The organism is Bradyrhizobium sp. SZCCHNR1098, from assembly GCF_032489375.1.
Taxonomy (GTDB): domain Bacteria; phylum Pseudomonadota; class Alphaproteobacteria; order Rhizobiales; family Xanthobacteraceae; genus Bradyrhizobium.
The window spans coordinates 342456-456963 of record NZ_JAUEXY010000001.1; the positions used below are offsets into that span (position 1 = coordinate 342456).

The window sequence follows — 114508 nt, forward strand, 5'->3', positions numbered from 1 at the left end:
AGCGAATAGATCGCTTCCTGGACGCCGGTGGCGCCGAGCGAGTGGCCGGTCAGCGCCTTGGTCGCGGCGATCGGCGGACATTTCTCGCCGCGGCCGAACACTTTCCGGATCGCCTCGATCTCCGGCGGATCTCCGGCGGGTGTCGAGGTCGCATGCGGATTGATGTAGTCGATCTTGGTCTTCACGGTCGACAGCGCGAGCTGCATGCAGCGCTCGGCGCCCTCGCCGGAAGGCGCAACCATGTCGTAGCCGTCGGACGTCGCGCCGTAGCCCACGATCTCGCCGTAGATCTTGGCGCCGCGCGCCTTGGCATGCTCGAGCTCTTCCAGCACGAGGACGCCGGCGCCGCCTGCGATCACGAAGCCGTCGCGCGTGACGTCATAGGGCCGCGACGCGGTCGCCGGCGTGTCGTTGTGCTTGGACGACATCGCGCCCATCGCGTCGAACAGCACCGACAGCGTCCAGTCGAGCTCCTCACAGCCGCCGGCGAACATCACGTCCTGCTTGCCGTACTGGATCATCTCGTAGGAATTGCCGATGCAATGATTGGAGGTCGCGCAGGCCGAGGAGATCGAGTAGTTGACGCCCTTGATCTTGAACCAGGTCGCCAGCGTCGCCGAGGCCGTCGACGACATCGCCTTCGGCACGGCGAACGGACCGACGCGCTTCGGGCCCTTGGTGCGGGTGATGTCGGCCGCTTCCACCAGCGTGCGCGTCGATGGCCCGCCTGAGCCCATGATGATGCCGGTGCGGACGTTGGAGACGTCGGTCGGCTCCAGCCCGGAATCGAGGATCGCCTGCTCCATGGCGACATGATTCCAAGCCGCCCCCTCGCCGAGGAAGCGCATGGCGCGGCGGTCGACCACGTCGGCGGGATTCAGCGTCGGCGCACCTTGCACCTGCGAACGAAAACCAAGCTCGGCATATTTCTCAGCACGGGAGATGCCGGACTTCGCCTCGTACAGGCTGGCGAGCACCTCCTGGGTGTTGTTGCCGATCGATGAGACGATGCCCATGCCCGTGATGACAACCCGCCTCATGATGTCCGCCTCACTTTGCTCGTGTGTTCTGTTGCAGCCGTGCCTGCTGCACTGTCTGTGGTCGCAGCCCGCTGGTTCAAGTCGGCGCGGCGTCCTGCTTGAACAGCCCGACCTTCAGGTCCTTGGCGCGATAGATAATCTCGCCATCCATCGAAAGCCACCCGTCGGCAATACCGAGCACCAGCTTTGAGCGCATCACGCGCTTGATGTCGACATTGTACACAACCTTGCGCGCGGTCGGCAGAACCTGGCCGGAGAACTTGAGATCGCCGAGGCCCAGCGCACGGCCGCGCCCGGCGCCGCCGGTCCAGCCGAGGTAGAAGCCCACCATCTGCCACATCGCATCGAGGCCGAGACAGCCCGGCATCACCGGATCATTCTTGAAGTGGCAGCCGAAGAACCAGAGATCCGGCTTCACGTCGAGCTCGGCGCGGACGACACCCTTGCCGAACTCACCGCCGGTCTCGGAGATCTCGACGATCCGATCGAACATCAGCATCGGCGGCAGCGGCAGTTGTGCATTGCCGGGGCCGAACAGCTCCCCGCGGCCGCAGGCCAGCAGGTCCTCGTATTCATATGCGCTGCGCCGATCCAGCATGCTTGGTGGCCTTTCTCAACGATCCCCGGTGGAATTTGTGCCGCGCGACATGGACCGTTCCCGCGCGCCGCCCCCCCCTCCGCGCCGCGCTGGCCGGTCATCGCGTCGGCACGAAGGCTGGGCCATCGCACCTGGCGAACATGACCGTTGTCAGCGGCGGGCCTAACGACGCCTGGATTCGCGCACATGGCCATCACGGCCGCCGGCGCTCACCATGGCAGGGCAATCGGGTCCGGGCGCTCTCTAACATAGAGGATTGCGGCGTCAATGCGCGTATCCAGGTAAATCGACGCGGCACCGGGGCCCGCGCCCGAACCGGGCGGTAAATGCAGTTTAGGGGCGTTCTAGATACGTTAGTTGCGATAAGCTTGCATCTGAATGGGTTTCTTCCTATATCGGTTATAGATGAGAGCGAATTGTGCGGTGCTTGAAGTGGATGTCAGCAACAACGCCTCGATGAGTGGTCATGACCGCGGCAGCCCGGATCTCGGGAACGGCCGGCAGCCAGCCCTCAACGGCTGCCCATGGCACGACGTCAACGAGATGCTGCAGGCGGCCGGGCTGCGCCCGACCCGCCAGCGCATGGCCCTTGGCTGGCTGTTGTTCGGCAAGGGTGCGCGGCATCTGACGGCGGAAATGCTCTACGAGGAAGCGACGCTGGCCAAGGTTCCGGTCTCGCTCGCCACGGTCTACAATACGCTGAACCAGCTGACCGATGCCGGCCTGTTGCGTCAGGTCAGCGTCGACGGCACCAAGACCTATTTCGATACCAACGTCACGGCCCACCATCACTTCTATCTCGAGAACAACCACGAGCTGGTCGATATCCCTGACCAGCATCTGGCGTTGTCGAAGCTGCCGGAGGCGCCCGAAGGTTACGAGATCGCCCGGATCGATATGGTCGTCCGGCTGCGCAAGAAGCGCTGAGCCTCCAGAACATCTTCATCGAGGCATCATGCCCGTACCCGCTGCGGGCATTTTTGTGTCGGGAGCGCGTCAGGATAGAGGTCGGCGCATTGCGCTGACCTGGGCCTTCAATTGACCTGTTCGTCGGCGTAGACGCCCCACAGCCGCTGCTGCTGGATCCAGCCTTCGAAACCATTGCCGAGCACGCGGCACCAGCCATTGCCGCATTTCTTCACCTGCGCGACGACGCCGGCCTGCAGCCGCGCCGTGACCGCGCTCGCCGCGTCGGCGCTCTCATAGATCGGGGCGAGATCGTCCTTGTTCTTCATCGTGACCACCGCCGTGCGGCGCCCCGACAGCAACGAATGATAGACCCACCCCTCCGAGCCCTCGGAATCGCGCACGCGGCGCCAGTTCTCATATTCCGCGGTGATCTCGACCGGCAGGCCGGAGCGCGTATAGACCCAGGCCACGTCGTTGTCCTTGGTCGGACCGGCGCGAACGTTCACATGATCCGACTTCAGGCTGACATAGCGCGGCACCGGCAGGCCGCTGGTGGTGAGAACAGAGTCCTTCGCCGCAACGCCCCCTCTGCCGACGGCAACGTCGAACAGACAGACCAGCAGCACCACGACTGCACCGAAACGCCACAACGTCAAATTACTCAACTCACTCTCCCTCGAAAGGACCGACGCGCGCTCCGATCAAAGCGGATTGCGTTGCGATCCTTCGCCCGATCCCCATCGAACTGCCCGGCTGCCCCCCTTCGTGCACAGAGAGGGCTTGCCGAAAGCGCCAGTCCCGACCCGCCGTTGGCTTCTTGTCTTGGCCCGGCCTTCTGCTAGACAGGACCGAACACAAGCGGCCAGGAAGCGCCTGAGAATCGCTCGCGAAGCCCTGTCAGGAACGGATCGGCCCACCTGCGAGATCCGACACGACCAGTCCAGGGAAGCGCCGCTCTCAGGCGACGACGGTAGTTTCGGCGAACCCGGTTAATGAGGTCTGAAGGATCTCATGAGAGCAGCACATGTCAGGTAGGAAAAAGCCCCTCGTCGTGGTGACACGCAAGCTGCCGGACTCGGTCGAGACCCGCATGCGCGAGCTGTTCGACGCCAGGCTCAATCTCGACGACGAGCCGTTGAGCCAGGAACAGCTCGCCGACGCCGTGCGCACCGCCGAGGTGCTGGTTCCGACCGTCACCGACCACATCAGCGCCGACATTCTCAATCAGCCCGATTGCAAGCTGCGCATGATCGCCAACTTCGGCAATGGCGTCGACAATATCGACGTTGCGGCGGCGGTGGCGCGCGGCATCACCGTCACCAACACGCCGAAGGTCCTCACCGAGGACACCGCCGACATGACCATGGCGCTGATCCTCGCGGTGCCGCGGCGGCTGATCGAGGGCGCCTCGATCCTGACCGAGGGCAAGAACTGGGCGGGCTGGTCGCCGACCTGGATGCTCGGCCACCGCATCGGCGGCAAGCGGTTGGGCATCATCGGCATGGGCCGCATCGGCCAGGCCGTGGCGCGGCGCGCCCGCGCCTTCGGCCTGCAGATCCACTATCACAACCGCCGCCCGGTCGCCCCGGTGATCGCCGACGAGCTCGGCGCCACCTACTGGGAAAGCCTCGACCAGATGCTGGCGCGGATGGACATCATCTCGGTGAACTGCCCGCACACGCCGGCGACGTTCCATCTCTTGTCGGCGCGCCGGCTGAAGCTGATCCGCAAGGACGCCTACATCGTCAACACCGCGCGCGGCGAGGTGATCGACGAGGAGACGCTGACGCGGCAGATCGAGGCCGGCGACATCGCCGGCGCCGGTCTCGACGTGTTCGAGCACGAGCCCGCGGTCAATCCGCGCCTGGTCCGACTCGCCAAGGCCGGCAAGGTGACGCTGCTGCCGCACATGGGCTCGGCCACCATCGAGGGCCGCGTCGAGATGGGCGAGAAGGTCATCATCAACATCAAGACCTTCCTCGACAACCACCGCCCGCCGGACCGCGTGCTGCCGAGCATGCTGTAGGCCGATCGATCCGCCAGCCTCTTAGTCGGTGTCCCCGACGCGATCGCGCTGCACCTTGTCCACGACGGCAGCGGAGTGGGTGTCAAGCCCGGCACCTCATCACATGTGTCGTCCCCGCGAACGCGGGGACCCATACCGCGTGATATCTGAAACAGGCAGGCCGCACGTTCCGCGCATATCACCGAATGCGGTGGCTGGGTCCCGGATCGGCGCCCGCCGGCGCTCTCGCGTCCGCCGGGCTTGTCCGGGACGACAACGGAGGACCTGGCGCGGTTCTCACCGCATTACGGCTTCTGATGCGCGCTCAGATCGGCAATCACCAACCCATCGCCATTGAGCGGATTTGACGGATCACGGCCATAGCGCAGGGTCTCGAACCGCATCGTCCGCGCGTCCAGCATCAGCAACCGGCCGACCAGGCCCTCGCCGAAGCCGACGATCTCGCGGATCGCCTCCAGCGCCATCATCGACCCCAGCATGCCGGCGAGCGCCCCCATCACGCCAGCCTCGGCGCAGGCCGGGACGGTGCCGGGTGGCGGCGGCTCCGGGAACAGGCAGCGATAGGTCGGATTAAACTGGCCCTTCTCATCCCGCTCATGCGCCCGGATCGTCGTCAGCGACGCATCGAAGGTGCCGAGCGCGCCGGTGATCAGCGGCCGCGCGGCCAGGAAGCAGGCATCGGAGACGAGATAGCGGGTGTCGAAATTGTCGGAGCCGTCGAGCACGAGATCATAAGCGCCGATCAGATCGAGCGCGTTGTCGGCATTGAGCCAGGTCCGATGCGCCATGACGCTCACATGCGGATTGAGCGCGTTGATGCGCTCGGCGGCGCTCTCGACCTTGGGTCTGCCGATGTCGGGGGTCGCATGGATGACCTGGCGCTGCAAATTCGACAGCGACACCACGTCATCGTCGACGACGCCGATCGTGCCGACGCCGGCAGCGGCGAGATACATCAGCGCCGGCGCGCCGAGGCCGCCTGCGCCGACCACCAGCACCGCGGCGCGCTTCAGCGCCGCCTGACCGGGACCGCCGACGTCGCGCAGCACGATGTGACGGGCATAGCGCTCCAGTTCTTCGTCGCTCAGCATCGTTGCACCGTCCTTCCGCTGCCGCACCGCTGTCAGCCCATTGTCGGCCCGTAGCGAAGACGGCGGATCTCCGCACTGAACCCTCGCCGGATTGTGACCGACCAAGCAGATGTGCTTATTTATGTCAGCGGCAAGAGCATCGGGATTTGTCATGAGACGGCTGGCCTCGGCAACCTTCATCTGCGCCATCGCCGCGTGCGCATCGGCGCAGGCCCAGACGCCGCAGGGCGCGTTGCCAGGCGCCAAGCCCAAGCCGGTCGCGACCCAGCCGGTGCGCCCGGGCGTGCAGGCTCCCGCCGACACCGCCAATGCGATGAGCCAGGCCGAGCGGCTCGCGCTGCAATCCGATCTCGCCTGGGTCGGCCAGTACAATGGCGCGATCACCGGCGACGTCAGCGAGCGCATGGTCAACGCGATCAAGGAGTACCAGAAGCTCGCCGGCCGCAAGCCGACCGGCGTGTTGAACCCGCAGGAGCGCGCCGTGCTCGCCGACACCGCGCGCCGCAAGCAGGAGGGCGTCGGCTGGAAGCTCGTGACCGAACCGGTCAGCGGCGCGCGGCTCGGCATTCCCACCAAGCTGGTGCCGCAACAGACCAGCGACGGCACCGGCTCGAAATGGACCTCGCCCACCGGCACCGTGCAGGTGGCGCTGTCACGCCGCAAGGAAGCCAACCCGACCACCGCGACGCTCGCCGACCGCGAGAAGAAGGAGCCCGGCCGCACCGTCGATTACAGTGTGGTGAAGCCCGACTTCTTCGTGCTGTCCGGGCTACAGAACCTGAAGAAGTTCTACATTCGCGGCACCTTTCGGGGCGACGAGGTGCGTATCCTGACCATCCTCTACGATCAGGCCACCGAGAACACGGTCGACCCGGTGGTGATCGCGATGTCGAGCGCGTTCACCGCGTTTCCGTCGACATTGGCCGCGCAGCCCGCGCCACGGCGCAGCGTCGATTACGGCACCGGCATCATCGCGAGCCAGGACGGCGCCATCATCGCCGATCGCGAGGTCACCGACAGCTGCGTCGCGATCACCGTTCCCGGCTTCGGCCATGCCGAGCGCGTCGCCGAGGACAAGGAGCGCGGGCTCGCGCTACTGCGCATCTACGGCGCGCGCGGCCTGAAGCCGCTGGCGCTGTCGGGCGGCCGTGCGAAATCGTCGGTCGACATCGTCGGCATCGCCGATCCGCAGAGCCAGGGCGGCGGTGCCGCGATCAGCACCGTCAAGGCCCAGCTCGCCGCCAACGGCGCGGGTGACGCCTCGCTGGCGCCGGCGCCGGGCCTCGGCTTCTCCGGCGCGGCGGCGCTCGACGGCGATGGCAAGTTCGCCGGCGTCACCCTGCTCAAGCCAGGAATCATGGCCGGCACGGCGCTCATCCCGTCCACACAGGTCGTGATGGTGAGCGCCGATGCGACGCGCGCCTTTCTCGCCACGCATGGCGTCAAGCCCGACGGAACCTCGCTCGACGCCAAGGCGGCGACGGTGCGCGTGATCTGCGTGCGGAAGTAAAGCCTGCGCCAAACCGGTTCGGCATCGCGATCATGCCGCTGCGCACTGCGGCGCGGCAGCGTTTACGCAATGTTAAGCATGTCGTTTTAGAAAAAATTAAGGGCCCAACGGCGGCCGGCGGGGATCGGACGTGCAGCATCGCGACTGCATGGGATGATGCTCGGCGATGCCGATCGCTTGCCCGCGGCTCGCTGCCACTCAACTTCCTAGCACCTTGCTATCAACTCGGAACGGCTCCCGCCGTAGTCAACCGGTCTGTGCAGGCACAGGCCGAGCGTGAGATGGTTCGAACAGTTTTGTCGGCGTGCTGATTCGGACCACCGCGATCGCTCTTCATGAGTTGGATCGGGCCGGGACTGTCCTGAGCGAGAATAGCTCTGCACCGCGATCGCGATGCACTCAGCTTTGGCGTTCTCATAAGTTCCGTCAACATCCGAAGGACTGTCTCCCGATGTACACGATCGTTTTGGCCACGCAGAAGGGCGGCAGCGGCAAGAGCACGCTGGCGATTGGTCTGGCCGTAGCGGCCCAGCAGGCCGGCCACAAGGTGCGCGTGATCGAAACCGACCGTCAGGGCACGCTCACGAAATGGCAGGCGCGCCGCGCCGCGGGCGAGCCGATCGTCGAAGCCGTCTACGATGCCAAGACGATCGAGCCTCGCCTCGATGCGCTGGCCCGCGACGGCGTCACCCTCTGCGTGATCGACACCGGGGCCGGCATCACGGCATCCACGACGGCCGCGATCCGCCACTGCGATCTGTGCCTCATTCCGGCGCGGCCGAGCGTCGCCGACATCGAGGCGACGGCACCGACGCTCAGCGTCGTCAAAGCCTGGCGCAAGCCGTTCGCCTTCGTGCTCAACCAGGCCCCGATCCGCGGCGGCCACCGCGTCACCGACGCGACGACCGCGCTCGACGCCGACGCTCCACGCGACATCGCCGAGGTGCTGGCGCAACCCTTCATCATGATGCGCAACGACCACCAGGACGCGCTCGCCGCCGGTCTCGGCGTCAGCGAGTTCGACGCGGCCGGCAAGTCGGCGCAGGAGATTCGCAGCCTGTGGCGCTGGACCGCGGGCAAGCTCGCCGGCGACCACGTCATGCACGACGCGGGCGAGCTGAAGGACGCGAGCGAGCACGCCGAGGTCGAATTCCCGATCATGCTGACGCCGCAGGTCGAGGAGGCCAAGGTGCCGGTGGCGCGGGCCTATCCGACCTGGGCCGACAACGGCATCAACTGGAAGGCTGGGTTGTAGTTGGAATTTGCTCTGAGCTTTCACGGCGCGGGCGGTGCGCTCCCTCTCCCCGCAAGGCTGGGAGAGGTTCAGAAACCCGACGACCGCGCGCCCGTCTCCAGCGCCTTGATCCGCGCATCGGCGCGACGCAGGCGGCGGCACAGCTCGCGATTGATGTTTTGCATCACGATCACATAGGCCTGGATGTCGGCCTTGTAGAACGCGTAGAGATTCTGTGCCGTCAGCTCATACAAGATGGTCGGCGTCTCCGCGACCACCGTGGCCGACCTGTTCTGCATTTCGAGCAAGGTCATCTCGCCAAAGAAATCGCCGGGCGCGAGAGACGACATGCGGATCGCAATGCCCGTCTCCAGGCGCTCGCTCACCTCCAGCGTGCCGCTGTGCACGACGAACATCGAGCGGCCCGCCTCGCCTTCGGCGACGACCACGGCGCCCCTGTCGAAGCGACGCTCGACCAGCATCGAGACCAGCAGATCAAGGCTCGCGTCAGGCAGGCCGCCAAAGAACGGCGTCGCGAGCAGGAATGCTTTCAGATCGGGCGAGCTGACAGCCATGGCCGCAGTATACGCCCACCCTCGTCCGTCACAAGCGGACCGGCGCAGCCGGCCGTGCCGGCTCGTCGGCTGCGACATCACTTCTGGCACTTCGGACACCAGAAGGTCGAGCGTCCGTTCTGCACGAAACGCTTCACCACGCCGCTGCAGCCATCCGTCCGGCACGGCTCGCCTTCGCGGTCATAGACCTGGAACGAATGCTGGAAATAGCCGAGCTCGCCTGATGTCTGGCGGTGATCGCGCAGCGATGAGCCACCGGCGCGGATCGCCTCGTTGAGCACGGTGTAGATCGCTTCCACCAGACGCCTGGCGTGATCCGTGGGCTCGCCCTTCTTCGTGGCGAGCGTCGCCGCCAGCCGCCGCGGCGACAGGTGCGCGCGGAACAGCGCCTCGCAGACATAGATGTTGCCGAGCCCGGCGACGACGCGCTGGTCGAGCAGCGCCGCCTTGAGGCTGGTCTTCTTGTTGGCGCAGGCGTGCGCCAGCATCGCCGCATCGAATTCATTGCCGAGCGGCTCGGGTCCGAGACCCTTGAGATGCGGCTCGGCCTCGAGCTCGCCGCGGGCGATGATCTTCATGAAGCCGAAGCGGCGCGGATCGTTGAATACGATGTCGGCACCTGACGACATGTGAAACACGACATGGTCGTGCACGCTGTCCTTGCCGCGCGGAGTGTGAAACTCGCCGGGCGTCTCCTCGTGCTCCGGCTTGATCACCCGGAACGAGCCGGACATGCCGAGATGCATCAGGAGCACGTCCCCGGAGCCGAGATCGGCCAGCAGATATTTGGCACGCCGGCCGAGACCCCTGACGGTCTGGCCCTGCAGGCGCTTCGCAAAATCGGGCTGGAACGGAAACCGCAGGTCGCCACGCCGGGCCTCGGCTTTGACGATGACCGCGCCTTCCATGACCGGCTGCAGCCCGCGCCGGACGGTCTCGACTTCGGGCAGCTCAGGCATTCCTGTTCATTTCACCTTTTGCATCCGCGACCATTCACCTTGTCCGGCTGACGTGATAGCGCCTTGGCCGCATCGGCGCTATGGTGCTGTATCGGAGTAAGGGTGATGGATCAGCCGGACCAAACCACTCATTTCGGCTTCAGGGATGTGCCTCTGGGCGAGAAGCAGACGCTGGTGAACGACGTGTTTCACAGCGTGGCCTCGCGCTATGACCTGATGAACGACCTGATGTCGGGCGGACTGCACCGCGTCTGGAAGGACATCATGATCAACACGCTCAACCCGCCGAAGAGCGATGCGCCGTTCGCGCTGCTCGACGTCGCCGGCGGCACCGGCGACATCTCCTTCCGCGCCGCCAGGAAGGCCGGCTCAGGCTTCCATGCCACCGTCTGCGACATCAATGGCGACATGCTCGAGGTCGGCCGCCAGCGCGCGCTGAAGCAGGCTCTCGAGGACAAGGTCTCGTTCGTCGAGGGCAATGCCGAGAAGCTCGCCTTCCCCGACCGCTCCTTCGACGCCTATACGATCGCGTTCGGCATCCGCAACGTGCCGCAGATCGAGTTGGCGCTCGCAGAAGCCCATCGCGTGCTCAAGCATGGCGGCCGCTTCCTGTGCCTGGAGTTCTCGACCGTCGAGGTCCCCGGGCTCGACAAGCTCTACGACCTGTTCTCCTTCAACGTGATCCCGCAGCTCGGCCACGCCGTCACCGGCGATGCCGAGTCCTACCGCTACCTCGTCGAATCGATCCGCCAGTTTCCGCGCCCCAGCGCCTTCGCCGAGATGATCTCGGCGGCCGGCTTCTCCCGCGTGTCCTGGCAGACTCTCTCCGGCGGCATCGTCGCGCTCCATTCCGGCTGGCGTTTGTGATCTCCGCACTCACTCATATTACGCGGCTCGCCCGGGCCGCCTTCGTGTTCGCGCGCGAGGGCGTGTTCGGCGCTGTCGATCCGAGCCTGGCGCCGCCGCCGGGCCAGCTCGCGCTCAAGCTGGCCCGGTTGGTCGAGCGCCCCGGCGCCAAGTCCGGACCAAGATTGTCGCGGGCGCTGGAGCGCATGGGCCCGGCCTATCTCAAGCTCGGCCAGTTCCTGGCGACGCGGCCCGACGTCGTCGGCGTCATCATGGCGCGCGATCTCGAATCGCTGCAGGACCGGCTGCCGCCATTCCCGCAGGCCGAGGCCGAGGCGGTCATCGCCACCGCCCTCGAACGTCCGATCAGCCAGCTGTTCACGCATCTCGGCCCGCCGGTCGCCGCCGCCTCGATCGCGCAGGTGCATCGCGGCGAGGTCGAACACGACGGCATTCGTCGTCCGGTCGCGGTGAAGGTGCTTCGGCCCAACGTCGCCGCGCGCTTCCGCCGCGACCTCTCCGATTTCTTCTTCGTCGCCGAAAAGGCCGAGGCGCATTCGTCGGAAGCGCGGCGGCTGCGGCTGGTCGAGGTCATCAACACGATGTCGCGCTCGGTCGCGATGGAGATGGACCTTCGCCTGGAGGCCGCCGCGCTCTCGGAGATGGCGGAAAACATCAAGGACGATCCGGACTTCCGCGTGCCCGCGGTCGACTGGGATCGCACCGCCAACACCGTGCTGACGATGGAGTGGATCGACGGCATCGCGCTGAACGATCACGCCCGACTCGCGGAGGCCAATGTCGATCTGCCCGACGTCGGCCGCAAGGTGATCCAGAGCTTTCTGCGCCACGCCCTGCGCGACGGCTTCTTTCACGCCGACATGCATCCGGGCAACCTGTTCCTGGACCAGCAGGGCCGGCTGGTCGCGGTCGATTTCGGCATCATGGGCCGGCTCGGCATGAAGGAGCGGCGCTTCCTGGCCGAAATCCTGCTCGGCTTCATCACCCGCGACTATCGCCGCGTCGCCGAGGTGCATTTCGAGGCCGGCTACGTGCCGCCGCATCATTCGGTGGAGAATTTCGCACAAGCCATCCGCGCCATCGGCGAGCCGATCCACAACCGCACGGCCGAAGAAATCTCGATGGCCAAGCTGCTGACCCTGCTGCTCGAGGTCACCGGCCTGTTCGACATGCGCACCCGACCCGAGCTGATCCTGCTGCAGAAGACCATGGTGGTGGTCGAGGGCGTCGCGCGCGGCTTCGATCCCAAGCTCGACATCTGGAAGGTCGCCGATCCCGTGGTGCGCGAATGGATCGAGCGTAATCTCGGCCCGCTCGGCCGCATCGAAGGCGCCGTGTCCGGCGTCGGCGACCTAGTCCGGCTCAGCGCGACCCTGCCCGTGCTCGCCGCCCGCGCCGCCGCCGTGCTGGAGCACATGGAGACCATGACCCGCGACGGCCTGCGCCTGTCGCCGGAAACCATCGCCGCCATGGGCCGCACCGAAGGCAAGAAGAGCCGCTGGCGCGCCATCGCGCTGTGGGTCATCGCGCTGACCTTCATCGGCATTCTGTTCGCGGTGCTCAGGTTGTGACGAAGATGTAGGTGGGCAAAGGCGCAGCCGTACCGTTTCCGCGTGCGAGATCGCAGTGGCGCCGTGCCCACCGTCCTACCGATGCATGCGCATCGACGGTGGGCACGCTGCCGCCCGCGGCGGCCGCTTTGCCCACCCTGATTGCACTGCTGTCATTTTCTGCTAGCATCGCACTCACAACGACAATGCTGGGGAGGCGGTCATGGCGAGCCTGACCATCCGCAAGCTGGACGACTCTCTCAAAACTTATCTGCGACTGCGCTCGGCGCAGAACGGGCGCTCGGTCGAGGAGGAAGTCCGGGTCATCCTGCGCGCGCTGATCGAGCCTGTCGATCCGTCCGAGCCGCCAATGGCGCCGCCAGCTCCAGCCAACCCGTCTGCCCCGCTCGTCCCCCAGCCCGGCCAGGTGCGCGAAGCCCGCGTCACCCTGATCATCGGCGGCGGCATCGCCGCCTACAAATCGCTCGACCTGATCCGGCGGCTGAAGGAGCGCCACATCCACGTCCGCTGCGTGCTGACCAAGGCGGCAACGCAATTCGTGACCGAGCTCGCCGCATCGGCGCTGTCGGGAGATCGTGTCTTCACCGATCTGTTCGACGCGCGCAGCGAGTTCGACGTCGGCCATATCCGGCTCGCGCGCGACTGCGACCTGATCGTGGTGGCACCGGCGACCGCCGACCTGATGTCAAAGATGGCGCACGGCGCCGCCGACGACCTCGCCAGCGCCATCCTGCTCGCCGCGAGCCGGCCGATCCTGCTGGCGCCGGCGATGAACCCGATGATGTGGAGCAACCCGGCGACGCGCCGCAACGCCGCGACCCTGCAGCGCGACGGCGTCCAGATGATCGGCCCCAACGCCGGCGAGATGGCGGAGAAGGGCGAGGCCGGTGTCGGCCGCATGGCCGAGCCGACCGAGATTGCGGACGCCGTCGTCGCCATGCTCAAGCCGCCGACGCCGCGCCCGCTCGCCGGCCGCCGCGTGCTGATCACCGCGGGCCCGACCCACGAGCCGATCGACCCGGTGCGCTACATCGCCAACCGCTCCTCCGGCAAGCAGGGCTTTGCTATCGCCGCCGCCGCGCAGGCCGCCGGCGCCGACGTGCGGCTGATCGCAGGACCGGTGGAGCTTGCCGACCCCAAGGGCGTCAGCGTCACCCACGTCGAATCGGCGCGGCAGATGCTCGACGCCGTCGAGGCCGAGCTGCCCGCCGACGTCGCGATCTTCGCCGCGGCGGTGGCCGACTGGCGCGTCGCCAATGAGGGCGGCCAGAAGCTGAAGAAGACCGACAAGGCGATCCCGCCGCTGACGCTGGTCGAGAACCCCGACATCCTCGCCACGATCTCGAAGCTGAAGGAGAAGCGGCCGGGACTCGTGATCGGCTTCGCCGCCGAGACCGAGCGCCTGATCGACAACGCGAAGGCAAAGTTCGCGCGCAAGGGCTGCGACTGGATCGTCGCCAACGACGTCTCGCCTTCGACCGGCGTGATGGGCGGCGACCGCAACACCGTGCATCTCTTGACGAGGGATGCCGATGGCGTCCATGTCGCGTCGTGGCCGATCATGACCAAGGACGAGGTCGCGACTGCGCTCGTCGCCGAGATCGCCAGAACCATGGGGCCCGTTGCGTGACACAGACGATAGCGATCGACGTGCAGATCCTGCCGCATGGCGAGGGACTGCCGCTGCCGGCCTATCAGACCGCACATGCCGCGGGGCTCGATCTGCTCGCCGCCGTTCCGCCCGATGCGCCGCTCGTCCTTGGGTCAGGCAGCCATGCGATGGTGCCGACGGGACTGTCGATCGCGCTGCCCGACGGCTACGAGGCCCAGGTGCGGCCGCGTTCGGGGCTTGCTGCGCGGCATGGCGTCACGGTGCTGAACGCACCGGGCACGGTGGACGCGGACTACCGCGGCGAGATCTGCGTGCTGCTGATCAACCACGGCAACGAACCGTTTACGATTCGCCGCGGCGAGCGCGTCGCACAGATGGTGATCGCCTCCGTCGTACGCGCCGAGCTCAGCCTCGCGACAACCTTGCCGACCACCGCGCGCGGCAGCGGCGGCTTCGGCTCGACGGGCCGTTGAACTACGGGCTTGCCACTGTTCCGACTCGAAAGAGTCGATCGGCGGACGCATTTTCCTCAGGCGCAACCATCGTTCACGGTCTGGACTCTTACCGCTGGAGTCCCGAAGCGGTTATGGTTGATTGATTCGTGAGACGGCGCGGGCGACGCGATCGGCGCCGCCCGAAACTTCGTGCGGTTTGGGGCAAATATGTCGGGCGTGATCGTGGTGATGCGTCGGACGCTGCTGTCGTGCACGTCACTCGCGCGCAAGGGCCTGATGGGTCTCGCTGCGACTGCGCTTGCGCCGGCGACGCCGGGCTTCGCAGGCGGTGGCGTGCCGGCGGATGCGATCACGACGCTGTTCGAGCTGAGCCGTCCTGATGTCGCCGAGGTGACGGCGATGCTGGCGCTGCTCGGCTTCTCCGTCGTCGCCGCGGTCGCGCTGGTGCGCACGCGTCTGGCGGCCGGCCGGAAGGAAGCGCGGCTGCGCGCCGACATCGCCGAGCTGCAATTGCAGGCCGATCGCTACCGCGCGCTGCTGTTCGCCGAGCCGCAGATCCTGATCGCCTGGCCGGCCGGCGGCCACCGCCCGCAGATCTCCGGCGACACCGCGATGCTGGTCCCGCAGGATCAGCCGCAGCGCATTCTCGCCTTCGGAACCTGGCTGCCGCCGGAGCCCGCGCTGCAGCTCGACCGCGCCGTCGACGCGCTGCGCGAGGCGGGCGAGGGATTCATGCTCAATCTCACCACCTCGCACGGCCATGCCATCGAGGCGATGGGCCGCGCCATCGGCGGCCAGGCCATCGTGCGCATCCGCGAATTGTCCGGTCTGCGCCGCGAGCTCGCCGAGACGCAGCTCCGCTTCAAGGCGCTCGGCGAGGAGACGGAGTCGCTGCGCGCGCTGGCATCGGCGCTGCCGTGGCCGATCTGGGCACGGCAGGCCAATGGCGCCCTCGCTTACGTCAACGCCGCCTATGCCCGTGCCGCCGATGCCCGCGACGTGCCGGACGCGATCGGTCGCAACATCGAGCTGCTCGACTCCGCCGACCGTACCGACCTGCAGCGCGCGCTCGGCGCCAACGGCCGTTTCGAGGGCCGGCTGCCGATCGTGACCGGCGGCGAGCGCCGCATGTATGACGTGCGCGCCTTCATGCTGGGCCACGGCAGCGCCGGCGTCGCCATCGACGCCAGCGAGGCGGCGGCGCTGGATGCGGCCGTGGTGCGGATGCGGGAAGCACACCGGCGCACGCTCGATCAGTTGTCCTCGGGCGTAGCCGTGTTCGACGGCCAGCGCCGGCTCGCCTTCTACAACGACTCCTATCGCCGGCTGTGGGGTCTCGATCCCGCCTTCCTGGACAGCCAGCCGGACGACTCGTCGGTGCTCGACCGTCTGCGCGCCGCACGCAAGCTGCCCGAGCAGGCCGACTTCCGGGCCTGGAAGGCCAAGCTTCACGAGGCCTATCGCGCCGTCGAGGCCGCCAAGGACACCTGGTTCCTGCCCGACGGCCGCGCTTTATCGGTCGTCACCACGCCGAACCCGGAAGGCGGCGTCACCTATCTGTTCGACGACGTCACCGAGAGCTTCGCGCTTGCCCGCCGCTTCGACGGCCTGATCCGGGTCCAGCGCGAGACGCTCGACAGCCTCGCCGAAGGCGTCGCGGTGTTCGGCTCGAACGGCCGGGTCGAGCTGTTCAATCCGGCCTTCGCCAAGATGTGGCGGCTGTCGCCGGATCAGCTGCGCGAGCATCCGCATATCGACACCGTGGAATCCTGGTGCCATCAGCTCTATGACGACGCGGTCGCCTGGCGCACTATCCGCGAGGCCATCACGTCGATCGAGAACCGGCTCGACGTTGCGCTGAAGCTCGAGCGCAAGGACGGCAGCGTGCTCGACTGCATGAGCCGGCCGCTGCCCGACGGCGCGACCATGCTCACCTTCCAGGACATCACCGACACCGAGAATGTCGAACGGGCGCTGCGCGAGAGCAACGAGGCGCTCGAAGCCGCCGGCCAGATGAAGATCGACTTCGTCCACCACGTGTCCTACGAGCTGCGCGCGCCGCTGACGACGATCATCGGCTTCGCGCATTTCCTGTCCGATCCGTCGACCGGGCCGCTGACGCCGAAGCAGGCCGAGTATCTCGACTACGTCACCAAATCCACCAACGCGCTGCTGGCGCTGACCAACAACATTCTCGACCTCGCCACCATCGATGCCGGCGCCATGAAGCTCGAGCTCGGGCCGGTCGATGCCGCCAAGGCGATCGAGGCCGCGGCCGAAGGCGTGCAGGACCGGCTCGCCACGGATCGCATCCGATTGACGATCGCGGTGGACCCCGATGTCGGCTCCTTCGTCGGCGACGAGCGCCGCGTCGTTCAGGTCCTCTACAATCTGCTCGCCAATGCCGTCGGCTTCTCGCCGCCGGATTCGAGCGTCGCCGTCAGCGCCCGCCGCACCGATCACAGCGTCATCTTCGCGGTCACCGATTCCGGCCCCGGCATTCCGCCCGAGGTGAAGGACAAGGTGTTCGAATGGTTCGAGAGCCATTCGCAGGGCTCGCGCCATCGCGGCGCCGGGCTCGGCCTGTCGCTGGTGCGCTCCTTCGTCGAGCTGCATGGCGGCAGGGTGCGGATGGATTCGGTGGTCGGCAAGGGCACCACGGTCACCTGTGACTTCCCGACCGACCACGTCGCGCAACGCAACGCCGCGGAATGACGGACCAGCTGACATTCACCACCGCGCTGGCGGACGAGACCGCCACCGCCGCCCTGATGGCCGATCTCGCGCTGCTGATCGGCCCGGGTGCGCTGATCACGCTCACCGGCGATCTCGGCGCCGGCAAGACCGCGGCGGCGCGAGCGATGATCCGGTACCTCGCCGGCGACGACGAGCTGGAGGTGCCGAGTCCGACCTTTACTCTGGCGCAGAGCTACGACCTGCCGAGCTTCCCGCTGGTGCATGCCGATCTCTATCGCATCAGCGATGCATCGGAGCTCGAGGAGATCGGCCTGTCGCCGCTGCCGGAGGCGACCGTCGTGCTGATCGAATGGCCGGAGCGCGCCGGCGGCACTCTCCCGCTGGACCGCGTCGACATCGCGCTGCGCCACGATCCATCGCAGGGCGACACCGCGCGCAGCGCCGAGATCACCGGCAGCGGCAAGGCGGCCGCGGTGGTTGCACGGCTGAAAGCCCTGCGCGAATTCCTCGCCGAGGCCGGGCACGCCAGATCGCGCCGCGAGCACATGGCCGGCGACGCCTCGACCCGCTCCTATGCGCGGCTCCACAAGGGCGAGCGCGTCTACATCCTGATGAACTCGCCGAAGCGGCCCGACGGCCCGGCGATCTACAACGGCAAGCCCTATAGCGGCGCCGTGCATCTCGCCGAGGACGTTCGCCCGTTCGTCGCGATCGCCGCCGCCTTGCGCGGACGCGGCATCTCGGCGCCGAAGATCAACGACGCCGATCTCGGCCACGGCTTTCTCGTCACCGAGGATCTCGGACGCGAGGGCGTGATCGAGGGCGACCCGCCACGGCCGGTCGTGGAGCGCTACGAGGCCGCAGTCGATGTTCTCGCGTCGCTGCATGGGCAGGACGTGCCCGCCGTGCTGCCGCTGGCGCCGCAGGTGACCTACAAGGTCCCGACCTTCGACATCGACGCGATGCTGATCGAGATCGGCCTGATGCTCGAATGGTACCTGCCCGACCGTGGCGTGGAGCTGTCGCAGGTGCTGCGCGCCGAATTCCTGGAAAAATGGCGCGAGTTGCTGGAGGCGCCGCTCGCGGCCAAGCCGACCTGGGTGATCCGCGACTATCATTCGCCGAACCTGCTGTGGCTGCCGTCGCGCGAAGGCATCGCGCGCGTGGGCGTGATCGACTTCCAGGACGCGGTGATGGGCCCGCCGGCTTACGACGTGGTCTCCCTGGCGCAGGACGCCCGGATCGACGTGTCGGCGGAGATCGAGCAGGCGCTCCGAGAGCGCTACATCGCCGCACGCCAAGCTGCGCCGACGGACTTCGACGCCGACGAATTCGGCACGCACTATGCAATCATGTCCGCCCAGCGCAACACCCGCCTGCTGGGCACCTTCGCCCGCCTCAACCGCCGTGACGGCAAGCCGCACTACCTCAAGCACCAGCCTCGCATCTGGGACTATCTCCACCGCGCGCTGGCGCACGCGGCGCTGGAGCCGCTACGCGATTGGTACGCGGCGAATGTGCCGCCACCGGCTGGCGTAGCTTGAGGCACCCTCTCACGGCACCGACGGTGCGCTCCCCTCCCCCTTGCGGGGAGGGGTCAGGGTGGGGGTCTCCGGGCGAGACTCAAAGTGACGAGCGCAGACCTCTAGCCATCAGCGGCAATCATGACCGCCGGCGGCTGTCAGCTGCCGGTCCGAGTAAACCAACAAATTCAGCATCCGTGGCCCCCCCCACCCCCAACCCCTCCCCGCAAGGGGGAGGGGAGCGGACCGCCGTTGTGGGAAGAGGACGCGCCAAAACCACCCACCCGCGTCGCTTTACCGGTTCTTAGCCATCCCCCCTTACCTTGCGCCCGCGGCGCCGGTTGCGCGCCGCGCATGAATGGAGGTTGCGATGGCAGAGCGGATGAAGGGCGAACGCGTCGTCTTCGAGCGCGGCATCCCGGCTTTCATGATGGGCATCGACGGCACCTGGCGGCGCAACTGCACCATTGAGGACGTCTCGGAGACCGGGGCGAAGCTGACGGTCGAGGGCTCGGTCGAAGGCCTGCACCTGAAGGAGTTCTTCCTGCTGTTGTCGTCGACCGGCTTGGCCTACCGGCGCTGCGAGCTGGCCTGGGTCAATGGCGACCAGATCGGCGTCACCTTCCTGAAGCAGGGCAAGAAGAAGACCAACAAGCGCGCCACAGCGGAGGCCTGACGGCGTACCGGGAGACACGTGCGGCATCCTGCATCGGGACGACGGCGCCGCCGTCGCACATTCGTCATCGCGCCGGGCTATCGCAACCGACCGAGACGATAGATGTTTTTGCGTGGTATGATTCGTGCGTACCACCTTTGATCGAGATTGCCTGAGATGCCCGTCAAGCCGCACAAAGCCATGGTCCTCGCCGCCGGTCTCGGATTGCGCATGCGCCCACTGACGGAGACGATGCCCAAACCGCTGGTGCGCGTCGCCGGCCGCCCGCTGCTCGACCATGTGCTCGACCGCCTCGCCGAAGCCGGGGTCACCGAAGCCGTCGTCAATGTCCACTATCTCGCCGACCAGATCATCGCGCACACGGCCGCGCGCAGCACGCCCCGCGTGATCATCTCCGACGAGCGCGACCAGGTGCTCGGCACCGGCGGCGGCGTCGTCAAGGCGCTGCCGCTGCTCGGCCACGAGCCGTTCTTCCACGTCAACTCCGACACGATGTGGATCGAGGGCGTGCGCCAGAACCTCTCGCGTCTCGCCGACGCGTTCGATCCGGAGCGCATGGACATCATGCTGCTGATGGCGCCGACCGCGACCTCGATCGGCTACGCGGGTCAAGGCGACTACGCGATGCTCGCCGACGGTACCTTGCGCAAGCGCCGGGAGCATCAGGTGGTGCCGTTCGTCTATGCGGGAGCGGCCATCATCTCGCCCGCGATCTTCGATGGCGCGCCGTCGGGCGAGTTCTCGCTGACGAAGATGTTCGACAAGGCGAACGAGCAGGACCGCCTGTTCGGCCTCCGCCTCGAAGGCGTGTGGATGCATGTCGGCACGCCGGCCGCGGTGGCGGAAGCGGAAGAGGCTCTGATGGAGAGTGCGGCGTAGCGGACTGCCCGACGGGCGAATCAAGTCGGTGCATTGCGCGATTTGCTCCGCCTCGTCGGCGCCGACCCTGCGCTGGGATCACTCAAATCATCTGCGTCGAGAAACGATTTTCGTCCGCACATTCAATCTGATCTCGCTCGTCGCATCCGACGCGCACAAAATTCTTCTTTCGCTTTTACAGAATTCATGTTCTCTGATGCGCATCCCGCCTCGTTGCGAGGGGCGTATCGCGATCGTCACGAACGTTGAGCGCGGGATGCGATGGCCTGTCAGGACCGCAGCGTGCTTTCGGGTACGCGGACGAACGGTTCGGGCAGGACGGCGAAATCGTAAGGTCCCGGCATCCCGATGCTGATGCCAAGCTCGCGCCGCTGCTGACGCCGCGCGCGGGCGACGGTGGCTACAAGCCGGCACACCGAGGAGAGGACGTATAAGCCGTAACACCGTCGCGCAGGGAAGGCCGGGTCGTTCCGGCTGAACCTGTGGTTCCTGCCCCGTGCACTCTTTCACGCACGGGGGCCACGGGCCTCAGCCGAGGCCCGGCCTTCCCTGCGCCCTTGCTTCGGATGAGGGCGAACGATTTGCATCACTCGGGCGCGACGGCGTCGCGGAAATGAGGACGCATGAGGCGCGGTCGGTGGCCTGCCTAAGATGGCGAATCGGGCGAAACTGCTTCCTCATATTCAGTGTCGTCCCGGCCAAGCCCTGGCATCGCGCAGCGAGGCCAGGGCGCAGAGCCGGGACCCATATCCACAGGGGGGCGTGTTGCGTAGGCTAGCCATGACCATCGCGCCACAAACATCAGCCTGGGGCTATGGGTCCCGGGTCGGCGCCTCTGACAGCGCTGACGCGCTGTCAGAGGCTTGCCCGGGACGACGGCGAATATGCGGAGGTCGCGTGATCAGCTCACTTCACCCGAGTGGCGAACGTCATCCCGGACCGCCGCTTCACGCCGCGAACTGCCCTACCCGCAAGTTCTAGGCAGCCGCACCTGTCAACACCCATCCACACCCCCGATATGACCTGCGGCCGATCGCTCCCTATATAGACGCCTCGAGCAACCCGAATCGCAGGCCATGCGCGTCTTCACCGTTCCCATCTCGGCGCCGTTCCTGCGCAGCGTGATCGCGGCGCTGGTCGACGGCCGGCTGGTCGACGGCTTCGAGGCGCGCAGCGATCCCGCCCGGCTCGCGACCGCGACGCTGTATCTGCCGACGCGGCGCTCCCTGCGGGTGGCGCGCGAGATGTTCCTCGACGAGCTGAAGACCGATGCCGCGGTGCTGCCGCGGCTCGTGGCGCTCGGCGACATCGACGAGGACGAGCTCGCCTTCGCGGAGGATCGCGACGCGTTCCTCGGGCCGGCGCCGCTGGAGATTCCGGAACGGCTCGACGACCTGCAGCGCCGGCTCACCTTGGCGCGGCTGGTGGCGGCCTGGGCCAAGACGCCGGTGTCGGCGCCGCTGGTGATCGGCGGGCCCGCCTCGACGCTGGCCCTGGCCGGCGACCTGGCGCGGCTGATCGACGACATGGTGACGCGCGGCGTGTCCTGGGATGCGCTCGACGCGCTGGTGCCGGATCAGCTCGACAAATACTGGCAGTATTCGCTCGAGTTCCTGCGTATCGCGCGGACCGCGTGGCCGGCCTATCTGCAGGAGATCGAGCGCATCGAGCCGGCGGCGCGGCGCGATCTGCTGATCGCGGCCGAAGCGGCGCGGCTGTCGGCGCAACCCGATGGTCCCGTCATTGCCGCAGGCTCCACCGGCTCGATGCCGGCCACGGCAAAGTTCCTGCTGGCGGTGGCGAAGCTGCCGCATGGTGCTGTCGTGCTGCCGGGGCTCGACACCGATCTGGACGAAACCGCGTGGAGTTCGATCGGCGGCAGCAAAGATCGCGGCGGCCGCGTGCTGACGCCACCCGCCGTCAACCATCCACAATATGCGATGCACCTGCTGCTCAAACGCTTCGGCCTGGAGCGGCGCGACGTGGTCCGTCTCGCCCCAACCGGCCGCGGTGGCCGCGAGGTGCTGATCTCCGAAGCGATGCGGCCGTCGGAAGCGACGGCGATGTGGCACGAGCGGCTGCGCCAGTTCGACATCGCCGCCAACATCGCCGAAGCAATGGACAATCTCGCTGTCGTCGCGGCCCCCAATCCGGAGATGGAGGCGCTGGCGATTGCGATCGCGATGCGCGAGGCGCGGCATCTCGGCAAGTCGGCCGCACTGGTGACGCCGGACCGCGCGCTGGCGCGCCGCGTGATGGCGGCGCTGACGCGCTGGCATCTGACCTTCGACGATTCCGGCGGCGATGCGCTGCTGGAGACGCCGGCCGGCATCTTCGCGCGCCTCGCCGCCGAAGCCGCAGCGCGCGGGCTGGAGCCGCCGACCTTGCTGGCTCTGCTCAAGCATCCGCTGTGCCGGCTCGGCCGCGCCGCGAATGGCTGGAAGAGTGCCATCGAGACGCTGGAGCTCGCCATGCTCCGCGGCACGCGGCCACAAGCCGGAAGCAGCGGGCTTGCGCGCGACTTCGCGCGCTTCCGCGACGAGCACACCAAGCTGCACCAGGGCGAAGCATCATCGCTGCACAAGGCCGAGCCGCGCGCGCGTCTCAGTCCCGAGCAGCTCGACCGCGCCGGCGCGCTGATCGCGCAATTGCAGACGGCCTTGGCGCCGCTCGAAAACCTCGCCTCGCCGCGCCCGCAGGATTTCGCCGAGCTCGCCGCGCGGCATCGCGAGGTGCTGATCGCGCTGTCGACCGACGATGTCGGTCTCAGCACCGCCTTCACCGATCGCGACGGCGCCGCGCTCGCGCGCTGCTTCGACGACCTGCTCGCGTCCGGCGAGCGCTGCGGCCTGATGGCGCCGCTGTCGGACTATCCGGATCTGTTCCATACCGCCTTCTCCGATCGCGCGGTGCGCCGCCCCGAGCGCCACGGTGCGCAATTGCAGATCTATGGTCCGCTCGAAGCGCGGTTGATGCAGGCCGATCGCATGATCATCGGCGGCTTGATCGAGGGCGTGTGGCCACCGGCGCCGCGCATCGATCCCTGGCTCAGCCGCCCGATGCGGCATCAGCTCGGCCTCGACCTGCCCGAGCGCCGCATCGGCCTGTCGGCGCACGACTTCGCCCAACTGCTCGGCGCGCCCGAGGTGATCCTGACGCACGCCGCCAAGTCCGGCGGCGCGCCGGCCGTGGCCTCGCGCTTCCTGCACCGTCTCGAAGCCGTCGCCGGCGCCGAGCGCTGGAAGGCGGCGACCGCGCGCGGCGAGACTTACGTCCGCTATGCCGAGGTGCTCGACCAGCCGGCCGCGGTGAAGCCGGTCGAACAGCCGGCGCCGAAGCCGCCGCTGGCAGCACGGCCGCTGCGCATGTCGGTGACCGCCATCGAGGACTGGCTGCGCGATCCCTACACCATCTTCGCGCGCTACATCCTGCGGCTCGATCCGCTCGATCCCGTCGACATGCCACTGTCGGCGGCCGATCGCGGCTCGGCGATTCACGAGGCGATCGGCGAATTCACGCAGACTTATGCTGATGCCCTGCCGCTGCATCCGGCGCATGCGCTGCGCGTCATCGGCGAGAAACACTTTGCGCCGCTGATGGAGCGGCCCGAGGCGCGGGCATTGTGGTGGCCGCGCTTCCAGCGCATCGCCGGCTGGTTCGCGGCGTGGGAGACCGCGCGGCGCGCGCAGATCGGCGCCATCACCGCGGAGATCCGCGGCGAGATCGGCATTCCCTTGGATCAGGGCCGCACCTTCATCCTGTCGGCGCGCGCCGACCGCATCGAACAGCGTGCCGAGGGCACCTACGCCATTCTCGACTACAAGACTGGCCAGCCGCCGACGGCCAAGCAGGTGCGCATGGGGCTGTCGCCGCAGCTCACACTCGAAGCCGCGATCCTGCGCGAAGGCGGCTTCGAGGGCATCCCGGCCGGCAGCATGATCAGTCAGCTCGTTTATGTCAGGCTGTCCGGCAACAATCCGCCAGGCGAAGAGCGCATCCTCGAGCTGAAGATCAACAAGAGCGACACGCCGCAGCACCCGGACCAGGCCGCGCAGGAGGCGCGCGCCAAGCTCGAAGCACTGATCCGCAGCTTCGAGGATGTCAATCAAGGCTACACCTCGCTGAACCTGTCGATGTGGGCGAACCGCTACGGCAGCTATGACGACCTCGCCCGCATCAAGGAATGGTCGGCGGCCGGCGGACTGGGAGTCGAAGAATGGTGAAGGCGCCCCGCCCCATTCCGCAGGCCGTGCGCGACGCGCAGACGCGCGCGTCGAATCCGGCGGCGTCGGCCTTCGTGTCGGCGAATGCCGGCTCGGGCAAGACGCATGTGCTGGTGCAACGCGTGATCCGACTGCTGCTCGACGGCGTGCCGCCGGAGAAGATCCTCTGCATCACCTTCACCAAGGCGGCCGCCGCCAACATGGCCGAGCGCGTGTTCTCGACGCTCGGCCATTGGGTGACGCTCGACGACGACGCGCTCGACAGCGCGATCCAATCCACCGGCATCCCAAACCCCGACAAGAAGCTGCGGGCGTCGGCGCGAAAGCTGTTCGCCAGCGCGCTGGAGACGCCGGGCGGGCTGAAGGTGCAAACCATCCACGCGCTGTGCACGCGGCTGCTGCAGCAGTTCCCGTTCGAGGCCAACGTGCCGGCGCGGTTCTCGGTGCTCGACGAGCGCGACCAGACCGAGATGATGGAGCGCGCCAATCTCAAGGTGCTGCTCGACGCCGCGCGGGCGCCCGACAGCGCGGTCGGCCGCGCGCTGCAGGTGGCGATGGCCAATGCGGCGGATTCGACCTTCAAGGAGGTCGTGCGCGACGCCTGTCTCAGCCGCGATCACTTCATGGCCTGGACCGATGGCGCGGGGCGCGTCGAGGTCGCGGCGCAACAGCTCGGCGAGGTGCTCGGCATCGGCGCCGACGAGACGCTGGAAGCCATCGAGCGCGACATTGTCGACGGCCCCAATCTGCCACTGAGGGACTGGACCGACATCGCCGGCCGGCTCGACGGCGGCGCCAAGACCGACCAGAAGCAGGCTGAGCAGTTGCGCGCGGCGCTGGCGTTCTCGGGCGCCGATCAGGTCGATGAATATCTCCACGTATTCCTGACCGAGGACAAGGAGCCGCGGAAGTCCCTGCTCACCAAGAAGTTTGCCGACGCCAATCCCGGCATCGCTGGCCTGTTCGAATCGGAAGCGCGCCGGCTCGACCGCCTGATCGAGAAGCGCCGCGCGGCGGTCGTGCGCGACCGCACCGAGGCGCTGTTGCAGATCGCGACCGCGGCGGCTGCGAACTATCGCCGCGAGAAGGAGGAACGCGGCCTGCTCGACTATGACGACCTGATCGACAAGACCCTGGCAATGCTCAACCGAGTCTCCGCCGGCTGGGTGCACTACAAGCTCGACCGCGGCGTCGATCACGTGCTGATCGACGAGGCGCAGGACACGAGCCCACGGCAATGGGACATCGTCGCCCACATCATCGAGGAGTTCACCGCAGGCGCCGGCGCGCGCGACGGGCTGACGCGCACGATCTTCGCCGTCGGCGACGAGAAGCAGTCGATCTTCTCGTTCCAGGGCGCCGACCCGCACGAGTTCGATGCGCGCAGGCGCCAGTTGCAGAAGCGCTTCACCGATGCCGGGCTGCTGTTCGATCCGGTGTCCTTCACCTATTCGTTCCGCTCCGGGCCGACGGTGCTGCACGCGGTCGACCACGTGTTCCGCGAGCGCGACGTCTACAGCAGCATTCACTCGCCTGACATCGGCCATCCCATCCACAACGCGCTGACCGATGCCGGACCGAGCATGGTCGAGCTGTGGAGCCTGTGCGAGCGCGATGACCGCAAGGAGATCGAGGGCTGGCGCGCGCCGTTCGACGGCGTCTCCGTCACCAGCCCCGAGGTCAAGCTTTCCAGGCGCATCCAGGCCGAGATCAAGCGGCTGATTTCGACGGGCACGATGACCGGCCATGACGGCGCGCGACGGCGGCTGAGCTATGGCGACATGCTGATCCTGGTGCGCCGTCGTGGCAATGCGTTCGACGCGGTGATCCAGGCGCTCAAGCACGCGGGCATCCCCGTGGCGGGCGCCGACCGGCTGAAGCTGACCGAGCACATCGCGATCATCGACCTGATGAACCTCGCCGACGCGCTGCTGCTGCCGCAGGACGATCTGGCGCTGGCGACCGCGCTGAAGAGCCCGTTGTTCGGGCTCGACGACGACGATCTGTTCAAGCTCGCCTGGCAGCGCCGCGGGTCGTTGCGCGAGGCGCTCGCCGCACATGCGGCTGACGACGAGCGGCTGCAGGGCGTGGTGCGCCGGCTCCAGCAATGCGAGCGCCGTGCCGCCGAGGACACGCCGTTCGCCTTCTATGCCTGGCTGCTCGGCGGCGATGGCGGCCGGCGACGCATCCTGGCGCGGCTGGGTCACGAGGCCAATGACGCCCTCGACGAATTCCTCGAGCTCGCGCTGTCCTACGAGCGCAAGGCGCCGGCCTCGCTGCAGGGCTTCGTCGCCTGGCTGCGCGCCGCCGACACCGAGGTGAAGCGCGACATGGAGATCTCGCGCGACGAGATCAGGGTGATGACCGTGCACGGTGCCAAGGGCCTCGAGGCGTCCGTCGTCTTCCTGGTCGACACCACCTCGTCGCCGGCGGATTCGCAGCGGCTGCGACTGATCCACGTGCCGCATGGCGAGCAGGAGATCGTGGTCTGGGCCGGGCGCAAGGCCGACGATCCGCAAGCCGTCGCGGCGGCACGCGTGGCGATGCTCAAGGAGACCGAGGACGAGTATCGCCGGCTGCTCTATGTCGCGATGACCCGCGCCGCGGATCGGCTGGTCATCGGCGGCTGCATGCCGGGCAACATGAACAACGTCCGCGGCGGCAGCTGGTACGACCTGATGGCGCGCGGGCTCGATGCCGCGGAGCTGCAGGTCGAGGTGATCGAAACCGAAGACGGACCGGTCAAGCGCTATGCGCGGGCCGAGGACATCGCGGAAACCGCTGCTGACGAAACGCGGCGCATGGTGGGGACGGCGGTCGAGCTGCCGGCTTGGCTGCGCACGGCGGCGGTGGAGGCGCCCGGCGAGGTCGCCGTGCTCAGGCCGTCCGATCCATCCGCCGACGAGCGGCCGGTGCGCACGGGCGAATCGCTGGCGGCGCGCAGTCTTGCGATGCAGCGCGGCACGCTGGTGCATCGCCTGCTGCAGTCGCTGCCCGACGTGCTGCCGGAGCGGCGCCGCGACGCCGCGCTGCGATATTTGATTCGCAATGCCGCCGACTGGCCGGACGACGAGCGCGCGGGTCTCGCGGAACGCGTGCTCGCCGTCATCGAAGACCCGCGCTTTGCCGCGGTGTTCGCAGCCGGGAGCCGGGCGGAAGTCTCGATCGTGGGCCGCCTCGCACTGGCCGGCCAGCCGCCGGCGCTGGTCTCCGGCCAGATCGACCGACTGGTGGTGACCGAGGCCGAGGTGCTGATCGTCGACTTCAAGACCAACCAGCAGCCGCCCGCGGAGCTGGCCGAGGTGCCCCCAGCCTATGTCCGGCAGCTCGCGCTGTACCGCGCCGTGCTCAGCCAATTGTACCCCGGGCGCGCCGTCCGGGCCGCCCTGCTCTGGACCGAAGCCGCTGAATTCATGGAGCTTCCGGCCTCCGCGCTGGACGCCATGCTGCCATCCCAGCACGTCTGAGTGAGCCCGCTTGACCCGGCATCACGCCATTCCTACTTTGACACCCACGCTGAGGCGGCGCGTCCGCGCCGCTCCCTCCAACCGAACGAGGTAATCCCATGGCCGTTGGCAAGGTTTCCGACGCCGATTTCGAAAGCGAAGTGCTCAAGGCCGACGGCCCGGTCGTGGTCGACTTCTGGGCCGAGTGGTGCGGCCCGTGCCGCATGATCGCGCCGGCCCTCGACGAGATCTCGAGCGCGATGGGCGACAAGGTCAAGATCGTGAAGCTGAACGTCGACGAGAGCCCGAAGACGGCCTCGAAGTACGGCGTGATGTCGATCCCCACCCTGATGGTGTTCAAGGGCGGCGAGATGGCCTCGCGCCAGGTCGGCGCCGCGCCGAAGGCGAAGCTGCAGCAGTGGATCTCGTCGGCGGTGTGACGCGTCGAGAACCGTGATTTTTGTCGAGCGGCCGGCGGAATCGCCGGCCGTTCGCGTTGAGGGGTGTGAGTCAGCGTTTTCGGATGTCGCCATGCCCGCCCGCGCCCATCGCTCGCCCTCCCGCAAATCCGGCCTGCTGGCCATGGAGGCGCGCTCGGTGGATGCAATCCCGCGCGGCGAGGACTGGCAGTACGAGCCGAAATGGGACGGCTTCCGTTGCCTGCTGACGCGCGACGGCGCAACGGTGACGATGCAGTCGAAGGCCGGCGAGGACCTCACGCGCTACTTCCCCGAGGTCGTCGCTGCGGCGCGCGAGCTCGAGGCGACGAGCTTCATCCTCGACGGCGAGCTGGTGGTGCCGCAGGCGAAGTCGTTCTCGTTCGATGCATTGCTGCAGCGGATTCATCCCGCCGCGAGCCGGGTGAAGAAGCTATCGGTGGAGACGCCGGCGCTGTTCCTGGCCTTCGATCTGCTGGCGAGTGGCAAGAAGGAGCTAGTGACGCACACGCTGCACGAGCGGCGGCCCGCGCTGGAGGCGTTCGCGAAAGCGAACTTCGCGGATCATCCGACGTTCCGGCTGTCGCCGGCGACGACGCGCTTCGCGACCGCGCAAGACTGGCTGGCGCAGTCCGGCGGCGGCTCGGACGGGGTGATCGCCAAGCGGACCGACCTGCCCTACCAGGCCGGCAACCGCGAGGGCATGCAGAAGATCAAGCGCTACCGCTCAGCCGACTGCGTGATCGGCGGCTTCCGCTACGCCACCAACAAGGGCGCCAACGGGCGCAAGCTGGTCGGCTCGCTGCTGCTCGGGCTCTACGACGATGACGGCCTGCTGCACCACGTCGGCTTCACCTCCGCGCTCAAGAAGGAGGAGAAGCCCGCGCTGACTGACAAGCTCGAGCCGCTGATCTCGCCGCCCGGCTTCACCGGCAATGCGCCGGGCGGGCCGAGCCGGTGGTCGACCGAGCGCTCGGCGGAATGGTGTCCGCTGAAGCCGAAGCTGGTGATCGAGGTCTGCTACGACCATTTCTCCGGCGAGCGCTTTCGCCACGGCACCTCGATCCTACGCTGGCGCCCCGACAAGTCACCGCGGCAATGCACCTTCGAGCAGCTCAGGCAGAAGGTTGCTGATCCCTTGAAGCTGCTCGCGTGAGGTCAGCGGATCCAACCGGTCGCGAGCGCAGCGGCAAACTCGCCGTCACCATTGGCGCGCGCGAGCGCGGCCATGGCCTGGTGATCATAGGGCACGTGGCGGAAGGTCACGCTCCAGCCGGCCGACCGCTGCTCCAGGATCGCGTAGCGCGCATCGGGCGTGCCCGCTTCGACGACATGCGGATGCGGCACGTCGTAGGAATAGCCGGGACTGCCGACGCTGCCGGGATTGACGATCAGCCGCCCGTCGCGCAGGCGTACCGCGCGGGCCGTGTGCGTATGGCCGCACAGGATCAGCGGCTGCGAGATATCAGCGGCAAGTTTCTCGATTGCATCGAGCGGCGCGCAAGTGATCGCACCGTCCTGAGCGACGCTCTCGAGCCAGTAGACGTTATCGTCGTCGGGCGTCGCGTGACAAAGGAAGGCCTGGTCCCGATAGACGGCGGTTGCCGGGATCGCGCGCAGCCAGTCGAGATGATCAGCTTCGAGCTGGGCGTAGGCGGGTCGCTCCCAAGCCCCCATCTTCTCCGGCGGCCGATCGATCAGCCAGCGGTCATGATTGCCGCGCACATGCATCGCGTCGAGCGGCACCAGCAAGTCCATTGTCTTGCGCGCGTCGAGCGGACCACTGGCCATGTCGCCGAGGTTGACGATCTCGGTCACGCCTTGCGTCCGGATGTCGGCCAGCACGGCTTCGAGCGCGAGATGGTTGCCGTGGACGTCTGCGATCGCGGCAAAGCGCATGCGCTATTCCCCTCAGGTCGGCGGCGTGCCGTTGAGGTCGAGCACGTGCCCTGCGAGATAGAGCGACCCCGTGATCAGGATACGCGGCGGGACCTCATAGGCAAGCCGCGCGATGCTGGCGAGCGCGGACGCGACGCCATCGGCGATCTCGACGCGCATGCCGAGCGTGCGCGCGGCGGCGGCCAGATCAGCCGGCGCCATCGCCTTGCTCTCATTGGGTATCGGCACGACGATGATGTGCCGCGTCAGGCCCGCGAAATTGGCGAGGAACGCCGCCGCATCCTTATTGCCCATCATCCCGACGATCACGACGAGCTGCCGCGACACGCGTTCCTCGAGGTCGCCGATCGCCGCCGCAACGACGCGGCCGCCGTCCGCGTTGTGGCCGCCATCGAGCCAGATCTCCGCGCCCTGCGGGGCGATGGCGGTGAGCGCACCGCTCGACAGCCGCTGCATGCGCGCCGGCCATTCAGCGCCGACGATGCCGTCCTCGAACGCCTTGGTGGTGAGCTTGAACTGATCGACCGCGCGCAAGGTTGCGATCGCGAGGCCCGCATTGTCGAACTGATGCCGGCCGAACAGTTTTGGCGCCGGAAGATCAAGAAGACCACGGTCGTCCTGATAGACGAGCCGGTTGCGCTCGACACTGACGTGCCAGCTCTCGCCGGCGGCAAACAACGGCGCGCGCTGGCGCCTGGCCTCACGCTCGATCACGGCCATGGCATCGGGCTCCTGCGCGGCCGAGATCACCGGACAGCCGCGCTTGATGATGGCGGCCTTCTCGGCCGCAATCAGCGCGCGGGTGTCGCCGAGAAATTCCATGTGGTCCATGCCGATCGGGGTCAGCACCGACGCTGCGACCTGCTCGAGCACATTGGTGGAATCGAGCCGGCCGCCGAGGCCGACCTCGAGCAGCACGACATCGGCCGGATGCTTCGCGAACAGCACGAACGCCGCGACGGTCTTGACCTCGAAGAAGGTGATCGGCGCGCCGGCATTGACCCGCTCGCATTCCAGCAGCGCGGAGATCAGCGCCTCGTCGTCGACGAGGACGCCGCCGCCGACCTTGCCGAGCCGATAGCTCTCGTTGATGCGCACCAGCCAGGGCGAGGTGAAGACGTGGACGCGCAGGCCCGCCGCTTCGAGCATGGCACGGAGATAGGCGACAGTGGAGCCCTTGCCGTTGGTGCCGGCGACGTGGATCACCGGCGGCAGCTTGCGCTCGGGATGACCGAGCTGGCCGAGCAGCCGGTGCATGCGTTCGAGCCCGAGCGAAATCTTGCTCGGATGCAGCACGGACAGCCGCGCGATCAACTCGTCGAGCGAGGGCGGTGACTTGGCGAGATCGTTCACGCGGTCGGCGCGACCGCCGGCGCATCCGCCGCCTCAACGGCCTTCGCCGGCGGCGGCAGCTGCGGCGCGGGCTTGGCGTGTTCGACAGCCGGCGCCTTGGTCAGCAGGCGACACAGCCGCGCCAGGGTCGGGCGCAGGTCATGACGATGCACGACCATGTCGACCATGCCGTGGTCCAGGAGGTATTCAGCGCGCTGGAAACCTTCGGGCAGCTTCTCGCGAATGGTCTGCTCGATCACCCGGGCGCCGGCGAACCCGATCAGCGCGCCGGGCTCGGCGATGTGGACGTCGCCGAGCATCGCGTAGGACGCGGTGACGCCGCCGGTGGTCGGATTGGTCTGCACGACGATGTAGGGCAGCTTGGCCTCGCGCAGCATCTGCACGGCCACCGTCGTGCGCGGCATCTGCATCAAGGACAGGATGCCTTCCTGCATGCGCGCGCCACCGGAGGCCGCGAACACGATGAACGGCGACTTCTTCTCGACCGCGAGCTCGAGGCCACGCACGATCGCTTCGCCCGCGGCCATGCCGAGCGAGCCGCCCATGAAATCGAAATCCTGCACGGCGATGACAACGCCCATGCCTTCGAGCTTGCCGAAGCCGACCTTGACCGCATCGTTCATGCCGGTCCGCGCCCGGGCATCCTTGATGCGGTCGGCATAGCGGCGCTCGTCACGAAATTTCAGCGGATCGGGCGTCACCTCGGGCAGCGCGACGTCGAACCAGGTCTCGTTGTCGAACATCGACTTCAGCCGCGCCACCGCGCCCATGCGCATGTGGTAGTTGGAGCCGGGAATGACGAACTGGTTGGCCTCGACGTCCTTGTAGAATACGAGCTGTCCGGAATCCGGGCACTTGATCCAGAGGTTCTCCGGCGTCTCGCGGCGCAGGATGTTGCGGATCTTCGGCCGGACCACGTTGGTAAGCCAGTTCATGTGTCGCTCCGTGTTGCGGTCGCCCGGATATATGGCGGGACGGCGTGGTCACGGCAAGACGGCCGCGACGCCCGGTCGAATAGTGGTTGACGGCCTATTCCGCGGCCTGTTGCGCCCCGTGCACGCCCCTTGCCAGCGCAGCGGCCAGATCGGCGACGGCGCTCACGGTCTTGGCGGTCGCGCGTCCCTCGGCGTCCAGGCTGGCGCGGAGCGCGTCGACCAGGGCGGTGCCGACCACGGCGCCGTCGGCATTGGCGGCGATGGCGCGGGCGGTCTCCGGTGTCCGGATGCCGAAGCCGACGCAGACAGGCAGCGCCGTATGCCGCTTGATCCGGGCCACGGCGGCACCGACGGCGGAGGAGTCCGCCGCCGCCGCGCCGGTAATGCCGGTGATCGAGACGTAGTAGACGAAGCCGGAGGTGTTCGCGAGCACGGCCGGCAGCCGCTTGTCATCGGTCGTCGGCGTCGCCAGCCGGATGAAATTCAGCCCGGCCTTCAGGGCGGGAATGCACAGCTCGCTGTCTTCCTCCGGCGGCAGGTCGACGATGATCAGGCCGTCGACGCCGGCGCTCTTCGCATCATCGAGGAACTTGTCGACGCCGTAGATGTAGATCGGGTTGTAGTAGCCCATCAGCACGATCGGCGTCGCCGCGTCGCCCTCGCGGAAGCTGCGCACGAGCTGCAGCGTCTTCCTCAAGGTCATGCCGGCCTTGAGCGCGCGCAGACCCGCCGCCTGGATCGACGGGCCATCGGCCATCGGATCGGTGAACGGCATGCCGATCTCGATGATGTCAGCGCCAGCCTGCGGCAGCGACTTGACGATCGCGAGCGAGGTTTCAGGATCAGGGTCGCCTGACATCACGAAGGTGACGAACGCCGAGCGGCCTTCTTGCTTCAATTGCGCGAAGCGCGCATCCATCCGGCTGGTCACGATGCCTTGGCCCTTCCTCGCAAGATGTCGCCCACCTGCGGCACGTCCTTGTCGCCGCGGCCGGACATGTTGACCACCATCAGATGGTCCTTCGACTTCTTCGGCGCGAGCTCCATCACCTTGGCGATCGCGTGCGCCGGCTCCAGCGCGGGAATGATGCCCTCGAGCCGCGACAGCAACTGGAACGCCGCAAGCGCCTCCTCGTCGGTCGCCGACAAATAGTTCACGCGGCCGACGTCGTGCAGCCAGGAATGCTCTGGCCCGATGCCGGGGTAATCGAGACCGGCCGAGATCGAATGCGCCTCCTCGATCTGCCCGTCCTCGTCCATCAGCAGATAGGTGCGGTTGCCGTGCAGCACACCGGGGCGGCCGCCGGCGATCGAGGCGGCGTGCAGATGCGTCAGGCCGTGGCCCGCCGCTTCGACGCCATAGATCTCGACCGAGGGATCATCGAGGAACGGATGGAACAGGCCCATCGCATTGGAGCCGCCGCCGATGCAGGCAATCAGCGAGTCCGGCAGCCGGCCCTCGGCCTCCTGCATCTGCGTGCGCGTCTCGTTGCCGATCACCGACTGGAAATCGCGCACCATCATCGGATAGGGGTGCGGGCCGGCGACGGTACCGATGCAATAAAACGTGTCGTGGACGTTGGTGACCCAGTCACGCAGCGCCTCGTTCATCGCGTCCTTCAGGGTCTTCGCACCGGACTGCACCGGCACCACTTTGGCGCCGAGCATCTCCATGCGGATCACGTTGGGCTGCTGCCGCTCGACGTCGACCGCGCCCATGTAGACGACGCAATCGAGACCGAAGCGCGCGCACAGCGTCGCCGTCGCCACGCCGTGCTGGCCGGCGCCGGTCTCGGCGATGATGCGCTTCTTGCCCATGCGGCGCGCGACCATGATCTGGCCGAGCACGTTGTTGACCTTGTGCGAGCCGGTGTGATTGAGCTCCTCGCGCTTGAAGTAGATCTTGGCGCCGCCGAGATGCTCGGTCAGGCGCTCTGCGTAGTACAGCGGCGAGGGCCGGCCCACGTAGTTCTTCAGATAGCCGTTCATCTCGGCATGAAACGCGGGATCGGCCTTGGCCTCCGCATAGGCCTTTTCCAGATCGAGGATCAGCGGCATCAGGGTTTCGGCGACGAAGCGGCCGCCGAAGATGCCGAAGTGACCGCGGTCGTCCGGACCGCTGCGGTAGGAATTGGGAATGGCTGTCGTCATTGAACGCTCAACTCTTCAGCGGCCCGCGCCGCGCGAATGAAATCCCGGATCATGTCGCAATCCTTCACACCCGGCGCCCGCTCGACGCCCGATGACACGTCGACGCCGCCCGCGCAGGTGATCCGCACGGCCTCGGCGACGTTGTCGACGCTCAGGCCGCCAGAGACCATGAACGGGCGATCGAGCTTCAGGCCCTGTAGCAGACGCCAATCGAAGGTGGCACCGAGGCCGCCGGGGCGGGTCGCATCCTTGGGCGCCCGCGCATCGAACAGGATGCGATCGCACACATCGGCATAGCCCGCCAGCGGCGCGAGATCGGCGGCGGTCGCGACCGGGATGGCCTTCATGACGGGCAGGCCGAAGCGCTGCTTGAGGTCACGGATGCGCGCGACGCTTTCACGTCCGTGCAGCTGCAAGAGATCGGGGTGCAGGGTCTCGACGATGTTCTCGACAGTCGCGTCGTCGGCATCGACGGTCAGCGCCACCTTGAGCGCACGGCCCCTGACGTCACGACCCAGCTCACGCGCGGCCGTCAGACCGACATGGCGTGGGGACGGCGGAAAGAACACGAAGCCCACCATGTCGGCGCCCGCGTCGAGCGCCGCAGCGAGGGTGTCGGGCGTGGTCAGGCCGCAGATTTTGACGATCAGGGACATCGATGAACAACGCACGTCCGGGCGGAAAGGATCACCAGAAGCCGGCGGCTTCGAAGGCCGCCAAGCTTTGGCGCCTTCTACAACGCGGCGCCCTGCTTGTCTCGCCCATAAGGGGCGAAAAGCCGCGCCGGCGCAGCCGGAACCAGAGATTGCGCAGAGCCCTGTTTTGCACGCGCCGCGGCGCTCAACTGCGCCACCTGCGCGCGGGCCGCTTCGGCATCGGCCTGATGGCGGCGCGCGGCCCGCCGCCAGCGGCGCTGGCCGATCCAGGTGGCACAGCCACCCGCGATCACGCCCAGGATCGCGACGGCGATGATCAAGGCGAACAGCGGGACCGACGCCGAGAGCGCCGGATCAGTCGCGTTGAAGGGATCAAACGATACGGTAACGAAATGCCGATTGGCGACCGCGAAGATGACGAACAGCACCAGCAGCGGAAGGACGACCACGACAGTGAAGAATTTTCGCATGCGCTCGCTCGTGTCAGTCAGGCCGGATTCGCCTCGAAATCAGCCGCAGACGATTAGCACGGCCGGCGCGAGATGCTTCAATCGTCGGCGTCGTCAGCCGCGGCGCCGGCGGGATTGTCCCGGTTCAGCCGCTCGCGCATTTCCTTGCCCGTCTTGAAGAACGGGACGCTCTTCTGGTCCACCGGGACATGAGCTCCGGTCCGTGGGTTGCGCCCGGCGCGGGCCGGCCGATGCTTGACCGAGAAGGCGCCGAAGCCGCGCAGCTCGACGCGGTCACCGCGGGCGAGCGCCGCGACGATCTCATCGAGGATCGCATTGACGATGTTCTCGACATCCCGCTGGTAGAGATGCGGGTTGTGCTCGGCGATACGCTGAACAAGCTCGGATTTGATCATCGAGAAAATGTACCCGGGGAGACAAGTCCCATTTCCGTGAAAATATGCTGGACTGTCAAGACGCTAAATCATTCATCGCGGCCATGAATCGGGTTGCGAGGCCCGGTACGGGGCCTCGCCGTGGCACACGCAAAACGGGAAGATCGCCCTGAGGATGGTCTTGGCGGGTTCAATTGCCCGGCGCGGGCGTCCAGAGCGCGAGCATGCCGTCGAGACCAATCCGATCGACCGCCTGGACCACGCCGGTGCGCTCGATCTGGCGGGCGATCCCGGAGAGGCCGACGGCATCGAGCGCGATCGAGGTCGCCGTTCGCAGGAAGGTCAGATCGCCGAACCGCGGCGTGAGCTTGTAGTCGCGCACCGGAAGGTCCTTCTTGACGTTCTTGTTGGCGACGAGCCACGCGACGGCGGCCTTCTCGTCGCCGAGCTCGTCGATGAGCTTCAGCTCGATCGCCTGCCTGCCGGTGAAGACGCGGCCATCGGCCACCTTCTCCAACTGCTCATCGTTCATGGCGCGGCGGTCCTTCACCAGTCCGCGGAACCAGGCATAGGAATCCTTGACCAGGGCGTCGAGCGCCGCGCGCGCTTCCGGGCTGGTCGGCTCATAGCCGTTGGGGGCGGCCTTCAGCGGCGAGGATTTGACCTCCTCGATCTTCACGCCGACCGTCTTCAACAGCTCACCGACATTCGGATACTGGAACAGCACGCCGATCGAGCCGACCAGCGAGCTCTGCTGCGCGACGATGTGATCGGCAGCGATCGCGCCGATATAGCCGCCGGACGCCGCCAGGCCTTCCACGACGACGACCAACGGCTTCTTCGCCTTCAATCGCACCAGCGAGTCGTAGAGTTGCTCGGAGCCGGCGGTGGTGCCGCCCGGCGAATTGATGTGAACGATGACGGCTTCCGCCGAGGAGTTCTCCAGCCGCTCCAGCGCCGCGACGCGCTCATGGTCGCTGCGGATCAGGCCCTCGATATTGACGCGGGCGATCGAGCCAGAGGTCGAGAGCGCGGTGCGGCCGCGCGGCGACATCGCCAGACCGATGGCGGAAAGAGCCGCAATCGCAATCAGCACGGCGACGACGCGCCAGAACGTCAGCTTGCGGCGCAGCCTGCGGCGATCGACGATCACATCCGAATCAAGCGACATGGACAGCTCCTGGAAGTCTCGGCGCGTTTTGCATCCGCAGCCTGAATATCTCGTTATCCGATTACATCAATCGCGGCGCAATTTGAAGAAAGGAAGGCTTGCGGCGAAGCGGCCGGACGGCCGATCCGCCCGGAACAGAGCGCGTATCTCTGCTTCGCTGGAACAAAAAAAGCCCCGGCTTTCGCCGGGGCTTTGATCTGATCACGCGAACCGAAGGCTTACTTCGAGTCGCGGTTCTTGAGCGCGGTGCCCAGGATGTCGCCCAGCGTGGCGCCCGAATCGGACGAGCCGTACTGCGCGATGGCTTCCTTCTCTTCCGCGACTTCCAACGCCTTGATCGACACCTGCACCTTGCGGGCCTTCTTGTCGAACTGGATCACGCGGGCATCGACCTTCTCACCGACGGCGAACCGCTCGGTGCGCTGGTCGTTGCGATCGCGCGCCAGCTCGGAGCGCTTGATGAAGGTGGTGAAGTCGGTGCCGGTGATCTTGACGTCGATGCCGCCGTCCTTGACGTCGAGCACTTCGCAGGTGACGACCGCGCCCTTCTTGACATCGCCCGGCTCGGCGAAGGGATCGCCTTCGAGCTGCTTGATGCCGAGCGAGATGCGCTCCTTCTCCACGTCGACGTCGAGCACCACGGCCTTGACCATGTCGCCCTTCTTGTAGTTGTCGATGACCTGCTCGCCGGGTTGCTTCCAGTCGAGATCCGACAGATGGACCATGCCGTCGACGTCGCCTTCGAGACCCAGGAACAGGCCGAACTCGGTCTTGTTCTTGACCTCGCCCTCGACCACCGAACCGGTCGGATGCTTCTCGACGAAGACCTCCCACGGATTGCGCATCGTCTGCTTGAGACCGAGCGAGATGCGGCGCTTGACGCTGTCGACCTCGAGCACCTGCACTTCGACCTCCTGCGAGGTCGACACGATCTTGCCGGGGTGCATGTTCTTCTTGGTCCACGACATCTCGGAGACGTGGATCAGGCCTTCGATGCCCGGCTCGAGCTCGACGAACGCGCCGTAGTCGGTGATGTTGGTGACGCGGCCGTGGAAGCGGGCCTGCAGCGGATACTTCGCCTCGATGCCCTGCCACGGATCGTCGAGCAGCTGCTTCATGCCCAGCGAGATGCGGTGCGTCTCGTGGTTGATCTTGATGATCTTGACCTTCACCGTCTGACCGATGCTGAGCACCTCGGTCGGATGGTTGACGCGGCGCCACGCGATGTCGGTGACGTGCAGCAGGCCGTCGATGCCGCCGAGGTCAACGAACGCACCGTAATCGGTGATGTTCTTGACGACGCCGTCAATGACCTGACCCTCTTCGAGGTTCTGCACCAGCTCCTGGCGCTGCTCGGCGCGGGTCTCTTCCAGCACGGTCCGGCGCGACACGACGATGTTGCCGCGGCGGCGGTCCATCTTGAGGATCTGGAACGGCTGCGAGTTGTTCATCAGCGGCGCGACGTCGCGGATCGGACGGATGTCGACCTGCGAGCGCGGCAGGAAGGCCACGGCGCCGTCCAGATCGACGGTGAAGCCGCCCTTGACCTGGTTGAAGATGACGCCGTTGACCTTTTCGTTGTTCTGGAACGCCTTCTCGAGCTTGCCCCAGCTCTCTTCGCGGCGCGCCTTGTCGCGCGACAGCACGGCTTCGCCGAGCGCGTTCTCGATGCGGTCGAGGAACACCTCGACCTCGTCGCCGACCTTCAATTCACTGTCACGGCCGGGCCCGGCGAATTCGCGCAGCGCCACGCGGCCTTCGGTCTTCAGGCCGACGTCGATGACGGCCATGTCCTTCTCGATCGCAACAACCTTGCCCTTGACGACGGAGCTTTCCTGCAGGTTGCCCTTGGTGAAGGACTCGTCCAGCATCGCGGCGAAATCATCGCGGCTGGGATTGTAGGAAGAAGCAGAGGTACTCGAAGCCATTTGTTCTCCAGATGCGGACATTCTCGCCAGCTTGGGTTGATCGGCGCATCGAATGGACAGTGCCTGGAGGTCCACAAATCCCCAGACGTCCGCGCGATGCGCGATAAGCGCAAACGACGCGGGCCGGCAGTGCCTGCACATGCGATACGTATGAAGTGCGTCCGGATGATCGGACTCGATTGAACCGCAATCGAGCTATCGACGGTCAAGGGCGGGAGCGGGCATTCCTCCAATGACGCCGGCGGAAATCAAACCCGCTGGCGGCCCGCTCGAACGGCCTCGACGATATCGATGGCGGCCCGGACGCCGCCTTCTATATCCAAATGGGAGTTGTCAAGCAAGTAAGCATCCGGGGCTTGTTTCAAAGGCGCGACGGCCCGGTTCTGGTCACGCTCGTCGCGCGCCAGGATGTCGGCCAGAATGGCCGCCTCGTCAGCCGGTTCCCCACGCGAAAGCGCCTCGAGGGTGCGACGATGCGCCCGGATGCGGGGATCGGCGACGACGTAGATCTTCACCTCGGCATCCGGGCAGATCACGGTTCCGATGTCGCGGCCGTCGAGCACGGCGCCGGGCGGCTGGCTCGCGAACTGACGCTGGAAAGCCACGAGCGCCTCGCGCACTTTCGGCAACGCCGAGACCACGGAGGCCGCGGACCCGACCTGGTGCGACCTGAGCGCCGGGTTGTCGAAGGTCGAGGGATCCAGGGCCATGGCGACGTCCGCCGCCCGCGTCTCGTCCTTGAGATCGATGCCGGCGGTCAGTAGCGCATGCGCGACGGCCCGGTAGATCACGCCCGTATCCAGGTGCCTGAGGCCGTAATGCGCCGCGAGACGCTTGGCCATGGTGCCCTTGCCCGAGGCAGCCGGGCCATCGATGGCGATGATCATGCGAAATCCGCGCCCGCCTTGCACATCAGCGGGATGAAATCGGGGAAGCTGGTGGCGATGAAGGCGGTATCGTCGACGGTGACCGGCTTGTCGGACGCGAGGCCCATGACCAGCGCGGACATCGCGATGCGGTGGTCCATGTGGGTCGCAACCAGCCCGCCGCCCGGCACATGGCCCCTGCCCTCGACGATCAGATCGTCGCCGGTGATTTCGACCTTGACGCCGTTGACACGCAGCATGGCCGCGGTGGCCTCCAGCCGGTCGGATTCCTTGACGCGCAGCTCATGCAGGCCGCGCATCACGGTCGTGCCCTCGGCATAGGCGGCGGCGACCGCCAGCACGAGATATTCGTCGATCATCGACGGCGCCCGCTCCGGCGGCACCACGACGCCGCGCAGCTTGGAGGCGCGCACGCGCAGGCGGGCCATCGGCTCGCCGGCATCGCCGCGGACGTCGTCCTCCTCGATCGAGGCCCCCATCTCGCGCAAGGTCGTGAACAGGCCGGTCCGCAGCGGGTTGGTCATCACGTCCGACAGCACGAGATCCGAGCCGTCGACGATCAGCGCGGCGACCAGCGGGAACGCAGCCGACGACGGATCAGCCGGCACGATTACCGGCGCGCCTGTTAGCTCCGGCTGGCCAGTCAGCGCGATGCGGCGGCCGTGGGCGCCTTCCGGCGTGGTCACGATCTCGGCACCGAAATGCTTCAGCATCAGTTCGGTATGGTCGCGGCTCGCCTCCTGCTCGATCACCGTGGTGACGCCGGGCGCGGCGAGGCCGGCCAGCAGCACGGCCGACTTGATCTGGGCCGAGGCGACGGGGGTGCGGTATTCGATCGGGACCGGGTTGCTGGCCCCCTGCAGGGTCAACGGCAGCTTGCCGCCCTCGGCGATAGCGGTGACCTTGGCGCCCATCAGCACCAGCGGGTCGAAGATGCGCCGCATCGGGCGGCTGCGCAGCGAGGCATCACCGTCGAAAACGGCCGAGATCGGGCAGCCGGCGACGGCGCCCATCACCAGCCGGCAGCCGGTGCCGGAGTTGCCGAAATCGAGCGGCGCGCTCGGCTGGGCGAAGCCGCCGACCCCCACGCCACGGACGGTCCACGCGAAGTCGCCGGTGCGTTCGACCTTCGCACCCAGGCCCCGCATCGATTGGGCGGTGTTGAGGACGTCTTCGCCCTCGAGCAGGCCGGAAATTCGGGTCTCGCCGACCGACAATGCTCCCAGGATCAGCGCCCGGTGAGAGATCGACTTGTCGCCGGGCACGCGAATCGTGCCCGAGAGGGGCCCGGAGGCGCGTGATTCCAGGGGAGTCGGGGCGATTGACGTGCTCACGGCAGGATCCTCGTGTTTCGGACGCGGCAGGTATCACAGCCCCCGCCCTCCGTCACGAGCGGTGATTTTCCCGTTGACAGCGCTATTGACAGCGGCGCGGCAACTAGCCAAGTGAGACACCGCTTTTCAGACATTGCCAGGACGCCTGCACGTGGCCAAATCCGAGCTCGGAACCAAACGCATTTGCCCGACGACGGGCAAAAAGTTCTATGACCTCAACAAGAACCCGGTGATTTCGCCCTACACCGGCGAGGTCGTGCCGATCGCGCCCGTGGCTCCGACCCGGGCGATGCGCGGCGAGGCTGCGCGTGCCGCTGCGGCGGCCGACGTGGTCGAGCCCGCCGAGGCCGAGGAGTTGGTGTCGCTCGAGGAGGCCGATGCCGAGGAGAACACCGGCAAGGTCAAGGCCGTCGTGCCTGAGACCGAGGACGACATCGAGATCGACGAGACCCTCGACGACGACGAGGATGATGATTCCACCTTCATCGCCGACGAGGAAGAAGGCGACGAGGACGTGACCGACATCATCGGCGATGTCGGCGGCGACGAAGAATAATCGTCGAAGACACTTGAGATCAGCCGCGAACTGTGGTTCACGGTGCTCCCCGGCGGTCACCCAGACCGCCGGCTCGGTTCAGGGGCCATAGCTCAGCTGGGAGAGCGCTTGCATGGCATGCAAGAGGTCGGCGGTTCGATCCCGCCTGGCTCCACCAGCCTTCGCTCGCTTCGCGAGCTTCGGCTCGGCAAGCCACCCCAATCTGCCAATTGCGCGAAGCGAGTGAAGGCTGTCGCGCCGTAGCCTGGACGCCGCAGCCCTCTTGGGCGGAGGCGGGAAGGCGAAGGCGGACCTTCAACGTTCGCGAGCTTCGGCTCGCCAAGCCACCCCAATCTGCCAATTGCGCGAAGCGAGTGAAGGCTGTCGCGCCGTAGCCTGGATGCCGCAGCCCTCTTGGGCGGAGGCGGGAAGGCGAAGGCGGACCTGATTGATCCACCGCGTCTCGTTAGCGGGCAATTCCGAGAAGTAGCTAGACTCCACGTGTAAGCTCACCAAAATGCCGGCCTGAACCGCATTATGGACGCGCGCGGGCATGAAGTTCGTCTATATTCTCGAAAGTTTGGATGGTGAGCACTTCTACGCTGGAATCACCGACGACGTTCCGGCCCGAGTCACGAAGCACAATGCCGGTGAAGTTCCGCATACGTCAAAATTTCGGCCATGGAGGCTCAAGACCTACGTCGCCTTCAACGACGTAAAGCAGGCAGTTGCTTTTGAGAAATATCTCAAGTCCGGTTCAGGCCGCGCTTTCGCTAAGAAGCGCCTTTAGGGCCCTCACCCCTCCACCGCCGCATTCAAATGCTCCCGCAGGCGCACCAGCTTGCCGTGCAGGTCGGCCAGTTCCGCGAGCGAGCAGCCCGTCGCATCCAGGATCGCGGGCGGCACGATCGACCTTGCCTTGTCGCGTAGTCCCGCGCCCTGGGCGGTGAGGGTGACGATCACCTGACGCTCGTCCTCGGCCGATCGTGTCCGCCTGATGAAATGCAGCGCCTCCATCCGCTTCAGCAGCGGCGTCAGCGTGCCGGAATCCAGGAATAGCCGCTCGCCGATCTCCTTCACCGACAGGCCGTCGCGCTCCCACAGCACCAGCATCACCAGATATTGCGGATAGGTGAGGCCGAGACGGTCGAGCAAAGGCTTGTAGACCCGGTTGAAGGCATGGGCGGTCGAATAGACGGCGAAGCAGAGCTGGTTGCCGAGCTGGAGCGGCAGGTCTGCCGCGGACTTCTTTCGCATCGAGGTCACCACAGGTCGATCCTATCGGCATCTTGAGCCCGCACGCCTCGGGTCGACAACGGGCCCGGCGCCCCGATCACGAATTTTCTACCGAACAATTATATTGTTCACAATTCAATTGTGTGCAATATGGTGCCACTGAATTCGTCCATCCAACCCGGGAGACACCCCATGTCCGTGAACGTGCTCTACAAGACCAGCGCCAAGGCGACCGGCGGCCGCGACGGCGAAGCCGCAACCCTCGACGGCTCGCTCAAGGTCAAGCTCTCCACCCCGAAGGAGCTCGGCGGCGGCGGTGGCGCCGGCAACAATCCGGAGCAGTTGTTCGCGGCCGGCTATGCGGCCTGCTTCATCGGCGCGATGAAGTTTGTCGGCTCGCAGGGCGGCCCGAAGGTTCCCGCCGACACGTCGGTGACCTCGACCGTCGGCATCGGCCCGCGTTCAGAAGGCGGCTTCGGCATCACCGTCGAGCTCGCGGTGTCGCTGCCCGGCCTCGCCAAGGCCGACGCCGAGGCTCTGGTCGCCAAGGCGCACGAGGTGTGCCCCTATTCCAACGCCACGCGCGGAAATGTCGACGTCAAGCTGACCGTCGTCTGAGGCTGAATTCCGCCCTGCGGCAGCGTTTTCCCGCGCCCGCCGCAGGGCAGGCCTCGCGTTCTCGCGACGGCGCCATTCGGCGAGCCGCGTTTGCACCAGCGCCGCAGCAATGCTTAATGGCCGCGAGCTGAAACCAACCTCGCGACATCCGATGACACCCCAATTTGCTCCCGGCGCCATGGCCGGACTGCGCGTGATCGATCTGACGCGCGTGCTCGGCGGGCCCTACTGCACACAGATCCTGGCCGATCACGGCGCCGACGTGATCAAGGTCGAACCGCCGGCCGGCGACGAGGTCCGCGACTGGGGCCCTCCCTTCCACGACGAAGACGCTGCCTATTTCGTCGGGATCAACCGCAACAAGCGTTCGATCGGCCTCGATCTCGCTTCCGAGGGTGGCCGCGTCGTGCTGATGCGGATGCTCGAGACCGCCGACGTGCTGATCGAGAACTTCAAGCCCGGCACCTTGGAGAAGTGGGGCATCGGCAGCGACACGCTGCGCGAGAAATTCCCGAAGCTGGTGCACTGTCGCATCTGCGGCTTCGGCGCCGACGGTCCGCGCGGCGGCAATCCCGGCTATGACGCGATCATCCAGGCGATGACCGGCATGATCGCCGCGACCGGCTCGTCGCAGAGCGGACCGATGCGGATCGGCGTGCCGCTGGTCGACATCACCACCGGACTCTATGCCGCGATCGGCATCCTGATGGCGCTGTCGGAACGGCAGCGCTCTGGGCTCGGCCAGTTCCTCGAGGTCACGCTGTATGAGACCGGCCTCGCGATCATGCATCCGCATACCGCAAACTACTTCATGCACGGCAAGCCGCCGTCGCTGACCGGCAACGAGCATCCGAACCTCGTTCCCTACGCGATCTTCCCGACCAAGACGGACGATATCTTCATCGGCGTCGGCAATGACGGCACCTTCCGCAAGCTCGCCAAGGAAATCGGCCGGCCGGAGCTCGGCACCGATCCGCGCTTCGCCCGCAACAAGGATCGCGTCGCCAATCGCGAGGCGCTGCGCGCCGAGCTCGCCGCCGTCTTCAGCCAATTCGAGGCGGAGCCGCTGTGCGACCGGCTGCTCGCGGTCGGCCTGCCGGCGGGACCCGTGCAGAAGATCGACCAGGCGCTGACCAATCCGCACACGATCTACCGCGGCGATGTCATCGAAAAGGACTGGTACAAGGGCGTCGCGTCGCCGATCCGGCTCGAACGCACCAAGCCGACCCTGCGCTCCACGCCGCCGAAGTTCAGCCAGCATGCGCAGGAGGTGCTCAGCGAGTTCGGCTATTCGGAGCACGAGATCCAGGCCCTGCTGTCCCAGGGCACGGTGTGCGCCGAGCGCAAGCGCTGAAGCGCCATCAGCCTGTCGTCTCCCCACGCTAGCGTCGCCTGGGGCATCGCCCCGGCGCCGCGCCGTCTCGCGCAAGTCGCGGCATTCCGCCGCGAAGCCGCGACGAACGCGCTTTCCGCTGACGATCCAACCGGTTATACATTCACAAAACTGTCATCTCGCGCTGCTACGGCCGCGACGCCGATGACGTTCCATGGGAGGTATTTTTTAATGTCACTTCGACAATTCTGGACCGCCGCCGCTGCGGCAGCCACGCTGGTCCTTGGCGCCGCCGCACCCGCACATGCGGTGACGGAGATTCAGTGGTGGCACGCGATGACCGGCGCCAACAACGACGTCATCGTCAAGCTCGCCAACGATTTCAACGCCTCGCAGACCGACTACAAGGTCGTTCCGACCTACAAGGGCAACTACGCCGACACGATGAATGCCGGCATTGCCGCCTTCCGCGCCGGCAATGCGCCGCATATCATGCAGGTGTTTGAGGTCGGCACCGCCACGATGATGGCCGCCACCGGCGCCGTGAAGCCGGTCTACAAGCTGATGCAGGACGCCAGCGAGAAGTTCGATCCCAAGAGCTACCTGCCGGCCATCACCGGCTACTATTCGACCTCGAAGGGCGAAATGCTCTCCTTCCCCTTCAACTCCTCGTCCACCGTCATGTGGGTCAATCTCGACGAGCTGAAGAAGATCAACGCCGAGATCCCGAAGACCTGGCCCGAGCTGTTCGAGACCGCCAAGAAGCTGAAGGCGGCCGGCCATCCGACCTGCGGCTTCTCCGGCTCGTGGGTCACCTGGGTCAATCTCGAGCAGCTCTCCGCCTGGCACAACGTGCCGCTCGCCAGCAAGGCGAACGGTCTCGACGGCTTCGACACCGTGCTGGAGTTCAACGGTCCGCTGCAGGTGAAGCATCTCGAAAACCTGGTCGAGCTGCAGAAGGACAAGACCTACGACTATGCCGGCCGCACCAACACCGGCGAGGGCCGCTTCACCTCGGGCGAATGCCCGATCTACCTGACCTCGTCGGCGTTCTTCGGCAACGTCAAGGCGCAGGCCAAGTTCGCCTTCACCGCTGCGCCGATGCCCTATTATCCCGACGCCAAGGGCGCACCGCAGAACTCGATCATCGGCGGCGCCTCGCTCTGGGTGATGGGCGGCAAGAGCGCGGACGAATACAAGGGCGTGGCGAAGTTCCTGACCTTCCTCTCGGACACCGATCGTCAGGTCTATATCCACAAGGCCTCGGGCTATCTGCCGATCACCAAGGCGGCCTACGCGAAGGCCAAGGCCGAGGGCTTCTATAAGGATCAGCCCTACCTGGAGACGCCGCTGCTCGAATTGACCAACAAGGAGCCGACGGAGAATTCCCGCGGCCTGCGTCTTGGCAACATGGTGCAACTGCGTGACGTCTGGTCGGAGGAGATCGAGCAGGCTCTGGCCGGCAAGAAGACCGCCAAGCAGGCGCTGGACGCCGCGGTCGAGCGCGGCAACCAGATGCTGCGCCAGTTCGAAAAGACGGCCGTGAAGTGAGGCCAAGAGCCGGCAGGCCACCCGCGGCCTGCCGGCTCGCCGACCGACCATGCAGAAGAACGCCATCTTCCAATCAAAACTGCTGCCGTTCGTGCTGGTCGCTCCCCAGCTCGCGATCGTGCTGATTTTCTTCTATTGGCCCGCGATCCAGGCCGTTATCCAGTCGTTCCTGCTGCAGGACGCGTTCGGCCTGTCCACGAGCTTCGTCTGGTTCGAGAACTACGCCGACCTGCTCAGTCAGCCGGACTATTTTCAAGCCATTCTCCGCACATTCGGCTTCTCCTTCGCCATCGCGCTCTCGTCGCTCTCGGTCGCGCTGCTGCTCGCGGTCATGGCGGACAAGCCGCTGCGCGGCGTCACGCTGTACCGGACGCTGCTGATCTGGCCCTACGCGGTCGCGCCGCCGGTGGTGGGCGTGCTCTGGATCTTCATGCTGCACCCGTCGCTCGGCGTGATCTCGCGCTATCTGCGCGCGATGGGCATCGACTGGAATCCGCTGCTCGACGGCGACCAGGCGGCGCTGCAGATCATCCTCGCTGCCGCCTGGAAGCAGATCTCCTACAACTTCCTGTTCTTCCTCGCCGGGCTGCAGAGCATCCCCCGCAGCGTGCTCGAGGCCGCCGCGATCGACGGCGCGCGGCCGATGCGGCGGTTCTGGACCGTGACCTTCCCGCTGCTGTCGCCGACCATCTTTTTCCTGCTGGTCATCAACATCGTCTACGCCTTCTTCGAGACGTTCGGCATCATCGACACGATGACCCGTGGCGGCCCGGGCAAGTCCACCGAGACGCTGGTCTACAAGGTCTACACGGACGGCCTGCTCGGCGGCAATCTCGGCTCGTCGGCCGCACAATCCGTCGTTCTGATGGTCATCGTCATCGTGCTGACGGCGATCCAGTTCCGCTTCGTCGAGCGCAAGGTGACCTACTGATGGTCGAGCAAGAAGGCATTCGACGCTACGTCGCGCACGCCATCCTGTGGATCGGAATCGCGATCGTGGCGTTCCCGGTGTATCTTGCGTTCGTCGCCTCGACGCAGGACAATGCGGTCATCGCCAACGGGCAGATGTCGCTGCTGCCGGGCGGGCACTTCCTGTCGACCTACTATCAGACCATCTTCGTCGGCACGAGCGGCTCGACCCGCGAGCCGGTGGCGACCATGCTGCTGAACTCGCTGGTCATGGCGCTGCTGATCGCCGTCGGCAAGATCGCGATCTCGATCATCTCGGCCTATGCGGTCGTCTACTTCCGCTTCCCGTTCCGCATGGCGATCTTCTGGCTGATCTTTATCACCCTCATGCTGCCGGTCGAGGTGCGCATCTATCCGACCTACAAGATCGTCGCCGACCTGCACATGCTCGACAGCTATGCGGGGCTGGCGCTGCCCCTGATCGCCTCGGCCACCGCCACGCTGCTGTTCCGCCAGTTCTTCATGACCGTGCCGGATGAGCTCCTGGAGGCATCCCGCATCGACGGCGCCGGGCCGCTCCGCTTCTTCTGGGACACCCTGCTGCCGCTGTCGCGCACCAACATGGCGGCGCTGTTCGTGATCCTGTTCATCCTCGGCTGGAATCAATATCTCTGGCCGCTGCTGATCACCACGCGCGACGACATGCAGACCATCCAGATCGGCATCCGCAAGATGATCACGACGACCGACGCGCTGACGGAGTGGCCGGTCGTCATGGCGACCGCCGTGCTCGCGATGCTGCCGCCGGTGTTCGTCGTCGTCGTCATGCAGCGCCTGTTCGTCAAGGGGCTGGTGGAGACGGAAAAGTGACGAGGGGGCGAATAGCGAATGGCGAGTGGCGAACAGGGATGTTCGCGCAACGGCTCGCTTCGTCCCCCTTCCCTCTTCGCCACTCCCCATTCGCTATTCGCTAGGTAACCCATGGCCAACGTCACACTCCGCAACGTCCGCAAGGTCTATCCCGGCGGCTTCGAAGCCATCAAAGGCGTCGATGTCGATGTCGGCGATGGTCAGTTCTGCGTGCTGGTCGGGCCGTCGGGCTGCGGCAAATCCACCCTGCTGCGGATGGTCGCGGGGCTCGAGACGATCACGTCGGGCGAGATCGACATCGGCGGCCGCATTGTCAATGCCATCGAGCCTGCCGATCGCGACATCGCGATGGTGTTCCAGAACTATGCGCTCTATCCGCACATGACCGTCTATAACAACATGGCCTACGGCCTGCGCAATCGCGGCATGGCGGAGAAGGAGATCAGGACGCGCGTCGAGGACGCCGCGCGCATTCTCGAGCTCGGCTCCATGCTCGAGCGGAAGCCGCGGCAGCTGTCCGGGGGCCAGCGCCAGCGCGTGGCGATGGGCCGCGCCATCGTGCGCCAACCCAAGGTGTTCCTGTTCGACGAGCCGCTGTCCAACCTCGACGCCAAGCTGCGCATCGCGATGCGGGTCGAGATCCGCAAATTGCAGCGCCGGCTCAACACCACCGCGATCTACGTCACCCACGACCAGCTCGAGGCCATGACGCTCGCCGACATCCTGGTGGTGATGAACGGCGGCAAGGTCGAGCAGATCGGCAATCCGCTCGACATCTATCAGAAGCCCGCGACCACCTTCGTCGCGTCCTTCATCGGCGCACCGCCGATGAACCTGATGCCGACCGATGGCGTGCGCGCCCAGTTGCACGGCGCCGACGCGGTTCCCGCAGAGGCGGGCCAGCTCGGCATCCGGCCTGAGGATTTCCAGCTCGGCGACACCGTTCCGGCGGGCGGGGTCGGGCTCGACCTCCGCGTCGAGGCGATCGAGCATGTCGGCGCCGAGACCTATGTCTACGGCGCGCGCCAGGATATGGGCAGCGATGACCGGCTCACCGCGACCGCCAACGACATCATCGTGCGGCTGCCGGGCACCGCCGCGCCGGAGATCGGCGCGCAGATTCGCGCCGTGGCGCCGCGGGCCAAGCTGCATCTGTTCTCGGCCGACGGCCGGCAGCGGCTGTCCGTTTAAACCCTTCCACAGGCTGGCCGTTCCGGCGCATTCGGGGTGCTTGAACGTGCCCCGGATCGTGCCCATATTGCTGCTCAAGGGGTGCCGTCAGGGCCCTGATACATCAAAGTCGCTTCGAGAGGACTTTGTAAACCATGTCTCGTGTTCCTTCGCTCTCCAGTCCGTTCCTGCTGGGCTTCGACGAGATCGAGCGCGTGCTCGACCGCGTCGTCAAAGGTGCCGACGGTTATCCGCCCTACAATATCGAGCGGTTCGAGCGCACCAATGGCCAGCCCGAGCGTCTGCGGATCACGCTGGCGGTGGCGGGTTTTACCCGCGACCAACTCGATGTCACCATTGAGGAAAACCAGCTCGTCATCCGCGGTCGGCAGCAGGACGACAAGACCAGGCAATACATTCATCGCGGCATCGCCGCGCGCCACTTCCAGCGCACCTTCGTGCTGGCGGAGGGAATGCATGTGCTCGGTGCGGACCTGAAGAACGGGTTGTTGTCGGTCGATCTGGCCAGGCCGGAGCCTGAGCGGATCGTTAAGACAATCGCTATCAATGAACACGAATAATGGTTTGATGGAACGAGTAGCGGACTCGACCGCTTGAGTCTCAGAAGGAGTCGAGACCATGACTGAAGGTAATGTCGCGTCGGAATCCCCCGTCTCCCTGGAGTCACTGGCGACCCTGGGCGAGGGCCACATCGCTTATGTGAAGCAGATCCGCTCCGAAGACGTACCGGGACTGTTTCCGCAGGCGCCGCACATCGCGCCGGGACTGAAGCTGTTCGCCTTGCATGCCGCCGACGGCACGCCGATCATGCTTACCGACAGCCGCGAAGCAGCGATTGCGAATGCGTGGAGCCACGAACTCCAGGCCGTGAGCGTCCACTGACGCAAAGGCCGAGCCGCAGCGCTTGCAGCGACCGCTCTCGTGAGACTCGATGCTCATGAGGAGCACGCGGCTCACGGACTGACACGAGGGCGGTCCCCGGAAACGGGGACGGCCCGTTTTTCTGCCCGGAACGATCGCCGCGCATGACCTTGCTGACAACACCCATGAGCGCGGCCGGGTTGCGTGCAGATCCTGCGCTCGCGGACGCACTGCTCGCGCTCAACAACGCGCATGCCTCCGAGCTGTCGTGGCTCACGCCCGAAACGCTCGTGCAGCTGCTCGATCGGGCATGGCGGGCCTGGCGGATTGGCGGGGCCGATGCGCTGATGATCGCGCTCGACCACGCCGCCGCCTATGACAATCCCAATCACCGCTGGTTTCGCGCGCGCTACGATCGGTTCATCTATGTCGACCGCATCGTGGTGGCGCCGGCCGCCCGCGGCCGGGGCCTGGCGCGGCAGCTCTATGAGGAGCTGATTCGGGAAGCGACCGCGGCGGGCCACGACCGCATCGTCTGCGAGGTCAATCTGGATCCGCCCAATCCGCAGTCGGACGCGTTTCATGCTGCGCTCGGCTTCGCGCCGCTGGCGGCGGCCAGCATCCATGGCGGCGCCAAGACGGTGCGCTACATGGCGAGATCATTGCGATAGCCGGGAAGGACGAAGCGGCTGCCGAAGTGCTTTTGAGAAATTTGTTTCCGTCGATGTCCGGAACGGTCGATTTGACAACCAGATACAATCCGACCCGGTTTAAGGCGAAGGTGTCCAATCCTTAAGTTGTCCCTGTTGCGGCACGCGCTAGTCCGCTGTGTGACGAGCATGTGTAGGGATGGCAAATGCATGGATCACGGCTTGATGCAGGCGTCTTTCGAGAACTTGCACTCGGGACCCTACCGAACCGGCACGTCTTTCTTGACAGTCCTCCGCCGGGGCCGAGCCCTTACTACGTCATCTGCAACAGCGTGCCGAAAGCGGGGACGTACCTGCTGGTCGAACTCGTCAGAGCGCTGGGCGGTCATGTCGATGTCGGCTATCACACCTACACGTCATCGATCAGCAAGCTGAATCCCGACGGTTCGCTCGACTACGGACGCGCGCTTCCGGCCCCGCTCTGGGCGTCGGCCCTGCGCTCCGGCTACTCTTGCGCCTCGCACACCGAGTATTGTCCCTATCTCGAGCAATATCTCCTGGGCAGACCGGAACACAAGATGCTGTTCATCGTCCGCGACCCCCGCGACATCGTCGTGAGCTGGGTCGACTTCGTCTACCACTCGGCGGCCTACCCGAAGATGCGGAAGTGGAACGCCTATCTGCGGTCGGCCGGATCGGCCGCTCACCCCGATGACGCCTCCCGAATCACATCGACCCTCCTCTCTTTGCCCCGATCGGGCATCAAGAAGTTCATGAGCTGGCTGGACTCGCCAGCCTGCCTGACCGTGAAGTTCGAAGAGCTCTATTCAGAGCTCGCGATCGACGATGTGGCGCGGTCCTCGTTTCCTGTCCTTAACCGCATCTGCGACTACCTGGGACTTCCGCGCAAGACGGCCGCGGAGCTCGATGTGCTCGGCCGCGGCCTGACGTCGTCGGGACGCGGCCGGAAGGTCGGCATCTACAAGGAGCGAATGATGCCGCATCATTTCGACCTGCTCCGCAGCGAGGCATTCCAGGAGCTCGTCGTCGAGTTCGGCTACGAGCCGACGCCGTTGCACACGCCCGCGCGGACGAACGGGTTCGGTGCCGCGCGGTGGCTCGTCAGCAGGCTCTCTCGGTCGTTGCAGGGCGGCGCGATACGACGTCAGGCCGCGGAAGCGGGCGGCAGCGCCAGCACCGAATAGATCGCCTGGGCGTCGCGCGAGGCACGGAGCTTCTTGGCGACATCCTGGTCGCGGAGCAGGCGGGCGATGCGGGCCAGGGCCTTCAGATGGTCGGCACCGGCGCCTTCCGGCGCCAGCAGCAGGAACACGAGATCGACCGGCTGGCCGTCCATGGCTTCGAAATCGATCGGCCGCTCCAGCCGGGCGAACAGGCCGAACAGCTTCTCCAGCTTCGGCAGCTTGCCGTGGGGAATCGCGACGCCGTAGCCGACGGCCGTGGTTCCAAGCTTCTCCCGCTGCAGCAGGACTTCGAACACGTTGCGCTCGTTCTGCCCGGTCAGCGCAGCCGCGCGCGCTGCCAGCTCCTGCAGCGCCTGCTTCTTACTGATGACCTTCAAAGCCGGCACGATCGCCTCGGGTGCGACCAGATCGGTAATCGGCATAGGGCGTTCCGAGGTGATTGAACCGTCAGGGTGCGAAATAGGTCGGGACAGACCGGCGTCAAGAAGCTGAGGCGGCAGGCGGGCTTAACCCGTGTCCGATGGGTGGGGCTTCTACCCCAACGCAACGGCCGTGCCAACACCCGCAAGCGTGTTCCCGCAGCCTATCCTTAAAGATCGCCGGAGCGTGGCGGCCTGAAGGCGCCAGCGCCCCAACCGCTTGATCGCATCTATTCATTGCCGTGGCGTGACGTCGCAACCGGTCGGCCAACCGCCTGATCGGGAACCGGTTTTCGCGCCGCCGGAAGATCCCTGGAACGCATCCGCGGGACTACGGCTTCACCGCCGGCGGATCGACCCAGCCGATATTGCCGTCGGCGCGGCGGTAGATGATGTTCACCCGGCCGCTGGAGCCGTGCTGAAACACCATGCAGGGTGCCCCCGAAAGATCGAGCTCCATCACGGCTTCGGACACCGACAGGCGCTTCAACGCCGTGGTGTTCTCGGCGATGATCACCGGGCTGTAGCCGGTGATCTCCTCGTCGCCCTCGGCCGGCGCCTCGATCACGTAGCTCGGCGCATCCAGCACCGCGCCGTCGAGATTGGCGAGCGCCGCATTGGCGGCATGGGATTTGCGCCCCGAGCGGTCCTTCAGCCGGCTCTTGTAGCGGCGCAGGCGCTTCTCGATCATCAGGAGCGCCTGGTCGGCGCTGGCATAGGCGTCCGGCGCGTTCGATTCGGCCTCGAGCGTGATGCCCGAATCGAGGTGCAGCGCGCAATCGGTCTTGAACCCGAAACCGTCCTTGGAGAGCGTGACATGGCCGGAATAGTTGCCGTCGAAGTATTTTCGCAAGACCTCGTCGGTGCGCTCGCTGACGCGGCCACGCAGCGCTTCGCTGACGCTGATGCTTTTTCCGGAAATCCGCAGGGTCATGTGCCGCCTCGATTCATGTGAACCAAGTATGACACTAAGCCTATTTGGTGAAGGCGCAATCTTGCGCAGCGGTCAAACTGACGCGGTATCCCGGGTGCGGTCGGCGCTGGCGGGGGCCGAGAGGGCATGCGCCAGCATGCTCTGCTTGTCGCGGCGGCGCTGCACCGAGGACGGGATCCGCATCGCCTCCCGGTATTTCGCGACCGTGCGGCGGGCGATGTCGATGCCCGCGGCGCGCAGCTTCTCGACGATCGTATCATCGGAGAGAATTGCGGAGGGATCTTCCGCATCGATCAGTTGCTTGATGTGGTGACGTACGGCCTCTGCCGAATGCGCCTCGCCGCCATCGGCCGATGCGATCGAGGCGGTGAAGAAATATTTCAGCTCGAACGTGCCGCGATTGGTCGCCATGTATTTGTTGGCGGTAACGCGCGACACGGTCGATTCGTGCATCTGGATCGCATCCGCAACGGCCTTCAGATTCAGGGGCCGCAGATGCGCCACGCCATGGGTGAAGAAGCCGTCCTGCTGGCGCACGATCTCGGTCGCCACTTTCAGGATCGTGCGGGCGCGCTGATCGAGCGCGCGCACCAGCCACGTCGCGTTCTGCAGGCAGTCGGTGAAGTAGGACTTGTCGCCGTCCTTTCGGATCGTCTTCGACAGCTCGGAGTAATAGACCTGATTCACGAGGACGCGCGGCAGCGTGTCGCTGTTGAGCTCGACCAGCCAGCCGCCGTCGGGACCGGGACGGACGTAGACGTCGGGCACCATGGTCTGCGTGCGCGTGGTGCCGAACTTCAACCCCGGCTTCGGATCGAGCCTGCGGATCTCGCCGATCATGTCGACGAGGTCCTCGTCGTCGACGGCGCACAGCTTGCGAAGGGCAACGAAGTCGCGCTTGGCGAGGAGATCGAGATGCTCGACCAGCGCCTGCATCGCCGGATCGTAGCGGTCGAGCTCGCGCAGCTGGATCGCGAGACATTCGCTCAAGTTGCGCGCGCAGATGCCCGGCGGATCGAAGGTCTGCAGCACGCCGAGCACGGCATCGACGTCGGCCTGCTCGGCGCCGAGCCGGTCGGCGGCCTGGCCGAGATCGGCCGGCAGATAGCCGGCCTCGTCGACCAGATCGATCAGGTACTGGCCGATCATGCGGTCCGCCGGCGCGGTGAACGCCACCGCCGCCTGCTCGGCGAGATGATCCGACAGCGTGGTCTCGGCCGCGACAAAGGCTTCGAGATTGTAGTCCTCGTCACCGGAGGCGCCGCCGCCCCATTCGGTGTAAGTGGTCGGCGCTGCGTCCTGCGCGGTGCGCGCGGCGGCCTCAGCCGGCTCCTCGGAGAACACGTTGTCGAGCCCGGTGTCGAGCGTCTGTTCGATCTCCGTACGGGTGCCGAGATCGCGGCTCATCCAGTCTTCCTGGGCGCCCTCGAAGCTCTCGCCGCCGCCGCTCGCACCCTCGCCGAAATCGTCGCCGTTGGCTTCGCTGCCTTCCGAGAACTCGGGGCGCTCGGACATCTGCTGCTCGCCGGCGACCGGTGCTTCCGGACCGTCGCTCGCGCGCTCCAGCAGCGGATTGCGCTCCAGCTCCTCTTCGACGAACGTGGAGAGGTCGAGATTGGACAGTTGCAGCAGCTTGATCGCCTGCATCAGCTGCGGCGTCATCACCAGCGACTGCGACTGGCGGAATTCTAATCTCTGCGTCAACGCCATGGGAGCAAGAACATTCCCTTACTGGTCCAATTCTTGCTTATCCTAATCCGCGCGCGATGTACACGGCTTGACGAATAAGAAAAACGGAGTATGGCGCGCGGAGAAGACGAGGTTACCGGTCCTCGCGAACCTGCTGGAAACAGCGTTGATCGTAGCGTTTCCGCCTGATGTCGCGCAGACGACAAAAGCCGACAAACACCGCGTCCGTAATCCTACAGCCGGAATTCCTCACCGAGATACAGCCGGCGCACGTCGGGATCGGCGACGATCTCCTCCGGGCTGCCTTCGGTGAGAATCTGCCCCGCGTACACAATGTAGGCGCGGTCGGTGAGGCCGAGCGTCTCGCGGACGTTGTGGTCGGTGATCAGAACGCCGATGCCGCGGTTGGTGAGATGGCGCACCAGCTGCTGAATGTCGCCGACCGCGATCGGATCGATGCCGGCGAACGGCTCGTCGAGCAGCATGTAGTTCGGACGCGTCGCCAGCGCGCGCGCGATCTCGACGCGGCGGCGCTCGCCGCCAGACAGCGCGATCGACGGCGACTTGCGCAGCCGCGTGATGGTGAATTCTTCCAGCAGCGCGTCGAGATCGCGCTCGCGCTTCTTGCGCGAGGGCTCGACCACCTCGAGCACGGCGCGGATGTTCTGCTCGACGGTGAGGCCGCGGAAGATCGAGGCTTCCTGCGGCAGATAGCCGATACCGAGCCGGGCGCGCTGATACATCGGCAGCCGCGTGACGTCATGGCCGTCGAGCTCGATGGCGCCGCGATCGGCCTTGATCAGTCCGGTGATCATGTAGAACACGGTGGTCTTGCCGGCGCCGTTCGGCCCAAGCAGGCCGACGGCCTCGCCGCGGCGGACGTAGATCGACACGCCGCGCACGACCTGGCGGCTGCCAAAGCTCTTCTCGATCGAGTGCACGGCGAGGAAGCCTGGCCGGCGCAGCAGCTGCGGGCCACCGCTGCCATTGTTGCGCGGCTTGGCCGGTGTCGGCGAGGAGGCCGGCCGCTTGCGCTGGATCTGCTCGGTGTTCTGCGGCGAGCGCGGATTGATGCGCGGCACCGCTTCGTCGCGCACGGAGTCGGCGAGCGCGGCGAGCGGATCATCGCTGTAGGAACTGCCGAACGGATCGTCCATGGCCGTGATGTCGTCGCGCCGGCGCGAGGAGCCTCGCTGGCCGCGCTTGGCGGGACGCCCACGAAACATGCCGAGTAGATCCACCATCCCCGCTTCGCTTACGCCCTTCGAGGCTGCCCGTCACCGACCGCAGCGCTGGCTCGCCCGCTCACCGCGAGCGAACGCATGTCACCTCTCTCGCGGATCACAGGGAGCGCGAGGCCGGCCAAAGCGCGGAAGGCCGCGCTCCGGAGTTTGTCGTCTGACGGCGAAGTCGCGGTCGCCACGCAAGCGACCGATCGCAATCGTGTCCGGCATCACTCTTTCGCAGCGATGCAACGGGGTCCACGGCCTCCCGCTGCGCCGGTCCTGCGACAGAACCGCCCGCCCGCTAGATAGAGGCAGCAGCGGCGCGGTTCAACTGGCCCGCCGGCGTTTTGCTAAATAATTGAAGTCACTTCGATTTGCCTGGACCGAGCTGCAGCGGCCCGGCGCTGCCCGGCGCCGAGGCCGTCGACGGGCCGCAGCCGCCGCTCGCGCCCGCGCCCGCCTGCGGCAGCAGCACCTGCACCCCGCGCCCGCTGTCCGACTCGACCCGCGACACGCCGGTCGTCATGTCGACCGTCAGCCGGTCGCCGCGCATCACGTTCTTGCACTGGGTCAGCACCACGCCGCCCTGCATCGAGATCATGTTGGTCTTGGTGTCGTAGACCGCGGTCTCGCCGGTCACGACCTGGTCCTTCTGCGTCACCTTGACGTCGCCGCGCGCCTCGAGACGGCGAATCGCCGAGCTGCCGTCCGGCCCTGGCGTCGCAGCCGGCGTCGCCTTGGTCGCCTTGGCACCGCCCGGCTGGGCGCCGCCGTCGTAGAACACCACCAGCGACTTCGAGGTCATGGTGGTATCGCCCTGCACGACCTTGACGTTGCCGGTGAAGGTCGCCTCCTTCTTCTTGTCGCGCATCTCCAGCGCGGCGGCCTCGATCTGGATCGGTTGGTCGCGGTTCTGGGAAAATCCCTGCAGCGCGTTCGGAACACCGGTGGTCGCGCTCTGCGCCTGCGATGAGTCGGCAAGCGCGAGCAACGCCAGCGCGGCGAGGCCGGCGCCGCGAATCGCTACGGGAATGAAACGGCACGTGGTCATGAGCTCACTTCACGTTGCGGGCCGGACGGCCGGGATCGGCGCTCGCCGTCGTGGCCGGAGCGGCATTCATATTGTCGAGGTTCATCATCACATTGCCCTCGAAGCGGATGACCTCGCCATTGTCGGTGATGCGCAGGCGGTCGGCGGAAAGCGTACCGTTGGTGAGCTTGACGTCGACGCGCTCGTCCGAGCTCACGGTGCCCTTGGCCATGTCGACCGAGGCCCGGCTCAGCCGCGCCTCGTAGCCGGTCGACGTCGTCAGCAGGATGTCCTTCGTCAGCTCGAGCTGCTGCTGCTTGGTGTCGAACACGCCGGTATTCGCCTTCAACGTCACCGTCGACTGATCCTCCATCAGCACCTTGGCACGGAGAATGTTGAGCTCGACGTGATCGGGATCGGTGAGGTCCTGCACCGCGCTCCGGGCGACGAGATCATACGGCCGCTGGTCCGGCGTGAAGCCGGTCAGATGCGGCGTCTCCATCGTGATCTTGCGGCCGGAGATGACGAGGTTGCCGGTGAGATTCGGGGTGTTGATCTCCATGTGGAACGGATTGAACAGCGCGATACCGATCACGACCGCCATCGCCAGCCCGACCGCCGCCGGCACCGCGACCCGCAGCACGCGCACGAAGCGGCTGTGGCGCGCCGCGACCGCGAAGCGCGCCTGCAGGGTGGGATCATAGGCGGGGTTGTGGACCGAGTTCACCAGGGCTCCGACGGACACGGGATGCGCGCGAAACAGCGCCCATCCTACCATGGGGGGCCCCACCATTGCAGCCTGGAACTGGCGCTAAATCGCGACGCAGGGGCCTCGCGATCATTACGAGACATTAATGATCGTGAACGCGGCTGCGATTCGCCCCCCTCAGGAATGCGCGAAGATGTCCTCAGCCTCGAATCCGCCCAGATCGAGCGTCGCCCGGTGCGGCAGGAACGCGAAGCAGGCCTGCGCCAACGCCAGCCGCCCTTCGCGCGCCAGCATCCCGTCGAGCTTTTCGCGCAGCGCATGCAGATGCAGCACGTCGGAGGCAGCATAAGCGAGCTGCGGCTCGCTGAGCTGCTCGGCCCCCCAGTCGCTCGACTGCTGCTGCTTGGAGAGATCGACGTTGAGCAGCTCGCGCACGAGGTCCTTGAGACCATGGCGGTCGGTATAGGTGCGCGCCAGCCGCGAGGCGATCTTGGTGCAATAGACCGGCTGCGGCATCACCCCGAACGCGTGAAACAGCGCCGCGACGTCGAAGCGCGCGAAGTGGAAGATTTTGGTGATGTCCGGGTTGCCGAGCAGCGCCTTCAGGTTCGGCGCGTCGGTATGCCCCTTGGGAATCTGCACCACGTCGGCCGAGCCGTCGCCGGGCGACAGCTGCACCACGCACAGCCGGTCGCGGTGCGGATTGAGCCCCATGGTCTCGGTGTCGATCGCCACCGAGGTGGTATAGCGGGAAAGATCGGGCAGGTCGCCGCGGTGCAGGCGTACGGTCATGGCTCTCAAAACCTCGTCGAATCGAAATCGGACGCGACGGGCCGGAGCAACGCCGCGGGAAGCGCTCGGGAACCGGCTGTAGCCCGGCGCTGGTAACCAACCGGCAAACCCGCCGGGCCGGTCCGGAGATCAGCCGTGGGAATGCCAGCCCCGCCGCCCGGGCGCAAGGGCCGGACAGGGCCAGGTGATCGCATCTGAGGTGGCGCCGGCAAATGTCACCGCGGCCGTTCTAGGCGGCGCCTTCATCATTGAGGCGGTCGACCCGCTGGTTGCATCGTGCCAGATCGCACCCAATCGATCGATGCAACTCTTGCATTGATCGATGCCGCCTTTGGCTTGGACAGAAAATGCCACTGGCCGTACGCGTGATATTGTCGCATGACTTCGCATCTGGAGTGCAGCGACCCAAGGCGGCCCGCAGCATCTGCCCAACAACAACGACATAATCAATTGAGGAGGAAGCCAAGATGAAGGCACTTACAGGTATCATTGCGGCCGCTGTGCTGGCGGTCTCGTCGCCTTTGGCGACCGCGCGCGATTTCCGCTCCGCCGATGTGCACCCCGCCGATTATCCGACCGTCGAAGCCGTCAAGTTCATGGGCAAGCAGCTCGCAACCGCGAGCGGCGGCAAGCTTGGCGTCAAGGTGTTTCCGAACGGCGCCCTCGGCTCCGAGAAGGACACGATCGAGCAGCTCAAGATCGGCGCGCTCGACATGATGCGGATCAACTCGTCGCCGCTCAACAATTTCGTGCCGGAGACCGTCGCGCTGTGCCTGCCCTTCGTGTTCCGCGACACGCAGCATATGCGCAATGTCCTGGACGGGCCGATCGGCGATGAGATCCTGGCCGCCATGGAGCCCGCCGGCCTGGTCGGCCTGGCCTATTACGACAGCGGCGCGCGCTCGATCTACACGGTCAAGGCGCCGGTGAAGTCGCTCGCCGATCTCAAGGGCCTGAAGATTCGCGTCCAGCAGTCCGACCTCTGGGTCGGCATGATCCAGAGCCTCGGCGCCAACGCCACCCCGATGCCCTATGGCGAAGTCTACACCGCCCTCAAGACCGGCCTCGTCGACGCCGCCGAGAACAACTGGCCGTCCTACGAGTCCTCGCGTCACTTCGAGGCCGCCAAGTTCTACAACGTCACCGAGCACTCGCTGGCGCCCGAAGTCCTCGTGATGTCCAAGAAGGTCTGGGACACGCTGAGCAAGGAGGATCAGGCGATGATCCGCAAGGCGGCCAAGGAATCCGTGCCGGTCATGCGCAAGCTCTGGGACGAGCGCGAGCAGACCTCCCGCAAGGCCGTCGAGGCCGCCGGCGTCCAGGTCGTGACGATCGCCAACAAGCAGGAATTCGTCGACGCGATGAAGCCGGTGTACCAGAAGTTCGCCGGCGACGAGAAGCTCTCGAGCCTCGTCAAGCGCATCCAGGACACCAAGTAAGAACCACATAAAAATAGGGACCGGGTCCGGCGTCGCCGTGCGGCGGCACCGGACTCAGGCCAGGGAGGGCCGGGAATGACAGATCCTCATGTTGGAGACCACGAGCAGCAGGAGGGACGTCCGTCGACCGGCCTGCTCTCGCGGATCAACGCCGTCATCGCGCGCCTCGGCATGTATCTGTCCGTCGCCGGACTGCTCGTCATCGTCACCATCGTGTTCTACCAGGTGTTCGGACGCTACGTTCTCAACTCCAGCCCGACCTGGACCGAGAATCTGGCGCTGGTCCTGATCCTCTATGTCACGCTGATCGGCGCCGCCGTCGGCGTTCGCGACGCCGGCCATATCGGCATGGACAGCCTCCTCGTGATGCTGCCGGATCATATGCGGGAAAAGATCGAGCTCGTCATCCACGTGCTGGTCGCGATGTTCGGCGTCGCGATGGCCTACAACGGCTGGATCCTCGGCGCCTCCGTGGGCACCGTGAAGATCGCCAATCTCGGCCTGCCCGAAGTCGTCCGCTACGTGCCGCTGATCGCTTCGGGAATCCTGATCGTCATGTTTTCCATCGAGCACATCATGGCTCTCTTGCGCGGTGAAGAGGTCGTCCCGTCATGGAACTGATCATTCTCGGCGTCACCTTCTTCGGCTTCCTGGTCCTCGGCGTTCCCGTTGCGTTTGCGATCGGCCTTTCGGCAATCTGCACCATCCTCTATGAAGGCCTGCCGGTTGCCGTCATCTTCCAGCAGATGATGTCGGGGATGAACATCTTCTCGTTCCTCGCCATCCCGTTCTTCGTCTTCAGCGGCGAGCTGATGCTGCATGGCGGCGTCGCCGACAAGATCGTGCAGCTCGCCAAGAATCTCGTCGGTCACATCCGCGGCGGGCTCGGCATGTCGAACGTCGTCGCCTGCACGCTGTTCGGCGGCGTCTCCGGCTCGCCCGTCGCCGACGTCTCGGCGATGGGCGCGGTGATGATCCCGATGATGAAGAAGGAAGGGTTCGACACCGACTACGCCGTCAACGTCACCACCCACGCCTCGCTGGTCGGAGCCCTGATGCCGACCAGTCACAACATGATCATCTATGCGCTCGCCGCCGGCGGCAAGGTGTCGATCGGCGCGCTGATTGCCGCCGGTCTTCTTCCGGCGCTGGTGCTGATGGTCTGCATGCTGGTCGCGGCCTACGCGGTCGCCGTGAAGCGCGGCTATCCCGCGGGCAAGTTTCCGGGCTGGGCGGAAGTCTTCCGCTCGTTCGCCGCGGCGCTGCCCGGCCTGCTGATCGTCGGCATCATCCTGGCGGGCATCCTGTCCGGCGTGTTCACGGCCACCGAATCCGCGGCGGTCGCGGTCACCTACACGATCCTGCTGACGTTCTTCATCTACCGCACCATGAGCCTGCAGAACTTCCTGCGGGCCGCCGCCAAGGCGGTCAAGACGACCGGCGTGGTGCTGCTCCTGATCGGCGTCTCCACCATGTTCCAGTACCTGATGGGACTGTACGAAGTCGCCGATTTCGCCGGCGACCTGATGAGCAAGGTGTCGACGCAGCCCTGGATGATCTTCCTGCTGATCAATGTCATCCTGTTCCTGCTCGGCACGTTCATGGACATGGCGGCGACGATCCTGATCTGCACGCCGATCTTCCTGCCGATCGCGATGAAGGCGGGCATGGATCCGGTGCAGTTCGGCATGCTGATGCTGATCAACTGCGCGCTCGGCCTCAACACCCCGCCGGTCGGCACCACGCAGTTCGTCGGCTGCGCCATCGGCGGCATCTCGGTCGGCGCCGTCATGCGCACCATCCTGCCGTTCTACGCCGCCCTGATCGCCGCCTTGATGTTCGTGACCTACGTCCCCGCCTTCTCGCTGTGGCTGCCGCGGCTGCTGATGGGCTACAAGGGATAGCTGGACTGGGCGGTCGCCGGCCTCGGCCGCGAGCCTCGGCCGGCGAACCGCCGCCTGCGATCGTTGGCGTGACAGCCACATGCTCCGCTGTCGTCCCGGACAAGCCTGCCGACGCAACGCGTCGGCGGGCGCAGATCCGGGACCCATAACCACCGAACGGAGTGGGGCACGCGGAACGTGCCGACTGCCCATTTCAGACATCACGCGGTATGGGTCCCCGCGTTCGCGGGGACGACACCGGTTATGAGTGGAAGGGTCGCGTAAGAAATTCACTACGGGATTAAGTCGATCAAGGGCGCCGGCTTCTTGCTCCAGACATTTCGTCACCTTTAGCCTATGGCTGCTCTGGAAGGTCGACCCGGCAAACACCGACTCATCATCATAGATATTCGTGCCTTTGCTGGATCAAATTCGCGATATCTAGAGCATCACCACCAGCCTATGGTGTGGCCGACGCTGGCGGCGCCAGTGATAGCAGTGATCAGGGTGGCAACGGCCACAACAACCTTATTGAAGCTGTCGAACCTGTCGCGCGAGCTCATTTCCGATCTCTCCCGTATTGGGGCCAGTAGCGCTAACCGATGCAGGCGAGCGTCAACCGCTACGGTCGGCGCTGCAACGCACCAGTAATGTGCTGATCATCATGCGGAAGTTCGGGCCTAACGTCGGGCAGGTAAGAGTAGAAAGGGCCAGAAACCTAGTTTTTGCCTTTTATGGCTGCCCACAACTTGCGGGCACGCGGCCGCACGGTACTTTCATTGGCATTGTGGCCCTTGGCCGTGAGCCACGTAAGCATGGCCTGTTCGATGTCAGCTTGCTTCTCTGGTTTCAGGTCGCCCTCGTATAGCTGTCGGCATATCTCGACCCATAGGTCATCCCACCACTCAGCCGGTGGACGACCGCCAGCTACGAGCGGAACAACTTCAGGCTTCACGGCTTCCACCGGCAAAATCTTCTCGATCGCGGCACGATCAAACTTCACGCCGTACGCAAAGATCTGAATCTTGCTATCCAGCCAAGTGGAAAAGTCGCCGGAATCCCATTGTTGTTTTAGCGCGATCTCTCCGTGAGCCCACCAAAACGCACGGGGAATGTCCCTATCCTCGAACTGCTTCTCATTTATTTGAAGGCGTTCAGCACGAGCACGGATAAGTCCATGGTTAGCTCGCTCACAGATCCGCCGCGTTGCGATCGAAAGTTGGAGGCTCTTTAACATCTGCAAGGCGCGACTTGCGCTGATCCATTCAATTTCATCGCTCTTTGGATTCTTATGTAATTCGTCCCACTCGTCGCTGAATCTCTTTAGATTACCGTATCCGTACGCTGATGCCATTGTTATCGCTCCCTGTGCGGCAGCAAAGCCTGGACCGTCACCTGCACCAGATGTGATCTACTTCAGAACTCCAACAACATTTCAATGATATCTGCGCAGCATGATCCCCGCCAGGTGCGGCGATTGATAAACACTTCGGCTACGGCTTCATCCCGCCAGGATTGTTGTGCAATCAACCCAGATTTCTGTCACGGCAGCCCCCCGAGGGACCGACGTTTGACGGCTGCGATAATGGTTTCGAGGACTACCTGTTTGAGGCAGCCCGTCGAGTTATTATGTCGCATGCTGAAACGTTGCACCGTCGGGCAAATCAGCTGCACATTTCCGCGCGTCCCTGCTGCCGCATGAGGGGCGTTTCGCGACCGTCACGGATCGTTGGCAGTGGGATGCGATGGGCGTGTGTCGACGCAGCGTGAATGAGTTCGCGCGGACGAACGGCGAGGCACGCACGGTCAAGTCGCGCGGTCCTGATATCCCGACGCTGATATCAACTCATGACGAGGCTTTCGCTTCGGGTTGAGGATGGTGGCCAACAAGCCCGGCGCACCAGGGAGAACGCGAAGCAGCCGTTAAAACCAATCGCGCAGGGAGGGCCGGATGATCCGGCGCGTACCTGTGGTTCCTGCCGCCAGCATTTTCCTTCGCTGGCGGGCCATGGGTGCGGTCGGCACCCGGCTCTCCCTGCGCCCTCATGATTGAAGGGGGCGAGACGATCTTCACAGCTCGGGCGCGGGATGCGTCGCGAGATTGAGCAGTCTTGCTCTGAGAGGGACCACAAGCATGGTGATCACTCAACACGAAGGCGGTGCCCACCCTCCCCTGGAGGGCTACGGGATGCCCGAAAGCGATTCCAAGCGATTTCTGGATGTGATTCAAAGTTTTCGACCGGTTCGGTGGAGAGCTTTGAATGTCATTTGGCGATATTCGAGTTGCGGAGCGGGCTGACTGGCTGATCGAACGGGTGGCGACAGCAGGCACGCTGGTCTTGCGGAAGTTGGGGGAGACGCGAGCCGGCGAGAAGGCCATTCACCGATTTCTGTCCTCGCACCACGTCTCGGTCGATCGGATCGTCGAGACGCTGGCGGCTCGGACTGCGGCTCAATGCGTGGGACGGCGTATTCTGGCGATCCAGGACACGAGCGAGATCAATTTCTCCGGCCGTGACAAGAAGCGGCGCGGCTTCGGTCCTGGCTGGGACGGAAAAACACCCGGCTTCTTCATCCATCCCGTGATTGCCCTCGACGTCGAGAGCGAGGCGGTGTTGGGACTTGTCGACGCGGAAATCTGGACGCGCTCAGCCGGACGAGTTCCGGCTCGCCGCAAGCGAGCGATCGAGGATAAGGAGTCGATACGCTGGCTGTATGGCTGTCAGGCGGCTGCCGGCGTCTTATCGGAGGCGGCCAGCGTCACGATGGTCGCCGATCGCGAAAGCGACATCTACCCGTTGTTTACGCGTAAGCCGGAAGGGCTCGATCTGATCGTGCGTGCTGCGCAAGATCGCTGCCTGTCCGATGGCAAAATGCTGTTTGCAGCGCTTGCCGAGACGAAGGTGCTGAAAACAAGCCTCGTCAAGGTGGCGCCGCGCGGCCCCGGCGATAAAGGGCGCGGGGCGACCGTCGAGCTTCGCGCCGGAAGCGTGTCTCTTGCCCGGCCACAGAGCCTGAAACGATCAGAGGCCTGCGATGCCACCGAAATGACTTTGATTCAGGCGCGTGAGATCGATGCGCCCGCCGGCAAAACACCGTTGTTGTGGCATCTGCTCACGACCCATTCCGTTGCCAGCGCGGCAGATGCCGAACAGATCGTGCAACTCTATCGATTGCGCTGGCGCATCGAACAGGTCTTCCGTGCTCTCAAGAGCGATGGCTTGGCTCTCGACGACAGTCAGGTCATCGATGCCGATCGCATGTTCAATCTCGCGGCGATCGGGCTTGCTGGCGCTATCCGGACCATCCAGCTTGTCGACGCCAGAGACGGCAGTCCCCGTCCCATGAGCGACGTGATCGACCCGGCCTTCAGACCAGCTCTGGGGCACCTATCAAAAACGCTCGAAGGCAAGACCGCGCGGCAGCAGAACCCACATCCTCCCGATTCCCTCGCGTTCGTCGCATGGATCGCGGCACGCCTCGGCGGCTGGAATTGCTACGGTAAACCACCAGGGCCAAAGACAATGCGAGACGGCTGGGATCGTCTCGCTGCAATGCTTGAAGGCTATCTACTTGCAACCCAAAGCATAAAACCGGGAATCCCGTAGCCCGCAAGGGGGAGGGTCGCCTCGCGGAGAGCGAAGCGAACCGTGAGGCGGGGTGGGGTGATCTCTCCTCTGGCACCGGTGTCCGCCGAGAGATCACCCCACCCCGCTCGCCCGCTTCGCGCGCGATCGACCCTCCCCCTCCAGGGGAGGGTGGGAGTTCGCGGCTTGCAGCAGCGGCGTCACGGAAGCCTGAAGCAAAATCGTTCGCAATCTCGGGGAAACGCGTGAGGCCGATGTGTCGAAGACACCGGGCCAATCGACACCGACCTCTATTCGACCGCAACGCGCATCAGCGCGCTCGTCCGTCGGATATCTCTTGTGCGGGGAAGGTCACCACCAAAAATGGTGCCCAGGAAAGGACTCGAACCTTCACGGCCGTTAAGCCACTGGCACCTGAAGCCAGCGCGTCTACCAATTCCGCCACCTGGGCATGGGGGCGCTGTGTACGGATCGAACGGGCGCTTGTCAAACCGCTGAACGCCCAAGATGACAATTTTTCTGAAGCCATGCGCAAAAACACGGCTCCCTTTTCCGCGGTGCGGGCGATGGGCTATACAGCGGCCCAGGATGGCGGGCCGCGGAGTGCGAATCGCCGCTGACAGCTATCTCGTCCGGGGCGGACCGACCGCCCGGCAATCCCAGGACTCATTCCATGGCATCGAATCTGGACACATTGGTTACCGTCTTCGGCGGCTCCGGCTTCGTCGGGCGCAACGTGGTCCGGGCGCTGGCCAAGCGCGACTACCGCATCCGTGTCGCGGTGCGCCGGCCGGAGCTCGCCGGCCACCTGCAGCCGCTCGGCCGGGTCGGCCAGATCCACGCCGTACAGGCCAATCTGCGCTATCCCGACTCGGTCGCATCAGCGCTGCGTGACAGCCATGTCGCGATCAACCTGGTCGGCGTCCTGACCGAGAGCGGCGCGCAGACCTTCGAGGCCGTGCAGGCCGAGGGTGCCGCCACCGTCGCCAAGGCGGCGGCCGCCGCTGGCGCCCGCATGGTGCACGTCTCAGCGATCGGCGCCGACGCGGAGTCGGCCTCGAGCTATGCCCGCGCCAAGGCGGCCGGCGAGACCGCCGTGCTGGCCGCGGTGCCCGAGGCCGTGATCATGCGCCCCTCGGTCGTGTTCGGCCCCGAGGACCAGTTCACCAACCGCTTTGCGGCGCTCGCGCGGGTCTCGCCGTTCCTGCCGCTGATCGGCGGCGGCGAGACGAAGATGCAGCCGGTCTATGTCGGCGACGTCGCCACCGCGGTGGCCGATGCGGTCGACGGCAAGGCGCAGCCGGGCGCGACCTACGAGCTCGGCGGGCCGGAGGTGCTGAGCTTCCGGGAGATCCTGAAAATCATCCTCGACATCACCGACCGCGACCGCGCGCTGCTGCCGCTGCCGTTCGGGCTCGCCAAGCTGCAGGCCGCAATCCTGCAGTTCGCGCCGGGGCCGCTGAAGCTGACGCCCGACCAGGTCGAGCTCTTGCGCTACGACAACGTGGTGTCGGAAGCCGCGAAGGCGGCCGGGCTGACCTTGCAGGGCCTCGGCATCACGCCGGACTCGCTCGAGGCGGTCGCCCCGCAATATCTCTGGCGCTTCCGTCCGTCCGGGCAGTTCCAGCGCAAGAACGCGTGAGGGGCCACCGGCCTCTCCACGTCATTGCGAGGAGCGAAGCGACGAAGCAATCCAGAGTCTCGCCCACCAAACTGGATTGCTTCGCTTACGCTCGCAATGACGGTGGATGGAGCTGGGGCTCAGCTCACTTCCCCAGCGCCAGCGCGATCAGGCCGAGGGTGCCGACGATCACGCGCCACCAGGCGAACAGCACGAAGCCGTGGCGGGTGACGTAGCCGAGGAAGGCCTTCACCACGATCATGGCGGTGATGAAGGAGACGACGAAGCCGATCGCGATGAGGCCGAGGTGATCGGACGTCATCTCGGCGCGGCTCTTGTAGAAGTCGTAGACGAAGGCGCCGACCATGGTCGGGATCGCCAGGAAGAAGGAGAACTCCGCGGCCGAGCGCTTGTCGCCGCCGAGCAGCATCGCCGCCACGATGGTGGCGCCGGAGCGCGACACGCCTGGGATCATGGCCAAGCACTGCGCGACGCCGATCCACAGATACATCATGAGCGGATAGCGCGTGGCGTCGTGCTCCCGCGGCTTGAGATCGATCTGATCGACCCACAGCAGGATGGCGCCGCCGACGATCAGCGAGAAGCACACGACCCAGGGATCGAACAGGAGCGCCTTGATGTACTTGCCGGCGATGAGGCCGATGATGACGGCGGGCAGGAAGGCGATCAGCACGCCGATGATGAATCGGCGGTCGTCAGCGTTCGACATCGCGCCGATGGCGACGCGCGACAGCTTGAAGAAGTACAGCGCGACGATGGCGAGGATGGCGCCGAGCTGGATCAGGATCGCAAAACTCTTCCAGAACCCCTCGTCGCCGAGCCCGAAGAAGCGTTCCGCCAGCAACAGATGGCCGGTCGAGGATACGGGAAGAAACTCAGTGACGCCCTCGATTATGCCGAGAAGCACCGCCCGCAGCGTATCTGACATCATTGATCGGATCCTGGATTGCCGGCAAAACGCGGCCCTTCTCGCCTATTCGGCTCCCGCCCGCAATTGCAAAAAGCGCTCGAACCGGCCACATCCGATGAATGAACCGGCGTGTGATCGGCCATGCGAATCAGAACGAGGCAATGCCGGACAGCGGATCGGGCGCGCTGATCGCTGTTCCCGAAAGCGCCGTTTCCCGCATGACCGCCCGTCGCCCTACTGCTTACACTTTCGCCGACCATGCGCTAATGGTCCGATTCGCGAGCGCACCCGCGCGCCGGTATCGGGACGAGGCGTCGGTGCGAACCGATGGTTGATTGTTCGTTAAGCGCCGTAGCCGCGGAATCGTCGAAAGGCTCCATGTACACGCTCTACCACCATCCCTTCTGCCCGCATTCACGCTTCGTCCGGCTGGTGCTCGGCGAATACGGGCTCGATCTGCGCCTGGTGGAGGAACGCGCCTGGGAGCGCCGCGAGGCGTTTCTCGTGCTCAATCCCGCGGCCACCACGCCGGTGCTGTCGGTCGAAGGCCTGCCGCCGGTGCCCGGTGTCGGCGTGATCGCCGAATTCATCGACGAGACCTGCGGGCCCGAGATGGGCGATCGCCGGCTGATGCCGGCGTCGGCGGCCGAGCGCGTCGAGGTGCGCCGGCTGATGGACTGGTTCAACACCAAGTTCTTCGAGGAGGCCTCGAACCTGCTGGTCACCGAGCGCATCTATAAGCGCTTCATGAGCGAGGAGGATGGCGGCGGGCCGCCGTCGACCGACGTGATTCGCGCCGCCAAGACCAATGTGCGCTATCATCTCGCCTATATCGGCTGGCTGGCGCAGCGGCGCAATTTCCTGGCCGGCGACCGGCTGACCTATGCCGACCTGGCCGCCGCCGCGCATCTGTCGGCGATCGACTATCTGGGCGACGTGCCATGGATCGAGGACGACGCAGCGAAGGCGTGGTACGCGCGGGTGAAGTCGCGGCCGTCGTTCCGGCCGCTGCTCTCCGACTGGCTGGCGGGCGTGCCGGCGTCGCGGACCTATGTGGACCTGGACTTCTGAGCGCCGATAGGCCCACGCCGGAGACGTTGAAGGCGGCGCTGGCCGCCGAGGCGCAACGGCTGGGCTTCGATGCCATCGGCATCACCGCCCCGGTCGTGAGCGCCGAGCGGGCCGCCGCGTTCGAACGCTTCCTCGCCGCCGGCCAGCACGGCGACATGGACTGGCTGGCGCGCGAGCCGTCCCGCCGCACCGATCCCACCACGCTGTGGCGCGAGGTCCGCAGCATCATCATGCTAGGCGTCAATTACGGCCCCGACGAGGATCCGCGCGCGGTCCTATCCCAGCGCAGCAATGCTGCGATTTCGGTCTATGCCCGCGGCGACGACTATCACGACGTCATCAAGAAGAACCTCAAGACGCTCGCCCGCTGGCTGGTCGCACAGGCCGGTTGTGATGTGAAGGTGTTCGTCGACACCGCGGCCGTCATGGAGAAGCCGCTGGCCGAAGCGGCAGGGCTCGGCTGGCAGGGCAAGCACACCAATCTGGTGTCGCGCGGTTTCGGCTCCTGGCTGTTCCTCGGCGCCATCTACACCACGCTGGACCTGCCCGCCGATGCGCCGGAGCGCGATCATTGCGGCTCGTGCCGAGCCTGCCTCGACAGCTGTCCGACCGCGGCGTTCCCGGCCCCCTACAGCCTCGATGCGCGGCGCTGCATCTCGTATCTCACCATCGAGAACAAGGGGCCGATCCCGCGCGAGTTCCGCAAGGCCATGGGCAACCGCATCTACGGCTGCGATGACTGCCTCGCCGCCTGCCCGTGGAACAAGTTCGCGCAAGCGGGGCGCGAGGCGAAGCTGGCGGCCCGCGAATCGCTGCGGTCCCCCGATCTCGCCGAGCTGGCGGCGCTCGACGACGCCGCGTTTCGTGCACTGTTCACGAAATCGCCGATCAAGCGCGTCGGCCGCGACCGCTTCCTGCGCAACGTGATGATCGCGATCGGCAACTCCGGCGATGCGGCGCTGACGCCGGCCGCCGAACGGCTTGCCGCCGATCCGAGTCCGCTGGTGCGCGGTGCCGCCGCCTGGGCGCTTGCGCGGCTGCTCGACGAGGCCGCCTTCGCGCGACGTGCGGAGGCGGCGCTGACGTCAGAGACCGACGAGAGCGTCCGCGCGGAATGGCAAGCCCGATGCTGAAGCGGGCCGCCTCAGCCCATCTCGCCGACGGCGGCCAGCATGCGCGCGATGTCCTGCGGACGCGACAGCCGGTGGTCGCCGTCCTGGATCATGGTCAGCACCACGTCTTCGGCCGGCAGGCGGTGGGTCAGTGCGAACGCGTGCTGCCAGGGGACGTCCGGGTCCTGCGCGCCCTGCAGGATGCGCACCGGGCAGCCGACCTTGATGGCACCGCCGAGCAGGAGATGATTGCGCCCGTCCTCGATCAGCGCCCTGGTGATGGGATAGGGCTCGCCATACTCCGACGGACGCATCCAGACGCCCTTGGACTCGATCTCGGTCCGGACCGCCGGCGGGAAGCCCTTCCACATCAGCTCCTCGGTGAAATCGGGCGCCGGGGCGATCAGGATCAGGCCAGCCAGCGTCGCCTCCGCCGGGTCCTTGAGCAGCTCGCGCGCCAGCAGCAGCGCCATCCAGCCGCCCATCGAGGAACCGATCACGACCTGCGGTCCGCGGCAGAATTGCCGGAACACTGCGACGCTCTCCTCGAGCCAGCGGCTGATGGTGCCGTCGACGAAGCGGCCGCCGGATTCACCGTGACCGGAATAGTCGAAGCGGACGCAGGCGCGGCCGCGCTCGGCGGCCCAGGCGTCGAGCGCCAGCGCCTTGGTGCCTTTCATGTCGGAATTGAAGCCACCGAGCCAGAACAGCCCAGGCGGGCGGCCTGGCCGCGCCCGCACCGCGATCCGGCGCGACGATTCGCCCGCGCCGACGGTGACGAAGACGGGCGTATCGGCATTTTCTGCAGCATGGTTCATGGATCGTTACTCGATTTCGGGGGCTGTGTGGGCGAACCAGCCGGTCGCGTCAATCCGCTCGACCGGGCGCTGCCGCTTGCGAAAGGGCCCCGCGCACTCTATGTCCGCGAGCGGAGCCACGAGGCCTCGAAAGTGCGGTTTTGATCGCCATTCTTGGCCATGTGGTCCCTTTGGGGGAATGCACGGCCGCGCCGAAGCCCTGCGCGTGCGACGCAAGAGCCATGACGGCCGGATGTTAATTCGACGCACGGGACGCCAGCTGTCTTGCCCGCGAGGGCATCTTCCTTCAAAATAGTCGCCTTCTTCCACAACCTTGGAGAACTACCCATTCGCCGCCCCAATCGAGCCCCGCCCGCTGCCGTCAAAGACGGGCCGCGCACAAATGATGAGATTCGCAATGCGCAGATCCAGCTGATCGATTCAGAAGGTACCAACCGCGGCACTGTCGAGACCGTGGTTGCGATCAAGATGGCCGCTGATGCCGGCATGGATCTGGTCGAGATTTCGCCGAACAACAATCCTCCCGTCTGTAAGATCATGGACTACGGGAAGTACAAGTATTCGGCGCAGAAGAAGGCCGCCGAGGCCCGCAAGAAGCAGAAGGTCGTCGAGATCAAGGAGATCAAGCTCCGCCCGATGATCGATGATCACGACTACGACGTGAAGATGCGGGCGATGCAGCGCTTCTTCGAAGAGGGCGACAAGGTCAAGATCACACTGCGCTATCGCGGCCGCGAAATGGCGCACCAGGAGATCGGCACCAAGCTGCTCGACAAGGTCAAGTCCGACGTCGCGGCTTTCGCCAAGGTCGAGCAGGACGCGCGGTTCGAGGGACGCCAGGTGGTCATGGTTCTGGCCCCGCGCTAGTCGCCAGCCACCGACGCACCAAACCGAGCCCGCCACACGTCTGGCGGGCTTTTCTCTTGAAGCCCCCGTCAGAACCGCTCTTTGCGGGCGCGGATCAGGACCTGCCACCGCCCGCTGCAGCTGCCGGAGGAGCCTTTGCGGCTCCACCGAGCGGAGCCGGCCGGTGCCGGTGGCCGAGGGCCGCCCTGGGATACCTGTACCCGCGGCTCGCATGTCGGCTGACCATGTCGGCTGACCATGGCTCGGACGAGCCGATTCGGCGGTTCAGCGTTGCCAAGAGCCACCGTCTCTGGCATAAGCGCGGCCTTCGTCGCCCGGCTGATCAAGGGCTGCCGTGGCGATGTCCCTGTGCGGGTGGATCCTTGTTTGGACCCAATACCTGAGCACAACCAACGCTCTAACGAGCATTTTCGCCTGATGGCGCCGCTTTTGCGGGCGGCTTGCCGTTGGCATGAAGGAGAGCCAAATGCCCAAGCTGAAGACCAAATCCGGCGCCAAAAAGCGCTTCAAGGTGACTGCCACCGGCAAAGTGATGCACGCCCAGCGCGGCAAGCGCCACGGCATGATCAAGCGGACGAAGAAGCAGATCCGGCAGCTGCGCGGCACCCGCGTGCTGTTCAAGACCGACGGCGACAACGTCAAGAAGTACTTCTTGCCGAACGCCTGACCGGCCTCTCGCTTCCGAAACCCTGGCCGCCTCCAAGCCGCGGCTGATCGTCATCTCTGAATCCAAGGATACCCGGCATGTCTCGCGTCAAACGCGGTGTGACCGCCCACGCCAAGCACAAGAAAGTCTTCAAGGCCGCCAAGGGCTATTACGGCCGCCGCAAGAACACGATCCGCACCGCCAAGCAGGCCGTCGAGAAGGCCGGCCAGTATGCGTTCCGCGATCGCAAGCGCAAGAAGCGCACCTTCCGCGCGCTCTGGATCCAGCGCCTGAACGCCGCCGTGCGTCCGTTCGAGCTCACCTACAGCCGATTTATCGACGGCCTGTCCAAGTCCGGCATCACCGTCGACCGCAAGGTGCTGTCGGATCTCGCGATCAACGAGCCCGCCGCGTTCCAGGCGATCGTTGAGAAGGCCAAGGCGGCGCTCGCCGCCTGATCGCCTCCGCATCGTGAGGACTTGCAAAGCGGCCGACGCTCTCGGCCGCTTTTTGCTGTCCGACGACCTCGATCCTTTCGCTTGACCCCTGTCGCCCGCGCGGCGACAACCCAGCCGCCTTTGTCCCGCGGAGATTTTGACCGTGTCCGACCTCGCCTCGCTCGAGACCTCGATCCTCGACCAGATCGCCACCGCCGGCGATGAAGCCGCGCTGGAAGCCGTGCGCGTCGCAGCCCTCGGCAAGAAGGGCTCGATCTCGGCGCTGCTGGCCACGCTCGGCAAGATGTCTCCCGACGAGCGCAAGACGCAAGGCGCGGCAATCAACCTTGCCAAGGACAAGGTCACGCAGGCGCTCGCCGCACGGCGCGAGGTGCTCAGGGCCGCTGCGCTGGACGCGCGGCTCGCGGCCGAGACCATCGACGTCACCCTGCCGCTGCAGGATTCGCCGGCCGAGACCGGCCGCATCCATCCGCTCAGCCAGGTGTTGGACGAATTGACCACGATCTTCGCCGACATGGGCTTCTCGATTGCGGAAGGCCCCGATGTCGAGACCGACGACTACAACTTCACCAAGCTGAACTTCCCGGAAGGCCATCCGGCGCGGGAGATGCACGACACGTTCTTCTTCAATCCGAAGCCGGACGGCTCGCGCATGCTGCTGCGGACCCACACCTCGCCGGTGCAGGTGCGGACCATGCTGAGCCAGAAGCCGCCGATCCGCGTGATCTGCCCGGGCCGCACCTACCGCATCGATTCGGACGCGACCCACACGCCGCAATTCCACCAGGTCGAAGGCCTCGTCATCGACAAGGGCTCACATCTCGGCCACCTCAAATGGATCCTGCATGAGTTCTGCAAGGCGTTCTTCGAGGTCGACCACATCAACATGAAATTCCGGCCGTCGTTCTTCCCGTTCACCGAGCCGTCGCTCGAGGTCGATATCCAGTGCCGCCGCGACAAGGGCGAGATCCGCTTCGGCGAGGGCGAGGACTGGCTGGAGATTCTCGGCTGCGGCATGGTGCATCCGAACGTGCTGCGCGCCTGCGGCATCGATCCCGACGAGTACCAGGGTTTTGCCTGGGGCATGGGCATCGACCGCATTGCGATGCTGAAATACGGCATGAGCGACCTGCGCCAATTGTTCGAAGGCGACGTCCGCTGGCTGTCCCACTACGGCTTCAAGCCGCTCGAGGTGCCGACGCTTGCCGGGGGATTGAGCGCGTGAGCGTTGCCGGCCTCGCTGTCTCCGCTCGGGCGGTAGGACTCCCTCTCCCGCTTGCGGGGGAGAGCTGGATCCCCCGCGCGCGCGCTTCGACAACCACCGGTTTCTCCGTTCCCTCCCCCCTTGTGGGGGAGGGTCAGGGAGGGGGGTAGCCCCGGATGCCGCACGCAGTTGTCAGCGAGCGCCATCGCCGCCGGGCGAAGCAACTTCGCCAGGCGATGACGCGCGCCGAGACACTGCTCTGGCGCTACATCAAGGCGAACCGGATCGATGGCGCCAGCTTTCGCCGCCAAGTCCCGTTTCGTAACTACATTGCTGACTTCGTCTGCTTCTCGGCAAAGCTTGTCATCGAACTCGACGGGGAATCGCATGATTTCGCCGAACGGCAGGCAAGAGACGCCCAACGCGACGCATTCTTCGCAGCCGAAGGCTTTGAAGTCCACCGCTTCACCAACGAGCAGGTGACTTCGAACTTGGAAGGCGTCGTTGAAGCCATCCGTCAGGCTCTCGCCGTCCGCGCCCGTGGCTTACCCCCCTCCCCAACCCTCCCCCACAAGGGGGGAGGGAGCGGAGAGAGCTGTGCAAGCGGCCAAGACGGCACATACGAAGCCAACACACACGATACAAACACCAGCAAGATCCGAGGCATGCAGCCATGAAATTCACGCTGTCCTGGCTGAAGGACCATCTCGACACCGATGAGTCGGTGGAGACGCTCGCCGACAAGCTCACCATGATCGGCCTCGAGGTCGAGCATCTCGAGGACAAGGCGAAGCTGCTCGCGCCTTACAGAATCGCGCGCGTCGTTTCCGCCGAGCAGCATCCGAACGCCGACCGCTTACGCGTCTGCATGGTCGACACCGGTGACGGTGGCGCGCCGGTGCAGGTGGTGTGCGGCGCGCCGAACGCGCGCGCGGGCCTGGTGTCGGTGTTCTCGCCGCCCGGCACCTACATCCCCGGCAAGAACATCACGCTCTCGGTCGGCACGATCCGCGGCGTCGAGAGTCGCGGCATGCTGTGCTCGGCCGCCGAGCTGCAGATTTCCGACGACCACGACGGCATCATGGAGCTGCCGGCGGATGCGCCGATCGGCAAGCCCTATGCCGAATGGGCCGGGCTCGGCGATCCCCTGTTCGAGATCAACCTGACGCCGAACCGCCAGGACTGCACCGGCGTGCACGGCATCGCCCGCGACCTCGCCGCCGCCGACATGGGCAAGCTGAAGGACCCCGGCATCAAGCCGGCGAAGGGCGAGCTCCCCTGCCCGGTGAAGGTCACGGTCGAGGACGAGAAGCTTTGTCCGGGCTTCGCGCTGCGACTGGTGCGCGGCGTCAAGAACGGCCCGTCGCCGAAGTGGCTGCAACAGCGCCTCACATCGATCGGCCTGCGCCCGATCAACGCGCTGGTCGACATCACCAACTACATGACCTTCGACCGCGCGCGTCCGCTGCACGTGTTCGACGCCAAGAAGGTGAAGGGCAATCTGGTCGTCCGCCGCGCGCGTGACGGCGAGACCCTGCTCGCGCTCGACGGCCGGACCTACACGCTCGACCATTCGATGTGCGTCATCGCCGACGATTCCGGCGTCGAATCGCTCGCCGGCATCATGGGCGGCGAAACCTCCGGCTGCGACGAAGGCACCACCGACGTGCTGATCGAATCGGCGCTGTGGAACGAGATCAACATCGCCCAGACCGGCCGCAAGCTCGGCATCAATTCCGACGCGCGCTACCGCTTCGAGCGCGGCGTCGATCCGGCCTTCATGGTGCCGGGCCTGGAGATGGCGACCAGGCTCGTGCTCGAGCTTTGCGGCGGCACTCCGTCGGAGACCGTCGTCGTCGGCAATCCGTTTGGTGATGACCGTATCATCGATTTCCCACTGACCGAGGTGAAGCGGCTGGCGGGCATCGAGGTGCCGCTGACCGAGATGCGGCGGATCCTGACGCATCTCGGCTTCGTGGTCGCCGGCAACGGCCCGGTCGTGAAGGTCGCGGTGCCCTCCTGGCGCAGCGACGTGCATGGCAAGGCCGACATCGTCGAGGAGGTCGTGCGCATCGTTGGCGTCGACAAGGTGCCGATGACGCCGTTCGAGCGCGGCGATGCCCCTCGAAAGCCGGTGCTGACGCCGATCCAGCTGCGCACCCGGCGCGCCAAGCGCGCGCTGGCGGCGCGCGGCATGGTCGAGGCCGTGACCTGGTCGTTCATCTCCAAGCCGGCGGCCGAGCTGTTCGGCGGCGGCAAGGCCGAGCTCGCGCTTGCGAACCCGATTGCCGCCGATCTCTCCGACATGCGGCCGAGCCTGCTGCCGGGATTGATCGCAACCGTGCAGGCCAACGCCGATCGTGGCTTCGGCGATGCCGCGATCTTCGAGGTCGGGCAGATCTTCAAGGGCGATGGCCCCGCGGACCAGCTCATGGCGGCGAGCGGCATCCGCCGTGGCGTCGCGTCGGCGAAGGGTCTCGGCCGACATTGGACGGGATCGCAGGCGGCGAGCGCTTACGACGCGAAGGCCGACGCGCTCGCCGTGCTCGCGGCCGCTGGCGCGCCGATGGCGTCGCTGCAGATCGTCGCCGGCGGCCCCGCCTGGATGCATCCGGGACGCTCCGGCACGATCCAGATGGGACCGCAGAACGTGCTCGGCCATTTCGGCGAGCTGCATCCGCGCACGCTCGAGGCGCTGAAAGCCGACGGGCCGCTCGTCGCCTTCGAGGTGATCCTGGATCGCATTCCGGCCGCCAAGGCGAAGCCGACGCGCGCCAAGGCGGTGCTGGAGCTGTCCGCATTCCAGCCGGTGTCGCGCGACTTCGCCTTCATCGTCGATCGCAAGGTCAAGGCCGGCGATATCGTGCGCGCCGCGCAGGGCGTCGACAAGAAGCTGATCACCGATGTCGCCGTGTTCGACGTCTACGAGGGCAAGGGCATCGAGGACGGCAAGAAGTCGGTAGCGATCGCCGTCACCCTGCAGCCGCGCGAGAGGACGATGACGGACGAGGAGATCGACGCCGTCGCGGCAAAGATCACGGCCGACGTTGGCAAGAAGACCGGCGGCACGTTGCGCGGATGAGCCTGTCCGGGCTCATCCCTGCCGATCTCAGCCTGTTCGCGGCGGTCGCGCTGGCGATCGTCGCTTTCATCGCCGCAACCGCGCGCGGCTTCTCCGGCTTCGGCGCGGCGCTGATCTTCATGCCGCTCGCGAGCAGCTTTGCGACGCCCCGTCTGGTCGCGCCGCTGCTGCTGGTGATCGACTTCGTATCGATGGCCCCAATGGTGGCGCCGGCCTGGCGCGAGGCCGACCGCAAGGCCACCGCCGTGATCGTCGCGGGTGCGTTGGTCGGCGTGCCCGTGGGAACCTATTTCCTCAGCCGGCTGGACCCTGTCACCGTACGCTGGATCATCACCGGTTTCGTGATCGCGCTGCTTGCGCTGCTGCTGTCCGGCTGGCGCTATCGCGGCAGGGAGTACACCGCGCTGTCGGTCGCTGTCGGCTATATCTCCGGATTCTGCAGCGGACTGGCGCAGACCGGGGGCCCGCCGATCGTCGGCTACTGGCTGGGACGCCCGATCCCGCCAAAGATCGCGCGAGCGAATATCGTGCTGTTCTTCGGCGCATCGGACTTCTTCGCGATGGTGAGCTACGCAATGAGCGGGCTGATCACCTGGGATTCGCTGAAGCTTTCGCTGCTGATCGGTCCGGTCTACGCGCTTGGTGTCGCGTTCGGCGCGTCGCTGTTCGGCCGTGCCAGCGAGCAGGTGTTTCGCGCCATCTGCTATGCGCTGATCGCAATCGCCGTGATCGCCGGCCTGCCGGCCCTCGACGGCGTGCTCGGGCGGGGTTAGCCTTCCTGCAACGAAGCCAACAGGGAGGCCACCGTGATCCATCGGCGAACAATGCTCAAGCTCGCGCTGGGAACGGCCGGCGCCATCGCGGCGCCCGCGGCGTTCGCGCAAGGCGCAAAGACCGGCACGCGGATCGTCTTCCTCGGCACCAAGGGCGGCCCACGCGTCGGCGTGGGCGCTTCGAATCCGGCCAATCTCGTCGTCGTCAACGGCACGCCGTTCGTGATCGATTGCGGCATGGGCGTCAGCCGTCAGCTCGTCAATGCGGGCGTTCCGATCCCGTCGGTCAAGTACATCCTGATCAGCCACCACCATTCCGATCACAATCTCGAATACGGCAACCTGTTCTACAACGCCTGGGCCGCGGGATTGTCGACGCCGATCCAGTCGTTCGGACCAAAGGGCCTGGAGGCGATGACCAGGAGCTTCTGGGAAACTAACAAGTTCGACGTCGACACCCGCATCGCGGACGAAGGCCGGCCAGATCCGCGGCCACTCCTGGTCTCGAAGGATATCGACGCGGACGGCGTCGTGCTGAGGACGGCGGACGTGACGGTAACCGCGTTCCGCACGCCACATCCGCCGATCACCGACAACTTCGCGTACAAGTTCGAGACGCCCGACGGCACGATCGTGTTCTCGAGCGACACGGCCTATAACCCGAAGCTTGCAGAGTTTGCCAAGGGCGCCGATGTGCTCGTGCATGAATGCCTCTATGTGCCCGCGGTCGATCGGCTGGTCGCCAAGACGAAGAACGGCTCGACGCTGAAGAAGCACCTGCTCGACAGTCACACGACCACGGAAGACGTCGGACGCATCGCCGCGGCTGCAGGCGTGAAAGTGCTGGCGCTCAGCCACTTCGTACCCGGTGATGATCCCGAAGTGACGGACGAGGACTGGACGCGGGACGTGAAGAAGAACTACACGGGCCGCATCGTGGTCGCGAAAGACCTGATGGAATTGAAGCTGCCTGTGTAGCCAAGGCTGGGCGTGCTTCAATCGGCAGCTCGCCTGCTTCAGCCGTAGGGTGGGCAAAGGCGTAGCCGTGCCATTTCAACGCTTGAGATCGCAGCTGCGCCGTGCCCACCATCTTGCTGATGAGTTTGCGGATCGACGGTCAATCCTCCGGCGAGGCCGAGCGCACCTTGCCGCGACGGCGCGGTCGCTGCCGCTCACTGCTCGGCTCCGGCTCGGCGTCCTTGATCGCGCCGATCCGGCGCAGCGCGGCTTCGGCGGCGCGCTCGCCGGAGTCCCAGGCGCCGTCGACCGTGCCCCACAGCGTTTCGTGCGTGGCCTCGCCGGCCAGGAACAGCGGGCCCAACGGTTCGCCGAGAATTTTGCGGGCGCCCTGGCTGCCGGGCGTGGCCGCCGACATCGCACCGAGCACACCCGGCACCTGGTTCCAGCGCGTGGCTGCGGACGACTTCACCGCTGCGGCGGCTTCACTTCCAAACAGCTTGCCGATCCACTCCCGGGCGAAGTCGGCCATCACCGCCTCGCCCTGCACTGCTAGTTCGCGGCCGAAGGCGCCGGCAACATCGACGGTACAAAGCGACGATCCACCGATATTGGCAAGCAGCAGACCCGTGCGGTTGGAATTGCTCTGCTCGATGATGACCTCGTCCCGAGACAGGCCGAGCGGATTGCCCGCCAGCATCAGCGCAATGTGATCGTAGCTGCCGAGGCTGAGCTTGGCGGCGGCGTCGAGTTGCCGCTTCGGCAGCTCGGGCGCGAACTTGATGGCGCCTGATGTCAGCACGTTGGTCGACACCGTGAGGATGACGGCGCGCGTCGCGATTCGCCCCGCCGGCGTTTCCACCGCGACGTCGCGGTTGGTCCACACGACGCGCGTTGCCGGAGTCGACAGCGATGACGGCAACGATTCGCCGAGCTTGGCGAGGAACGTGCCCAGCCCCTGCCGGCAGGCCAGCGGAGCGCTGCGACCCTGCGCGCGCGCCTTGTCCATCGCGGAGAGATCGGCGAGATCCTTTCCGGTCGCGCTGGCGCCGAGCACGAACGCGGTGGTGCTGGTCCAGTCGCCCAGATCTTTCGGCAGCGCCGCGGCGCAGGAGGTATCGAGCTTGCCGCGCGCCGCCTCGTCGATGGCGCGATTGGCGCGCACCAGCCCGGCCAGGAACTGCTCGGTCTCGCCAGGCCGCGCATTGCGCCGGCCGACCCGGATCTTCTGCCCGACGGGAGCCGCGACGAGATCGAGTCCGACGCCGCGCGCGAGCCTTCCGATGGGATTGCTGTCGGCGCTGTGCAGCCAGCGGGCGCCGCGATCGAACGGCACGCCGAAAGTGGCGACATCCGTGCTGCAGCGGCCGCCGATCTGCGGCGCGGCCTCCAGCACCACGACCTTGCGGTTGGCGGCCACGATCCGGCGGGCCGCGGCGATTCCCGCCGCACCCGCCCCGATCACGACAATGTCAGCCTCGCGTGGAACAGCCGCCTGCGCGGCGCGGCCTGAGATGGGCAGCGCGGCCAGCGCCGCGGAAGCGGAGAGGAAGCCGCGGCGCGTGAAGTTCATGACATGGTTTCCGAAAGCTTTGAACGAAACGAATACCGACCGAATTTGCCGTATCTGCTGCGCTGCGGCAACCGGGATGGTAAACGCGATACCGTGCGGACTGCTTCGACTATGAACCAAATTGCAACCGCAATCGACCATCATGGAAGAAGGGAAAAAGCCGGCGACCGGCCAAGGTCGCCTGGGGAGCGTTATGGGTATCGTGCTCGACCAGATCGGCAAGCTGATTGCCGCCTATCTCCAGAAGGAGATCCCCGGCTATGAGCCGTTCACGCCGAGCGATCCGGACTACCTGCGCAAGGACGTCCAGCCCGGCGACGTGCTGTTGGTCGAGGGCAACAGCCGCATCTCCGGCATCATCAAATATCTCACGCAATCGACCTGGTCGCACGCCGCGCTCTATGTCGGCCCCATCGATGGCGCCGTCGAGCCCGACGGGGAGCCGCATGTGCTGGTCGAAGCCTATGTCGGCGACGGCGTAATCTCGGCGCCGCTGTCGAAATACTTCGCCTATCATACCCGCGTGTGCCGTCCGGTCGGCCTGACCTATGAGGACCGGCACACGGTGTGCCGCTACGCCATCAATCGCATCGGCTTCGGCTACGACACCAAGAACATCATCGACCTGATGCGCTATCTGATCCCGATGCCGGTTCCGCAACGCTGGCGGCGGCGCATGATCGCGCTGGGTTCGGGCGATCCGACCAAGATGATCTGCTCGGCGCTGATCGCGCAGGCGTTCGATGCGGTCCGCTATCCGATCCTGCCGAAGATCACGCGGGCCCCCTCACGGCGCGCCAAGCGCGAGATCCTGCACATCCGCGATTCGTCGCTCTACATGCCGCGCGACTTCGACATCTCGCCCTATTTCGAGATCATCAAGCCGACCATCGTCAATGGATTTGACTACACGACGCTGCACTGGGCCGACAAGCAGAAGCCGCTCGCGGAGGTAGCGGGCGAGTTCGCCGTGTTTCCAGGCTCCGTCACAGCGCCGCCGCTCGTTCCTGAGGCGGCTGACGAAGAGGCGGCGCAGCCGGTTTCGGCTGAGGAAGTGATGATCGAGGAAGTCAGCGAACGGCTCGTCGTCAACGAGCATTACCTCGTCGCCGAGCCGGTGCGGCAGGTCGCGCCGCGCGCGGCTGCCCGACGGCGCAAGGTCGCGGTTTGATCGTCATCCATTCTGCTCAGCGATCCGACCGGCCGATCACGTCCATCAGCTCCGCGATCTTCTGCCGCTGATCGGCCTTGTCGCCGGAGGCGATCGCGTGCTCGACGCAATGCGCGACATGGTCGCGCAGGATCTCCTCCTCGACCCGGCGCAGCGCCGCCCGCACAGCGGAGATCTGGGTCACGATGTCGATGCAGTAGCGGTTGTCCTCGACCATCTTCGACAGGCCCCTGACCTGCCCTTCGATCCGGCTCAAACGTTTCTGACAGGATGTCTTGATGTCCTCGCGCATGGGGCCTATATACCCCTACAGGGTATAGGTTTCAAGAGGCCGGGCGATGTCGGAAACCAAACACGGGCATGGTGGCGCGGCCGCCGGCGAGGGCGGATGCGGCTGTGGATCGCACGCGCGCGCGGTGGAAACCGGACACAACCATGCATCCGCTGACAGCTGTTGCAGCGATCGTGCCGGCGCGGCGCCTGACAGCGATTCGGGGGCCTGCTGCGGCGGCTCGGACCACGCTGCGCCTGAACCAGCGAAGGTGACGGATCCGGTCTGCGGCATGTCGGTCGATCCGGCGACCTCGACGCATCACTTCGAGCATCAGGGTCACACCTTCCATTTCTGCTCAGCCGGGTGTCGCACCAAGTTCGCCGCCGATCCCGCCAAGTATCTCGCAGCCGCACCTGCAGCCGCGCAGTCGTGCTGTGGCGGTCATGAGCACCATGCGCATCAGCATGACCAGGCAAAAGTCATCGACCCCGTCTGCGGCATGAGCGTCGATCCCGCGACCTCGAAGCATCGCTTCGAGCACGAGGGTCACACCTTCCATTTCTGCTCGGCCGGCTGCCGCACCAAGTTCGCGGCTGATCCCGACAAATATCGCGGCGAACGCGAGTCGCCGCCCGCGATGCCGGCAGGCACGATCTACACCTGCCCGATGCATCCCGAGATCCGGCAGGTGGGCCCGGGCACCTGCCGGATCTGCGGCATGGCGCTGGAGCCCGACGTCATCAGCCTCGACGACGCGCCCAATCCCGAGCTCGCCGACATGACACGGCGATTCTGGATCGGCACCTTGCTCGCCGCTCCCGTCGTCGTGCTCGAGATGGGCGGCCACCTCGTCGGCGGCCATGGCTTTGTCGATCCGATGTTGTCGAACTGGATCCAGCTCGCGCTGGCGACACCAGTCGTGCTGTGGGCCGGCTGGCCGTTCTTCGTCCGCGGCTGGCAATCGGTCCAGACCCGCAATCTCAACATGTTCACCTTGATCGCGATGGGCACGGGCGTCGCCTATGTCTACAGCGTGATCGCGACCCTGGCGCCGCAGGCGTTTCCGCCGGCGTTCCGCGGCCACGGCGGCGCGGTCGCGGTGTATTTCGAGGCCGCCGCCGTGATCACCGTTCTCGTCCTGCTCGGCCAGGTGCTGGAGCTGCGCGCACGCGACGCGACGTCGGGCGCGATCAAGGCGCTGCTGCAGCTGGCGCCGAAGACAGCGCGGCGGCTCGATGCCGACGGCAACGACCACGAGGTGGAGATCGCCGAGCTCGCGGTCGGCGATCGCCTGCGCGTGCGTCCCGGCGAGAAGGTGCCGGTCGACGGCATCATTCTCGAAGGCCGCTCCTCGCTCGACGAATCGCTGGTGACGGGCGAGTCGATGCCCGTGACCAAGGCCGAAAGCGAGCGCGTCATCGCCGGCACCTTGAACCAGACCGGCAGCTTCGTGATGCGTGCCGACAAGGTCGGCCGCGAGACCCTGCTGTCGCAGATCGTGCAGATGGTCGCCGACGCGCAGCGCTCGCGCGCGCCGATCCAGCGCCTCGCCGACCAGGTCGCGGGCTGGTTCGTGCCGATGGTGATCGCAGCAGCCATTGCTGCCTTCGTCGCGTGGTACGCGTTCGGTCCCGAGCCGCGCTTCGCCTTCGGCCTCGTTGCCGCCGTGAGCGTGCTGATCATCGCCTGTCCCTGCGCACTCGGTCTCGCAACGCCGATGTCGATCATGGTCGGCGTCGGTCGCGGCGCCCAGGCGGGCGTGCTGATCAAGAGCGCCGAGGCGCTGGAGCGGATGGAGAAGGTCGATACGCTGGTCGTCGACAAGACCGGCACCTTGACCGAGGGCAAGCCGAAGGTGACGGCGATCGTCACCGCCGATGGCTTCGATGAGACCGAGGCGCTGCGGCTCGCGGCAAGCGTAGAGCGCGCCAGCGAACATCCCCTCGCCGCGGCCGTCGTCCGTCATGCCACCGAGCGCAACATCAAGCTCGCCGACGTGAAGGGCTTCGACGCGCCGACCGGCAAGGGCGCCCGCGGCGAGGTCGAAGGCAGGGCCATCGTGCTCGGCACCGCCACCTACCTGGCCTCGCTCGGCATCATCACCGATACGCTGGGCGTCGAGAGCAAGCGGCTGCGCAGCGAAGGCGCCACCGTGATCACGATGGCCGTCGACGGCAAGCCGGCTGCGCTGTTTGCGATCGCCGATCCGGTCAAGGCCTCGACGCCGGAGGCGCTGAAGGCCCTCGCGGCCGACGGCATCAAGGTGATCATGCTGACCGGCGACAACCGCACCACGGCCACCGCGGTCGCGCGCAAGATCGGCATCACCGAGGTCGAGGCCGAGGTGCTGCCCGAGCAGAAGAGCGCGGTGGTCGCGCGTCTGCGCGCCAGCGGCAAGATCGTCGCGATGGCCGGCGACGGCGTCAACGACGCGCCGGCGCTCGCCGCGGCCGACGTCGGCATCGCGATGGGCACCGGCACCGACGTCGCCATGGAGAGCGCCGGCATTACGCTTCTCCAGGGCGACCTCGGCGGTATCGCGCGGGCGCGAAAGCTGTCGGCGGCGACGATGCGCAACATCCGCCAGAACCTGTTCTTCGCGTTCATCTACAACGCCGCCGGCATCCCGATCGCGGCCGGCATTCTCTACCCCGTGTTCGGCATCCTGCTGTCGCCGATCATCGCCGCCGCCGCGATGTCGCTGTCGTCGGTCAGCGTGGTGGGCAATGCGTTGCGGCTGCGGGCGACCGAACTTTGATACAATGCCGGCGGACTTGCCGAAGCCCGCCGGCATGTCTACCTCTGCCGCGGGCTTTGCAGCGAGGGACCCCGCCATGATCGACGCCGCCATCAAGGCGATTTCGCAGATTTTGTCGCCGCCGATGCGCTCGATCCTGTGGCGCGCGATCGGGCTGGCGCTGGTGCTGGTCACGGTGCTCGCGATCGGACTGCAGCGGCTCTTGACCTGGCTCGCGACTGCCGGCGAGGGCTGGGCCGAGGCCATGCTCGGACCGAACTCGCACGGCACGCTCGAGGTGCTCACCTGGATCATCTCGATCGCCGCCGGCTTCGGCGTCGTGTTCGGCGGCATCATGCTGATGCCAGCGATCACCTCGGTGATCGCGAGCCTGTTCGTCGACGACGTCGCGGACCTCGTCGAGCGCGAGCATTATCCGGCCGAGCGCCCCGGCGTCGCCCTGCCCTTCGGCGTCGCCATCATCGAGGGCCTCAAGGCCGCCGGTCTCACCATCCTGGTCTATCTGGTCGCCCTGCCCTTCGTGTTCCTGGCCGGGGCCGGCTTCGTGATCTTCTTCCTCGCCACCGCGTGGCTGCTCGGCCGCGAATATTTCGAGCTGGCCGCGATGCGCTTCCGGCCGCCGGCGGAGGCCAAGGCGATGCGGCGCGACAATGCGGTGACCGTGTTCACCGCGGGGCTGATCATCGCGGCCTTCGTCACCATCCCGATCGTGAACCTGGCGACGCCGCTGTTCGGCATGGCCTTCATGGTCCACCTGCACAAGCGCCTATCCGGACCGCGGCCCGAACTGATCGAGCCGTCGCCGGAGCGCCGGCTGCGCAGCCTCTAGCGCCATCATCCGCGGCGACAGGCTCGCCGCCTTGCTGCGGGCGAAGGGGATCAGCAGGAAGCCGAGCAGCGCGACGCCGGCGAGCAGCGACCAGGCCTCGTTGACGCACAGCGCCAGCGAGGCCTTCTCCACCAGCGGCCGGACATAGGCGATCGCCTGCTCCTCCGAGACGCCGCGCGGCCGGTTGCGCAGCAGCTCCGGCGCGAGCCCGATCGCCCTGGCCGCCGCGGTATCGCCGGCCAGCAGGCGGTCGCGAAACGCCTGGGCATGCATGGCGACGCGGCCATAGATGATAGTGTCGATCAGCGCGATGCCGATGGCGCCGCCGAGATTGCGCATCAGGTTGAACAGCCCGCTGGCATCGGCGACCTCAGCCTGCGGCAGGTCGCCGAGCGCAATCCGCGTCGGCGGCAGCAGGCAGAACATGATGCCGACGCCGCGCACCACCTGCGGCCAGAACATTTCCTGATAGTCCGCAGCCGGCGGCTGGAACGCGCTCGCGGCCAGACCGAAGCCGAACAGCACGAAACCGAACGCCGTCAGGAGACGCGCGTCGACCTTGCCGTCCAGCGCCGTCACCAGCGGAGCGGCAATCAGTTGCGCTACGCCGGTGACCAGCATGATCTTGCCGATCTCGAACGCGTCGTGGCCGCGCACGAAGGCGAGGAACACCGGCATCAGATACACCGAGCCGAACAGCCCGATGCCCAGACAGAAGCTCGACAGGCAGCCGAGCGTGAACGACCGCCGCTGAAAGCTGCCGAGCCGCAGGATCGGATGCGGCGAGGCCAGCAGGCGCTGGATCAGCAAAGTGAGGCATGACGCGCTCAGCACCAGGAACGCAATGCAGTTCGATGACAGCCAGCCGCCCTTCGGGGCCTCCTTCAGCCCGAGCTCGAGGCTGGCCAGGGACACCGCGAGCAGCAACAGCGCAAACAGGTCGAGCTTGTCGAGCTCCGCGAGATCCATGCGCTGCTTCGGCAGCAGGCTTGGCGTCATCAACGCGGCGATGATGCCGGGCACGATGTTGATCAGGAACAGCCAGGGCCACGACCAGGTGTTGGTGATGAAGCCGCCGACGACCGGGCCGATGGTCGGTGCGAGCACCGCGACCACGCCGCCGATCGTCGTCGCGACCGCGTGCAGGCGCGGTGGAAACAGCAGGAACACGGCGGAGAACACGACGGGGATCAGGAGACCCCCGAAGAAGCCCTGCAGCACGCGAAACGCCAGCAGCGTGTGAAAATCGCCGCTGAACGCGCAGCCGAGCGAGGCGGCGGTGAAGATGCCGACGGCGCCGACGAACAGCCAGCGCAACGTGAACACCCGCGTGAGCAGCCCGGTGAGCGGAATGGCGATGATCTCGGCGATCAGATACGCCGTCTGGATCCAGCTCATCGCGTCCGGCGTGATGCCGAGCGCCTCCTGGATGGTCGGCAGCGACGTCGCCACCACCTGAATGTCCAGGATCGCCATGAACATGCCGACGCACATCAGGACAAAGCCGAGCCAGGTGGCGAGGCTTGGTCTGTCCTGCGGCGCGGCCGATGCGCTCATGCGGTCTGGCCGCCACCGACGCCGGTGAGTGCTTCCGATTCGGCACGGATGCGGATGAACAGCACCGCCGCATTCAGGCCTGAGAAGATCAGCGCGATCAGCGGCAGATGCAGCGCCAGCGGCAGCAGCGCGATCTCGGCTGCGACCACCAGATAGTTCGGATGCGAGATGTAACGATAGGGACCATCGGTCACCAGCGGCGCACCGGGCAGGATGATGATGCGCGTCGTCCAGCGCGGACCGAGCGTCGCCAGCACCCACCAGCGCAGACCCTGCAGCAGCACGAAGCCCGACAGCAGCCACGGGTCGACATCCTGGTCGGCACCGAGCAGCCACAGCGACACCAGCCAGGCCGCATGCATCGAGATCATCAGCGGATAATGATCCGCCCCGACCTCGACCGCGCCCATGGCGCGCAGGCGCTTGGTGTTGTGGCGGGCGAGCACGAGCTCGCCGAGCCGTTGCATGGTGACGAGGGCGAGGACGAAGGCGGCGAAGGTCATGCGGCGTGCCTCAATGAAACGCAGCTTGCGGTGAAACCAGGTCCGAGCGCAGTCAGCACCGAGCGCGGCGGCAAGCCCCGGGCGCGGGCGCGCTCCAGCACGAACAGCACCGTCGGCGCGGACATGTTGCCGTAGTCGGCGATGATCTCGCGCTCATGATCCAGCGTGCCCTGGCCGAGCGACAGCGCGCGCTCCAGCGCCGTGATCACCTTGGCGCCGCCGGGATGGCAGACGAAGCGGTCGACGTCGGACGGCGCGAGCTTCATCCGGTCCAGGATCTCGTTGACGGCCGGGCCCATGTTCTCGGTGACGAAGTCCGGAATGGTACGCTGGAAGATGACGCCGAAGCCTTCGGGATCGACGCTCCAGCCCATGATATCCAGCGTATCCGGCCACAGCTTCTCGCCGGTCGCCTCGACGCGGATAGCGCCGCCATCGCCGGCGCGCAGGATCGCCGCTGCGGCGCCATCGCCGAACAGGCTCAGCGCGACGATGTTGGCTTTCGTCAACTCATCATGGCGCACCGCGAGCGTGCACAATTCGAAGGTCACCAATAGCACATTGGTGCCGGGCCGGGCCTGCGCCAGCCGCGCGGCGATCGACAGGCCCGAGACGCCGCCGGCGCAGCCAAGCCCGAACACCGGCACGCGCGACACGTCCACGCGGAAACCCAGGCGCCCGGCGACGCGCGCTTCCAGCGTCGGCGTCGCGATGCCCGTCGAGCTCACGGTGACGATGGTGTCGATGTCGCCGGCTGCGAGATCGGCCTGCGCGAGCGCCTTGTTGGTCGCATCGATGAACAGCGCCTCGGCGCCTTCGAGATACGCTTCGGTCCGCTCCGGCCAGCCGCGGCGCTCCATGTACCATTCGATCGGCTTGACGCCGTAGCGCTGGCGGATGCCGGTGTTGGCGAACAGGCTCGCCATCGTGTCGAACTGCGGAAAGCGCGGCGACAGCACCACGCGGGCGGCCTCCATCACCTCGTTCTGGCGGAACTGATGCGGTGGCACCGAGGTCGCGAGCGACACGAGTGCGGCGGTATGGTCCATGCGGCTGATCCTTCAACGTCCCGGCGCAGAAAGGTCCGAGAACGCGGGAATCGTCACGCGCCACTCACATCGCCCCGGATTATGGGTGTCATCTTATGTCCAATGCGGGCGGCGATGTGGCTCGGCCATGGTGAGACGGCGTCGCGCCGTGACACAATAGTGACTGTCAAACGCGTTCTCAGGCGAAACCGTTCGTCACGCACAACGTATCAGGCGGTCTTCTCGGGCCAGCGGCAGAGGTCCTTGATCAGGCACAGCTCGCAGCGCGGCTTGCGCGCCAGGCACGTGTAGCGGCCGTGCAGGATCAGCCAGTGATGCGCGTGCAGCATGAACTCGGCCGGGATCACCTTCTCCAGCCCGAGCTCGACCTCCAGCGGCGTCTTGCCGGGGGCCAAGCCGGTGCGGTTGCCGACGCGGAATACATGGGTGTCGACCGCCATCGTGTGTTCGCCGAACGCCATGTTGAGCACGACGTTCGCGGTCTTGCGGCCGGCGCCCGGCAGCGATTCCAATTCGGCGCGCGTGCGCGGCACCTCGCCGCCGAATTCGCTGATCAGCTTCTGCGACAGCGCGATCACGTTCCTGGCCTTGGTGCGGTAGAGGCCGACGGTCTTGATGGTGTCGCGGAGCTTGTCCTCGCCGAGCGCGATCATCTTCTGCGGCGTGTCGGCGACGGCGAACAGCGGCCGCGTCGCCTTGTTGACGCCGGCGTCGGTCGCCTGCGCCGACAGCACCACGGCGACCAGCAGGGTGTAGGGGTTGAGGTGCTCGAGCTCGCCCTTCGGCTCCGGATTGGCCTGTGCGAAGCGGCTGAAGGCCTCGCGGATCTCGGCCGGGGTCCACGGCCTGGCCGCGCTCAACGCTTTCTTGACCGGCCGGGCAGGGCTCTTCGGCTTGGCCGTCGGGGCCTTCTTGGCGGACCGTTTCGAGGCGGCCTTAGGGGCTGACTTGGGAGCGGCCTTGGGAGCGGCCTTCTTCAAGGGGCTGCGAACCGGCGCCGGCTTGGCGCGTTGGGGGCGGGTGATTTTGGCCATGATCCGGGTATACTGAGGCCCCATGACGCCAGGCAACGCTTTTGCGTATCAGGAGACCGGCACCGACGCCGCTGATCCCGAGCTGTTCGCGGCCCGGCTGACGCCGCATCGCTCGCTCAGCCACACCGGCTTTCTGGTGCTGATGGTCGTGGTCTGCGCCATCAGCTTCATCGGCGGCCTCGCCTCGCTGCTGATGGGCGCCTGGCCCGTGCTCGGCTTCTTCGGCCTGGATGCGCTGGCGATCTACTGGGCCTTCAAGGTCAACTTCCGCCGCGCCAACGCCTATGAGGACGTCTCGATCACCCTGACCGAGCTGCGCCTGCGCCGCGTCAGCCACAAGGGCCACGTCATGGAATGGCGCTTCAACCCGCTCTGGGTGCGGCTCGACCAGGTCAGCCACGAGGAGTTCGGCATCGAAAACCTCTACCTCGTCGCCCGCGGCCAGCGCGTCGCGATCGCGAGCTTCCTGGGGCCGGAGGAAAAGGCCAGCTTCGCCAAGGCGCTGACGGCGGGGTTGCAGGCCGCGAAACGCGGGCCGGTGTATAATCCGCTGTAGGGCGTTATCTCGGCCAGCACTCCCCTGGGGAACGAGGAGCAACCCCGCGGCCGTCCTTGGGTCTCGCACCATGAGGCCACAGCACGGGCCTCGCCCTTCGAGACGCCCGCCTTCGGCGGGCTCCTCAGGGTGAGGAGAGACAGGGCACGAGGATCGTCATGACCGAAGGCGCGTATCTCTACATCGTGCTCTGCGCCGACGGACGCCTGTACGTCGGAACCACGAGGACATCGCTGGAGCTGAGGGTCGCCCAGCATGATGACGGGACCTTCGGCGGGTACACGTTGACCCGGCGTCCCGTCAAACTGCTCTACTCGCAGTGGTTCGAGCGGATCACGGATGCCATCGAAAGCGAACGCCGCCTGAAGAAATGGAGTCGCGCCAAGAAAGAGGCCTTGATCCGCGGCGATCTCGATGCGCTGCAGGCTCTCTCAGCGCGCAGAACGGCTTTCGGGGGGAAGACCTTCGCCCGCAAAGAGACCCCAAGGCGATAAGATGAAGCAGTGGTCCATTCCCTCGCCATGAACACGCTGTCGGCGTGCTCGTGGTTTTGCGTGCAGCGGCCGTTTGCGGCGCTTGACCCTCATGGTGAGGAGCGCCGCCCAAGCGGCGCGTCTCGAACCATGAGGCCCGAAACGATCAGCCCAGCCGATCACATTCGCCATAGCCCCCCGATCAGAAATCGGGTGGAGTACCCGCCCCGGCCGCCCTACATCCAAGCCCATGATGACCCTCGCCATTCACGATTCCGCCCTGGCCAAGCCGGGCCCGCAACAGACGGCGGCGCTGCGCGACTACGACGCGGTGCGCCGCGCCATCGCCTTCATCTCGGAACACTGGCGCCGGCAGCCGACCATCGAGGACATGGCCGACGCCGCCAGCCTGACGCCCGACGAGCTGCACCATCTGTTCCGCCGCTGGGCCGGGCTGACGCCGAAGGCGTTCATGCAGGCGCTGACGCTCGACCACGCCAAGGGCCTGCTCAAGGGCTCGGCCAGCGTGCTCGACGCCGCGCTCGACTCGGGCCTCTCAGGCCCCGGCCGCCTGCACGACCTGTTCGTCACCCACGAAGCGATGTCGCCCGGCGAATGGAAGACCGGCGGCGCCGGCACCACGCTTCGTTACGGCTTCCACCCCTGCCCGTTCGGCATCGCGCTGGTGATGGCCACCCCGCGCGGCCTCGCCGGCCTCGCCTTCGCCGATCCCGGCGAGGAGGCCTCCGCGCTCGCCGACATGAAGAGCCGCTGGCCGCGCGCTGCTTACGTCGAGGACGTCCCCGGCACCGCCGGCCTCGCCCAGCGCATCTTCGACAAGACCCTGTGGCGCCCCGACCAGCCGCTCCGCGTCGTCCTGATCGGCACCGATTTCGAGGTCCGCGTCTGGGAGACCCTGCTCAAAATCCCCATGGGCCGCGCCGTCTGCTACTCCGACATCGCGACGCGACTGGAGTCCCCGAAGGCCTCGCGCGCCGTGGGCGCCGCGGTCGGCAAGAACCCGATCTCGTTCGTCGTGCCGTGCCATCGCGCGCTCGGCAAGAGCGGAGCGCTGACGGGCTATCACTGGGGGCTGACACGCAAGCAGGCGATGCTCGGGTGGGAGGCTGGGCAGGTGGGGATAGGGTAGTTCGGCGAGAGAGCCGACCTGCCGTTGCACGGACCCACCGCTACCGGGCCGATTTCAATTCCCGATCAACGAGCGTTGTCACCATATTTTTTCCGCAGAATCGGTGGGCAAGAGGGTTCGCGTGAGTCAAAACGACTCAGGCGACGCCGGAAATGACGCATCATAGTGCGTGGGCGATGCGCGTTGCTCGCTGCTTGAACGTAGCGCTGAATGATGCCTCAGAAATTAGAGAGGGCCACGGGGGGAAAGCTCGCATCCGACGCCGCGAGGTGACCCATCAGATTTTGGACCCTTGCACAATTCTTGCCCGGGTCCATTACCGCGCGACATCAAGCGGCACAGAACACTCTTGCAGCAAGTGGCCTAGAGAACAAGCTGCGCAAGATAAGGCCGCAAATGCTCGCTAACAGATGCAAACTGATTGTCGTCAAGTAGCTGGCGTTTCTGGACCCCCACGCCGACGATATCCGCGTGATCGGCCGTGATGCCAACCGCATCTTCTACGCCGAGTATCAATTGCGCGTTCTCAGGGCGCTTCTTGACAAGGAAGGAGATAATCGCGGGCAAATGCTGTCCATCTTGTCCTTGCTGATTCGGGGCATCGATCACGATCGGACAAAATGTCGACGATCCAAATTCCTTTGTTGTGTGTAAGAAGGCGTAGAAATAGGCGGTGAGACCGCGCGGCCCTTCGCTGCCACGAGCTAAATGCGCATTCGCGATTGAACCTGACTTCGAGCTCTCCACCCTCACATCGAGGCTCATCGAAAAGCCTGTGAGACGGCTGAAGAAGAAATCAGTAATTGCGGCAGACCTCTTACGGTCGAGTGATTTCCGCATCGCAAGCTTTAGCTCCTCGATGCGGGCGCTAATCGTACCCACCTTGCTTTCAATTTCGGCCACGCGCTCTCGCAGCACACGGCTTGCCGCATTGCGGCCCTCCGCAGCCATCACCTCTTCCAGAGTGACATCATTCTTGCGGGTTGAGAGAATCGCCCTAACACGAGAAAGCGCCGTCTCGACAGCGCCCAGCTCCCTTTGAGCGGCGTCGATCTGCTTCTGAAGCCCGTCTTTTTGTTCTTTCGCTTGGTGGAGGATGCCGATCAGAGCTTCAGTGTCTGCCGCAATGCCGAATCGTTCAGCAATATCGTTTGTGTAGTGTTCTCCGCAGGTGGGGCATTCAACGTCTGCTGGGTGCCCGATCGCGCTCTTGAATACCTCATCAAGTTCCGCCAGGGCCGCTTTTGCGATGTCTATCTGTGTCGTCCACAACGCGCGAGTATCAATCAATTCTGATAGTTTTGCCCGATGGGAATTCTGTCGGTCGAGAAGTTCCGAGCACTCAGCCAAGAGGCTGTTCGTTTCGGCCTCAAAATCCTTCAGGTCGAAATAGATGCCCGTTTCGGGTTGCACGGAGCGAATTTGTTCTAGTGCATCTCGGAACCCTTGAAGCTGTGCTTGCACTCCTCGAAGTTCGACGGCTAGTCGATCCCTCTCAGCCCTCGCAACGTAATAGGCGTTGGGTTTAAGGCCGGAGTGATACTCGGCGAGACTTGCAGCTGAATTCGGAAGATACATCCCATGAAACGGCTTCCATGGTTCGGACCAGCTCTTATCTTGATCAATACAAAAAGGTGCGAAGGCGTAAGCCGGAGGTGGGATAAGGACCTGCTCGCGCTTGTCGGTCATTAGGAGTCGAAAATCGAGAAGGTCGGCCATGAAAGGCGATAGCTCCCGGGTCACCGAGGTCGTCTGGAGTATCTTCTGACCGGTAGCGTCGAACACCAAGTATGTGCCCGCGATCTTCATGGCGGTATATGCCTCGCCAGCCACTTCGAAATCGACCGCAGAAACAGCATGCGCCTTACGCCAACTTTCGTCGATCCGATGCGGGTCGGCCCCAAAAGTATCATAGAGGCTCTTTATCAGGGCGGATTTTCCGAAGCCGTTTCCCGCTGCCAGCACTGTTGCGCCCGGACTGAACTCCATCGTGAAGGCTCGTCGCTCTTCTTGCGATAGAAGAAAGACTCTCTTGAACCTCATCGTGCGCACGTCGCCTGCCCCCGCCAATATTCAATAGCAATCGTCGAAGTCCCTGCCCGCGCCGTTTATTTTCCATTCATGGCCTCAAACAATTCGACGAATATGGCGGCATCAATTTCGATTGCGTCATAGCTAGACAGCTCGGACATCTGTAACTGAGCTTTGACCATCTCGACGACCGGCAGCAGCTTGTCACATTCCATCAGGGCAGTTTCGATTTTGGCGAGAGGTTTGTTCACTATTTCGGAGAGCGTCACCGATCTGGCACTGCGATTTGTACAGCCGCGGAGATGGGTGATTGTCTGCGTCTTCAGCCTAACTCGAAATGCGATCGAGCAGCCAGCATCCTTGAGTTCATCTTCAATGATGGACCAGCTATCGAGAATGCCCCGTCTATTCTCAGCAGCAGAAATAACGTCTGCCAGATTTTTTCGAGACAGCGATTTCCGTGCATATATGCCGTCAATGCTACTGTATTCCGTCGCGTCATTTGTTCGCGCTGTAACTTCCTCAACGAGTGTGCGATATAAAGCACTAATAGCCAGCCCGTCTGTGTTTTCGAGCATCTCGACCAACTTGCCCTTTACCATCGTGTCATAACCCGTCACGGGCACGTCAGTGCGCTCGTAGTGCAGCACGATGCTCTCGCTAGGTGACCGGGGTGGTGCAAAATCGAGATCGAGCGCCTTGGCAATCACTTCGCTGTCCTTTGGTCCAAGGTTCGCATGCGCAATGCTCCGATGGTCGCTGCCAGTTTTGGTGCCGTCCGCCAGCGTGAAGCTGAAAGATGCGTTCGTTAGCAACGTGCATCGCGTAACGGCCGATCCAAAAATGGCGGTGTGATGATACATCTTGCCAACCGGGGTGCAGGGGCTCTCGCCTTCCTTCTTGGCGAGTTTGGCGGCGGTCCATGGCCCTGACTGATTGCCCTTGATCTGGAAAAACGCGATCTTATCGGGATCATCGGGGCCTGTGATAACTGCGAGGTCGTCGAAATGATCGAAGACAGCGCGATAATCGGAGCCCGCTACATGCCAATCTAGAACTTTGGCTAAACAAACGTGCACCTGAAACGCATATCTTGCGCCTGTCCGGGGGCCAGACTTCTCGCGCGGCTTCGCTGTAACAAGCGCTGTCGCTAACGTCATACATCCCCCACCGCCCAAGGTTTTGCCCCCCGGCTGATGCTACTTTGCAGCTCGAGCCGCGCCAAGGGCTTTTAGCCCACGGAGGGTCCGCGAGAATTGACCTTTTTAGGCTTAGAGGCGCTGGCGTTGTAGCTGGCCAGGGGCATCCGACGCGGCCCGAGAACGTCGGACTTAAGCGTTCGCGATTGCCTACGAATCGAGACATCGGACGCGCCGGTCACGACTTCTGTTAAAAATAAACATCTTGCGCTTTTACCGAATTCATGATTATCTCCCCGCATCCCGCCTCGACGAGAGGGGCGTTGCGCGCGATCGTCACGACACGCGAGGCGGGGAGCGATGGCCGCGGTCTGCCGCAGCGTGTCTTCGGGCGCGCCGACGAACGGCTGGCTGCGGACGTGAAGTCGCAGGGTCCTGACACCCCGATGCTGGTGTCACGTTCGCGATGGCGCAAACGCGCCGCGCGGACAATGGTGGCCAACAAGCCCGGCGCACCAGGGAGACTGCGTATAAGCGTTAAGACCGTCGCGCGGGGAATGCCGGTTGTTCCGGCTGAACCTGTGGTGACTGCCGCCTGCTTTTTTTCTGCAGGCGGGCCATGGGTGCGGCCAGCATCCGGCATTCCCCGCGCCCTCTCGGATTTCGGAGGGACATGGTTGCAGCAGGACTCGGGCGAGATGCGCCGCGAGATCGTGGAGCCGTGGGCGGGGCTGTTTGAGATGTGAATCGGGGAGAAAGATCGGCGTGCCGGTGATCGCACTGGCCGATTCCCTCCGCATCGTCGCGGGCCTCATGGTTCGAGACGCGTCGCAAGGGCGACGCTCCTCACCATGAGGGGCGGCTTCGCATTCGGAGCTGCGAATTGACGATGAGCAGCGTGCTCATGGAAGGGTCGAACTCCGGAGCAACTTACGCCCCTCACCCTGAGGAGCCCGCCGCAGGCGGGCGTCTCGAAGGGCGAGGCCCGGACCTTGGCCTCATGGTTCTCAAGGCGATGCGGGAGCATCGGAGACGGAACGCTTTGGGCGCGCGATCAGCCCGCCAGATCCAGCTTCGACTCCACCGTGGAGTCCGCATTCAGCCGGTAGATGATCGGCACGCCGGTCGCCAACTCGCGCTTCAGGATGCCCTCCGGCGTCAGCTTTTCCAGCACCATGATCAAGGCGCGGAGCGAGTTGCCGTGGGCGGCGACCAATGTGCGCTGGCCGCGCAGGACGCCGGGGAGAATCTCCTGGACGTAGTAGGGCAGCGCGCGGGCCAGCGTATCCTTGAGGCTCTCGCCGCCGGGCGGCGGGACGTCGTAGGAGCGGCGCCAGACGTGGACCTGCTCCTCGCCCCATTTGGCGCGGGCGTCGTCCTTGTTGAGGCCGGAAAGATCGCCATAGTCGCGCTCGTTGAGCGCGAGGTTCTTGCTGGTCGGCAGGCCGGTCTGGCCGAGCTCGGTCAGGATCAGGTCGAGCGTGTGCTGGGCGCGCGTCAGCACCGAGGTGAAGGCGACGTCGAAGACCAGCCCCTGCGCCTTCAACTTGCGGCCGGCCTCCCTGGCCTCGGCCACGCCCTGCTCGGTCAGGTCCGGATCCTTCCAGCCGGTGAACAGGTTCTTCAGATTCCACTCGCTCTGGCCGTGGCGCACCAGCACCAGGAGACGTTCGCTCATCAGTTCGCTTCCATCGACGTTGAACTAGAAAAGGTCCTTGAGGCCGAGCACGTCGTCCATCGTGTAGTAGCCCGGCGGCTTGCCATGCGCCCACAGCGCCGCCTTCAGCGCGCCATGGGCGAAGATCATGCGGTCCTCGGCCTGGTGCGACAGCACCAGCCGCTCCGAGGGACCGGCGAAGATGACGCTGTGATCGCCCGCCGCCGTGCCGCCGCGCAGCGAGGCGAAGCCGATGTCGCCGCTGCGGCGCTCGCCGGTGATGCCGTCGCGGCCGCGGGCGGAATGCTCGTCGAGCGCGATACCGCGGCCCTCGGCGGCGGCGCGGCCGAGCATCAGCGCGGTGCCGGAGGGCGCGTCGACCTTGTGCTTGTGATGCATCTCGAGGATCTCGATGTCGAAGCCGGCGTCGAGAGACTTCGCCACCTGCTTCACCAGCGCCGCCAGCAGGTTGACGCCGAGGCTCATATTGCCGGACTGCACGACGACGGCGCGCTTGGTGACGCTCTTGATGACGGCGTCGTCCGACGACGACAGGCCGGTCGTGCCGACGACGTGGACGATGCCGCGCTCGGCGGCGATCGCGACGTTGGCGATGGTCGCGGCCGGGACGGTGAAGTCGAGGATGCCGTCGGCCTCCGCCGACATGGTCCAGAGATCGCCCGACAGTGTGATGCCGTTGGCGGGCAGGCCGGCGAGAACGCCGGCGTCCTTGCCGATCAGCTCCGAGCCCGGAGCTTCGAGCGCGCCCGCCAGCACGGCGCCGTCGGTCTCGGCGATCGCACGCACCAGGGCGCGGCCCATGCGGCCACCGGCTCCGGCAACGATCAAGCGCATCTTGGACATGTCAACTCCTCTGCCCCTTCAAGGGCTATAGCCGGGGCTGATAGCGGCGGCAACCGAGCGAGGCCAAGTCGCGGGTGGCCGGGGCGGGCGGCGATCAGGGCTGCGGTCCGTCATAGCCCTCGATGATCACCAGGTCGCCTTGCGAATGCGGCGCACGCATCGCCACCAGCCGCTGGTATTCGGCAGAATTGTAACACGCCAGCGCGGTGGCGTAGTCCTTGAACTCGATCACGACGTTGCGCGAGCGAGAGGTGCCTTCCTTGGTCTCGTACTGGCCGCCACGGACCAGGAATTTGGCGCCGTACTGGTGGAACACGGCGCCGTTCTGCGCGACGTAGTCCTTGTAGCCGTCCATGTTGTGCACGTCGATCCGCGCGATCCAATAGGCCTTGGGCATCCCTGTCGTCTCCTTGCTCTCGGTCGCCTTGCTCAGGTTCGGTTGGTCTTGCCGACCAGCGCGACGGCGCTGGCGATGTCGGCGACGATGCTCTCGGCGGCCGCCGCCGGATCGGCGGCGCCGGTGACGGGACGGCCGACGACGAGGCGGTCGGCGCCGCCGGCGATCGCCAGCGCCGGGGTCATGATGCGCTTCTGGTCGCCAACGTCTGATCCCGCCGGGCGGATCCCGGGGGTGACGAGCTGCATGTCAGGGCCGACCAGCGGGCGCACCAGCTCGGTCTCCTCGGGCGACAGGATCAGGCCGTGGATGCCGATCTCCTTGGCCTGCCTGGCGCGGTGCGCCACGAGTTCCTTGACGCCCATGGCGTAGCCGGCGGCGGCGAGGTCGGCATCGTCGTAGGAGGTCATGACGGTGACGGCGAGCAGCTCAAGGCTGGAGCCGGCGGCGCCGGCGAGCGCGGCCTTCATGCTCTGGGAGAAGCCGTGCACGGTCAGGAAGCGGGCGCCGAGCCTGGCGATCTGGCGGGTGGCGCGCTCGACGGTGGTCGGGATGTCGTGCAGCTTGAGGTCCATGAACACGTGCTTGCCCTCGGCCGCGAGCCGTTCGGCGAGACCGAGGCCGCCGGCATAGGTCAGCTCCATGCCGATCTTGTAGAATGTCACGGCGTCGCCGAGCCTGATGATCATGGCTTCGGCATCCGCCACGCTCGGCAAATCGAGCGCCACGATCAGGCGGTCGCGGGGAGCAATCTCGGTCGGCATGTCACCTCACATCGTATGTTGCGCGACAACGATCAGCTCCCGCACCAGGGCGTCGAGCGCCGTGATGTCGGCGGGCAGTTTGAGCCGGTCCATGTCGTTGTAGGCCTTGTCGGCGAAGGCCAGCGCAAGCTGGCTCGGGATCACCGTCGCGTTGCAGGCAGTCAGCATCAGCCGCAACGCCGAGAGTGCACGCACGCCGCCGAAGCGATTCTCGGAGGCGGCGGCGATCGCAAACGGCCGGCTGCGGAACACCGCGCCGCGGCTGCCCGGCGGCTCGTCGACGCGCGAGATCCAGGTGATGGCGTTGCTCAGCAGCGGCGGCACCGAGGCGTTGTATTCCGGCGTCACCAGCAGCACGGCATGATGAACGCCGATCATGCGCGTCAGATTCACGGCGTGAAATGGAATGCCCGATTGCGCCTCGAGGTCGGCGTCGTAGATCGGCAGCGGGAAGTCGGCGAGCGAGATGCGGGTGATTTCGGCGCCGGCCTGCACGAACTGATAGGCGGCTGCCGCGGCGAGCTTCGCGTTGTGCGAGCCGACCCGCGTCGAACCGGGGATGATGAGGATCTTCAGCGCGGACATCGTGAGGTCGGTCAACGACCCGCCACGAAGGATCGCGGCCGCCGGTCAGGGCTTGCGATACACCCAGACGCGCGCCGGCGGAAGGTTCATCCAGATGCGCTCGGATGCCTGCGTGGTGACGCCGGGCAGCGACTTCGGAATCGGCGGCACGACGGAATAGGTGAACTGCACGAACGGCGCATTCGGCGACATCGCCGCGAACGCATCGCGGATCAGCTTCATGCGGGTCAGCATCGGCTTGGTCACGAGCGGCAGGCCGGAGACGACGGCGGAGGCCGGGGCGCCCAGCACGTTCCAGAGCGTGTCGCGAAGGCGATAGGCGTCGCCCTGGACCACCTTGGCCTGCGGGTAGCGATCGCGCAGCAGGGCGCAGAAACTCGGATTGTACTCGACCAGCACCAGCCGCTTCTGATCGATCCCATGTTCGACCAGCGCATTGGTGATCGCGCCGGTGCCCGGTCCGAGCTCGATGACGGGGCCTGTCCCGTGCGGATCGACGTACTGCGCCATCGTGCGGGCCAGCAGCCGACTCGACGGCATGACGGCGCCCATGTGCAGCGGCTTTTCGATCCATGAGCGGAGGAAGCGCACTTCGTCGTCCAGACGGAGAGGCTTTTTCGACGCACGCACGGACGTTTGCAAGGGCATCTCAGTACCAGACGGGACCGTCTTCACGGCGATGTCAGAAAAGAGTCACAAAGACGTATAGGGCGCAGGCGGGGCGGTCAAGCCGAACCGTAACGTACGATTAAGGCTGGCGGGTCCGCGCTCTTACAGTTGCATTCGATAATTTTTTGCATGTGCAAAGCAGCAAATTGGCTCGACACATGAATCCCGAAGTCATTCGGCGAAACCACCCGGCCGTGCTTGCTTGAACTCACGGCTCAGCTCGCCGCCTTGCCGAAGAAATCCTTGACCTTGGTGAAGAAGCCGGCCGCCTCGGGCTGGGTCGCTCCCGAGGACAGCTTCTCGAACTCGGCCAGCAGCTCCTGCTGCTTCTTGGTCAGGTTCTGCGGCGTCTCGACCACGATCTGGACATACATGTCGCCGGTCTGGCGCGAGCGCAGCACCGGCATGCCCTTGGCCGCGATCCGAAACCGGCGCCCGGACTGCGCGCCGGCGGGAATCTTCACCTTGGTCTTGCCCTTGTCGATCGTCGGCACCTCGAACTCGCCGCCAAGCGCCGCCGTCACCATTGAGATCGGCACCCGACAATGCAGGTCGGCGCCGTCGCGCTGGAAGAACTCGTGCTGGGTCAGCGACAGGAAAATGTAGAGATCGCCGGGCGGTCCGCCGCGCAACCCCGCCTCGCCCTCGCCGGCAAGACGAATGCGGGTGCCGTCCTCAACGCCCTGGGGAATGTTGACGGACAGCGTGCGGTCACGGGTGACGCGGCCGGAGCCGGAGCAGGACGGACAGGGGTCCTCGATCATCTGGCCACGGCCGTGACAGCCGGGGCAGGTCCGCTCCAGGGTGAAGAAGCCCTGCGCCTGCCGCACGCGGCCGGCGCCGCCGCACATCGAGCAGGTCTTCGGCTTGGTGCCGGCCTTGGCGCCGGTGCCGGAGCAGGATTCGCAGGTCACCGAGACCGGAATCTCGATCTGCGCCGTCTTGCCCTGGAACGCCTCTTCCAAGGTGATTTCCATGTTGTAGCGCAGATCGGCGCCGCGCTCGCGCCCGGTGCCGCCGCGTCGCTGCCCGGCCATGCCGAACAGGTCCTCGAAGATGTCAGAGAACGAGGAGGCAAAGCCGGCGCCGAAGCCGTGCGCGCCGCCCATGCCGCCCTGCTCGAAGGCGGCGTGGCCATAGCGGTCGTAGGCGGCGCGCTTGTCGGCGTCGCGCAGCACCTCGTAGGCCTCGTTGATTTCCTTGAATTTCACCTCGCTGGAGGCATCGCCCGGATTCTTGTCCGGATGCCACTTCATGGCCAGCTTGCGGAAGGCGGCCTTGAGCTTGGTCTCGTCGGCGTCGCGCTCGACTTCCAGGGTCTCGTAGTAGCAGCGCTTGGTGGACATCAATCAAACCCGCCCGAACTTCGCCCAATAGGAACGGCTGGCGCGATCGCCGCGCGCGTTCCGGTCAATGAAAATGACCCCCATCCAACGAGCCGCAAAGTGCGCTCTTTGGCATGGGGGTCATGGTCACTACCTCTGCCTCAGTTAAGCAGATTTCTTCTTGTCGTCGTCGACCTCGGTGAACTCCGCGTCGACCACGTCATCCTTGGCGGCGTCGCGGGCCGCATCGGTCTCGGCCTGCTGCTTGTACATGGCCTCGCCGAGCTTCATCGACGCCTGGGCCAGCGTGTTGGTCTTGGCCTTGATCGCCTCGGCATCGTCGCCCTTCAGCGCTTCCTTGAGATCGCTGACGGCATCCTCGATGGCGCGGCGCTCGGTGTCGGCGACCTTCGAGCCATGCTCGGCCAGCGCCTTCTCGGTGGAGTGCACCAGCGCGTCCGCATGGTTCTTGGCGTCGACCGCCTCGCGGCGCTTCTTGTCCGCCGCGGCATTGGCCTCGGCGTCCTTGACCATCTTGTCGATGTCGGCTTCCGACAGACCACCCGAGGCCTGGATGCGGATCTGCTGCTCCTTGCCGGTGGCCTTGTCCTTGGCCGAGACGTTGACGATGCCGTTCGCGTCGATGTCGAACGTCACCTCGATCTGCGGCATGCCGCGCGGGGCCGGCGGAATGCCCATCAGGTCGAACTGACCGAGCATCTTGTTGTCGGCCGCCATCTCGCGCTCACCCTGGAAGACCCGGATGGTGACCGCGTTCTGATTGTCCTCGGCGGTCGAGAACACCTGGCTCTTCTTGGTCGGGATCGTGGTGTTGCGGTCGATGATGCGGGTGAACACGCCGCCCAAGGTTTCGATGCCGAGGGACAGCGGCGTCACGTCGAGCAGCAGCACGTCCTTGACGTCGCCCTGCAGCACGCCGGCCTGAATCGCCGCACCGATCGCCACCACCTCGTCGGGGTTGACGCCCTTGTGCGGCTCCTTGCCGAAGAACTGCTTCACCATCTCCTGGATCTTCGGCATGCGGGTCATGCCGCCGACCAGCACCACTTCGCCGATCTCGCCGGCGGTCAGGCCGGCATCCTTCAGCGCCTTGCGGCACGGCTCGATGGTCTTCTCGACGAGGTCGGCCACCAGCGCCTCGAACTTGGCGCGGGTCAGCTTCATCGTCAGATGCTTCGGACCGGACTGGTCTGCGGTGATGAAGGGCAGGTTGATCTCGGTCTGCGTGGTCGACGACAGCTCGATCTTGGCCTTCTCGGCAGCTTCCTTGAGGCGCTGCAGGGCCAGCTTGTCGTTGCGCAGGTTGATGCCCTGCTCCTTCTGGAATTCGTCAGCGAGGTAGCTGACCAGACGCATGTCGAAGTCTTCACCGCCGAGGAAGGTGTCGCCGTTGGTCGACTTCACCTCGAACACGCCATCGCCGATCTCCAGGATCGAGACGTCGAAGGTGCCGCCGCCGAGGTCGTACACGGCGATGGTGCCGGCCTTCGTCTTGTCGAGGCCGTAGGCGAGCGCAGCCGCGGTCGGCTCGTTGATGATGCGCAGAACCTCGAGGCCCGCGATCTTGCCCGCGTCCTTGGTGGCCTGGCGCTGGGCGTCGTTGAAGTAGGCGGGGACGGTGATGACGGCCTGATCGACCTTCTGGCCGAGATGGGCTTCCGCGGTCTCCTTCATCTTCTGCAGGATGAAGGCGGAGACCTGCGAGGGCGAATAGGTCTTGCCGTCGGCCTCGACCCAGGCGTCGCCGTTGCCGGCTTTGACGATCTTGTAGGGGACGAGCTTCTTGTCCTTCTCGACCATCGGGTCGTCGTAGCGGCGGCCGATCAGTCGCTTGACCGCGAAGAAGGTGCGCTCGGGGTTGGTCACGGCCTGGCGCTTGGCCGGCTGGCCGACCAGGCGTTCGCCATCGTCACTGAACGCGACGATCGACGGCGTCGTGCGCATGCCCTCGGCGTTCTCGATGACTTTCGACGATTTGCCGTCCATGACGGCCACGCACGAATTCGTGGTGCCGAGATCGATCCCGATGACCTTTCCCATGGTCTCATATTCCTTCTTTTTGCGGCAGGTTGGGTGGGGCCCTGACGGCGCCCCCATCCAAAACCCCCTCAGATCAAATGCTCGCGATATTGCGACGATGAGCGTCATATAGGAGGGGGGGACTGGCCCGCAAGGACCGGACCAGGGGTTCGACCCAACGAAAATCACGGCCGTCGCCGAACGACCTCATGGAGACATCAGAGCGGCCCATCGGAATTGGCGGCGACGCGAAACGGCGGCTCGGACCGAAGGCGACTGCGCGAATCCACCTGCCGGCACGTCGAATGGCCCCGTGCGAAATAGGAGGGTGCGGTCGCGGACAAGTGCGACAAATCCGGTACCGCTGATCTGCCCCAATGACCGAAATGCGTTGTTAACCCACGGGCCCTAGCCTGCCGCACTCCTGGGACGGGAATGAGGCATGGTCATCGACTCCGATTGGGGCTTTCCGCAGCGCGCGCGCGAAGCCGGCCAAGCCACGTTCCCGGGACTGCTGATCTGTGCCATCGTGGTTGCAGCGGCGTGGCTGCGGTACGTCCTTCCCCTCAATGTCGATGTCAGCTGGTGGCTCCTCGTCAGCGAGCGCATGCTCGATGGACAGCGGCTCTACGTCGACATCCTCGAGACGAACCCGCCGATGGCTGGGTCGGTCTATCTGCTGGCCGTCGCGCTGGCGCGTGCGATCCATCTCAGGCCCGAGCTGGCGACGAATATCCTGATCTTCGTGCTGACCGCGGCATCCCTGACGCTGGTATGGCTGCTGCTGCGGACATCGGCCCTGCGCCATCGCCTCGCCGACGGCAGGCTGGCGGCGTGGACGACCGCCCTGCTTCTGATCGCGCCGATGTATGATTTCGGCCAACGGGAACATCTGGCCCTGATCACGATATTGCCGGCGATCGCGGTGTACATCCTGCACGCCAGGCGCGAGCGGGTGGCCCCGGCGGCCATGCTCATCGCCGGTCTCAGCGCCGGTCTCACGATGAGCTTCAAGCCTTATTTCGCCTTCAGCGTCGGCTTCTGCATACTCGCCGCCGCGGCTCAGGCGCGCGACTGGCGCGTGCTGTTCGCGCTGGAGAACTGGATCGCCGCGGCCCTGGTGCTGATCAACGCGGCGTGCATCTACCTGTTCTTTCCCGAATATTTCACGGTCATCTATCCGCTGGTCCGCGACGTCTATCTGCTTCTGAAGGCGCCCGTGCCGACCATCCTCGTGACCCTGCCGATGGGCCTGTGGCTGGCTGCAGCAGTCATCGTCCTCATTCTTCAGCGCACGCAGCACGAGCGCGACGCCGCATCGTTCACCACATTGGCCGCATCACTCGGGTTCCTGGTGTCATTCGTCGCGCAGCAAAAGGGCTGGGGCTACCATGCCTATCCGATGGTGGCGCTGGCGCTGCTTGCCGCCGGCCTTGCCGTGTCGGCGATCGACGCCAGCCGCGACGCGCGACGCTGGCCGCGTGTCGCCACCGCTCTCGCCGGCGCCGTGCTCTTCGTGCAGACCTGCTTCTGGTTCAATGGTAGTGTCGACGTCCAGCAGATCGAAGCCCAGGTGGCCCGGCTCGGGCCGCGCCCGAGCATGCTGGTGCTCAGCGCGGCGGCGGTCATCGGGCACCCCATGGTGCGGACCCTTGATGGCACCTGGATCTCGCGCCAGGAGGCGTTCTGGGTCCGGGAAATCGTTCGCCGGTCGCAACAAGACGGAACCATCGATTCACAAACTGCGCAGAGGCTCGCGCCCTATGTGGAACGTGAACGCGCCGGGATCATCGCCGACTTCCGGAGGCAACCGCCCGACGTCGTCCTGATCGACAATCAGAACAGCGACTGGGGCGACTGGGCGCGTTCCGACCCCGAGATCAGGGCTCTGCTCGCGCCCTATGTGCTGGTGCAGACCGTCGATGGCGTCGAAATCCTGAAGCGCGGCTAGCACGGCACCGTCATCAGCCCGCCTTTCGAGGCGAAATGACCTGGGAAATGCGACCCGCAGGGCGCGCTGATCGCCGCAGGCGATCAAAACCGCGCGCCCGGCCTGTTGCGGGGGGCGCAAAGCCGCTAAAAGCGTGCCGCCGAAGACCACGCTGGCGAGGACCCCCGACCGCCTCGGCGCGAGGCCTCGGTCAACGAGGCAATGTTTGATGATGATCGTTCGATTCTTCGCCGCGGCTACCCTGCTGATGTCGCTGCTGCACTCCGCCATGGCCGCCGAAGCCATATTTCCGCCCGGCGTCCGCATCGGGCTCGCGCCGCTGGTGGGGCTCGCCAAGGCCAAGACGTTTTCCGGCTTCGAAACCGAGGACCAGAGCGTCAAGGTGCTGCTGACCGAACTGCCGGCGGCCGCCTATGGCGAGGTGAAGAATGCGTTTACCGCCAATCCCGCCGGGACCGGCAACGTCAAGCCGGAGAGCATCGAGACCGCCGCCGGCACCGCCTACTACACGGTTGAGAACGGTCGGGATGGCGCCACGCCGGTGCGGCGCTACTCGATGATCCTGCCCGGCAACGGCTTCTCCGGCTACGTGGCCGTGCAGATCCCGGAGACCGCGAGCCGGATCTACACCGACGATGCCGTGCGTCAGATGTTCGCCTCCGCCGTCGTCCGCAAGGACGTTCCCGTCGACGAGCAGCTCGCGATGATGCCGTTCAAGGTGACCGAGCTCTCCGGGTTCAAGACCATCCGCACGCTCGGGCCGGGTGCCTTGATCCTGGCCGACGGCGAAGAGGACAAGGGCTTCGAAGCCGCGCCCTTCGTGGTGATCGGGCTCGTGGCCGGGGTGGCCCCGGAGGCGGGCGACCGCGCGCGTGTCGCCCAGCAGGCGGCCACCACCATTCCGGGCGTCCGCGAAGCGCGCATCACGATGTCCGAGCCGATCCGCATCGACGGCCAGCCGGCCTACGAGACCCGGCTCGAAGCCACCAGCGGCAAGGACAATACGCCGGTGACCGTGGTGCAATGGCTGCGCTTCGGCGGGCCGAATACGCTGCGGATCATCGGCAGCGCGCCGCGCGATCAGTGGTCGGTAGCCTTCCCGCGCTTCCGCGCCGTCCGCGACGGCATCCAGCCGAGAGGCTGAGCCCAACTCGGTATCCAGACGCCGCGGTCTCATCGGCCGCGGTCCACTTGCCGCGACACGAACTACAAACTCGCGCCGACAAACAAGAAGCCACGGGCATCACCGCCCGTGGCTTCTTCGTTGGACTGACAGGACGGCAGGAGAAGACCTGCCTATGCTCGCCGTCACGCGGCGCTGTTCGACTGATCGTTGCTCGGCGCGGGCGCCGCCTTCGCGCCACCCTTGGACACGCCGACCAGCGCGGGACGCAGGATGCGCTCGCCGATCATGAAGCCGGCCTGCACGACCTGCACCACGGTGCCCGACGGCACCGACGAATCCGGGACCTCGTACATCGCCTGCTGGAAGTTGGGGTCGAACTTCTGTCCCGTCGGATCGAACTTCTTGACGCCGTTCTTCTCCAGCGTGTTGAGCAGCGAGCGCTCGGTGAGCTCGACGCCCTCGATCAACGATTTGAGGCCCGCATCGGCATTGGCGCGTGTCTCGGCCGGCACGGCATCGAGCGCGCGCTGCAGATTGTCGGCGATGTCGAGCACGTCGCGCGCGAAGCCGGTGATGCCGTACATGCGTGCATCGGCGACTTCACGGGCCGTCCGCTTGCGCAGGTTCTCCATCTCCGCCAGCGTGCGCAGCATCTTGTCGCGCGCGTCGGCCGCCTCCTTGGCAAGGGCCTCGGCCGAGCCGGTCTCAGGATCGTCGGGCATGATGTAGGGCTTGGAGACGACGGGGTCGCTGGCCTGCGCCGGGTTTTCCGGATCATTCTTATGCAGGTCGGGATCGGTCATGGACAGACTCGCAAGTTCGGCTGACGGGTTTTGGGGGTATGGGGCGGGATATCGTGCTTTGGGCGTCGAAAATCAAGCGCAGCCTGACCATCGCGCCCGGAGGCGCTGTCCGCGGGTTAACCATGCCACGCGTCAGCCACCCAGCAGCCGGCTGACCAGACGCGCGGCATAATCGACCGTCGGGATCACCCGGGCATAGTTGAGCCGGGTCGGACCGATGACACCGAGCACGCCGACGATGCGACCCGTGGCGTCGGAATAGGGCGACACGATCGTCGACGAGCCCGACAGCGAGAACAGCTTGTTCTCCGAGCCGATGAAGATGCGGACACCTTCCGCGCTCTCTGCCCGTCCGAGCAGATCGACGACGCCGCGCTTGGTCTCGAGATCGTCGAACAGCCGCCGCACGCGCTCGAGATCTTCGAGCGCATGCAGGTCCTCGAGCAGGTTGGCGTGGCCGCGCACGATGAGCTGCCGCTCGTCGCTGTCCCCTCCGGACCAGCTCGCGACACCGGCGGCGATCACCTTCTGCGTCAGCAGGTCGAGCTCGGCGCGATCATGCGCCAGCGCCGTCTCGAGCTCGAGCCGTGCTTCCGCCAGCGTCCGGCCTCTGATGCGGGCATTGAGGAAATTCGACGCCTCAGTCAGCGCCGAGGATGGCACGCCCGGCGGCAGAACCAGAACCCGGTTCTCGACCTGCCCGTCCTCGCCCACCAGCACGACCAGCGCACGCTCGGGCTCGAGCCTGACGAACTCGATGTGCTTCAGCCGGGTGTTGGATTTGGCGGTCAGAACCACGGCAGCGGCACGGGTCAGACCCGACAGCCGGGTCAGCGCCTCGTCCAGGGCGGCCTCGACCGATTGCGCCCGCCCGACCGCGGCGAGCTGGCTCTGGATCGATTGCTGCTCAGCCTCGGTCATGTCGCCGACCTGCATCAGGGCATCGACGAAGAAACGCAGGCCGGCCTCGGTCGGCAGCCGGCCGGCCGAGGTGTGCGGCGCGTAGATCAGGCCGAGCTGCTCGAGATCGGCCATGACGTTGCGCACCGAGGCCGGCGACAGCGGAACCGCGATCAGCCGCGAAATGTTGCGCGAGCCGACCGGCTCGCCGGTCGCCAGATAGCTTTCGACGATCTGCCGGAAGATCTCGCGCGAGCGCTCGTTGAGCTGCGCCAGACCGGCCGGCGGTGTCATCAGGTTGATCGGATCGTGGTGGGCCACCAGATGCTCTCCTCGCAACTGCCTATAATGTGTCCATGCGGCGGCTCGGTGGCAAGCCGGTCGTCGCGCGCTCTCGGGCGCGACGAGGCCATGATAAACCCTTGATAAGCCCTTGCCGCTGCCGGTCGCGGCTCCTACAAGGCCGGTCAAAGTCGGTCTTTCGCGCGCTTTCACGGAGAGAATCATGCGGCCGAGCCGCCGTGCACCGGATGAACTGCGGGCCGTGAGCCTGGAACGCGGCGTCGTCAAATACGCCGAGGGCTCCTGCCTGGTGAAGTTCGGCGACACCCATGTGCTGGTCACCGCCACGCTGGAAGACCGGCTGCCGCCCTGGCTCAAGGGCCAGGGGCGCGGCTGGATCACGGCCGAATACGGCATGCTGCCGCGCGCCACGCTGGAACGGACCCGGCGCGAGGCCTCCGCCGGCAAGCAGACCGGTCGCACCGTCGAGATCCAGCGTCTGATCGGCCGCTCGCTGCGCACCGCGATCGACCTGGAAGCGCTCGGCGAGCGCCAGATCACGGTCGATTGCGACGTGCTGCAGGCCGACGGCGGCACGCGCACGGCGTCGATCACCGGCGCCTGGGTGGCGCTGGCCGACTGCATCAAGTGGATGAAGTCGCGCAACATGATCAAGACCGAGGTGCTGCGCACCAACGTCGCCGCGATCTCGTGCGGCATCTACAACGGCACACCGGTGCTGGATCTCGACTACGCCGAGGATTCCGAGGCGGAGACCGACGCCAATTTCGTCATGACCGGCGACGGCCGCATCATCGAGGTGCAGGGCACGGCGGAGAAGACGCCGTTCACCGAGGCCGAGCTCCTGGCGCTGATGGCACTGGCCCGCAAGGGCGTGGCGCGACTGGTCGACCTGCAGAAGATGGCGGTCGCGTGAGTAGCGGTCATCGCAAGCTCACGGGGCGCCTCGTCATCGCGACCCACAATCCCGGCAAGCTTGCCGAGATGCGCGAGCTGCTCGCCCCCCATGGCGTCGAGGCGGTGTCGGCCGGCGATCTCGGCCTGGACGAGCCGGACGAGACCGGCGAGACCTTCCAGGCCAACGCCCGCATCAAGGCGGTCGCCGCGGCCAAGGCCGCGCAGCTTCCTGCCTTTGCCGACGATTCCGGCATCGTGGTTCATGCGCTCGATGGGGCGCCCGGGATCTATTCGGCGCGCTGGGCCGGACCGGACAAGGATTTCACCGGCGCGATGACGCGCATCGAGCGCCTACTGCAGGAGCGGGGCGCGAGGAGTGCCGACAAGCGCACCGCCCATTTCGTCTCGGCGCTGTGCGTGGCGTGGCCGGACGGTCATGTCGAGGAGGTCAAGGCGCGGGTCGACGGCACCCTGGTCTGGCCGCCGCGCGGCACGGCGGGCTTCGGCTACGACCCGATGTTCCTGCCCGAGGGCCACGACCGGACCTTCGGCGAGATGACCAGCATCGAGAAGCATGGCCTGCCGCCGCTCGGGCTCGGCCTGTCGCACCGGGCGCGCGCCTTCGTGAAGCTCGCGGAGATCTGCCTTGACCAACGCTGACAGCGAAGCGTTCGGCGTCTATGTGCACTGGCCGTTCTGCCTGTCGAAATGTCCGTATTGCGACTTCAACAGCCATGTCCGGCATGCCGCCATCGATCAGGACCGCTTCGCCCGCGCCTTTGCGCAGGAGATCGCGACCACGGCCGCCCGCATCGGGCCGCGCACCGTCACGTCGATTTTTCTCGGCGGCGGCACACCGTCGCTGATGCAGCCGCAGACGGTCGGCGCCATTCTCGACGCGATCGGCCGCCACTGGCACGTCGCTGGCGATGTCGAGGTGTCGCTCGAAGCCAATCCGACCAGCGTCGAGGCGACACGCTTTGCCGGCTATCGCGCCGCCGGCGTCAACCGGGTCTCGCTCGGCGTCCAGGCGATGGACGATGCGTCGCTCAAGATGCTGGGACGCCTGCACACCGCCGAGGAGGCGATGAAGGCGGTGGCGATCGCGCGCAATGCGTTCGAGCGTTATTCGTTCGATCTGATCTACGCCCGGCCCGACCAGACGCCGGCGATGTGGACCGAGGAGCTGACGCGCGCGATCGGTGAGGCGGCTGAGCACCTGTCGCTGTATCAACTGACGATCGAGGAAGGCACGCCGTTCTTCGGCCTGCACGCCGCAGGCAAGCTGAAGACGCCGGATGAAGGCCTGGCCCGGACCTTATACGACGTCACGCAGGAGATCTGTGGCCGTCACGGACTGCCGGCCTATGAGATCTCCAATCATGCCCGCCCGGGCGCGGAGTGCCGGCACAATCTGATCTATTGGCGCGGCCACGAATATGCCGGCATCGGCCCCGGCGCCCATGGTCGTCTCGACATCGGCGGCATCAGGCATGCGACCGCGACCGACAAGCGGCCGGAGGCCTGGCTGATGCGGGTGGAGTCCAACGGTCATGGTGTGATGACCGACGACGAGCTCAACCGCGAGGAGCGCGCCGACGAATTCCTGCTGATGGGGCTGCGTTTGGCCGAAGGCATCGACCCCAGGCGGTATGCCGCGATCTCCGGCCGTGCGCTCGATCCGCGCCGCATCGCGCTGCTGCGCGAGGAGGGCGCCATCGCGGTCGATCCGGATGGACGGCTGCGCGTGACTCAGGATGGCTTTCCGGTGCTCGACGCGGTCGTCGCCGATCTCGCCGCCTGAAGGATGCTGCGACTCACGTCGCGCTGAAGCTCTTCGGCGCGCCGGCGACCGTCTGTCCGCCACCCGAACCGACGCGCATCACGGCAAGCCCGCGCTCATTGGTGCCGTCGCTGCGGAACCGGAACAGCCCATCGATGCCGGCAAAGCCCGATGCATTGGTCAGGACATCGGGCGCGAAGCGCTGGTTGCCCTGGGTGCGCGCCAACGCGGCCACGAGCGCCACCGCATCGTAGGCGAGGGTTGCCGTGCGCACGGGATCGCCGCCGAACCGCGTCCGGTAGCGACCGGCGAAGGCGCGGAAGCCGGAGGGATCCGGCGCAGCATAGAGGCCACCCTGCAAGCTGGCGCTGGCATAGACGCGCGGATTGTCCCACAGCCCCGTGCCGAGCAACTGAATGTTGCGCAGATTGGCGCCGGCAGCGGTCAGCGCATCGGCCGTCGCCGCGACCGATTCGCCGTCGTCGGCCAGCAGCAGCGCATCGGCACCGCCGAGCGCCTGCGCCACCGTGCGCGCAGGCCCGGCGCGGTCGCTGGAATATTTCTCGAACGCAACGATGCGTCCGCCGCGGCGGCTGACCGCGGTCTTGAACGCACCCTCGACGACGGTTCCATAGGCATTGTCGGGCAGCAGCGCCGCGAACGAGCGTTTGCCGACGCTGGCGGAATATTCGACGATGCGGCTGGCGTCGGACTCCGGCAGGAAGCTGAGCAGATAGACGCCGCGCCCAGCCACGCTCGAATCGGTCGAGAAGGCGATGACCGAGATGTTGCGCGCGCGCGCCACCTGGGCGGTCGCCGGTACCGAGCCCGCGAACAGCGGGCCGAGAATGATCTCGGCGCCTTCATCGCAGGCCTGTTGCGCACCCTGCTGCGCCCCTTGCGGGCTGCCGGCGTCGTCCTTGATCAGGAGCTGGATGTTGGGGTTCTGAAACTCGGCGAGCGCCATCTCGGCCGCGTTCTTCATCGATTGCGCAGCCACGCCGGCATTGCCCGACGCCGACAGCGGCAGAATCAGCCCGACCTTGACCTGGCCGTTACCGGCAACCGCCGGCTGCTGCGGCGGTCCCGCCGGCGCCGTCGGCTGCTCGAACGGATTGAAGCCCTGCTGGACGTTGGAGCACGCCGACAGCAGCGGCGCGCCGACGATCAGGCCCAGCGCCGTTCGCCGGGCGACCCCATGGGGTCCCGGACCGAGAGAGTTGGGATGACGCGGGCCCACCATGGCATCTCTTCGTTCGGCCAAGACCGGCCAGAAGTTCCCCAAACGCACGTCCGCCAAGCCGTGCTGATTCACTCATATTGTCGACGAATAGTTAAGCAAAACAAAAGGCTGTCACCGCCATAGAGCCGATCAATTCGACGTTTTGCACGGCCTATCCCCTGCTCGTACACATCCCCATTGACGTGCAGTTTCGGACTTGAAGGTTCGATGAACGGCCACGCGCCCAATGCCGATCGGAACTTCAAAATTGCTGCGCGGCTGTTCCCCTGTGGCAATCCCGCGGCATGCCCTTTAAATTACCCCGATGGGCGCGAAGGCAATCCCCAAGACGTCGCTAGACGACGGCAAATCTTCCACCACGTCGACCTACCTGGTGGCGGGTCAAATCGTCGTGGCGCCCAAGGCACGGCCTGGATTGCATCTGGTGGCAACGCCGATCGGCAATCTCGGCGACATCACGCTGCGTGCACTGGAAACCCTCGCCGGCGCCGACATCATCTTCTGCGAGGACACGCGAATCACGCGGCGCCTGACCGAGCGCTACGGCCTGGGCGCGGAACTCGCAGCCTATCATGAGCACAATGCCGAAGCGGTCAGGCCGCGGATCCTGCAACGTCTGGCCCAAGGCGCAGCCATCGCGCTGGTGTCGGACGCCGGCACGCCGCTGATCTCCGACCCCGGCTACAAGCTGGTGCGCGAGGCCTGTGAGGCCGGACACGCCGTCACCGCACTGCCGGGACCTTCCGCCGTGCTCGCGGCGCTGAGCGTGGCGGCGTTGCCGACCGACCGCTTCTTCTTCGAGGGATTCCTGCCGGCCAAGCAGCAGGCGCGGCGCACGCGGCTGTCCGAGCTCGCGCGGATCGAGGCGACGCTGGTTCTGTTCGAGGCGGGCAGCCGGGTGCAGGAGACGCTGGCCGATCTCGCCGATGCCATGGCTGGGCGTCAGGCCGCGATCTGCCGCGAGCTCACCAAGCTGCACGAAGAGGTGCTGCGCGGAGCAATCGGCGATCTCGCTGCACGGGCCGGCGATCTCGAAACGCGCGGCGAATTCGTGCTGGTGATCGGTCCACCGCCGCGCGATGCCGAGGTGCTGACCCAGGACGCGCTGGACGCCGTGCTCAGGGATCTGTTGCAGCGATCGAGCGTCAAGGACGCCGTGATGCATGCCGTCGAGCTGTCGCGCCGGCCGCGACGCGAGGTGTATGCGCGCGCGCTCGAGCTCTCGAAGGGCGCGCGGTCGGGGGAGGCCGATGGCGAAGACTGAGCGTGCCTCCCCAGACAAGCCGGCGAAGACGGCGGCACCCGAGCGCGTCGCCGCCTTCCGCACCGGATTGTCGGCGGAAGCCCGTGCCGCAGCGCTGCTGATCGCCAAGGGCTACCGCATCCTCGCCAGACGCTTCCGCACGCCCCA

General features: G+C 66.0%; 105 protein-coding genes and 2 tRNA genes (2 of these 107 only partly in view). 58 read left to right on the forward strand and 49 right to left on the reverse strand.

Annotation, left to right across the window (positions count from 1 at the left end; all coding sequences use genetic code 11):
• Together fabB and fabA are read right to left on the reverse strand one after the other, a co-directional pair.
• On the reverse strand, window positions 1–1040 hold the 5' portion of the coding sequence (gene fabB, locus QX135_RS01535; protein WP_315735610.1) for a beta-ketoacyl-ACP synthase I. Its footprint begins 184 nt before the window's first position; only the first 1040 of its 1224 coding nucleotides appear in the window; its start codon is at window positions 1038–1040; its stop codon lies off the left edge, out of view.
• Between the two features lie 76 nt (window positions 1041–1116).
• Window positions 1117–1638, reverse strand: coding sequence for a 3-hydroxyacyl-[acyl-carrier-protein] dehydratase FabA (gene fabA, locus QX135_RS01540; RefSeq protein ID WP_315735612.1), 522 nt, complete (start codon window positions 1636–1638; stop codon window positions 1117–1119).
• A 456-nt stretch (window positions 1639–2094) separates the two neighbouring features.
• On the opposite strand from fabA, the gene irrA reads away from it, so the two are divergent.
• Complete coding sequence (gene irrA / locus QX135_RS01545) at window positions 2095–2565, forward strand: iron response transcriptional regulator IrrA (protein ID WP_315758200.1); 471 nt, start codon at window positions 2095–2097, stop codon at window positions 2563–2565.
• A 107-nt stretch (window positions 2566–2672) separates the two neighbouring features.
• Here irrA and QX135_RS01550 read toward each other — a convergent pair whose 3' ends face one another.
• Complete coding sequence (locus QX135_RS01550) at window positions 2673–3158, reverse strand: SH3 domain-containing protein (protein ID WP_409997689.1); 486 nt, start codon at window positions 3156–3158, stop codon at window positions 2673–2675.
• 413 nt (window positions 3159–3571) lie between these two features.
• Here QX135_RS01550 and QX135_RS01555 point away from each other — a divergent pair, with 413 nt between their 5' ends.
• On the forward strand, window positions 3572–4573 hold the full coding sequence (locus QX135_RS01555; protein ID WP_315735614.1) for a D-glycerate dehydrogenase: 1002 nt from the start codon (window positions 3572–3574) through the stop codon (window positions 4571–4573).
• 284 nt (window positions 4574–4857) lie between these two features.
• Here the strand turns inward: QX135_RS01555 and QX135_RS01560 are convergent, their stop codons facing one another.
• Window positions 4858–5664, reverse strand: coding sequence for a molybdopterin-synthase adenylyltransferase MoeB (locus tag QX135_RS01560; protein ID WP_316177842.1), 807 nt, complete (start codon window positions 5662–5664; stop codon window positions 4858–4860).
• Between the two features lie 151 nt (window positions 5665–5815).
• Here QX135_RS01560 and QX135_RS01565 point away from each other — a divergent pair, with 151 nt between their 5' ends.
• Window positions 5816–7174 (forward strand): peptidoglycan-binding protein, encoded by a 1359-nt coding sequence (locus tag QX135_RS01565; RefSeq protein WP_316161310.1) that lies wholly within the window; start codon window positions 5816–5818, stop codon window positions 7172–7174.
• Window positions 7175–7625: 451 nt separating this feature from the next.
• Entirely contained in the window at window positions 7626–8429 is an 804-nt protein-coding gene (locus QX135_RS01570; protein ID WP_316161312.1) for a ParA family protein, read from the forward strand.
• Window positions 8430–8497: 68 nt separating this feature from the next.
• Here the strand turns inward: QX135_RS01570 and QX135_RS01575 are convergent, their stop codons facing one another.
• Both QX135_RS01575 and mutM read right to left on the reverse strand, forming a co-directional pair.
• On the reverse strand, window positions 8498–8983 hold the full coding sequence (locus tag QX135_RS01575) for a cyclic nucleotide-binding domain-containing protein (protein ID WP_315775824.1): 486 nt from the start codon (window positions 8981–8983) through the stop codon (window positions 8498–8500).
• Between the two features lie 77 nt (window positions 8984–9060).
• Entirely contained in the window at window positions 9061–9942 is an 882-nt protein-coding gene (gene mutM, locus QX135_RS01580) for a bifunctional DNA-formamidopyrimidine glycosylase/DNA-(apurinic or apyrimidinic site) lyase (RefSeq protein WP_316161313.1), read from the reverse strand.
• 105 nt (window positions 9943–10047) lie between these two features.
• Here mutM and ubiE point away from each other — a divergent pair, with 105 nt between their 5' ends.
• The 12 genes from ubiE to QX135_RS01640 all read left to right on the forward strand — a co-directional run bounded on the left by ubiE (window position 10048) and on the right by QX135_RS01640 (window position 29484).
• Window positions 10048–10809 carry a bifunctional demethylmenaquinone methyltransferase/2-methoxy-6-polyprenyl-1,4-benzoquinol methylase UbiE gene (ubiE, locus tag QX135_RS01585; protein ID WP_316177846.1) on the forward strand — a complete coding sequence of 254 codons (762 nt, stop codon included), beginning with the start codon at window positions 10048–10050 and terminating at the stop codon, window positions 10807–10809.
• Entirely contained in the window at window positions 10806–12380 is a 1575-nt protein-coding gene (gene ubiB, locus QX135_RS01590) for a 2-polyprenylphenol 6-hydroxylase (protein ID WP_315758143.1), read from the forward strand. The genes ubiE and ubiB overlap by 4 nt, the downstream gene beginning before the upstream one ends.
• 202 nt (window positions 12381–12582) lie before the next feature.
• Entirely contained in the window at window positions 12583–14010 is a 1428-nt protein-coding gene (gene coaBC / locus QX135_RS01595) for a bifunctional phosphopantothenoylcysteine decarboxylase/phosphopantothenate--cysteine ligase CoaBC (RefSeq protein ID WP_316233911.1), read from the forward strand.
• Window positions 14007–14465: a dUTP diphosphatase gene (gene dut, locus QX135_RS01600; RefSeq protein WP_316233912.1), complete on the forward strand. Its 459-nt coding sequence runs from the start codon at window positions 14007–14009 to the stop codon at window positions 14463–14465. Before coaBC ends, dut begins: the two co-directional genes overlap by 4 nt.
• Before the next feature lie 189 nt (window positions 14466–14654).
• Complete coding sequence (locus QX135_RS01605; RefSeq protein WP_316233913.1) at window positions 14655–17162, forward strand: sensor histidine kinase; 2508 nt, start codon at window positions 14655–14657, stop codon at window positions 17160–17162.
• A complete protein-coding gene (gene tsaE, locus QX135_RS01610) occupies window positions 17159–18688 on the forward strand; it encodes a tRNA (adenosine(37)-N6)-threonylcarbamoyltransferase complex ATPase subunit type 1 TsaE (protein ID WP_316233914.1) in 1530 nt (509 codons plus the stop codon). The genes QX135_RS01605 and tsaE overlap by 4 nt, the downstream gene beginning before the upstream one ends.
• A gap of 349 nt (window positions 18689–19037) precedes the next feature.
• A complete protein-coding gene (locus tag QX135_RS01615; RefSeq protein WP_008963143.1) occupies window positions 19038–19343 on the forward strand; it encodes a PilZ domain-containing protein in 306 nt (101 codons plus the stop codon).
• Between the two features lie 156 nt (window positions 19344–19499).
• On the forward strand, window positions 19500–20222 hold the full coding sequence (locus tag QX135_RS01620; protein WP_315778422.1) for a nucleotidyltransferase family protein: 723 nt from the start codon (window positions 19500–19502) through the stop codon (window positions 20220–20222).
• 1076 nt (window positions 20223–21298) lie between these two features.
• Window positions 21299–24445, forward strand: a complete 3147-nt coding sequence (addB, locus tag QX135_RS01625; RefSeq protein ID WP_315784853.1) for a double-strand break repair protein AddB — start codon at window positions 21299–21301, stop codon at window positions 24443–24445.
• On the forward strand, window positions 24439–27912 hold the full coding sequence (addA, locus tag QX135_RS01630) for a double-strand break repair helicase AddA (protein WP_316233915.1): 3474 nt from the start codon (window positions 24439–24441) through the stop codon (window positions 27910–27912). The genes addB and addA overlap by 7 nt, the downstream gene beginning before the upstream one ends.
• A gap of 98 nt (window positions 27913–28010) precedes the next feature.
• The gene (trxA, locus tag QX135_RS01635) at window positions 28011–28331 is read left to right on the forward strand and encodes a thioredoxin (protein WP_015663255.1); all 321 of its coding nucleotides are present in this window, start codon (window positions 28011–28013) and stop codon (window positions 28329–28331) included.
• A gap of 142 nt (window positions 28332–28473) precedes the next feature.
• Window positions 28474–29484, forward strand: coding sequence for an ATP-dependent DNA ligase (locus QX135_RS01640; RefSeq protein ID WP_316180808.1), 1011 nt, complete (start codon window positions 28474–28476; stop codon window positions 29482–29484).
• Between the two features lie 2 nt (window positions 29485–29486).
• On the opposite strand, the gene QX135_RS01645 is transcribed toward QX135_RS01640, so the two are convergent.
• From QX135_RS01645 to aroA, 12 genes are all read right to left on the reverse strand, one after another.
• Window positions 29487–30227 carry a metallophosphoesterase family protein gene (locus tag QX135_RS01645; protein ID WP_316180793.1) on the reverse strand — a complete coding sequence of 247 codons (741 nt, stop codon included), beginning with the start codon at window positions 30225–30227 and terminating at the stop codon, window positions 29487–29489.
• 12 nt (window positions 30228–30239) lie between these two features.
• A complete protein-coding gene (locus tag QX135_RS01650; protein ID WP_315784861.1) occupies window positions 30240–31580 on the reverse strand; it encodes a folylpolyglutamate synthase/dihydrofolate synthase family protein in 1341 nt (446 codons plus the stop codon).
• Window positions 31577–32515: an acetyl-CoA carboxylase, carboxyltransferase subunit beta gene (gene accD / locus QX135_RS01655; RefSeq protein ID WP_315741229.1), complete on the reverse strand. Its 939-nt coding sequence runs from the start codon at window positions 32513–32515 to the stop codon at window positions 31577–31579. Before accD ends, QX135_RS01650 begins: the two co-directional genes overlap by 4 nt.
• Window positions 32516–32609: 94 nt before the next feature.
• Window positions 32610–33446 (reverse strand): tryptophan synthase subunit alpha, encoded by an 837-nt coding sequence (gene trpA / locus QX135_RS01660; RefSeq protein ID WP_315716892.1) that lies wholly within the window; start codon window positions 33444–33446, stop codon window positions 32610–32612.
• On the reverse strand, window positions 33443–34666 hold the full coding sequence (gene trpB / locus QX135_RS01665; protein WP_316180790.1) for a tryptophan synthase subunit beta: 1224 nt from the start codon (window positions 34664–34666) through the stop codon (window positions 33443–33445). The genes trpA and trpB overlap by 4 nt, the downstream gene beginning before the upstream one ends.
• A complete protein-coding gene (locus QX135_RS01670) occupies window positions 34663–35322 on the reverse strand; it encodes a phosphoribosylanthranilate isomerase (protein ID WP_316180787.1) in 660 nt (219 codons plus the stop codon). The genes trpB and QX135_RS01670 overlap by 4 nt, the downstream gene beginning before the upstream one ends.
• A 77-nt stretch (window positions 35323–35399) precedes the next feature.
• The gene (locus tag QX135_RS01675) at window positions 35400–35792 is read right to left on the reverse strand and encodes a lipopolysaccharide assembly protein LapA domain-containing protein (protein WP_315750462.1); all 393 of its coding nucleotides are present in this window, start codon (window positions 35790–35792) and stop codon (window positions 35400–35402) included.
• Between the two features lie 77 nt (window positions 35793–35869).
• The gene (locus QX135_RS01680) at window positions 35870–36187 is read right to left on the reverse strand and encodes an integration host factor subunit beta (protein ID WP_315716888.1); all 318 of its coding nucleotides are present in this window, start codon (window positions 36185–36187) and stop codon (window positions 35870–35872) included.
• Window positions 36188–36356: 169 nt separating this feature from the next.
• Entirely contained in the window at window positions 36357–37337 is a 981-nt protein-coding gene (gene sppA, locus QX135_RS01685; protein ID WP_315741234.1) for a signal peptide peptidase SppA, read from the reverse strand.
• A gap of 218 nt (window positions 37338–37555) precedes the next feature.
• Window positions 37556–39265, reverse strand: coding sequence for a 30S ribosomal protein S1 (gene rpsA, locus QX135_RS01690; protein ID WP_315741235.1), 1710 nt, complete (start codon window positions 39263–39265; stop codon window positions 37556–37558).
• Window positions 39266–39513: 248 nt separating this feature from the next.
• The gene (gene cmk / locus QX135_RS01695) at window positions 39514–40152 is read right to left on the reverse strand and encodes a (d)CMP kinase (protein WP_315784873.1); all 639 of its coding nucleotides are present in this window, start codon (window positions 40150–40152) and stop codon (window positions 39514–39516) included.
• Complete coding sequence (gene aroA / locus QX135_RS01700) at window positions 40149–41486, reverse strand: 3-phosphoshikimate 1-carboxyvinyltransferase (protein ID WP_316180785.1); 1338 nt, start codon at window positions 41484–41486, stop codon at window positions 40149–40151. The genes cmk and aroA overlap by 4 nt, the downstream gene beginning before the upstream one ends.
• Before the next feature lie 151 nt (window positions 41487–41637).
• Between aroA and QX135_RS01705 the strand changes: the two genes are divergently transcribed.
• The 3 genes from QX135_RS01705 to QX135_RS01715 all read left to right on the forward strand — a co-directional run bounded on the left by QX135_RS01705 (window position 41638) and on the right by QX135_RS01715 (window position 42811).
• Window positions 41638–42042 (forward strand): TIGR02300 family protein, encoded by a 405-nt coding sequence (locus QX135_RS01705; protein WP_315741238.1) that lies wholly within the window; start codon window positions 41638–41640, stop codon window positions 42040–42042.
• An 81-nt stretch (window positions 42043–42123) separates the two neighbouring features.
• Window positions 42124–42199: transfer RNA gene (locus tag QX135_RS01710), tRNA-Ala, on the forward strand.
• A 375-nt stretch (window positions 42200–42574) separates the two neighbouring features.
• Window positions 42575–42811 (forward strand): GIY-YIG nuclease family protein, encoded by a 237-nt coding sequence (locus tag QX135_RS01715; protein ID WP_315778433.1) that lies wholly within the window; start codon window positions 42575–42577, stop codon window positions 42809–42811.
• Between the two features lie 5 nt (window positions 42812–42816).
• On the opposite strand, the gene QX135_RS01720 is transcribed toward QX135_RS01715, so the two are convergent.
• Window positions 42817–43278 carry a MarR family transcriptional regulator gene (locus QX135_RS01720; protein WP_315741240.1) on the reverse strand — a complete coding sequence of 154 codons (462 nt, stop codon included), beginning with the start codon at window positions 43276–43278 and terminating at the stop codon, window positions 42817–42819.
• A gap of 171 nt (window positions 43279–43449) precedes the next feature.
• Between QX135_RS01720 and QX135_RS01725 the strand changes: the two genes are divergently transcribed.
• From QX135_RS01725 to QX135_RS32405, 10 genes are all read left to right on the forward strand, one after another.
• On the forward strand, window positions 43450–43875 hold the full coding sequence (locus tag QX135_RS01725; RefSeq protein ID WP_315741241.1) for an organic hydroperoxide resistance protein: 426 nt from the start codon (window positions 43450–43452) through the stop codon (window positions 43873–43875).
• A 151-nt stretch (window positions 43876–44026) separates the two neighbouring features.
• On the forward strand, window positions 44027–45229 hold the full coding sequence (locus QX135_RS01730; RefSeq protein ID WP_316180782.1) for a CaiB/BaiF CoA-transferase family protein: 1203 nt from the start codon (window positions 44027–44029) through the stop codon (window positions 45227–45229).
• A gap of 210 nt (window positions 45230–45439) precedes the next feature.
• Window positions 45440–46759, forward strand: coding sequence for a sn-glycerol-3-phosphate ABC transporter substrate-binding protein UgpB (gene ugpB, locus QX135_RS01735; RefSeq protein WP_316180781.1), 1320 nt, complete (start codon window positions 45440–45442; stop codon window positions 46757–46759).
• A gap of 49 nt (window positions 46760–46808) precedes the next feature.
• Entirely contained in the window at window positions 46809–47690 is an 882-nt protein-coding gene (gene ugpA / locus QX135_RS01740) for a sn-glycerol-3-phosphate ABC transporter permease UgpA (protein WP_315741244.1), read from the forward strand.
• Window positions 47690–48538 carry a sn-glycerol-3-phosphate ABC transporter permease UgpE gene (ugpE, locus tag QX135_RS01745; RefSeq protein WP_315741245.1) on the forward strand — a complete coding sequence of 283 codons (849 nt, stop codon included), beginning with the start codon at window positions 47690–47692 and terminating at the stop codon, window positions 48536–48538. The genes ugpA and ugpE overlap by 1 nt, the downstream gene beginning before the upstream one ends.
• 111 nt (window positions 48539–48649) lie before the next feature.
• Entirely contained in the window at window positions 48650–49729 is a 1080-nt protein-coding gene (locus QX135_RS01750; protein WP_316180779.1) for a sn-glycerol-3-phosphate import ATP-binding protein UgpC, read from the forward strand.
• A gap of 134 nt (window positions 49730–49863) precedes the next feature.
• Window positions 49864–50289: an Hsp20 family protein gene (locus QX135_RS01755; protein WP_006613108.1), complete on the forward strand. Its 426-nt coding sequence runs from the start codon at window positions 49864–49866 to the stop codon at window positions 50287–50289.
• Window positions 50290–50347: 58 nt separating this feature from the next.
• Window positions 50348–50611, forward strand: coding sequence for a DUF1150 family protein (locus QX135_RS01760; RefSeq protein ID WP_009026315.1), 264 nt, complete (start codon window positions 50348–50350; stop codon window positions 50609–50611).
• 143 nt (window positions 50612–50754) lie between these two features.
• Window positions 50755–51261 (forward strand): GNAT family N-acetyltransferase, encoded by a 507-nt coding sequence (locus QX135_RS01765; RefSeq protein WP_316180777.1) that lies wholly within the window; start codon window positions 50755–50757, stop codon window positions 51259–51261.
• Window positions 51262–51446: 185 nt separating this feature from the next.
• Window positions 51447–52445, forward strand: a complete 999-nt coding sequence (locus QX135_RS32405; RefSeq protein ID WP_410052069.1) for a sulfotransferase domain-containing protein — start codon at window positions 51447–51449, stop codon at window positions 52443–52445.
• On the opposite strand, the gene ptsN is transcribed toward QX135_RS32405, so the two are convergent.
• From ptsN to QX135_RS01805, 7 genes are all read right to left on the reverse strand, one after another.
• Entirely contained in the window at window positions 52406–52867 is a 462-nt protein-coding gene (gene ptsN, locus QX135_RS01775; protein ID WP_315716874.1) for a PTS IIA-like nitrogen regulatory protein PtsN, read from the reverse strand. The genes QX135_RS32405 and ptsN overlap by 40 nt on opposite strands.
• A gap of 328 nt (window positions 52868–53195) precedes the next feature.
• The gene (hpf, locus tag QX135_RS01780) at window positions 53196–53798 is read right to left on the reverse strand and encodes a ribosome hibernation-promoting factor, HPF/YfiA family (protein WP_315741249.1); all 603 of its coding nucleotides are present in this window, start codon (window positions 53796–53798) and stop codon (window positions 53196–53198) included.
• 72 nt (window positions 53799–53870) lie between these two features.
• On the reverse strand, window positions 53871–55508 hold the full coding sequence (rpoN, locus tag QX135_RS01785) for an RNA polymerase factor sigma-54 (protein WP_315716872.1): 1638 nt from the start codon (window positions 55506–55508) through the stop codon (window positions 53871–53873).
• A gap of 212 nt (window positions 55509–55720) precedes the next feature.
• Entirely contained in the window at window positions 55721–56731 is a 1011-nt protein-coding gene (gene lptB / locus QX135_RS01790) for an LPS export ABC transporter ATP-binding protein (RefSeq protein WP_316180774.1), read from the reverse strand.
• Between the two features lie 346 nt (window positions 56732–57077).
• Window positions 57078–57764, reverse strand: a complete 687-nt coding sequence (locus QX135_RS01795) for an LptA/OstA family protein (RefSeq protein ID WP_316180772.1) — start codon at window positions 57762–57764, stop codon at window positions 57078–57080.
• 4 nt (window positions 57765–57768) lie between these two features.
• A complete protein-coding gene (gene lptC / locus QX135_RS01800) occupies window positions 57769–58470 on the reverse strand; it encodes an LPS export ABC transporter periplasmic protein LptC (RefSeq protein ID WP_315716868.1) in 702 nt (233 codons plus the stop codon).
• Between the two features lie 159 nt (window positions 58471–58629).
• Window positions 58630–59244 (reverse strand): ribonuclease D, encoded by a 615-nt coding sequence (locus QX135_RS01805; protein WP_315741253.1) that lies wholly within the window; start codon window positions 59242–59244, stop codon window positions 58630–58632.
• A gap of 467 nt (window positions 59245–59711) precedes the next feature.
• Here QX135_RS01805 and QX135_RS01810 point away from each other — a divergent pair, with 467 nt between their 5' ends.
• The 3 genes from QX135_RS01810 (at window position 59712) to QX135_RS01820 (ending at window position 62587) form a co-directional block, all read left to right on the forward strand.
• Complete coding sequence (locus QX135_RS01810) at window positions 59712–60683, forward strand: TRAP transporter substrate-binding protein (RefSeq protein WP_316180769.1); 972 nt, start codon at window positions 59712–59714, stop codon at window positions 60681–60683.
• Between the two features lie 75 nt (window positions 60684–60758).
• A complete protein-coding gene (locus tag QX135_RS01815; RefSeq protein WP_316180768.1) occupies window positions 60759–61304 on the forward strand; it encodes a TRAP transporter small permease in 546 nt (181 codons plus the stop codon).
• Entirely contained in the window at window positions 61295–62587 is a 1293-nt protein-coding gene (locus tag QX135_RS01820; protein WP_316161349.1) for a TRAP transporter large permease, read from the forward strand. Before QX135_RS01815 ends, QX135_RS01820 begins: the two co-directional genes overlap by 10 nt.
• A 697-nt stretch (window positions 62588–63284) precedes the next feature.
• Here the strand turns inward: QX135_RS01820 and QX135_RS01825 are convergent.
• Window positions 63285–63920 carry a hypothetical protein gene (locus QX135_RS01825; RefSeq protein ID WP_316161350.1) on the reverse strand — a complete coding sequence of 212 codons (636 nt, stop codon included), beginning with the start codon at window positions 63918–63920 and terminating at the stop codon, window positions 63285–63287.
• A 907-nt stretch (window positions 63921–64827) separates the two neighbouring features.
• On the opposite strand from QX135_RS01825, the gene QX135_RS01830 reads away from it, so the two are divergent.
• The gene (locus QX135_RS01830) at window positions 64828–66174 is read left to right on the forward strand and encodes an IS4 family transposase (RefSeq protein ID WP_316180766.1); all 1347 of its coding nucleotides are present in this window, start codon (window positions 64828–64830) and stop codon (window positions 66172–66174) included.
• A gap of 343 nt (window positions 66175–66517) precedes the next feature.
• Here QX135_RS01830 and QX135_RS01835 read toward each other — a convergent pair.
• Window positions 66518–66604 (reverse strand) — tRNA-Leu (locus QX135_RS01835).
• 222 nt (window positions 66605–66826) lie between these two features.
• Between QX135_RS01835 and QX135_RS01840 the strand changes: the two genes are divergently transcribed.
• A complete protein-coding gene (locus QX135_RS01840) occupies window positions 66827–67795 on the forward strand; it encodes a complex I NDUFA9 subunit family protein (protein ID WP_315740363.1) in 969 nt (322 codons plus the stop codon).
• A gap of 124 nt (window positions 67796–67919) precedes the next feature.
• On the opposite strand, the gene QX135_RS01845 is transcribed toward QX135_RS01840, so the two are convergent.
• On the reverse strand, window positions 67920–68726 hold the full coding sequence (locus QX135_RS01845; protein ID WP_315740364.1) for an undecaprenyl-diphosphate phosphatase: 807 nt from the start codon (window positions 68724–68726) through the stop codon (window positions 67920–67922).
• A gap of 357 nt (window positions 68727–69083) precedes the next feature.
• On the opposite strand from QX135_RS01845, the gene QX135_RS01850 reads away from it, so the two are divergent.
• Together QX135_RS01850 and queG are read left to right on the forward strand one after the other, a co-directional pair.
• Window positions 69084–69776 carry a glutathione S-transferase family protein gene (locus QX135_RS01850; RefSeq protein ID WP_315758183.1) on the forward strand — a complete coding sequence of 231 codons (693 nt, stop codon included), beginning with the start codon at window positions 69084–69086 and terminating at the stop codon, window positions 69774–69776.
• Window positions 69725–70909, forward strand: coding sequence for a tRNA epoxyqueuosine(34) reductase QueG (gene queG, locus QX135_RS01855; RefSeq protein ID WP_316180806.1), 1185 nt, complete (start codon window positions 69725–69727; stop codon window positions 70907–70909). Before QX135_RS01850 ends, queG begins: the two co-directional genes overlap by 52 nt.
• A gap of 11 nt (window positions 70910–70920) precedes the next feature.
• Here queG and QX135_RS01860 read toward each other — a convergent pair whose 3' ends face one another.
• Window positions 70921–71706 carry an alpha/beta hydrolase gene (locus tag QX135_RS01860; RefSeq protein ID WP_316180764.1) on the reverse strand — a complete coding sequence of 262 codons (786 nt, stop codon included), beginning with the start codon at window positions 71704–71706 and terminating at the stop codon, window positions 70921–70923.
• Between the two features lie 327 nt (window positions 71707–72033).
• On the opposite strand from QX135_RS01860, the gene infC reads away from it, so the two are divergent.
• The 8 genes from infC to QX135_RS01900 all read left to right on the forward strand — a co-directional run bounded on the left by infC (window position 72034) and on the right by QX135_RS01900 (window position 79714).
• The gene (gene infC, locus QX135_RS01865; RefSeq protein WP_315740503.1) at window positions 72034–72573 is read left to right on the forward strand and encodes a translation initiation factor IF-3; all 540 of its coding nucleotides are present in this window, start codon (window positions 72034–72036) and stop codon (window positions 72571–72573) included.
• Window positions 72574–73039: 466 nt separating this feature from the next.
• Entirely contained in the window at window positions 73040–73240 is a 201-nt protein-coding gene (gene rpmI, locus QX135_RS01870; RefSeq protein ID WP_008539890.1) for a 50S ribosomal protein L35, read from the forward strand.
• Between the two features lie 77 nt (window positions 73241–73317).
• Complete coding sequence (gene rplT, locus QX135_RS01875; protein ID WP_012040570.1) at window positions 73318–73677, forward strand: 50S ribosomal protein L20; 360 nt, start codon at window positions 73318–73320, stop codon at window positions 73675–73677.
• 142 nt (window positions 73678–73819) lie between these two features.
• A complete protein-coding gene (gene pheS, locus QX135_RS01880; RefSeq protein WP_316180762.1) occupies window positions 73820–74902 on the forward strand; it encodes a phenylalanine--tRNA ligase subunit alpha in 1083 nt (360 codons plus the stop codon).
• Window positions 74903–75057: 155 nt separating this feature from the next.
• Complete coding sequence (locus QX135_RS01885; RefSeq protein WP_315740368.1) at window positions 75058–75558, forward strand: endonuclease domain-containing protein; 501 nt, start codon at window positions 75058–75060, stop codon at window positions 75556–75558.
• On the forward strand, window positions 75555–77963 hold the full coding sequence (gene pheT / locus QX135_RS01890; protein WP_316180760.1) for a phenylalanine--tRNA ligase subunit beta: 2409 nt from the start codon (window positions 75555–75557) through the stop codon (window positions 77961–77963). Before QX135_RS01885 ends, pheT begins: the two co-directional genes overlap by 4 nt.
• On the forward strand, window positions 77960–78736 hold the full coding sequence (locus tag QX135_RS01895; RefSeq protein WP_315740370.1) for a sulfite exporter TauE/SafE family protein: 777 nt from the start codon (window positions 77960–77962) through the stop codon (window positions 78734–78736). Before pheT ends, QX135_RS01895 begins: the two co-directional genes overlap by 4 nt.
• 33 nt (window positions 78737–78769) lie before the next feature.
• The gene (locus QX135_RS01900; protein ID WP_316180757.1) at window positions 78770–79714 is read left to right on the forward strand and encodes an MBL fold metallo-hydrolase; all 945 of its coding nucleotides are present in this window, start codon (window positions 78770–78772) and stop codon (window positions 79712–79714) included.
• A 139-nt stretch (window positions 79715–79853) separates the two neighbouring features.
• Here the strand turns inward: QX135_RS01900 and QX135_RS01905 are convergent, their stop codons facing one another.
• A complete protein-coding gene (locus tag QX135_RS01905; RefSeq protein WP_316180755.1) occupies window positions 79854–81266 on the reverse strand; it encodes a flavin monoamine oxidase family protein in 1413 nt (470 codons plus the stop codon).
• 193 nt (window positions 81267–81459) lie between these two features.
• Between QX135_RS01905 and QX135_RS01910 the strand changes: the two genes are divergently transcribed.
• A complete protein-coding gene (locus tag QX135_RS01910; protein ID WP_316180753.1) occupies window positions 81460–82437 on the forward strand; it encodes a YiiX/YebB-like N1pC/P60 family cysteine hydrolase in 978 nt (325 codons plus the stop codon).
• Window positions 82438–82453: 16 nt separating this feature from the next.
• Here QX135_RS01910 and QX135_RS01915 read toward each other — a convergent pair whose 3' ends face one another.
• Window positions 82454–82729, reverse strand: coding sequence for a metal-sensitive transcriptional regulator (locus tag QX135_RS01915; RefSeq protein ID WP_315716843.1), 276 nt, complete (start codon window positions 82727–82729; stop codon window positions 82454–82456).
• 46 nt (window positions 82730–82775) lie between these two features.
• On the opposite strand from QX135_RS01915, the gene QX135_RS01920 reads away from it, so the two are divergent.
• Entirely contained in the window at window positions 82776–85469 is a 2694-nt protein-coding gene (locus QX135_RS01920) for a heavy metal translocating P-type ATPase (protein ID WP_316180751.1), read from the forward strand.
• 76 nt (window positions 85470–85545) lie between these two features.
• On the forward strand, window positions 85546–86298 hold the full coding sequence (locus QX135_RS01925; RefSeq protein ID WP_315778133.1) for a sulfate transporter family protein: 753 nt from the start codon (window positions 85546–85548) through the stop codon (window positions 86296–86298).
• Here QX135_RS01925 and QX135_RS01930 read toward each other — a convergent pair.
• From QX135_RS01930 to nth, 4 genes are all read right to left on the reverse strand, one after another.
• The gene (locus QX135_RS01930; RefSeq protein WP_316180748.1) at window positions 86236–87855 is read right to left on the reverse strand and encodes a DHA2 family efflux MFS transporter permease subunit; all 1620 of its coding nucleotides are present in this window, start codon (window positions 87853–87855) and stop codon (window positions 86236–86238) included. The genes QX135_RS01925 and QX135_RS01930 overlap by 63 nt on opposite strands.
• Window positions 87852–88358 carry an isoprenylcysteine carboxyl methyltransferase family protein gene (locus QX135_RS01935; RefSeq protein ID WP_316180746.1) on the reverse strand — a complete coding sequence of 169 codons (507 nt, stop codon included), beginning with the start codon at window positions 88356–88358 and terminating at the stop codon, window positions 87852–87854. The genes QX135_RS01930 and QX135_RS01935 overlap by 4 nt, the downstream gene beginning before the upstream one ends.
• Window positions 88355–89407 carry a type III polyketide synthase gene (locus QX135_RS01940; RefSeq protein ID WP_316180744.1) on the reverse strand — a complete coding sequence of 351 codons (1053 nt, stop codon included), beginning with the start codon at window positions 89405–89407 and terminating at the stop codon, window positions 88355–88357. The genes QX135_RS01935 and QX135_RS01940 overlap by 4 nt, the downstream gene beginning before the upstream one ends.
• Before the next feature lie 209 nt (window positions 89408–89616).
• Window positions 89617–90441, reverse strand: coding sequence for an endonuclease III (nth, locus tag QX135_RS01945; RefSeq protein WP_316180742.1), 825 nt, complete (start codon window positions 90439–90441; stop codon window positions 89617–89619).
• Window positions 90442–90463: 22 nt separating this feature from the next.
• On the opposite strand from nth, the gene QX135_RS01950 reads away from it, so the two are divergent.
• From QX135_RS01950 to QX135_RS01960, 3 genes are all read left to right on the forward strand, one after another.
• The gene (locus QX135_RS01950) at window positions 90464–90997 is read left to right on the forward strand and encodes a DUF2244 domain-containing protein (RefSeq protein ID WP_316180741.1); all 534 of its coding nucleotides are present in this window, start codon (window positions 90464–90466) and stop codon (window positions 90995–90997) included.
• Between the two features lie 158 nt (window positions 90998–91155).
• Window positions 91156–91491, forward strand: coding sequence for a GIY-YIG nuclease family protein (locus tag QX135_RS01955; RefSeq protein ID WP_316180738.1), 336 nt, complete (start codon window positions 91156–91158; stop codon window positions 91489–91491).
• Between the two features lie 229 nt (window positions 91492–91720).
• Window positions 91721–92620 (forward strand): bifunctional helix-turn-helix domain-containing protein/methylated-DNA--[protein]-cysteine S-methyltransferase, encoded by a 900-nt coding sequence (locus tag QX135_RS01960; RefSeq protein WP_316186473.1) that lies wholly within the window; start codon window positions 91721–91723, stop codon window positions 92618–92620.
• Window positions 92621–92983: 363 nt separating this feature from the next.
• Here QX135_RS01960 and QX135_RS01965 read toward each other — a convergent pair whose 3' ends face one another.
• Window positions 92984–94609, reverse strand: coding sequence for a hypothetical protein (locus QX135_RS01965; protein ID WP_316180735.1), 1626 nt, complete (start codon window positions 94607–94609; stop codon window positions 92984–92986).
• Between the two features lie 119 nt (window positions 94610–94728).
• Window positions 94729–95811: a dsDNA nuclease domain-containing protein gene (locus tag QX135_RS01970; protein ID WP_316180734.1), complete on the reverse strand. Its 1083-nt coding sequence runs from the start codon at window positions 95809–95811 to the stop codon at window positions 94729–94731.
• A gap of 302 nt (window positions 95812–96113) precedes the next feature.
• On the opposite strand from QX135_RS01970, the gene QX135_RS01975 reads away from it, so the two are divergent.
• A complete protein-coding gene (locus QX135_RS01975; RefSeq protein ID WP_316180732.1) occupies window positions 96114–96536 on the forward strand; it encodes a hypothetical protein in 423 nt (140 codons plus the stop codon).
• 308 nt (window positions 96537–96844) lie between these two features.
• Here the strand turns inward: QX135_RS01975 and QX135_RS01980 are convergent, their stop codons facing one another.
• From QX135_RS01980 to dnaK, 8 genes are all read right to left on the reverse strand, one after another.
• Entirely contained in the window at window positions 96845–97468 is a 624-nt protein-coding gene (locus QX135_RS01980; RefSeq protein WP_316180730.1) for a 2,3-bisphosphoglycerate-dependent phosphoglycerate mutase, read from the reverse strand.
• A 24-nt stretch (window positions 97469–97492) separates the two neighbouring features.
• A complete protein-coding gene (dapB, locus tag QX135_RS01985) occupies window positions 97493–98311 on the reverse strand; it encodes a 4-hydroxy-tetrahydrodipicolinate reductase (protein ID WP_315813471.1) in 819 nt (272 codons plus the stop codon).
• Between the two features lie 94 nt (window positions 98312–98405).
• Complete coding sequence (locus tag QX135_RS01990) at window positions 98406–98708, reverse strand: DUF1330 domain-containing protein (RefSeq protein ID WP_315759109.1); 303 nt, start codon at window positions 98706–98708, stop codon at window positions 98406–98408.
• A 32-nt stretch (window positions 98709–98740) separates the two neighbouring features.
• Complete coding sequence (pyrF, locus tag QX135_RS01995; RefSeq protein ID WP_316180727.1) at window positions 98741–99472, reverse strand: orotidine-5'-phosphate decarboxylase; 732 nt, start codon at window positions 99470–99472, stop codon at window positions 98741–98743.
• Between the two features lie 6 nt (window positions 99473–99478).
• Window positions 99479–100057, reverse strand: coding sequence for an NAD(P)H-dependent oxidoreductase (locus QX135_RS02000; RefSeq protein WP_316180804.1), 579 nt, complete (start codon window positions 100055–100057; stop codon window positions 99479–99481).
• 45 nt (window positions 100058–100102) lie between these two features.
• Window positions 100103–100705 (reverse strand): class I SAM-dependent methyltransferase, encoded by a 603-nt coding sequence (locus tag QX135_RS02005; protein ID WP_315740387.1) that lies wholly within the window; start codon window positions 100703–100705, stop codon window positions 100103–100105.
• Window positions 100706–100941: 236 nt separating this feature from the next.
• Window positions 100942–102072: a molecular chaperone DnaJ gene (gene dnaJ, locus QX135_RS02010; protein WP_315740388.1), complete on the reverse strand. Its 1131-nt coding sequence runs from the start codon at window positions 102070–102072 to the stop codon at window positions 100942–100944.
• A 144-nt stretch (window positions 102073–102216) separates the two neighbouring features.
• Window positions 102217–104112 carry a molecular chaperone DnaK gene (gene dnaK / locus QX135_RS02015; protein WP_315740389.1) on the reverse strand — a complete coding sequence of 632 codons (1896 nt, stop codon included), beginning with the start codon at window positions 104110–104112 and terminating at the stop codon, window positions 102217–102219.
• A gap of 421 nt (window positions 104113–104533) precedes the next feature.
• On the opposite strand from dnaK, the gene QX135_RS02020 reads away from it, so the two are divergent.
• Window positions 104534–106042: a hypothetical protein gene (locus QX135_RS02020; RefSeq protein ID WP_316180725.1), complete on the forward strand. Its 1509-nt coding sequence runs from the start codon at window positions 104534–104536 to the stop codon at window positions 106040–106042.
• A 208-nt stretch (window positions 106043–106250) separates the two neighbouring features.
• Window positions 106251–107186 (forward strand): hypothetical protein, encoded by a 936-nt coding sequence (locus tag QX135_RS02025; protein ID WP_315798589.1) that lies wholly within the window; start codon window positions 106251–106253, stop codon window positions 107184–107186.
• Window positions 107187–107350: 164 nt separating this feature from the next.
• Here the strand turns inward: QX135_RS02025 and grpE are convergent, their stop codons facing one another.
• Entirely contained in the window at window positions 107351–107971 is a 621-nt protein-coding gene (gene grpE / locus QX135_RS02030; RefSeq protein WP_315740392.1) for a nucleotide exchange factor GrpE, read from the reverse strand.
• 132 nt (window positions 107972–108103) lie between these two features.
• Window positions 108104–109192, reverse strand: a complete 1089-nt coding sequence (gene hrcA, locus QX135_RS02035; RefSeq protein ID WP_315740393.1) for a heat-inducible transcriptional repressor HrcA — start codon at window positions 109190–109192, stop codon at window positions 108104–108106.
• 184 nt (window positions 109193–109376) lie between these two features.
• Between hrcA and rph the strand changes: the two genes are divergently transcribed.
• Genes rph through hemW form a run of 3 tightly spaced genes read left to right on the forward strand, consistent with a single transcriptional unit; the run spans window position 109377 to window position 111875 of the window.
• Entirely contained in the window at window positions 109377–110090 is a 714-nt protein-coding gene (gene rph, locus QX135_RS02040; RefSeq protein ID WP_315740394.1) for a ribonuclease PH, read from the forward strand.
• Entirely contained in the window at window positions 110087–110731 is a 645-nt protein-coding gene (rdgB, locus tag QX135_RS02045; RefSeq protein WP_316180719.1) for an RdgB/HAM1 family non-canonical purine NTP pyrophosphatase, read from the forward strand. The genes rph and rdgB overlap by 4 nt, the downstream gene beginning before the upstream one ends.
• On the forward strand, window positions 110718–111875 hold the full coding sequence (gene hemW / locus QX135_RS02050; protein ID WP_316180717.1) for a radical SAM family heme chaperone HemW: 1158 nt from the start codon (window positions 110718–110720) through the stop codon (window positions 111873–111875). Before rdgB ends, hemW begins: the two co-directional genes overlap by 14 nt.
• Before the next feature lie 13 nt (window positions 111876–111888).
• On the opposite strand, the gene QX135_RS02055 is transcribed toward hemW, so the two are convergent.
• On the reverse strand, window positions 111889–113097 hold the full coding sequence (locus QX135_RS02055) for a penicillin-binding protein activator (protein ID WP_315740397.1): 1209 nt from the start codon (window positions 113095–113097) through the stop codon (window positions 111889–111891).
• A gap of 304 nt (window positions 113098–113401) precedes the next feature.
• Here QX135_RS02055 and rsmI point away from each other — a divergent pair, with 304 nt between their 5' ends.
• Both rsmI and QX135_RS02065 read left to right on the forward strand, forming a co-directional pair.
• A complete protein-coding gene (gene rsmI, locus QX135_RS02060) occupies window positions 113402–114361 on the forward strand; it encodes a 16S rRNA (cytidine(1402)-2'-O)-methyltransferase (RefSeq protein ID WP_316233916.1) in 960 nt (319 codons plus the stop codon).
• Window positions 114348–114508: the 5' end (the start) of a YraN family protein gene (locus QX135_RS02065; protein ID WP_315778149.1), read on the forward strand. 250 nt of this gene lie beyond the right edge of the window; the window shows 161 of its 411 coding nt (coding positions 1–161); the start codon lies at window positions 114348–114350; the stop codon falls past the right edge of the window. Before rsmI ends, QX135_RS02065 begins: the two co-directional genes overlap by 14 nt.

Coding starts and splice junctions, on each gene's coding strand:
- trxA (WP_015663255.1), top strand. CDS start 28,011: ATGGCCGTTGGCAAGGTTTCCGACGCCGATTTCGAAAGCGAAGTGCTC.
- rph (WP_315740394.1), top strand. CDS start 109,377: ATGCGGCCGAGCCGCCGTGCACCGGATGAACTGCGGGCCGTGAGCCTG.
- QX135_RS02020 (WP_316180725.1), top strand. CDS start 104,534: ATGGTCATCGACTCCGATTGGGGCTTTCCGCAGCGCGCGCGCGAAGCC.
- QX135_RS01850 (WP_315758183.1), top strand. CDS start 69,084: ATGTACACGCTCTACCACCATCCCTTCTGCCCGCATTCACGCTTCGTC.
- addB (WP_315784853.1), top strand. CDS start 21,299: ATGCGCGTCTTCACCGTTCCCATCTCGGCGCCGTTCCTGCGCAGCGTG.
- QX135_RS01750 (WP_316180779.1), top strand. CDS start 48,650: ATGGCCAACGTCACACTCCGCAACGTCCGCAAGGTCTATCCCGGCGGC.
- rpmI (WP_008539890.1), top strand. CDS start 73,040: ATGCCCAAGCTGAAGACCAAATCCGGCGCCAAAAAGCGCTTCAAGGTG.
- QX135_RS01920 (WP_316180751.1), top strand. CDS start 82,776: ATGTCGGAAACCAAACACGGGCATGGTGGCGCGGCCGCCGGCGAGGGC.
- cmk (WP_315784873.1), bottom strand. CDS start 40,152: ATGATCATCGCCATCGATGGCCCGGCTGCCTCGGGCAAGGGCACCATG.
- pheT (WP_316180760.1), top strand. CDS start 75,555: ATGAAATTCACGCTGTCCTGGCTGAAGGACCATCTCGACACCGATGAG.
- dapB (WP_315813471.1), bottom strand. CDS start 98,311: ATGTCCAAGATGCGCTTGATCGTTGCCGGAGCCGGTGGCCGCATGGGC.
- QX135_RS02000 (WP_316180804.1), bottom strand. CDS start 100,057: ATGTCCGCGCTGAAGATCCTCATCATCCCCGGTTCGACGCGGGTCGGC.
- QX135_RS01675 (WP_315750462.1), bottom strand. CDS start 35,792: ATGCGAAAATTCTTCACTGTCGTGGTCGTCCTTCCGCTGCTGGTGCTG.
- QX135_RS32405 (WP_410052069.1), top strand. CDS start 51,447: ATGCATGGATCACGGCTTGATGCAGGCGTCTTTCGAGAACTTGCACTC.
- QX135_RS01575 (WP_315775824.1), bottom strand. CDS start 8,983: ATGGCTGTCAGCTCGCCCGATCTGAAAGCATTCCTGCTCGCGACGCCG.
- QX135_RS01820 (WP_316161349.1), top strand. CDS start 61,295: ATGGAACTGATCATTCTCGGCGTCACCTTCTTCGGCTTCCTGGTCCTC.
- QX135_RS01905 (WP_316180755.1), bottom strand. CDS start 81,266: ATGAACTTCACGCGCCGCGGCTTCCTCTCCGCTTCCGCGGCGCTGGCC.
- trpB (WP_316180790.1), bottom strand. CDS start 34,666: ATGACGACAGCCATTCCCAATTCCTACCGCAGCGGTCCGGACGACCGC.
- rpoN (WP_315716872.1), bottom strand. CDS start 55,508: ATGGCGTTGACGCAGAGATTAGAATTCCGCCAGTCGCAGTCGCTGGTG.
- ubiE (WP_316177846.1), top strand. CDS start 10,048: ATGGATCAGCCGGACCAAACCACTCATTTCGGCTTCAGGGATGTGCCT.
- QX135_RS01765 (WP_316180777.1), top strand. CDS start 50,755: ATGACCTTGCTGACAACACCCATGAGCGCGGCCGGGTTGCGTGCAGAT.
- QX135_RS01910 (WP_316180753.1), top strand. CDS start 81,460: ATGGGTATCGTGCTCGACCAGATCGGCAAGCTGATTGCCGCCTATCTC.
- QX135_RS01560 (WP_316177842.1), bottom strand. CDS start 5,664: ATGCTGAGCGACGAAGAACTGGAGCGCTATGCCCGTCACATCGTGCTG.
- QX135_RS01645 (WP_316180793.1), bottom strand. CDS start 30,227: ATGCGCTTTGCCGCGATCGCAGACGTCCACGGCAACCATCTCGCGCTC.
- QX135_RS01980 (WP_316180730.1), bottom strand. CDS start 97,468: ATGAGCGAACGTCTCCTGGTGCTGGTGCGCCACGGCCAGAGCGAGTGG.
- QX135_RS01570 (WP_316161312.1), top strand. CDS start 7,626: ATGTACACGATCGTTTTGGCCACGCAGAAGGGCGGCAGCGGCAAGAGC.
- ugpB (WP_316180781.1), top strand. CDS start 45,440: ATGTCACTTCGACAATTCTGGACCGCCGCCGCTGCGGCAGCCACGCTG.
- ptsN (WP_315716874.1), bottom strand. CDS start 52,867: ATGCCGATTACCGATCTGGTCGCACCCGAGGCGATCGTGCCGGCTTTG.
- QX135_RS01640 (WP_316180808.1), top strand. CDS start 28,474: ATGGAGGCGCGCTCGGTGGATGCAATCCCGCGCGGCGAGGACTGGCAG.
- QX135_RS01990 (WP_315759109.1), bottom strand. CDS start 98,708: ATGCCCAAGGCCTATTGGATCGCGCGGATCGACGTGCACAACATGGAC.
- QX135_RS02055 (WP_315740397.1), bottom strand. CDS start 113,097: ATGGTGGGCCCGCGTCATCCCAACTCTCTCGGTCCGGGACCCCATGGG.
- QX135_RS01755 (WP_006613108.1), top strand. CDS start 49,864: ATGTCTCGTGTTCCTTCGCTCTCCAGTCCGTTCCTGCTGGGCTTCGAC.
- mutM (WP_316161313.1), bottom strand. CDS start 9,942: ATGCCTGAGCTGCCCGAAGTCGAGACCGTCCGGCGCGGGCTGCAGCCG.
- QX135_RS01935 (WP_316180746.1), bottom strand. CDS start 88,358: ATGACCTTCGCCGCCTTCGTCCTCGCCCTCGTCACCATGCAACGGCTC.
- QX135_RS01725 (WP_315741241.1), top strand. CDS start 43,450: ATGTCCGTGAACGTGCTCTACAAGACCAGCGCCAAGGCGACCGGCGGC.
- dnaK (WP_315740389.1), bottom strand. CDS start 104,112: ATGGGAAAGGTCATCGGGATCGATCTCGGCACCACGAATTCGTGCGTG.
- fabA (WP_315735612.1), bottom strand. CDS start 1,638: ATGCTGGATCGGCGCAGCGCATATGAATACGAGGACCTGCTGGCCTGC.
- grpE (WP_315740392.1), bottom strand. CDS start 107,971: ATGACCGATCCCGACCTGCATAAGAATGATCCGGAAAACCCGGCGCAG.
- QX135_RS01965 (WP_316180735.1), bottom strand. CDS start 94,609: ATGGAGTTCAGTCCGGGCGCAACAGTGCTGGCAGCGGGAAACGGCTTC.
- accD (WP_315741229.1), bottom strand. CDS start 32,515: ATGAACTGGCTTACCAACGTGGTCCGGCCGAAGATCCGCAACATCCTG.
- coaBC (WP_316233911.1), top strand. CDS start 12,583: ATGGCGAGCCTGACCATCCGCAAGCTGGACGACTCTCTCAAAACTTAT.
- pyrF (WP_316180727.1), bottom strand. CDS start 99,472: ATGCCGACCGAGATTGCTCCCCGCGACCGCCTGATCGTGGCGCTCGAT.
- QX135_RS01565 (WP_316161310.1), top strand. CDS start 5,816: ATGAGACGGCTGGCCTCGGCAACCTTCATCTGCGCCATCGCCGCGTGC.
- QX135_RS01895 (WP_315740370.1), top strand. CDS start 77,960: ATGAGCCTGTCCGGGCTCATCCCTGCCGATCTCAGCCTGTTCGCGGCG.
- QX135_RS01830 (WP_316180766.1), top strand. CDS start 64,828: ATGTCATTTGGCGATATTCGAGTTGCGGAGCGGGCTGACTGGCTGATC.
- QX135_RS01605 (WP_316233913.1), top strand. CDS start 14,655: ATGTCGGGCGTGATCGTGGTGATGCGTCGGACGCTGCTGTCGTGCACG.
- QX135_RS01620 (WP_315778422.1), top strand. CDS start 19,500: ATGCCCGTCAAGCCGCACAAAGCCATGGTCCTCGCCGCCGGTCTCGGA.
- dnaJ (WP_315740388.1), bottom strand. CDS start 102,072: ATGTCCACCAAGCGCTGCTACTACGAGACCCTGGAAGTCGAGCGCGAC.
- QX135_RS01555 (WP_315735614.1), top strand. CDS start 3,572: ATGTCAGGTAGGAAAAAGCCCCTCGTCGTGGTGACACGCAAGCTGCCG.
- tsaE (WP_316233914.1), top strand. CDS start 17,159: ATGACGGACCAGCTGACATTCACCACCGCGCTGGCGGACGAGACCGCC.
- QX135_RS01805 (WP_315741253.1), bottom strand. CDS start 59,244: ATGACCGTACGCCTGCACCGCGGCGACCTGCCCGATCTTTCCCGCTAT.
- QX135_RS01950 (WP_316180741.1), top strand. CDS start 90,464: ATGACGCCAGGCAACGCTTTTGCGTATCAGGAGACCGGCACCGACGCC.
- addA (WP_316233915.1), top strand. CDS start 24,439: ATGGTGAAGGCGCCCCGCCCCATTCCGCAGGCCGTGCGCGACGCGCAG.
- QX135_RS01810 (WP_316180769.1), top strand. CDS start 59,712: ATGAAGGCACTTACAGGTATCATTGCGGCCGCTGTGCTGGCGGTCTCG.
- QX135_RS01940 (WP_316180744.1), bottom strand. CDS start 89,407: ATGGACCATACCGCCGCACTCGTGTCGCTCGCGACCTCGGTGCCACCG.
- irrA (WP_315758200.1), top strand. CDS start 2,095: ATGAGTGGTCATGACCGCGGCAGCCCGGATCTCGGGAACGGCCGGCAG.
- QX135_RS01730 (WP_316180782.1), top strand. CDS start 44,027: ATGACACCCCAATTTGCTCCCGGCGCCATGGCCGGACTGCGCGTGATC.
- QX135_RS01825 (WP_316161350.1), bottom strand. CDS start 63,920: ATGGCATCAGCGTACGGATACGGTAATCTAAAGAGATTCAGCGACGAG.
- rsmI (WP_316233916.1), top strand. CDS start 113,402: ATGGGCGCGAAGGCAATCCCCAAGACGTCGCTAGACGACGGCAAATCT.
- ugpA (WP_315741244.1), top strand. CDS start 46,809: ATGCAGAAGAACGCCATCTTCCAATCAAAACTGCTGCCGTTCGTGCTG.
- lptB (WP_316180774.1), bottom strand. CDS start 56,731: ATGGTGGATCTACTCGGCATGTTTCGTGGGCGTCCCGCCAAGCGCGGC.
- hpf (WP_315741249.1), bottom strand. CDS start 53,798: ATGACCCTGCGGATTTCCGGAAAAAGCATCAGCGTCAGCGAAGCGCTG.
- QX135_RS01715 (WP_315778433.1), top strand. CDS start 42,575: ATGAAGTTCGTCTATATTCTCGAAAGTTTGGATGGTGAGCACTTCTAC.
- QX135_RS01925 (WP_315778133.1), top strand. CDS start 85,546: ATGATCGACGCCGCCATCAAGGCGATTTCGCAGATTTTGTCGCCGCCG.
- QX135_RS01720 (WP_315741240.1), bottom strand. CDS start 43,278: ATGCGAAAGAAGTCCGCGGCAGACCTGCCGCTCCAGCTCGGCAACCAG.
- QX135_RS01885 (WP_315740368.1), top strand. CDS start 75,058: ATGCCGCACGCAGTTGTCAGCGAGCGCCATCGCCGCCGGGCGAAGCAA.
- QX135_RS01955 (WP_316180738.1), top strand. CDS start 91,156: ATGACCGAAGGCGCGTATCTCTACATCGTGCTCTGCGCCGACGGACGC.
- QX135_RS01845 (WP_315740364.1), bottom strand. CDS start 68,726: ATGATGTCAGATACGCTGCGGGCGGTGCTTCTCGGCATAATCGAGGGC.
- QX135_RS01960 (WP_316186473.1), top strand. CDS start 91,721: ATGATGACCCTCGCCATTCACGATTCCGCCCTGGCCAAGCCGGGCCCG.
- QX135_RS01795 (WP_316180772.1), bottom strand. CDS start 57,764: ATGACCACGTGCCGTTTCATTCCCGTAGCGATTCGCGGCGCCGGCCTC.
- QX135_RS01760 (WP_009026315.1), top strand. CDS start 50,348: ATGACTGAAGGTAATGTCGCGTCGGAATCCCCCGTCTCCCTGGAGTCA.
- QX135_RS01860 (WP_316180764.1), bottom strand. CDS start 71,706: ATGAACCATGCTGCAGAAAATGCCGATACGCCCGTCTTCGTCACCGTC.
- rpsA (WP_315741235.1), bottom strand. CDS start 39,265: ATGGCTTCGAGTACCTCTGCTTCTTCCTACAATCCCAGCCGCGATGAT.
- QX135_RS01915 (WP_315716843.1), bottom strand. CDS start 82,729: ATGCGCGAGGACATCAAGACATCCTGTCAGAAACGTTTGAGCCGGATC.
- QX135_RS01615 (WP_008963143.1), top strand. CDS start 19,038: ATGGCAGAGCGGATGAAGGGCGAACGCGTCGTCTTCGAGCGCGGCATC.
- QX135_RS01930 (WP_316180748.1), bottom strand. CDS start 87,855: ATGAGCGCATCGGCCGCGCCGCAGGACAGACCAAGCCTCGCCACCTGG.
- ugpE (WP_315741245.1), top strand. CDS start 47,690: ATGGTCGAGCAAGAAGGCATTCGACGCTACGTCGCGCACGCCATCCTG.
- QX135_RS01670 (WP_316180787.1), bottom strand. CDS start 35,322: ATGTCCCTGATCGTCAAAATCTGCGGCCTGACCACGCCCGACACCCTC.
- QX135_RS02025 (WP_315798589.1), top strand. CDS start 106,251: ATGATGATCGTTCGATTCTTCGCCGCGGCTACCCTGCTGATGTCGCTG.
- QX135_RS01970 (WP_316180734.1), bottom strand. CDS start 95,811: ATGACGTTAGCGACAGCGCTTGTTACAGCGAAGCCGCGCGAGAAGTCT.
- rplT (WP_012040570.1), top strand. CDS start 73,318: ATGTCTCGCGTCAAACGCGGTGTGACCGCCCACGCCAAGCACAAGAAA.
- nth (WP_316180742.1), bottom strand. CDS start 90,441: ATGGCCAAAATCACCCGCCCCCAACGCGCCAAGCCGGCGCCGGTTCGC.
- QX135_RS02005 (WP_315740387.1), bottom strand. CDS start 100,705: ATGCCCTTGCAAACGTCCGTGCGTGCGTCGAAAAAGCCTCTCCGTCTG.
- sppA (WP_315741234.1), bottom strand. CDS start 37,337: ATGTCGCTTGATTCGGATGTGATCGTCGATCGCCGCAGGCTGCGCCGC.
- QX135_RS01840 (WP_315740363.1), top strand. CDS start 66,827: ATGGCATCGAATCTGGACACATTGGTTACCGTCTTCGGCGGCTCCGGC.
- QX135_RS01815 (WP_316180768.1), top strand. CDS start 60,759: ATGACAGATCCTCATGTTGGAGACCACGAGCAGCAGGAGGGACGTCCG.
- QX135_RS01680 (WP_315716888.1), bottom strand. CDS start 36,187: ATGATCAAATCCGAGCTTGTTCAGCGTATCGCCGAGCACAACCCGCAT.